The following is a 111,667-nucleotide window of genomic DNA, read 5'->3' as shown; positions in this document are numbered from 1 at the left end:
TTGCGTTCTCTCATAGGCTGAACATTTGCCGATGGGAAACAAAAAACGGGCGGCATGTCGCCATGCCACCCGTTTTCAATCAATGCGGGGTCCGATTACTCGGAAGCAGCGGCAGCGTCAGCGGCCTTCTGTGCCTTTTCGGCAGCGCGCTCCTGAGCCTTCTTGCCCGGCTTTGCCTTTTCCGGGTTGTTCTTGGCTTCGCGCTTTGCGATGCCGGCTTCGTTGAGGAAGCGCAGAACGCGGTCGGTCGGCTGTGCGCCGTGGTCGAGCCAGTGTTTGATGCGTTCGACCTTCAGTTCAACGCGCTTGGCGTCGTCCTTGGCAAGCATCGGGTTCCAGGAGCCGAGGGTCTCCAGGAAACGGCCGTCGCGCGGCGAGCGAGCGTCGGCTACGACAACGTGGTAGTACGGGCGCTTCTTGGAGCCACCGCGGGCGAGACGAATTTTCAGTGCCATGTTCATTCTCCTTAGGCTTTTCTTGACCGCTTCGTTGTGCGGTATGGTTACGTCGCGCTGCTTTTTTCTTGCTGCGTGATCCCCTGAAAACGTCCTGCGTTTTCGGGATCATGCGGCCAGGGGTTACCCTTTGAAATCCGCAGCGATCTGTTCATGATGCCGGATGACTTCCTTGATGACGAAGTTCAAGAACTTCTCGGCGAAATCCGGGTCCAGATTGGCGTCCTTTGCCAGGCGGCGCAGACGCTCGATCTGAAATTCTTCGCGCGCCGGGTCGGCCGGCGGCAGGTCGTACTTGGCCTTCAGCACGCCGACCTCTTTGGTGCAGCGGAAGCGCTCGGCCAGCATGTGCACCAGTGCAGCATCGATATTGTCGATCGACTGGCGGTATTTGCCCAGCTGGGCTTTGACGTCTGGATCAATCATGGGTCAGCGATCCCTCTCACTTCTTCTTCGGCAAACCGGGAAGGCCCGGGAAACCACCGCCAAGGCCAGGCAGCTTGGCGCCACCGAGGCCCGGCAAACCGCCCCCGCCGCCAAGGCCAGGCAAACCACCCGGCAGGCCGCCGGGACGGCCGAGGCCGGCTGCTTCGGCCTGCTTCTGCAGAGCTTCGAGCTGCTTGGGGTCCATGTTCGACAGGTCGGGCATCCCGCCCATACCGCCGCCGAGGCCCATTTTGCCGGCAAGGCCGCCCATCAGCTGCTTCATCATGCCGCCTTTGCCCTTGCCGCCCATCATCTTCATCATGTCCGCCATCTGGCGGTGCATCTTCAGAAGCTTGTTGATGTCGGAGGCATCGGTGCCGGAACCGGCGGCGATGCGCTTCTTGCGGGAATGCTTGAGAAGATCCGGATTGGCGCGCTCGGCCTTGGTCATCGAGGAGATGATGGCAAGCTGGCGCTTGAACAGGCGGTCGTCGAGGCCGGCGGCAGCCATCTTGTCCTTCATGCCGGACATGCCGGGCATCAGGCCCATGATGCCGCCCATGCCGCCCATCTTCTGCATCTGCTGGAGCTGATCGGCGAGATCGTTGAGGTCGAACTTGCCCTTGGCCATCTTGGCGGCCATGGCGGCCGCCTTCTCGGCGTCGATATTCTCCGCCGCCTTCTCGACGAGCGAGACGATGTCGCCCATGCCGAGGATGCGGTCGGCGATACGGCGGGGGTGGAATTCCTCCAGCTCACCCATCTTTTCGCCGACGCCGATCAGCTTGATCGGTTTGCCGGTCACGGCGCGCATCGAAAGAGCGGCACCACCGCGGCCGTCGCCGTCCATGCGGGTCAGCACGAGGCCGGTAATGCCGACGCGTTCGTCGAAATTGCGGGCGAGGTTGACGGCGTCCTGGCCGGTCAAGCTATCGGCGACCAGCAGGATTTCGTGCGGATTGGATTTCTTCTTGATATCCGCCATCTCGACCATGAGCGGCTCGTCGATATGCGTACGGCCGGCGGTGTCGAGGATGACGACGTCATGGCCGCCGAGCTTGGCGGCCTGCACGGCGCGTGCGGCAATATCGGTCGGCGACTGGCCCGCGATGATCGGCAGCGTGTCGATACCGGTCTGGACGCCGAGCTGGCGCAGCTGCTCCTGCGCGGCCGGACGGCGCGTATCGAGCGAGGCCATCAGGACCTTCTTGCGGTCGCGGCTGGTCAGGCGATTGGCGATCTTGGCCGTCGTGGTGGTCTTACCCGAGCCCTGCAGGCCGACCATCATGACGACGACCGGCGCCGGGGCATTCAGGTCGATGCCGACACCTTCGCCGCCGAGCATCTCGATCAGCTCGTCATGGACGATCTTGACGACCATCTGGCCGGGCTTGATCGACTTCAGGATCTCGGCGCCGACGGCTTTTTCACGGACGCGATCGGTAAAGGAGCGCACGACGTCAAGCGCCACGTCGGCTTCGAGCAGCGCGCGGCGAACCTCGCGCAGTGCTGCGGAAACATCGGCTTCCGAAAGCGCGCCGCGGCCTGTCAGTCCATTCAGAATGGAACCAAGACGGTCCTGGAGGTTTTCAAACATCGTTTCTTCCTTATCGATCGCTTGGGATTTGGACTTGGCGCAAGTTTGCGCGGTTCCTCGCCCGAAAACGTCGTGCTTTTCCATGACGAAAACAAGACGCAAAGCCAAAAAGCACCCGAGGGCGCATCGCGCTGTCGGGTGTTGACCTCCGGGATCTCTTTATACCTTAATGGGTCCCGGTCGGTGGCTCGGAGGCTTGTGCTCGTCGCAGATTGCGGGCGATAAACAGGAAAAGGCCGGCAAAGTCAACCCAATGCGGCCGAAATGCCTGAAATGCACGGATGACATCACCATATCGATGTCGATTTGACCGTATCACCGTTTTCAAATTGTTGTATCGACCGCAGCCGTCAAGTGATTCCCCGAGACCGTTCCGAATGAATGATGCAGCCCTGACCGACCTTCTTGCTTCCTGTCGCGCTTATGCCGGCGGCCGGGTCGACACCCGTTTTAATGCGGCGGCGCAAGCCTTCTACGCGAGTGCCAAGGCCCAGCCGAAGATCGCCGCGCGGGCGGCGCGCGAGCTTAGCCGCTTGCCGCCACCTGGAGCCGCCGTTCTTGCCAATATGCTCGGGACCATCGTCGAGAAGGGCGGTGCAGTAGAGCGTAGCGGTCCGGCCGTGTGGGAGCTCTACCTGGCGTGGCTGCCGCAGATTCATCGCGGCTTTGCCGGCCGCAAGGAGCTGAGCCCGCGGCAAAGGCAGCTGCTGGATGCATTTCAGCTGCTCAGCCAGTCGGCAGTTTCGCATCTCTCTCTCATGCCCGAACAGCGTAAGCTCGCGGCTGGCGACAAGGCGCTGATGGCGCAGCTTGCCGAGCTGCAGGACTATACGCCGGGTGCGGCATGGGTCCGCCAGGTGCTTCTGAGCCGCAGCGACGCTCTGCTGGCGTTGCACCCGCCGAGCCGCCAGGGCTTTCGTCTGCGCTACGAGAATATCGTCAATTGCTTTCATCTGTTCACGCTTATCCAGGCAGCCTTCGGCGAGAGATTGCCCGGCGGTCGTGCGCCCAACAGGTTCATTGTCGATATGGCGCGCTGCGTGACCGTAGCAGAAGAGGGCAATGACGAGCCCTGGTGGCGCTATCAGACGGTGCGGCCGGATGAGCAGGATCTTGTCGACATTTCCGGCGAGGCATCCGTCGAGACGATTTCCCGCGTCGATGGCTGGCAGGTCATCCTGCTTTCGCCTTCGGTCGAAGGCGCGGCATTTTGGGATACGAGTTTCTTCACGCCGCAGCTTTTCGCCATGCCGGCGAATGTCGTGCTGGAGGAGGTGCTGACGACGCAGGAGGCGGCGGAATGGCTTGCCAGGATCGGTTTTCCGGTCGGCGAAGCGACAGGCGCGCAAGGAGCGGATAGATCATGACAAGCCCACCCCGCTCGGCAAAGAGAAATCCCTATTATCAGGGTCCGGTTTCCGACCACTTCGATGGCCGACGCTTCTTCAATCCCGGCGGCGTCGAGCCCGGCGGCGCGTTCGATCTCTTGCGCTGGCAGCTCGGCGGCGGGCGGGTGCGCTGGCCCAATCTTGTCATCGGCGCCTTTCCGCCAGCCAAGCCGGACCGGCATATCTTCGGCGATCAGATGCGGGTGACTATGGTTGGGCACGCCTCGATGCTGGTGCAGATTGCAGGATTGAACGTTCTGACCGATCCCGTCTGGTCGCAGCGGGTGAGCCCCTTCCGCTCCATCGGGCCGAAGCGCGTGGTGCCGCCCGGCATCCGCTTCGACGACCTGCCGCATATCGACCTCGTGCTGGTGACGCATAATCACTACGATCACCTCGATGTCGCAACCCTTGCCCACCTGCAACAGGTGCAACGGCCAAAGATCGTCACGCCGCTCGGCAACGACACGATCATCCGCCGTGCCGTTCCCGATGCCGACATCACTGTTGTCGACTGGGGCGATCGTATCGCCCTCAAGGCCGGTGTGACCATCGATGTCGAGCCCTGCCATCACTGGTCGGCGCGCGGCATGGGCGACCGGCGCATGGCGCTCTGGGCCGCCTTCGTGCTGACCACGCCAGCAGGCAAGATCTACCATGTCGGCGATACCGGCTTTCACGACGGCATCAATTATGAGGCCGCCCGGCAAAAACACGGCGGCTTCCGCCTCGCAATCCTGCCCTTCGGCGCCTATGAGCCGCGCTGGTTCATGAAGGGCCAACACCAGAATCCGGAAGAGGCGGTGAAGGGCATGAAGCTGTGCAACGCCGCCTATGTCGCCGGTCATCACTTCGCGACCTTCCAGCTGACGGACGAGGGCATCGATGCGCCCGTTCAGGCGCTGGATACCGCGCTGAAAGCCGAGGGCGTGGAGCCGGATCGCTTTCGGCCGCTGCGGGCAGGCGAAGTTTTTGACGTGCCTATCGTCTGAGGGGTGCCAAATATCCCTTCTCCCCGAAGGGAGAAGGTGTTGCGTCGTGCGTCGGAAGCCTTACTGCGTAATCTCAGGCTCAACCAATTTCGCGAGATTGATCAGCGATTCCTGCCAGCCGAGATAGCAGGCTTCCGGCGGGATGACATCGGGGATGCCGGCCTGGGTGATGTTGACCTCGGTTCCGACAAGGACCTTCTTCAGAGTCACGGTCACTTCCATTTCGCCTGGCAGGTTCGGATCGTCGAACCTGTCGGTGTAGCGCACAAGTTCGCCCGGGATAAGTTCGAGGAAATCGCCGCCAAAGGAGTGCTTCTCGCTGGTCGTGAAGTTGCGGAACGACATCTTGAACGTGCCGCCGACTTTTCCTTCGAAGTGATGCACGCTGCAGGCAAAGCCGTTCGGCGGCAGCCACTTGGCAAGTGCGTCGGCTTCGATGAATGCGCGATAGACCTTTTCCGGACTGGTGGCCAGGACGCGGTGCAGGCGTATGGTATTCGGCATGGTCGTAATCCCTATGGTTTGACGGAGTGGACGAGCCTAGGACGTGGCAGCTTTTGATAATCCGACATCGATGGATGATTTTTTCTCAGAATATTGCAGGTCAAGGCTTTTCGATGGGATTTTCGCCGTAGCGAAAAAGGCGAGCCACCCGCCTCTTGGTTGGAGACGGCCCTGCAGGCCTCCTCACCATAAGGCTGATCTTCTGGGCCGCCTCGCATTTCTAACGTTTACTTTCGCATTAGATATTATGGGCGTGCCGTGAGGCAACTCCGCCTCATCCTGATGTGCGCAGCTCGAAGAGCGAAGCCTCGAAAGATCGGGGCGGCCCGGGAAAGCTCACCCAATCCTGAATAATACCGTCCTTCACGTCCCACTGGTAATTCCCCCGCATTTCCGCCATATACAGCTCGAAAACACGGACGGACATGGCATCATGAGCAATACGGTCGAATTCGCGAGGATGAATGGACTTGGCAACAAGATCCTGGTTATCGACATGCGCGGCCGCAAGGATGTGGTGACCCCTGCGGCGGCGATTGCGCTCAATGCCGATCCGGCCACCCAGTTCGACCAGATCATGGCGATCCACGATCCGAAGCTGCAGGGCACCGATGCCTGGATCGATATTCTGAACTGCGACGGCACCAAGGCGCAGGCCTGCGGCAACGGCACGCGCTGCGTCGTCCAGGCGCTGGCGGCCGAAACCGGCAAAAAGGTTTTCACCTTCCAGACCGTCGCCGGAATCCTCAATGCCAGAGAGCATGAGGACGGCACGATCTCGGTCGATATGGGCACGCCCGTTTTTGACTGGGACAAGATCCCGCTTGCCGAGGAATTTTCCGATACCAGCCGCATCGAGCTGCAGATAGGGCCGATCGACAATCCCGTCCTGCATTCTCCTTCGGCGATGTCGATGGGCAATCCGCATGCGATTTTCTGGGTCGACAAGGACCCGATGTCCTTCGATCTCGATCGTTTCGGCCCGCTGCTCGAAAACCATCCGATGTTTCCCGAGCGCGCCAATATCACACTCGCACAGGTGCTGTCGCCGTCTTCGTTGCGCACCCGCACCTGGGAGCGCGGCGCCGGCCTGACGCTTGCCTGCGGTTCGGCTGCCTGTGCTGCCGCCGTCAGCGCCGCGCGCACCGGCCGCACCGGCCGCAAGGTGACGATCGAGGTTGCTTCGGCGCCTGCGCCGGGCAAGCTCACCATCGAATGGCTGGATAGTAACGACCATGTCGTGATGACCGGGCCTGCCGAATGGGAATGGTCCGGCACCGTCGATCCGGTGACGGGCAGCTTCTCGCGCGATCCGGAGCAGGGGGCTCAGGCGCGGTGAGCGGGGTCGAGGTCATTACCTTCGGCTGCCGTCTCAATACCTATGAATCCGAAGTGATGAGGGCCGAGGCGGAGAAAGCCGGGCTCAACAATGCCATTCTGGTCAATACCTGCGCCGTGACGGGCGAGGCCGTGCGCCAGGCGCGCCAGGCAATCCGCCGCGCGCGGCGCGACAATCCGCATGCCCGCATCATCGTCACAGGCTGCGCGGCACAGACGGAGAAGCAGACTTTTGCCGAAATGGCGGAAGTAGATGCCGTGCTCGGCAACGAGGAGAAGCTGAAGAGCGCCTTCTACCGGGCGCTTCCGGATTTCGGCGTTTCGGCCGAAGAGAAGCTGCGCGTCAACGACATCATGAGTGTGCGCGCGACCGCGCCGCAGATGATCCGCCATATCGATGGCCATGTGAGAGCTTTCATCCAGGTGCAAAACGGCTGCGATCACCGCTGCACCTTCTGCATCATCCCCTATGGCCGGGGCAATTCCCGCTCGGTGCCGATGGGTGCTGTGGTCGATCAGGCCCGCAATCTGGTCGAAAGCGGCTATCGCGAGATCGTGCTGACCGGCGTCGATGCGACGAGCTATGGCGCCGACCTGCCGGGTACGCCGACGCTCGGCCTGCTTGCCAAAACGCTGCTGAAGCAGATCCCGGAGATCCGCCGGCTGCGTCTCTCCTCCATCGATAGCATCGAGGCTGATCGGCACCTGATGGATCTCATCGCCGACGAGCCGCGCTTCATGCCGCATCTGCATCTGTCGCTGCAGCATGGCGATGACATGATCCTCAAGCGGATGAAGCGGCGGCACTCGCGCGCTGACGCCATGCGTTTCATCGAGGAAGTGCGCCGCCAGCGCCCCGAGACGAGTTTCGGCGCCGACATGATCGCCGGCTTTCCGACGGAGACGGAAGAGATGTTCGCCAATGCCGTCGGCCTGGCGGAAGAGGCCGGTATCGCGCATCTGCACGTCTTCCCTTACAGCCCGCGCCCCGGCACGCCGGCCGCCCGCATGCCGCAGCTCGATCGTGGCCTGATCAAGGAGCGAGCTGCCCGTTTGCGCGAGGCCGGGCAGAGATTGCACCAGGCCCATCTCGACAGCATGGTCGGCACGCGGCAATGGCTGCTTGTGGAGAATGGCGGGTTGGCGCATACGGAAAACTTCACGCTTGTCGCCGCCCCCGGCCTTCGCCCGCGCGACCTTGTGCAGGTCGCAATCACCGGCCACAATGGCAAGCACCTCGATATGCAACTTCTGGCCGCCGACGCGGCCTAATGCTTCAACGGACACTTCATGGCGCTCGGTTTCATCAAAAAAGTCTTCACCTTCGGCCGTGAGAAGCCGGCCGAGGAGCAGGCGCCTGCGGAGGATTCTCAGAAGGTTGAGGTGCCTGTTGTAGAACAGGAAGCGCCTGCTGTAGATGCTTCGCCGGCTTCCGAGCTTGCCGAGCCTGCGTCACCCCCCTCTGTCCCTTCGGGACATCTCCCCTTCAAGGGGGGAGATCGGTTGGAGGATGCCGCGCCGGCTAAGCAGGAACAACAGGCTAAAGAGCCTGCAGATGCTTCCGACGCGAAAGAGATTGAGGCCGCAGCGGCTTCCCATTCCCCCGAATTCGGATCGCAGGAACAGCCCGAAGACCGTCAGACCATCGAACCGGAGCAACCTGCCGATTCTGAAGCCAATGTAGTTTCGGAAGAGCATCCCGTCGAACCGATCTCCCCCCTTGTGGGGGAGATGTCCGACAGGACAGAGGGGGGTGACGAAGTTTCGGCAAATTCGGAACAATCGTCGAAAGACTCCGAACCCTCTTCCGAAAACACCGAAACCCCAGCAGACCCCCCCATCCTCCCCAAGGGCTTCTCCACCGCCGCTTCCGTTTCGACACCCACCCCCGAAGCGCCAAAACAAAAACTCTCCTGGTTCCAGCGCCTGCGCGCCGGGCTGGCGCGCACCTCGTCGCAGCTGAGCGGTCAGATCGCGGCGCTCTTTACCAAGCGCAAGCTTGATGATCAGACGCTGCAGGATCTGGAGGATCTGCTGATCCAGGCCGACCTCGGCGTCGAAACGGCGATGCGTGTCACCGATACGCTGGCATCCGAACGCTACGGCAAGGATGTGACGGGCGAAGATGTCGGCCGCATCATGGCGCAGGAAATCGCCAAGGTGCTGAAGCCGGTTGCCAAGCCCTTGCAGCTCGATCTCAGCCATAAGCCGCATGTGATTCTCGTCGTCGGCGTCAACGGCACCGGCAAGACGACGACGATCGGCAAGTTGGCGGCGAAGCTCTCCGGTGCGGGGCTGAAGGTCACGTTGGCCGCCGGCGATACGTTCCGTGCGGCCGCCATCGAGCAGCTGAAGATCTGGGCGGAGCGGACGAAATCGGACTTCATCGGCACCAAGCTCGGCGCGGATGCCGCCGGCCTCGCCTTCGATGCCTTCCAGCAGGCCAAGGCCAACAAGAGCGATGTGCTGATCATCGATACCGCCGGCCGCCTGCAGAACAAGGCGGAGCTGATGGCCGAGCTCGAAAAGATCGTGCGCGTGCTCGGCAAGCTCGATCCGAATGCGCCGCATACGGTTCTGCAGACGCTGGATGCGACGACCGGCCAGAACGCCTTGAACCAGGTGGAAATTTTCCGCAATGTTGCCGGCGTCAACGGGCTCATCATGACCAAGCTCGACGGCACGGCGCGGGGCGGCATCCTTGTTGCCATCTCGGCCAAGCACAAGCTGCCGGTCTATTTCATCGGCGTCGGCGAAGGTGTAGAGGATCTCGAGCCGTTCGAAGCCGAGGATTTTGCTCATGCCATTGCCGGTACGGGGGCTGTAAACAGCCAATGAATGACAAGAACAAGTTTGATGATGATAGGGAAAGTGCCGCAATGACGACCAGCGACAGCGATCTCACCCCAAGTGCCGCCGACAGGCACCATCCGATGCTGAAGCTGGTGCTGGAACTCGGGCCTTTGCTGGTGTTCTTCTTCGGCAACCTGCGCGGCGAATGGCTGGCGCAGCATTTTCCGCAACTGGCGGCGCTCGGCGGCCCGCTCTTCATCGCTACCGGCCTCTTCATGGCGGCGACGGTGATCTCGCTCATCGTTTCGAAGGTCATGCTCGGCCATCTGCCGCTGATGCCCTTCGTCTCCGGCATTGTGGTTCTGGTCTTTGGCGCCCTCGGCATCTATCTTCAGAACGAAACCTTCATCAAGATGAAGCCGACCATCGTCAATGCGCTGTTCGGTGTCGTGCTGCTCGGCGGACTTGCTTTCGGTAAGTCGCTACTCGGCTATGTCTTCAATGCCGCCTTCCAGCTGGATGCGGAGGGCTGGCGCAAGCTGACGCTGCGCTGGGGCATCTTCTTCTTCGTTCTCGCCGTGCTCAACGAAGTCGTCTGGCGCGGCTCAAACTGGCTTTACCTGCCCGACACCAAGGCCGCGGATAATCTCTGGGTGAACTTCAAGGTCTGGGGAACGATGCCGATCACCATCCTCTTCACGCTGTCGCAGATGCCGCTGATCATGAAGCACACGGTCGAGCCGCCGGTGGAAAACGGTAAATGAGCGAAGTCATCGACGCCCAAAGCCGCTATCGGCAACAGAGCTTCTGGTTCATCGCCTGCGTTGTCGTTCTGCTCGTGCAGATCGTCACCGAATATATGATGGGCCGCGTGCCGATCTGCACCTGCGGCTATGTCAAGCTGTTCGAGCCGGTGGTGAAATCCAGCGGCAATTCGCAGCATATCGCCGACTGGTATACGCCGTCCCACATCATCCACGGTTTCCTCTTCTTCGGTCTCACGCATCTGATCATGCGCGGCAGGCCGCTGTCGATGCGGCTCTTCGTTGCCCTGCTGATCGAATCCGGCTGGGAGATCCTGGAAAACTCCCCGATTATCATCAACCGCTACCGCGCCGCGACGATCTCGCTCGACTATGTCGGCGACAGCATCCTCAATTCCTCGATGGATGCGGTGTTCATGGTCGTCGGATTCCTGTTTGCCTGGCGCGCGCCGGTGCTGATGACGGTCGCCATCGCCATCTTCTTCGAGCTGCTCACCGGCTATTTGATCCGCGATAATCTCACGCTCAACGTGCTGATGCTGGTCTGGCCGGTCGAGGCGATCAAGACGTGGCAGGGCGGGATTTAATCTTTTAACCCTCGCCCCTGCGGGGAGAGGGTGGCGCGATAGCGCCGGGTGAGGGGGCGCTACCGGGAGAGTGCTGACTTTCGCTCGCCGCTCAGGGCATTTTTGCTTCGTGCGCCAGCCCCTCATCCGCCCTTCCGGCACCAACCAGGGTCGAGCCGCTGATCTCGACCCATCCTTCGGCCCCCCCGAGGGGAGAAGGGAGTTAAGACGCCGGCTTCCCCTGCGCCTTCGCTATCGCCGGATAGAGCCCTTCTTTCAAACTCGTCGGCGTGAACGGGCCGACCTGCTTGTAGAGGATCGTGCCGTCTGAGGAGACGAGGTAGGATTCCGGAATGCCGTAGACGCCCCAGTCGATGGCGGCGGAGCCGTTCGGGTCGATACCGATGGCGTTATAAGGGTTGCCGAGTTCGCCGAGGAAGCGAAGGGCGTTCTCGCTCGTATCCTTGTAGTTGATCGCCACGACGTTGAGCTGACCGCTCTTGGCAAGCTCCTTCAGCACTGGGTGCTCGTCGCGGCAGGGAATGCACCAGGAGGCGAAGACGTTGACGAGCGTCAGCTTGCCCTTGATGGCGTCGTCGGTCAGCGCCGGCAGGTTGGAGCCTTCGAGAGGTGCGAGCGCGAGCTTCGGTGCCTTGGTGTCGATCAGGGCCGAAGGGATGGCCGAGATGTCGGTGCCGTGCACTTCCTGGTCGTACATGACCTTACCAACGGCGAATGCGATGCAGGCAAAGACGATCAGCGGAATGAGCGCCAGCAGATAGCGTGCGGTGCCGCTCGATTTCGGCTGATCCTTGTTATCGGTATCCGCAGTCATTTCGTCTCGCTTTCCGCCGCGCGCTGCGAGCGGCGGCGGATGCCGGAGGCTTCCAACGCGGCGAGATCGCGACGTCGAAGGCGTCCATCGATCCATATCCACGCAATGATGGCGAGGATCATGAAGGCGGCAAAGCCATAGGAGCCAAAGACGTAAAAGGGATGCGACATTCTAGTCCTCCCGGCTCGCCATGCGCGCGGCCATGCGGCGCTGGGTGGCGATGCGGCGCCGCCAGATCTCGTTGCGGATCGCCATCAGGTGCAGCGTGAAGAACAGCAGCGTGAAGGCGAGCGCCATGGTGAAGAGCGGCCAGAGGAACTCCGCGTCGATGGCCGGGCCATCCATGCGCATGATGCTTTCCGATTGATGTAGCGTGTTCCACCAGTCCACGGAAAACTTGATGATCGGGATATTGATGAAGCCGACCAGCGTCAGGATCGAGGCGACACGGGCAGCTTTTGATGGGTCGTCCATGGCGCGGTTCAGCGCGATCAGGCCGAGATACATGAGGAAAAGGATGAAAACCGAGGTCAGCCGCGCATCCCAGACCCAATAGGTGCCCCACATCGGCTTACCCCAGAGCGAACCGGTGACCAGCGCGATCAGCGTGAAGGCGGCGCCGAGCGGGGCCGCTGTCTTGCCGGCGACATCGGCGAGCGGATGGCGCCAGACCAGCGTGCCGATCGCCGACATGCTCATGATCGTGTAGCACATCATCGACAGCCAGGCGGCCGGAACGTGAATATACATGATGCGGACCGTATCGCCCTGCTGATAATCGCCCTCGGTCGTAAAGGACAGATAGAGGCCGATCGCGAAGAGCACGGCCGAGATGGCCGCAAGCCAGGGAATGAGACGCGCCGAGAAGGCCAAGAACCGCGTGGGATTGGCAAGGTCGGAAAATCGGCTGATCGCAGTGATATCGCTCATGCGGCTTGTTTAACCCGATATGGCATTTCCGGCAATCGACCGCATTGTCTCAGATCGACGAAACAGTATCTCCGTTAGAGCCTTTCCACTTTTCTTCGAAACGCGAAAACGCTCCATCCTTTTGTATTTACGCAATTCCGGGCGGAAAACCGCTTCGCACTTTTCCTGGAATTGCTCTGATCAATCAGTCGTGTTTCGCAATGCCAAGGCGGCCGCCACCGGACCGAGAACGGCGAAGAATAGCGTAAGCGCGATCAGGATGAGGAACGGAGGCAGGAAGGGCTGCGGCCCTTCGACGGCGGCATAGGTGGCGCTGACGCCGAAGATCAGCACGGGAATGGTGAGCGGCAGCACGAGAATGGAGACCAGCAGCCCGCCGCGCGGCAGCGCCACGGCGACGGCAGCACCGACCGCGCCGATGAAGGTGATCGCCGGCGAACCGACGAGCAGGGTGAGAGCCGTCGCCCCGATCGCCGTCTCGTTCATATTCATAAAGAGGCCGAGCAGCGGCGAGGCGATGACGAGGGGAAGGCCTGTCGCCACCCAATGAGCCGTGCATTTGATGAAGACCGTCAGTACCAGCGGCGTTTCCTGCATGACGAGCAGATCGAGCGAGCCGTCATCGCGTTCCGCTTGGAACAGCCGGTCGAGGCCGAGAAGGCTTGCGAGCAGCGCGCCTATCCAGACGATGGCCGGACCAATGCGCGAAAGAAGCTTGAGGTCGGGACCGACGCCGAAGGGAATGACGGCGACGACGGTGAGGAAGAAGAGGATGCCGATCAACGCCCCGCCGCCGGCGCGTACCGAAAGTCTGAGGTCGCGGAGGAAGAGGGCGGTCATGCGTGATGACTTTCAAATTGCGTGAGGAGGTTGCCTTTCGCTTGGCTAAAGGCGCGAGAAGCTTTTGCTTCTCGCCACCCCCCTCTGCCCCTTTGGGGCATCTCCCCCACAAGGGGGGAGATCGGTAGCCTGCCGCTCACTCGACGCCAAACAACCATGCTCGATACTCGCAGATGATATCGCGGTTGCTTTGGGCATGTAGCTGCCGCCCACGATCTCCCCCCTTGTGGGGGAGATGTCACGATAGTGACAGAGGGGGGTAGCTCATCGCGCAGCGATGAGTTTTTCCCAGAAGACAAAGGGGGGTGACGAAGGTTCGGCAAGTTCAGTCCCATCGGCTTCATCCCCACACCCCCTCGCTCACCCCGGCAAACCCCGTCATCCGTATCTCCTGCACATTCTCCAGCCCTAACGGCTGGTGCGTTGCCGCAAGAACGATGCCGCCGCTCTTCCGATGGGCTGTGATCAGATCGGCGAAGAGTTGGTCGGCGGAGCTGTCCAGTGCTGCCGTCGGTTCGTCGAGAATCCAGATCGGGCGGTGGGCGACCAACAGTTTGGCGAAAGCGATTCGCCGCTGCTGGCCGGCGGAGAGGTAGCCGAAGGGGAGATGGGTGATGCCGGCAAGCCCGACGGCGTCAGCAGCTTCTTCGACGTCCAGGCCGGAGCCGCCTGGCATATCGCCGAGGAAGGTTTTCCAGAAGGTCAGGTTTTCGGCCACGGTCAGCTCGGATTTCATCGCATTGCGGTGGCCGAGATAGTGGCTGGCTTCACCGGCCGGCCGGCCCGATTCGCCGTCATTTCCGGTAAATGTGATAGTGCCTTTTTCCGGCCGTAGAAGGCCTGCCACAACACGCAGAAGCGTTGACTTTCCCGACCCGTTGCGCCCGGTCAGAACGAGGGCGTCGCCACCCGCCAAGTTGAAGGAAACATTCAGGAAAATCAGGTCTTCGCCCCGCCTTGCGGCCAGATTTTCAGCGCTTAGATGCATTCGCCCAGGCTTTCCCCGTTTTCACTGCTGCAACGCGCAAAAAATTGTCCAAATTTGCGCTTTGTCACTCTGGCAAGTCTTTACGAAATTATCTATAAGACCTGCAACCACGCCAGCGGCCGGCGTGAATTCAATCCTTGCGCCGAACTTAAGGTTTTAAACCTTACGTGCGGACAGCGGAAATGGCCGTACCCGCATCCTGATGTGCATAAAGTGCATAGGCGTTCGCACGACTGTGTTGGCTATCAGAAACGGGGTATCTCGTGTCTAAATCTCTTGACAGTTTCAATTGTCGTTCCACGCTGACCGTGGGCGGGAAAGACTATGTGTATTTCAGCCTTCCCAAGGCTGAAGCCAATGGTCTGCCCGGTGTTTCCAAACTGCCTTACTCCATGAAGGTGCTTTTGGAAAACCTGCTGCGTTTTGAAGACGGGCAGTCGGTCACGAAGGACCATATCCTTGCCGTCGCCGAATGGCTGACCAACAAGGGCACCGTCGAAAACGAAATCGCCTATCGCCCGGCGCGCGTGCTGATGCAGGACTTCACAGGCGTTCCGGCCGTTGTCGACCTTGCCGCTATGCGCGACGCGATGGTTTCGCTTGGCGGCGATCCGGAAAAGATCAACCCGCTCGTTCCCGTCGATCTCGTCATCGACCATTCCGTCATCGTCGACGAATTCGGCACGCCGCAGGCTTTTGCCAAGAACGTCGAGCTGGAATACCAGCGCAACGGCGAGCGCTACCGCTTCCTGAAGTGGGGCCAGCAGGCATTCAAGAACTTCCGCGTCGTTCCTCCCGGCACCGGCATCTGTCATCAGGTCAACCTCGAGTACCTCGGCCAGACCGTCTGGACGAAGGAAGAAGACGGCGAAACGATCGCTTATCCCGACACCTGCGTCGGCACCGATTCGCACACGACCATGATCAACGGCCTCGGCGTTCTTGGCTGGGGTGTCGGCGGTATCGAGGCTGAAGCCGCCATGCTCGGTCAGCCGGTTTCCATGCTGCTGCCAGAAGTCATCGGCTTCAAGCTGACCGGCAAGCTCAAGGAAGGCGTCACCGCCACCGACCTCGTGCTGACCGTCGTGCAGATGCTGCGCAAGAAGGGCGTCGTTTCCAAGTTCGTCGAATTCTTCGGCCCCGGCCTCGACAACATGCCGCTCGCCGACCGCGCCACCATAGGCAACATGGGTCCGGAATATGGCGCGACCTGCGGCTTCTTCCCGGTCGACAAGGAAACGCTGAACTACCTCAACATGTCCGGCCGCACCAAGGACCGGATCGCTCTCGTCGAAGCCTACTCCAAGGCTCAGGGCATGTGGCGCGATAATGACGGTTCCGATCTCGTCTTCACCGACACGCTGGAGCTCGACCTCGGCGACGTCGTGCCGTCGATGGCCGGCCCGAAGCGTCCGGAAGGCCGCATCGCGCTGGAAAACATCGCTTCCGGCTTCGCAACCTCGCTGGAAACCGAATACAAGAAGCCCGGCCAGCTCTCCAACCGCTATGCGGTCGAAGGCACGGATTTCGATATCGGCCACGGCGACGTTGCCATCGCCGCCATCACCTCCTGCACCAATACCTCCAACCCGTCGGTTCTGATCGCTGCCGGCCTTCTGGCCCGCAACGCCGTTGCCAAGGGCTTGAAGAGCAAGCCGTGGGTCAAGACCTCGCTGGCTCCTGGATCCCAGGTCGTCGGCGAATATCTTGCCAAGTCCGGCCTGCAGGCGGATCTCGACAAGCTCGGCTTCAACCTGGTCGGCTTCGGCTGCACCACCTGCATCGGCAATTCCGGCCCGCTGCCGGCGCCGATCTCCAAGACGATCAACGACAAGGGCCTGATCGTTGCCGGCGTTCTCTCCGGTAACCGCAACTTCGAAGGCCGCATCTCGCCCGACGTCCAGGCGAACTATCTCGCTTCGCCGCCGCTCGTCGTCGCCTACGCGCTCGCCGGCTCGGTGCAGCTCGACCTGACGAAGGAGCCGATCGGCGAAGACCAGAACGGCAAGCCGGTCTACCTGAAAGACATCTGGCCGACCTCGCACGAGGTTCAGGAGTTCATCCAGAAGTACGTCACCCGCGAGCTTTATGAAACCAAGTATGCCGACGTCTTCAAGGGCGACGCCAACTGGCAGGCCGTGCAGGTTCCTCCGGGCCAGACCTATGCGTGGGACGACAACTCGACCTACGTGCAGAACCCGCCCTACTTCGTGGGTATGGGCAAGAAGGGCGCCGGCGTTTCCGACATCAAGGGCGCGCGCGTTCTTGGCCTCTTCGGCGACAAGATCACCACCGACCATATTTCGCCGGCCGGTTCGATCAAGGCTGCCTCGCCGGCCGGTTCCTACCTCCTCGGCCATGGCGTCGGCGTTGCCGACTTCAACCAGTACGGCACGCGCCGCGGCAACCACGAAGTCATGATGCGCGGCACCTTTGCCAACATCCGCATCCGCAACCACATGCTCGGCCCGAACGGCAAGGAAGGTGGCTACACCATCCATTATCCGTCCAAGGAAGAGACGTCGATCTACGATGCGGCCATGCAGTACAAGGCCGAGGGCGTTCCGCTCGTCATCTTCGCAGGCGTCGAATACGGCAACGGTTCGTCGCGCGACTGGGCTGCCAAGGGCACGAACCTGCTCGGCGTGCGCGCCGTCATCGCCCAGTCCTTCGAGCGCATCCACCGTTCGAACCTTGTGGGAATGGGCGTCATCCCCTTCGTCTTCGAGGAGGGCACCACCTGGGCGAGCCTCGGCCTGAAGGGCGACGAACTCGTGACGATCGAAGGCCTGGAAAACATCAAGCCGCGCGAACGCAAGATCGCCAAGATCACCTATGGCGACGGCTCGGTGAAGGATGTTCCGATCCTCTGCCGCATCGATACGCTGGATGAGGTCATCTACGTCAACAATGGCGGCATCCTGCAGACCGTTCTGCGCGATCTCGCCGCCTGATAGGCATTAAACGCTGTTATGGGAGGCCGCCGGAAAACTCTTCCGGCGGCCTCTTGCTTTTCACGGTGATGTGTACTGCGAGACTTCTGCTCACTCCGGCCTCACCCCATCGTGACTTTGCGTCATCGCGTTAAACTATTATCTCTTGTTTCAGATTTTTCGGGCTTGATGTGGCCTGGTCGCCCCAAGAAGCGCGAGTTTTGCAGAGCCCGTGTAGGCAGACGGCGCTCGAGATTGGATGCAGAGGTAAGATAGAATGCGCCTTCGATTTTTGGCTCCACTTCTGGCAGGCATTGGGCTCGCAAGTTCGCTGCATGCGCAGGAGACTCCCAAGATCAAGGGCGTCGTCGAACTCTTCACCTCGCAGGGTTGCGCTTCCTGTCCGCCCGCCGATGCTGCTTTCCGCAAGCTGATCCGCCAGGGCAATGTCGTGGCGCTGGCCTATCACGTCGATTATTGGAACTATCTCGGCTGGAACGACACGATGGCATCCAAGGACAATACGGCGCGCCAATATGCCTATGCCCGTACGATGGGGCGCAGCGGCGTCTATACTCCGCAGGCGATCGTCAATGGCAGGGATCACATGAACGGCGCCGATCTCGATGCCATTAACGTCAAGCTCGATGATTTTCAGCGTCTTGGCGAGGGGCTGACGGTTCCGGTGAATGCCGCGATGAAGGGCGACGAGCTCGAGATCAAGATCGGGGCCGGTCAGGGCAAGGCGAATGTCGTTGCCGTCTATTTCGACAAGGAGCAGATGGTGGCGCCGAAAGGCGGCGAAAACAACGGCCAGCAGATCGCCTATATGCACGCGGTATCCGATGTCGAAACAGTCGGCATGTGGGACGGCAAGGCCATGAGCCTCGTGCTGCCGTCCACCGTGCTGGATAAGGCTGGCCGGCGAGGCCTTGCGATTCTGCTGCAGTCGTCGACATCTTCAGGCGATCCGGCTGCCATTCTCGGTGCGACTGTTCTGACGGTCGGCTCGGACGGCTGAGCGATTTTCCAGCTTTGCCGGAGGTCTTCCATTTTGGTTCGGTTGAAGGCTTCCTATTTTGGCGGATCCAAAAAGATGCGTGTTTCGGCTGGCGCCGGAAAGGGTCCCTATTTTGTCTGACGCCAAAAAGGGGAGGTGCCCGGCGAGGACGCATTCGGGGCTGGGGTTTAATCGATGCGCCCCGGCCGGGCCGTTTGACGCGGCGGCGCCAAACGGCTGCCTATACTTCCTGTAAATTGGGCGTCGTTTTGGCTGAAATGCGGCGCTGACGAGGTGCTTTCACAGCTGGGAAAGAAATTGTGAGCCGCCAGCCGTCTTGCAATTTGATGCGGCTGAGGCAAACTGTCATTCTCCTGTCATGAGATAGCCCTTGGGGGATTGATGACTGATCAGCCGGATTTGAGACACGGTGAAAGCCGTTCCGTCGATACCAATTCATCCGTCGTCGTTGATCTCAGAGAATACAAACAGAGCAAGGACCCGCTGCCGGTGACCTTTCATCGCAGGGAGCTTGATGCGATTCTCTGGATCTATGGGCGCATGGTCGGGGAAGGCGAGTGGCGCGACTACGCGATCGACCATTTGAAGGACAAGGCGGTTTTTTCGGTTTTCAAGCGCTCCGGTGAAATGCCGCTCTTCCGCATCGAAAAGAATCCGAAGCTTTCGGCCAAGCAGGGCGCCTTTTCCGTCGTCAATACCCACGGCATGATCCTGAAACGCGGTCATGAGCTGAACCAAGTGTTGAAGGTTTTCGACAAGCAGCTGAAGCTGGTGGAGAAGTAGTTTCTCGTCATTGGCTACGCGCTTGTGGCGAGTGCGGGGTATCAGAGGTTCGGCATAAAGGTAGCTCGACACTACCCCCCAAACAATGTCCCAGGATAGACCGACGTATCCGGATCGGTTTCCGCACCCCCGCCCAGCGCCTTCTGCATCAGCATCGTATCCAGCCATCGGCCATGCTTATAGCCGGTGCCCTTGAGCAATCCCACTTCGGCAAAGCCCGCAGCGCGATGTACGGCGACGGAAGCCGGATGGGCGCCGCCGATGACGGCGATCATCTGGCGGAAGCCAAGCGTCTGGCAGTTTTCCACCAGGGCATGGAGCAGCAGTCTGCCGATGCCGCGCCCGCGTGCCTCGGGCGCCAGATAGATTGAATCCTCCACCATCCAGCGATAGGCCGGCCGCGTGCGGAAAGCGGAGGCATAGGCATAGCCGAGAAACGCGCCGGTCTCGTCTTCGGCGACGAGATAGGGATAGCCCTTGTCACGAATTGCCTCGAACCTGGCCGTCATTTCCTCCTGGTTCGGCGGCGTGATTTCATAGCTTGCCGTGCCGTTCAGAACGGAATCTCTGTAGATGGCGGTGATGTGGGGAAGGTCGTCTAAGGTTGCACTGCGGAGGCTGACGGACATTGCTTCTATTGCCTGATCTGCGAATTTGCGACGGTTGCCATCAAATCGCAGGGCTTCGGCCCAGGCAAACAAAAAAGGCGACCGAAGCCGCCTTTTCGTATCTCATTCCACGCTGTGATTAACGGCGGTTGCCGAGGAACTGCAGCAGGAACATGAACAGGTTGATGAAGTCGAGGTAGAGCGACAGGGCGCCCATGATCGCCTTGCGGCCGGCCACGGCCACATCGTCGGCTTCATAGTACATTTCCTTGATCCGCTGTGTGTCGTAGGCGGTGAGGCCTGCGAAAATCAGGACGCCGATCACGGAGATGGCGAACTGCAGGGCGGACGAAGCCAGGAAGATGTTGACGAGCGTCGCAATGATCAGGCCGAAAAGGCCCATCATCAGGAACGAACCCATCGCCGACAGATCACGCTTGGCCGTGTAGCCGTAGAGCGACAGCGCGCCGAAGGAGGCGGCGGTCACGAAGAAGGTCTGCACGACGCTCTGGCCGGTGTAGATGATGAAGATCGACGACAGCGACAGGCCTACCAGCGCGGCGTAGACCCAGAAGGTCGTCGTCGCGGCGGCCACGCTCATGCGGTTGATCCTGAAGCTCAGGAAGAAGACCATCGCCAGCGGGGCGAGAATGACCACCCACTTCAGCGGGCTCAGATAGATCGCCTGGCCGAAGGCCGTGATCTGTCCGTTTGCGAAGGCGAGCGAGAAGGAGAGATAGGCGGCAACACCCGTGATCGCCAGACCCAGCGCCATCAGGTTATAGACCTTGAGCATGTAGGCTCGAAGGCCCTCGTCTATCATCGCACCGGATTGCGCACCGCTCTGCGCCCGGTTTTGGTAATTGCGAAAGTCAGCCATGTTTTCCTCTTTCAAGCTCCGATTTGATTACGGTGTCGGGTCTTTCAAGGCCCAGGCGCCGCTGCGGAGCTCAGCATGCCTGCACAGAATATGAGGCTTTCGGGCCTTAGAGACAAGGGTCTAGCGGTCCGCGCTGCGTTAAATCGGCGTAATATCATGCCAATTCACCGTGTTCGGTTAATAGGTAGCGTAGTTCAGAGTTCGCGCAGAACGGGTGCCGCCTTCTGCCCGAGAATCCGCCAAGTACCGATCAGGCCGATACCGACCGTCAAAATCAGCGCGATAACCAGCGTGGAGAAAGCGACATCGGGCAGGAAGGCAGAAGGTAGCCGCATGATACGGCTGACGATGTACCAGGCGGATGCGGAGCCGGCGATCAATGCGAAGATGGCGGTTGCGGCCCCCAGGATCAGATATTCGTAGCTGAAGGCACGGATCAATGTTGCCCGCGTCGCGCCGAGCGTCTTGAGGATGACGGCATCATGCGTGCGGGCGCGGTTGCCGGCCGCGAGCGCACCGGCCAGCACCAGCACCGAGGCGATGAGTGCGACAGATGCGGCGGAACGAATGGCCGTCGCCAGCTGTCCCACGAGCGTGTTGACGACATCGAGCGCATCCTTGACGCGCACGCTTGTGATGGTCGGGTAGCTATTGGTGACTTTCCTCAGGATTGCCGCTTCCTGAGCGGAGGTGGCCGAAGCGTCGGTCAGGGTCGCGAGCCAGGCATGTGGCGCGCCCCTGAAGGTATTGGGCGAGAAGATCATCACGAAATTGATCGACAGCGACTGCCATTGAACCTTGCGGAAGCTGGCAATCGTGGCGGTGACGTTGCGGCCAAGCACGTTGACGGTAACCTTGTCGCCGAGCTTCAGGCCGAGCGCCTTGCCTTCCTCTTCGGAAAAGGAGACCAGCGGTTCGCCGCTATAATCCTTGTCCCACCATTTGCCTTCCGTGACCGAGGCGTTTTCCGGCACTGTATCGGCATAGGTGATGCCGCGGTCGCCGCGCAGCACCCATTGGCCTGCGGCCGGCACCTTCATTTTGGTGACATCCTCGCCGTTGAAGGCGACGATCCGGCCGCGGAGCATCGGCGCCTCGACAAGCTTGCCCTTGGGGTCGATGTCGAGGACGATCTTGCGGAAGCCTTCCAGTTCCGGCCCCTGAATATCGACGAAGAAGAAGTTCGGCGCCTGTTCGCTCATGCGCCCCATCAACTCGCGGCGCATATTCCCGTCGATCAGTGTCAAGGTCACCAGCAGCGCCAGGCCGAGGCCGAGCGACAGCACGACGGACGAGGTGAGCGCGCCCGGCCGATGAATGTTGCCGATCGCCAGGCGCAGCGCGGGCGAGCGCACGCGCGGGCTGCGGCGGGCAAGCCAGGAGAGCAGGGCCGCCACCAGACGCAGCACGACGAAAGCGCCTGCGATCGAGACGACGAAGACGATAGCGATGAAGCGGTCATAGGCGGTGACGATCGCCAGGGCCGCAAGTGCCGCCATCAGGACACCGGCAGCCAGCAGATAGGGCCAGCCGGGCAGGCGGCGCGCCTCGAAGCCCTGTTCGCGGAACAGCGCGGTTGCCGGCACCTCGCGGGCATGGCCGAGCGGCGGAACGGCGAAGGCCAGCGTCGTCAGCAGACCGAACAGGGCGGCGAGCGTCAGCGCGCCGGGGTAAAGCCTCGGCGCGGTCGAAATCGGTAGGAATTCCGCCATGAATTGCGAAGCGATCATCGGCGCGATAGCGCCGAGGACGAGGCCAATTGCTATGCCGGCGAGTGCAATCACGGCGATCTGGATGAGGTAGATCAGCACAACGACGAAGGCCGGAGCGCCAAGGCACTTGAAGGTGGCGATGGTCGTGCGCTTGGAATCGAGGAAGGCGCGCACGGCATTAGCGACGCCGACGCCGCCGACGATGAGCGCTGCCAGGCCGACGAGCGTCAGGAACTGCGAGAAGCGGGTGACGTTGTCGGCAAGCTGTGGCGCGGCGCGCTCGCTGCTGCGGATCGACCAGCCCGCCTGCGGGAAGGCGGCATTGGCGCGCTCGGTGAGATTGCGAATGCCGGCCGCGGGATTGTCCATGCGGATTCGGTATGCTTGTTCGACCAGGCTGCCTGTCGTGATCAGGCCGGAAGCAATCAGCGCATTGCGGCTCGTGAGTAGGCGCGGCGCGAAGCCGAAGCCTTCAGATACCGCATCTGGCTCGCTTTCAATGGTGCCTGTGATGCGAAGCCTGGCATTGCCCAGCAGCAGGGCATCGCCGATTTTGAGGTTCAGGCGTTCAAGCAGCAGGGGAGCGACAACAGCGCCATAGGTGCCATCTTTGGCTGCAAGCAGCGTTGCGAGCGGCTGGTCCGGCTCCGCCTCGAATCTGCCGTAGAGCGGATAGGCATCGTCGACCGCCTTGACTTCGACGAGTGCCTGGTCCGAGCCATCGGGCAGGCGCGACATGGAGCGCAAGCCGGTGGAACGGGAAACTTTCCCTAAGCTTTGGAGATAGGCGAATTCCTCCGGAGTTGCCTCGCGGTTGCGCAGTTCGAAACGGGCGTCGCCCGCCAGCAGTGACTGGCCCTGCGTCGAGATTGCGTCGATAATCGAGCGGGAAACGGAATTGACGGCGGCGATTGCGCCGGTGCCTAGCGCTATGCAGGCGAGGAAGATGTAGAAACCGCCAAGGCCGCCGCGCAATTCGCGCATGGCAAGGCGGAAGGCAAGCGGCAGGCGCAATCCCGCCGCGCTCATGCCATCGCCGCCTGATTGGCGCGCGTGCGCATGCTGTCGTTCTCGATTTCGCCGGAACGGACGCGGATCTGGCGCGAGCAACGGGCGGCAAGGGCGGGATCATGGGTGACGAGCAGCATGGTTGTGCCGCGCTCGGCCTGCTGGGCGAAGAGCAAGTCGGCGATCTGCCGGCCGGTATCGGTGTCAAGATTGCCCGTCGGTTCGTCGGCAATCAGGACGGCGGGCGAAGGCGCCAGCGCACGGGCGATGGCGACGCGCTGCTGCTCACCACCGGAAAGCTGGCCGGGATAGTGATTGAGCCTCTCGCCCAAGCCGACGGCTGCCAGTTCGCGACGGGCGATATCGAACGCATCGCGGACGTTGGCAAGTTCCAGCGGCACGGCGACGTTTTCCAGCGCTGTCATGTTGGCGATCAGATGGAAGGACTGGAAGACGATGCCGATATTGCGTCCGCGGAAATCGGCGATGCGATCTTCGCTGAGGCTATGCAGCGGTGTGTCGTGTATCAGAAGTTCGCCGCTGTCGAGCTTTTCGAGGCCGGCCAGCACCATCAGTAGCGTGGACTTGCCGGAGCCGGAGGGGCCGACGATGCCGACGGCCTCACCCTCCATGATGGTAAGGTCGATGCCCTTCAGCACATGGACGGAGGCGGCGGCATTGCCGAGCGTCAAATCCGCCTTCTTCAGCTCGATGATGGTTTTTGCCAATGCGAACGCCCTATATACCAGAGAACATCAGAGACAATGGCGGGCGCGATTTGGCCCGAGCAGCGAATTTAGGAAATGGATCATGGGTTTTAAAGTTGCTGCGCTTCACTTCGCTGTCATCACTTTCGGTCTTTTGTTTGGCGTAGTTCATGCCGCCGATGCACGCACCATTCAGCTGGTCGGCTTCGGCGACAGCCTGATGGCGGGCTATCAGCTGCCGCCGGGCAACGGCTTTCCCGCCAAGCTTGAGGCGGCGCTGAAGGCCAAGGGTTTGGATGTGGCGGTTGCCGATGCCGGTGTTTCGGGAGATACGACCTCCGGCGGCCTTTCGCGTATCGACTGGTCGGTGCCCGACGGCACGGATGGCGTGATCCTGGAACTCGGCGCCAACGATGCGCTGCGCGGCATTCCGCCGGAGCAGACGGAAAAGAACCTCGAGACGATGATCGAACGGTTGAAGGACAGAAAGATCCCGATCCTTCTCGTCGGCATGCTGGCGCCGCCGAACATGGGGGGCGACTACGCCGACAAATTCAATCCGATCTACAAGCGGCTGGCCGATAAATATCAGCTTCCGCTTTATCCATTCTTCCTAGATGGCGTTGCCACGCATGCGGATCTGCAGCTTTCGGACGGGATGCATCCGAACTCCAAGGGGGTCGATGTGATGGTCGAGCAAATGTTGCCTGATGTTATGAGTTTTGTAGGGACGATTGACGCAGGTGCGAAATAGATGCTTGCACCGGCTGCAAATGCGTGATTCCCTACCTATACCTGCAAGAGATTCGGGGAGTGCTCGTCATGCCGAGACTTTTTACCGCCCTCGAAATTCCGCGCAATGCGGCCATGAGCCTGTCATTGTTGCGCGGTGGTCTCCCGGGAGCCAGGTGGATCGACGTTGAAAATTACCATATCACCTTGCGCTTCATCGGCGATGTCGATGGCCGCACCGCGGATGAGATCGTCGACCGTCTGGACCGGATAGATCGGCCTGAATTCCAGCTTCGGCTGGAGGGCATCGGTTCCTTCGGCTCCAAGAAACCGCATTCGGTTTGGGCCGGGGTCTCGCAGACGCCGGATATGTTCGCGCTGCAAGGCGAGATCGAGCGCATCTGCCAGCGGATCGGCCTGCAGCCGGACCCCCGCAAGTTCACGCCGCATGTGACGCTCGCCAGGCTGAAATCCTCGCGGGTCGACGACGTGGTGCACTATCTCTCCGGCCGCGGCAATTTCTACACCGCGCCGTTCACGGTCGGGCGCTTCGTGCTTCTGTCGTCGCGCGAATCGGTCGGTGGCGGTCCCTATCTCACCGAAGAGATATTCCCGCTTCACGAGCCCCGCAGCACTTTCCCGGCTTTGGGCAACAGCGCGCTGCAGCCGGCCAAGAGCATGGTGTAAACCGTCTCGAAATCCTCGCGGCCACCGTAATAGGGATCGGGAATGTCCTTGTTGCTTCCGAGCGCCAGGGCATTGAAGAGATGCAGTTTGCCGAGCGCATCGGCAGGCGCCGACTTGCGCAAGTTCTTCAAATTGTCTTGATCCATTGCCAGGATCAGATCGAACTTGCCGAAATCGGCTGACGCTATGCGCCGGGCGCGCTGGTCCGAGATATCGATTCCGTGGCCAGCTGCAACCGTGATCGAGCGGCGATCGGGGCGCTCTCCCTGATGCCAGCCGCCGGTGCCGGCCGAATCGATGTCGAATTCACCGCCACGGCCGGCCTTGCTTGCCAGATGCCTGAATATGCCTTCGGCGAGGGGCGACCGGCAGATATTGCCGGCGCAGACGAAAAGTATCCTGTGACGATCCATGCTATCGTTTCACCGCCAGAGCTTTCCGCTTTTCTTCCAAATGCGAAAACGCTCTATCCTTTTGCTTTTACGCCATTCCGGACGGCAAAACCGCTACGCAGTTTTCCTGGAATTGCTCTAGAGAGGAGTGACTTGCCATGAAATACGACAGACTGGACCGCGCGGCAATCGACGAAAATCTTGCGGAGCTTGCGGGCTGGGTGCTCGCGGATGACGGTCTTTCGATTTCGAAGACCTTCAAGTTCCGCAGCTTCGTCGAGGCCTTCGGCTTCATGACGGAAGCTGCCCTTGCCGCGGAAAAATTCAACCACCATCCGGAATGGTTCAACGTCTATTCCCGCGTCGAGGTGAAGCTGACGACGCACGATGCCGGCGGCCTGACCGACCATGACGTGAAGCTGGCAAAGGCGATGGAGAAGGCGGCCGCGCGCCGGATCGATTGAATCACGGCAGGCGATCACCATATGTTTACACGGCCCGGCCGACGGGCCTTGATTGAGGTGAATGGAATGGATGACATCAAGTACGGGGAAATCCTGATGCCTGGTGACGAAGAGACCCAAAAAGAGCAGGAGAAATCGGTGCGCAGAAAATTCTGGCCGACCTTGCGGAAGGCGGCTCGCCATATCCCGTTCTCGCGTGACGTCGTGGCCGCCTTCTATTGTGCGTTCGACCCGCAGACGCCGACCCGCGTTCGCGGCATATTGCTGGCGGCGCTCGGCTATTTCGTCATGCCCGTCGATATCATCCCCGATTTCTTTGCCGTCATCGGCTTTTCCGATGATGTCGCGGTGCTGACGCTTGCCTTCAGCATGATCAGGGGCCATATCCGCCAGGAACATTACGACGCCGCCGATCGCGCGCTGGAGAACGAGCCCGATTCTATGAAGACCGCCTGATGCTTGTTTGCGGAGCCGATCTGAATCCTCTCGGGTTTCCAGAGATTTATGAGACCTCCCTGATTTTAGCGAGGTCAAATTCTTGCCCGAATCTTTCTGTCTTAAATCGAAGCTGCAGGGTGGTACTTCATCATCCGGGTTTTCCAATTCCTTCTGATGCGTTTCAAGCTTTGCGCGATAACTGGATTGAAATGGCACGGGGCCGGTGGCGGCAGCGCTCCGTTGACGGTTTGGTAACCTGAATAAAGTCAAAATAAGGCAGCTCACGAGCACAGGCGTGCGTCAAACGAATCGCCATGAGCTCTGGACCGCAAGAAATCGGCAGGAAACCATGTTTGTAAAAAGCTTCGCAATCGCCCTCTCGCTCGTTCTGGCCGGAACCGGCATAGCGTCCGCGCAGACCAAGAAGCAGACGCAGGCAGCGGCGCCAGCAGCGCCGGCGGCTCCCACGCGCATTCAGCAGTTCGACGCCTGGGGTGCCTATTCCTACCAGTCCGCCGGCGGTAAGGTATGTTACGTTCTTTCCGTGCCGACGGCCAAGGCGCCGCCGACGGGCATTGACCATGGCGACAATTTCTTCATCGTGTCGCAGCGTCCGGGCCAGAACATCTCTTATGAACCGCAGGCAATGATGGGCTATCCCCTCAAGGAAAACTCGAAGGTCAACGTCACCATCGACAACAAGACCTTCGTGATGTTCACCAAGGACAAGGCCGCGTGGGTGGAGAACGCCGCGCAGGAGCCGGCACTGGTCGCCGCGCTGAAATCCGGCCACTCGCTGAAGGTTTCAGCAACCTCAAAGAAGGGTACTGCCACTTCCTACACCTATTCATTGAAGGGTGTGACGGCTGCGCTGAAGCAGATCGAAAACTGCAAGTAAGATCGAGGGCCGAAGGATCACGCAAATGTGATCTTCCTGCTGCCGCGACCGCAATGAGCAAGGCCGGTCAAGTCGACCGGCTTTTCGTTTTTGAAGGCAACCCTTGCTTTTGAGGGAAAGGGATGACGCGGGCGGAAATTAATGCTAAAGGCCGCGCCAACGATAGGTGTGCGGCAGATAGCTTGCCCCGCCACCGCATGAATCTTCAGATTTCCGTGCCTTGTCCGCATCCGCAGCTTTCGTCAGCTTTTGCGGCATCGCCGATGTGAACCGTTGGAACGATCCTATGTCCGCCACCGATGTCATAACCCCCTCAAGGCTCAAGCCGATGCCGGTATCGCAGCCCGTCGAGCTTTCGCCGAAGCCGTCGCTGATCGGTATGACACGCGAAGAGATGGGCGCGGCGCTCAAGGAAAAGGGCGTTGCCGACAAGCAGATCAAGATGCGCGTCAGCCAGCTCTGGAACTGGATCTATGTACGCGGCGTCTCCGATTTCGATGCGATGGCCAATGTGTCGAAGGACATGCGCGAAATGCTGAAGACGCATTTCACCATTGCGCGTCCCGAGATCGTCGAGGAGCAGGTTTCCAATGACGGCACGCGGAAATGGCTGCTGCGCTTCCCGCCGCGCGGCGCAGGCCGGCCGGTCGAGGTGGAAACCGTCTATATCCCGGAAGAGGGTCGCGGCACGCTCTGCATTTCCAGCCAGGTCGGCTGTTCGCTCACTTGTTCCTTCTGTCATACCGGCACGCAGCGTCTCGTGCGCAACCTGACGGCGGAGGAAATCCTGTCGCAGCTGCTCCTGGCGCGCGACCGGCTCGGCGATTTCCCGGATCGTGAAGCGCCTCAGGGCACGATCATGCCCGCCGAGGGACGCAAGGTCAGCAATATCGTCATGATGGGCATGGGCGAGCCGCTTTATAATTTCGACAGCGTCAAGACGGCACTGCTGATCGCCTCCGACGGCGATGGCCTGTCGCTCTCCAAGCGCCGCATCACGCTCTCCACATCAGGCGTCGTGCCGGAAATCTATCGCACCGGCGAGGAGATCGGCGTCATGCTGGCGATCTCGCTGCATGCCGTACGCGACGACCTGCGCGACATGCTGGTGCCGATCAACAAGAAGTATCCGCTGAAGGAGCTGATGGACGCCTGCCGCGCCTATCCCGGCCTGTCGAACGCACGGCGCATCACCTTCGAATATGTGATGCTGAAGGGCGTCAACGACAGCCTCGAAGACGCGAAGGGTCTGATCCAGCTGCTGAAGGGCATTCCTGCCAAGATCAACCTGATTCCCTTCAACCCGTGGCCGGGCACGAACTACCAGTGTTCGGACTGGGAGCAGATTGAGAAGTTCGCCGATTTCATCAATTCGGCCGGTTACGCCTCACCGATCCGCACGCCGCGGGGCCGCGATATTCTCGCCGCTTGCGGTCAGCTGAAGTCGGAGTCGGAACGCATGCGCAAGACGGAGCGATTGGCCTTCGAAGCCATGATGATCGCCAATCACGGCGAGGACTGAGATCGATGCTCCTTGGACTGCGCAGGCCGATACGCCTCTTGTGGGGCTATCTCGCCGCTTGCGCTCTCATGGGCTTCGTGCTCGCCTGCGCCGCCGTCTGGACGGTGCCAGAGACCGCGGCGCCCGAGCTTTTCGTTCTGACCATTGCGCTCACCAAGGTCGCGATGGTCGTCAGCATCCTGCCGTCTCTGGTGGTTATCCCCATTCTCGAATGGCGCGGCATGCGTCAATGGTATGGCTATGCAATTTTCGGCGCGACCCTATCGGCAGTCGCGTCCGTCCTGATTTCGGGCGGCATGGAAAGGCCGCAGACCCTTAATCTGATCACCGTTGCGGTCTGTTTCGCATTCCTGGGCATGGCCAGCGCCACGGTTTACTGGTGGATTGCCGGTAGGTTTGCGGGGCAGTGGTCCGGTTTCAACGAGCCTGAGTGAAGAAGATTTTCACCGCGAAGATGGAGAAGACGCCGGCAAAGGCGTAGTCGAGGCCGCGCATCACGCCGCGATTCCGCTGCAGCCAGGACGACAGACCGTCGGCGGCAAGAACGACGAGCATGTTCACCGGCATGCCGATGACGATGAAGAAGAAGCCGAGAAAGAGCAGCTTGTGCGTGACGGCAGGATCGCCGGCGGTCACGAACTGCGGCAGAAAGGTCATGAAGAAGATGATGACCTTCGGGTTCAGCAGATTGACCCAAAAGCCGTTGGAGATGTTTGCAAGCGGCGTTCCGCCGACCGTATCGACCTTCTTGACCGACAGGCTGGAACCGAAACGGATCGCCTGGATCGCCAGCCACAGCAGATAGGCGGCACCCCCGGTCTTCAGGACGGTAAAGGCGACCGGCGAAGCCGTGATCAGCGCGGAGATGCCGAAGGCCACGAGGCAGGTATGGACGACAACACCGAGCGTGGTGCCGAGTACGACGAAGAGCGCAGCCTTTTTACCCTGCGCCAGCGCGCGGCTGATCGATAGCGTCATGTCAGGACCGGGCGTCATCGCCAGCAGCAGGCTTGCGGCGGAAAAGGCAAGAAGGGTCGGCAGGCTGGGTATGAAATCCATAAGGGCTGCTCCGAAAGCCGGATTGAAGCATGTCGCGCAAAAGTGGGTAGCGGTTTTGCGAGACCGACATGCGCAAAATCAAGAACCTGAAGCACAGGAAGCGAATCTGAAAAATCGCGACGTGCTTTAGGATCTGTCCGTTCCGTTCTTATCGGGCTTTCGGTTGATTGCAAATCAATCCTTCTTTTCGAGGAAGGCCTTGAATTGATCGGCATAGTCCGGATGCCAGCGCGACAGCGGCGGCCGGTTCTCGACGATATCGCCGGCGGCCCAGAGCATGCGGCGTTCGTCGACCGGCCGAGCCACGTCGTTATCGGGGCAAAGAATGTAGAAATCGCCGCGCTTCAGGCTTTCCATCATGAACTCGACCGTTTGTTCCGGCGTCCAGGCGCCTGCCGGTTTTTCCCTTCGATCACCTTTTGTCAGACCTGTGAAGACGAAACCGGGGATGAGGAGATGGGCTGAAATCTTGGCGCCTTCCGTATTGCGCAGCTCATGCTGCAGCGCTTCGGTAAAGACCTTCACGCCCGCCTTCGAGACATTGTAGGCGGGATTGCCGGGGGGCGTGGTGATGCCCTGTTTCGAGCCGGTGTTGATGATCAGGCCCGGTTCACCATGCGCCAGCATGCCGGGTCCGAAGACGCGCGTGCCGTTGATGACGCCGAGCAGGTTGACGCCGAGGATCGCATCCCAGCCGGCCTGGGCGCTGAAAACGGACGTTTCCGGACCAATGCCCGCATTGTTCATCAACACATGTACGCGGCCGAAACGCTGCAGGACTGCACGCTCCAACGCTTCCAGCGCGTCTTTGCTGGCGACATCGGTCTCGATGGCCATGACATGCTCTTCGCCTGCGATCGTCTTGAGTTCAGCGCTAGCCTCGGCCAGGCGGTCGCCGCCGAGATCGGCGATGACGACGCTCATGCCCAGCGAGGCGAAATGTTTTGCGGCGGCAAAACCGATGCCGGATGCGCCTCCGGTGATGACGGCAACATTGGATTTCTTGAAAATGGCTTGAATATCGGTCACGAGCGGCGCCCTCCTCAGGCATTGTTCGGTCGCCGCCGAATATGGTACTTTCGGCAATCAAGTCAAACCGCCGGAGGTCGCGTCCGTGACAAAACATGTGTCCGTAGAGATCGACGAGCAGATGGATGCGTTTATCGGTGAGCAGATCAGCCACGGCAATTACGATTCGCCAAGCGAGGTCATCGACGCCGCGCTGAAATTATTGCGCAGCCGTGCGGAAATAGAAGCGATCGCTGCGGCGATCGCCGAAGGCGAAGCCTCGGGCGAACCGGAGGAGTTTGACTTCAATGAATTTATCGAAGGAAAGAGAAAGTTGCGCAATCAGCGATGAAGAAATTGGTCTTCTCGCCGAAAGCCACGTCCGACATCGATCAAATCTACGACTATACCGAGGAAAAATGGGGTTACGGGCAAGCGGAGGATTATGTCTTCGCTCTGCGTGATCGTTGTCATGCTTTGGTGGAGGGCATCGCACGCGGCCGCAAGATCAGCGGTATCAAACCAGATTGTCTCGCTCTCGCCTCCGGCTCACATTTATTATCTATAAAGATGTCGCTCAAACGGTCACGATCATCCGCATCCTGCATCAGCGAATGAACATCGGCGCTCATCTCTGAGAAACGTCCCGTTCGCGCTTCCCCTTGCGCCGCACGATAATCTCGCTAAAAGTTCCGCGATACAGCTTTGCGGGCCTTTCTCCTGGCCCGCCTCGAAACGGAACTCATCATGGCATCACATAAAGACGTGAAGAAAGTCGTTCTCGCCTATTCCGGCGGTCTCGACACCTCGATTATCCTGAAGTGGCTGCAGACGGAGCTCGGCGCCGAAGTCGTCACCTTTACCGCCGATCTCGGCCAGGGCGAAGAGCTGGAGCCGGCGCGCAAGAAGGCCGAAATGCTCGGCATCAAGGAGATCTATATCGAGGATGTGCGCGAAGAATTCGTGCGCGATTTCGTCTTCCCGATGTTCCGCGCCAATGCCGTCTATGAAGGCGTCTACCTGCTCGGCACCTCGATTGCCCGTCCGCTGATCTCCAAGCATCTGATCGAGATCGCCAGAAAGACCGGCGCCGATGCCATCGCGCACGGCGCAACCGGCAAGGGCAACGACCAGGTTCGCTTCGAGCTTTCGGCCTATGCGCTGAACCCGGATATCAAGATCATTGCGCCGTGGCGCGATTGGTCGTTCAAGAGCCGTACCGACCTCCTCGAATTCGCCGAGAAGCACCAGATTCCGGTTGCCAAGGACAAGAAGGGCGAAGCGCCTTTCTCCGTCGATGCCAACCTGCTGCACTCCTCGTCCGAAGGCAAGGTTCTGGAAAACCCGGCGCAGGAAGCGCCTGAATATGTGCACATGCGCACGATTTCGCCGGAAGCCGCGCCCGACAAGGCCACCATCATCAAGATCGGCTTCGAAAAAGGCGATGCCGTTTCGATCAATGGCGAGCGCCTGAGCCCGGCGACCTTGCTTGCGAAGCTGAACGAGTATGGCCGCGACAACGGCATCGGCCGTCTCGATCTCGTCGAGAACCGTTTCGTCGGCATGAAGTCCCGTGGCGTCTACGAGACCCCCGGCGGCACGATCCTGCTCGCGGCCCATCGCGCCATCGAATCCATCACGCTCGATCGCGGTGCCGCGCACCTCAAGGACGAGCTGATGCCGCGCTATGCCGAGTTGATCTATTACGGCTTCTGGTTCTCGCCGGAGCGTGAGATGCTGCAGGCGCTCATCGACAAGAGCCAGGAACATGTCGAAGGCGAAGTGACGCTGAAGCTCTACAAGGGCAATGTCATGGTCATCGGCCGCGAAAGCCCGAAATCGCTTTATTCCGACAAGCTGGTCACCTTCGAAGACGACCAGGGCGCCTACGATCAAAAGGATGCGGCAGGCTTCATCAAGCTCAACGCGCTGCGCCTGCGCACGCTCGCCAAGCGCAACCTGTCGAAGTAAGGTATTGAAATGAGAAATGGCCCGCTTCCGATCGCCGGAGGCGGGCTTCCTTTTTCCAGGATGGCGGTCTGGAATTAATCCACCGGCCGCAATTCGCGCTCGACTTCCGCCGGTGCTTCCGCCTTCTGCAGATTGCTGCGGAAAGCACACAGCGCGTCATGCAACTGAACCTGAAGGTCCGGACCGAAGCCCTGCGTCGCATTGCGCTCGACTTCGCAGACTTCACGGTCGATCTGCCGAAGCTTCGCGTCCGCAGATTCCGAAAGAACGATCCGCTTGGCGCGGCGATCGAGCGGGTCCGGCTGTCGTTCGATCAAGCCGCGCGCCTGCAGCTTGTCCAGAAAGGCGCTGACCGTCATCGGCTCCAGCCCCATCCGGGAGGCGATGTCGAGTTGGCGGCTGCCATTGATGGCGGCGACCTGCATCAGCGTCCGTGCTTCACCCGCCGTCAGCCCGAGCCCAGCGACAAGAATGCGTCGCTCGAAGGCCGCCCTGATCAGTCGGGCGCAATCGCTCACAAGAAAGGCGAGCGAATCCGTATTAATCCTGCTGTTCATAAGCGCTTCCCTACCTACGCTCTTTGTTTTTGGGCCCCACTACGTTCTTATTGATTTCATCCCACGAACACAACGGCTTCCTGGAACTTAAAACGGCCAGCTGCTTGACCGGATTCCACAGATTGCTACTCTCGCGCGATCACCAGCGGGATCACTCATCATGACGCAATCGCTCGTTGTCGGCGCCTTCCTCGCGGCGCTTTTCTATGTGCTTATTCCCGGTCCTGCCTTTCTGGCACTCCTCGGCATAGGTGCCGGCCAGGGCCGCAAGGCGGGTGCATTCTTCGTCAGCGGTCATCTGCTGGGGGATCTCGTCTGGTCGACGCTGGCCTTGGTCGCCATCGTCGGCGCCAAGACCATCGGCACCTTCGTCTTCGATCTGCTCGGTTTGCTGTGCGGCTTCTATCTCGCCTGGATCGGCTGGAGTGCCGTGACGGCCAAGCCGAAGGGTGACGGCAAGGCGCTCGTCAATGTCGATCGTCCGTTCCGTCGCGGCCTGATCTTCGGGGTGACCAATCCCAAGGGATATCCCGTTGCGCTGGCGACATTCACGGCGCTTGTCGCGGGCTCCGCCGGCGCTTTGACCTTCAGCGCTGCCGCTGCTACTCATCGTTTCCTTCGCCGGCTTTATAACGGCCGACCTCATCCTCATCAGCATCATCGGCGCGGGTGCCGTGCGGCGCTTCTATCGTGCGCATGAGCGGCTGATCGTGCGCTGCTCCGGCGTGCTTTTCATGGGTTTTGCGGCCCAGGCGCTCTGGCATGCTACGCCCGGTCTGCTCGGCTGGCGCAAGGCCTGATCGCGCCCATCAATTTGTACTCGCCTCGCCATACCAATTCGGCCGGGCCAGCCTTATATCGTGCTTCGGTCAGATGTCTGTCGAAAGGATGCCCCGCATGTCTTCCCAAACCACCGTCAATCCCGCGCTCACCGAATGGACCGGACATCAGGGGCTGCCGCGTTTCGATGCGGTAAAGGATACGGATTTTGCTCCCGCCTTCGATGCGGCACTTATATCGCATGAGGCCGAGATCGACGCGATTGCCGGCAATAGAGAGGCGCCGACCTTCGCCAATACGGTGACGGCGCTGGAGACCGCCGGCGACGAGCTGTCGCGCATCTCGGCGCTCTTCTGGAACAAGGCGGGTGCGCATACGAACGAGACCATCCAGGCGCTAGAGCGCGAGATCGCGCCGAAGATGGCGCGGCATTATTCCAAGATAGGCACGAACGCGGCGCTCTTTGCCCGTCTCGATGCGCTTTGGGAAAGTCGCGAAACCCTCGGGCTGACGCTTGAGGAAACCCGCGTGCTGGAGCGGCACTGGAAGGGCTTCGTCAAGGCCGGTGCCAAGCTGCCAAAGCCTGAGCAGGAGCGGCTTTCCGCCATCAACGAGAAGCTTGCCGGCCTCGGCGCGCAATTCGGACAGAACGTCCTGGCGGATGAAAAGAGCTGGGCGCTGCTTTTGTCGGAAGAAGCCGATCTCGCCGGTCTTCCCGACTATCTGCGTGAAGCGATGGCAGCGGCCGCGCGCGAACGCGGCGAGGAGGGCAAATATGCCGTTACGCTGTCGCGCTCGATCATCGAGCCGTTCCTGACGTCTTCCGAGCGCCGTGAGCTGCGCGAGCAGGCCTTCAGTGCCTGGGTGGCGCGTGGCGCCAATGGCGGCAAGACCGACAATCGTGAGATCATTCGCGAGACTCTGGCACTGAGAGCAGAGAAAGCGACGCTGCTCGGCTATGCCAATTTCGCCGAACTCAAGCTTGATAATACCATGGCGAAGACGCCTGATGCGGTGAATGATCTTCTGATGACCGTTTGGGCGAAGGCGGCCGCGCGTGCAGCAGAGGAGGAAAGGGATATTGCGGCGCTGATCGCCGAGGAAGGCCGCAACCATGAGGTCATGCCCTGGGACTGGCGGCATTATGCCGAAAAGATCCGGACCCGGAAGTTCGATTTCTCCGAAACCGAGCTGAAGCCATATCTGCAGCTCGAAAAGATCATTGCCGCCTGTTTCGATGTCGCCGGACGCCTGTTCGGCATCAAGGCTGTCGAGCAGAAGGGCGTTCCCGCCTACCACCCCGATGTGCGCGTCTTCGAGATCCGCGACTACTCCGACAAGCTCGTCGCCCTGTTCCTTGGCGATTACTTCGCCCGCAGCTCGAAGCGTTCCGGCGCCTGGATGAGCTCCTTCCAATCGCAGCACAAGCTGCCGCTGAGGAACGGCCATGTCGGCGAGCTGCCGATCATCTATAATGTCTGCAACTTCGCCAAGCCGGCGGAAGGCCGGCCGGCGCTGCTGTCGCTCGACGATGCCCGCACGCTGTTCCACGAATTCGGCCATGCGCTGCACGGCATGCTTTCGAACGTCACCTATCCCTCGGTTTCGGGCACAGGCGTTTCCCGCGATTTCGTCGAACTGCCATCGCAGCTCTATGAACACTGGCTGACCGTGCCCGCCATCCTCAAGGAATATGCCGTGCATTATGAGACCGGCGCCCCGATCCCGCAGGCACTGCTCGACAAGGTTCTGGCGGCCCGCACCTTCAATGCCGGCTTCAATACGGTCGAATTTACCTCTTCGGCATTGGTCGACATGGCATTCCATACGCGCGGCGCCGTCGAGGATCCGATGGCGGTGCAAGCGCAGGTGCTTGCAGAGATCGGCATGCCGAAATCCATCGTCATGCGCCACGCGACGCCCCACTTCCAGCATGTGTTTTCCGGCGACGGCTATTCGGCCGGCTATTATTCCTACATGTGGTCGGAAGTGCTCGACGCCGATGCCTTCGCCGCCTTCGAGGAAACCGGCGATGCCTTCAATCCGGATATGGCCGCGAAACTCAAAGGCAACATCTATTCCGTCGGCGGTTCGATCGATCCGGAAGATGCCTATAAGGCTTTCCGCGGCAAGCTGCCGAGTGCAGATGCGATGCTTAAGAAGAAGGGGCTGGCGGCCTGATCTTGCGTTCGGTACGCACAAAAGTCAGTCGTCAAAGGTCCACTTTGGCGATTGAGCTGATCTTTGCCGGTTAATCAGGATTTGCGCGCAAGCAAAGCCAGCAGCTCAGCCAATTGGCCGGCTTGCGCATCGTCCAGCTTATCGCCCACATGGCGTTGAAGTGCCGAGCCATAGACTGCCCACATGCGGCTCCGCATGGCACTTCCCGCTTCGGTGATAACGACCCAGCGACCCCGGCCGTCCTCGGAAAATATTTCACGATGAACAAGGCCGGCCTTTTCCATCCGGTCGAGAAGGCGGGAGAGATTATGCTGGGCGAGGAGCGTGCGCTCCTCGATCTCGTAGGGGCGCAACTTTCCTTCGGTGGCCTGCGTCAGCTCCCATAGCACGTCGTACCAGCCGAGTGGCGGCAGGCCGGCTGCCTTCAAATCCTGCTCGATCGCCGCAAGGACGATCTGTTGGGTGCGCATGAGGCGCACCCATGCTCGCGTCACTGCGGCGGAGGGCTTTAAAGGGGTAGCATCTGAACAATCGGACATGGATGCAATTACATCTACGTTGACCGGGCTGGCAAGCCTGGATATAGATGCAATTACATCTATCTTGAACTCGACCCAGGAGATTTGATCGTGTCCGACGCAAAACTGGTCCTTATCAGCCATTACCTTTGCCCCTACGTCCAGCGAGCAGCCATCACACTTGCTGAAAAGGCCGTGCCATTTGAGATCCGCTATGTCGACCTGTCGGCAAAGCCCGACTGGTTTCTGGCTATTTCCCCGCTCGGCAAAGTTCCGCTGCTGATCGTGCGGCAGGAGGACGGAGTGGAAACGGTTTTGTTCGAAAGCGCGGCGATCTGCGAATATCTCGAGGAAACCCAATCCGGCGCTCGGCTCCACCCGGCCGATCCGCTTACGCGTGCCCGCCATCGCGGCTGGATGGAATTCGGTTCTTCCATTCTTTCGGATTTGTGGGGCTTCGAGACCGCGAAGGACGAAGGAAGCTATGAAGCCAAGCGCAAGGCGCTGATCGATAAATTTGCTCGTGTCGAGGCGGAATTGGGAAATGGTCCGTTTTTTGCCGGACAGGCATTCAGCCTGGTCGATGCAGTTTTTGCGCCGATCTTCCGTTACTTCGATGTGTTCGACACCATCGCATCGACCGGCGTTTTTGACGGCCTACCGCGTGTCAAGGCATGGCGCACAGAGCTGGCATCGCGGCAAAGCGTGCGAGACGCGGTGACGCACGACTATCCCGAGCGCCTGAAGGCTTTCCTGCTCAATCATGATGCGTTCTTACTGAAACATGCCGCCTGACGGGATTGCGCAAATCCCGATCGAGGCGATTGCGTGCATCCGATTGGTGACGCGATAAAAGAGAGCTCGGCCGTCCAGGCGTGTAAGACTGACGTGTGAGGCACGAAAAGCCGGCATTCAGCCCCTTTCTCGCCTCCCCCCTTTCGCATTCGCGAAAAAAAGGGTATGAGCGCGCCAAATGCAATTGGCGTGTTACTGAAACACTGCGCCCCAGCCTCAGAGATTAAGACATATGGCACTTCGCAACATCGCGATCATCGCGCACGTTGACCATGGGAAAACCACCCTCGTCGACGAGCTCCTGAAGCAATCCGGCTCGTTCCGCGAGAACCAGCGCGTTGCCGAACGCGTCATGGACTCGAACGATCTGGAAAAGGAGCGCGGCATTACCATTCTTGCCAAGGCGACCTCGGTCGTCTGGAAGGACACGCGCATCAACATCGTCGACACTCCCGGCCACGCCGATTTTGGCGGTGAAGTCGAGCGCATTCTCTCGATGGTGGACGGCGCGATCGTTCTCGTCGACGCTGCCGAAGGCCCGATGCCGCAGACCAAATTTGTCGTCGGCAAGGCGCTCAAGGTCGGCCTGCGTCCGATCGTTGCGATCAACAAGATCGACCGTCCGGATGCCCGGGCAGACGAAGTCATCAACGAAGTCTTCGACCTCTTCGCCAATCTCGACGCCACCGACGAACAGCTCGATTTCCCGATCCTCTACGGTTCCGGCCGTAACGGCTGGATGAACTATTCGCCTGATGGCCCGAAGGAAGAGGGCCTTGGCCCGCTTCTTGATCTCGTTGTCAAGCACGTTCCCGAGCCGACCGTCGGCGAAGGCCCGTTCCGCATGATCGGCACGATCCTGGAAGCCAACCCCTTCCTCGGCCGCATCATCACCGGCCGCATCCACTCCGGCTCGATCAAGCCGAACCAGGCTGTCAAGGTTCTGGGTGCGGATGGCAACCTCATCGAAACCGGCCGTATCTCCAAGATCCTCGCCTTCCGCGGCATCGAGCGTCAGCCGATCGAAGAAGCGCAGGCAGGCGACATCGTCGCCATCGCCGGTCTTTCCAAGGGCACGGTTGCCGACACCTTCTGCGACCCGCAGGTCAGCGAGCCGCTGGTCGCGCAGCCGATCGACCCGCCGACCGTCACCATGTCCTTCATCGTCAACGATAGCCCCTATGCGGGCACCGAAGGCGACAAGGTCACCTCGCGCGTCATCCGCGACCGCCTCTTCAAGGAAGCCGAAGGCAACGTCGCGCTGAAGATCGAGGAAGCCGAAGGCAAGGATTCCTTCTACGTTTCGGGCCGCGGCGAATTGCAGCTCGCAGTTCTGATCGAAACCATGCGCCGCGAAGGCTTCGAACTTGCCGTGTCGCGCCCGCGCGTCGTCATGCACAAGGATGAGAACGGCCAGCTTCTCGAGCCGATCGAAGAAGTCGTCATCGACGTCGATGAAGAGCATTCCGGCATCGTCGTACAGAAGATGTCCGAGCGCAAGGCTGAAATGTCCGAGCTGCGTCCTTCGGGCGGCAACCGCGTCCGTCTCGTCTTCCTGGCGCCGACCCGCGGCCTCATCGGTTACCAGTCGGAACTTCTGACCGACACGCGCGGCACGGCCGTCATGAACCGCCTGTTCCACGACTACCAGCCCTACAAGGGTGAGATCGGCGGCCGCGTGAACGGCGTGCTGCTCGCCAATGAAGCCGGCGAAGCCGTGGCTTACGCCCTGTTCAACCTGGAAGACCGTGGCCCGATGATCATCGACGCCGGCGAGAAGGTCTATGCTGGCATGATCATCGGCATCCACTCGCGCGACAACGACCTCGAAGTCAACGTGCTGAAGGGCAAGAAGCTCACCAACATCCGCGCCGCCGGCAAGGATGAAGCCGTGAAGCTGACCCCGCCGATCCGCATGACGCTCGACCGTGCGCTTTCCTGGATCCAGGACGACGAGCTGGTGGAAGTGACGCCGAAGTCGATCCGCCTCCGCAAGATGTATCTCGATCCGAACGAGCGCAAGCGTTACGAGAAGGCCCGTCTGGCCTGATCATCCTAACCGAGCAATGCATTCGACCCCGGCCTTCGTGCCGGGGTTTTTATTTGTATGTTCGGTTTTTGAGCCCTGTCCTAAAGGTTAAAAAACCGTTAATTTTTGTCGATGATCCACGGATAAAGCCTGTGGGCAAACCTGCCATCTTTATGAATGAGGATGGTTAATTCGCATCGGTAAGACCAGAGTAGACGTTATGAAGACGTTGTCGATTGATGTTCGGCGGGCAGAACCCCATGATGCCCGAGCCATTTCAGAGGTGCACCGCCAGTCCTGGCAGTACACCTATGCCGGCATCATTCCACATCGCGCCCTTGGCCAGATGATCGAGCGCCGCGGCGAAGCCTGGTGGCGCAAGGCGACCAGCGGTCCGGCAACGCTGCTGGTTCTGGACGTTGCCGGTGAGATCGCAGGCTATGCCACGCTCGGCCTCAATCGTGCCCGCGCGCTGCCCCAGGAAGGCGAGATCTACGAACTTTATCTGCGCCCGCAATATCAGGGCCTCGGCCTCGGGCGCATGCTGTTCGGCGAGGCGCGCCGGCTTTTGAAGTCGCTCGGCTGCAAGGGGCTGGTCGTCTGGTGCCTTGAGGAAAACGAGAATGCCTACCGCTTCTATCGCGGGCAGGGTGGTGCGGATTTCTGCGAGGGCATCGAAACCTTCGACCACAGGCAGCTGCGCAAGATCGGCTTCGTCTGGCCTTGAGCGGCGCTGTAGCGCTTTAAATCTGCTGCATAATTTTATTCGTAGATCCCGATTTAAGGAATCATGCAGTAAATCCGCCTCTTTCCCGATGCGTTGTTGCGTTGCGGCATGAATCCTATTATTTGGCTGGCGGCAACCATCCTTATCTAGGGGACAAGCATGCGTATCGACGCGATTTCCATTGGCAAGAACCCGCCCGAAGACGTCAACGTCATCGTTGAAGTGCCGGTCGGCGGTCATCCGATCAAGTATGAAATGGACAAGGAGGCCGGCACGCTGGTCGTCGACCGTTTCCTCTATACGCCGATGACCTATCCGGGCAATTACGGCTTCGTTCCGCATACGCTCTCCGACGACGGCGACCCGATCGACGTGCTGATCGCCAACACCCGTCCGCTGGTTCCGGGCTGCGTCATCAACGTTCGCCCGATCGGCGTGCTGATGATGGAAGACAATTCCGGCAAGGACGAGAAGATCATCGCCGTTCCCGCGCCGAAGCTGACCATGCGCTATGACAAGGTCAAGGAATATACCGACCTGCCCGAGATCACGCTGAAGCAGATCGAGCACTTCTTCGAACACTACAAGGATCTGGAGCCCGGCAAGTGGGTCAAGATCTTCGGCTGGAAGGGTTCGAAGGAAGCTGGCGAACTCATCGTCGAAGCCATCGAGCGTGCCAAGAACACCAAGGCTTGATCTGATCAACCGCTTTCGGTTACGGCGCAAAGCCTGTTTATCAAATCCTCCGGTTCGCCCTCGATCCGGAGGATTTTTTTGCGTGCGGTGTCGCCGCCGATAAGGGCAAGCGTGGATTTGGGAATGCCGAGGCTTTTTGAAAGCAGGGCGACCAGCGCCTTGTTGGCCTTGCCTTTTTCGGGTGCTGCCGAAACGCGCGCCTTCAAATAGCATTCGCCGTCGGCGCCCGTTTCCAACCCATCGATCGCATCACGCCCGCCATTGGGCGTGAGCCGCACGGAAAGTCTGACGTGATCCGGAAAGGTCTGCCAGGCTTTGCTCACCGCAGGAACATGGGGACGATCGAATTCCACATCAGCGAGCGGATGAAGAAGATGATGAGCAGCAGGATGACCGGCGAGATATCGATGCCGCCGAGATCAGGCAGAATGCGGCGGATCGGGCGCAGGGCCGGCTCTGTAACCGCATAAAGGAAGTTGCCGACGGAGCTGACGAATTGATTGCTCGAATTGATGACGTTGAACGCATAGAGCCAGGAAAAGATGGCGCTGGCTATCAAGATCCAGGTATAAAGATTCAAAGCCAGATCAATGGTTTGAAATAAGGCGAGCATATCCGTCTCCAATTCGCGGTTGACAGACATGTAGACATTGGCGACTAAACGGGCAAGTCCCATGCTCCGAAGCATGTTGAATCATGTTTAAAAGGCCGGCATTTGCGCTAGCGGCCACGTCGGAAAGTCTCGTTCCATGTCGTTCGCTGCCAGCGGAGACCGGTTTGCCGCCTTCAGGCACGTTGCCTATAGCTATTTCTTCTTCGCGCGGTTTTTGACGGCCTTTGCCACGCAGGTCGTCAGCGTCTCCGTCGGCTGGCAGATGTATGAGCACACCGGCCAACCGATCTATCTCGGTCTGATCGGTCTCGTGCAGTTCCTGCCGTCGCTGCTGCTGATCCTGGTGACGGGCACGGCTGCGGACCGCTACAACAGGCGGCGGATTTCCGCGATCTGCATTTTCGTCGGCACCCTTTGTGCGGCTGCCCTGCTGTTCCTGACCGTATCTGGCACCTTCGCGCCGCTGCCGGTATTTCTGATCCTCACGGTCTTCGGCATAGAACGCGCCTTCATGACGCCGGCCATGCAGTCGCTTGCGCCCAATCTAATCCCGCCCGAAGACCTGACGAACGCGATCACCTGGAATTCGATGTCGTGGGATGCGGCCGCCATCCTCGGTCCTGTTGCCGGCGGCCTGCTTTACGGCGCCGGTGCCAATGTCGCCTATACCGTTGCCGTGCTTTTCTTTGCGGCCGGCTCGGTGCTGACCTTTCTGATCCCGAAACCGCAGCAGCGGGTTGCGCATGAGCGGCGAAGCCTCAATGAAATGCTCGCCGGTTTCCGCTTCATCTGGTCGGAAAAAGTGGTGCTCGGTGCGGTCTCGCTGGATCTTTTCGCCGTACTGCTCGGCGGCGCGGTCGCGCTGATGCCCATCTATGCGCGCGATATCCTGACGCTCGGGCCTTGGGGTCTCGGCATGCTGCGCGCGGCGCCAAGCTTCGGCGCGATCGCCATGGGCCTTTTCCTGGCAACCTATCCTATCCGCAATCGCGCCGGTATCTGCATGTTTGCCGGCGTTGCCATGTTCGGCTTGGGAACCCTGATCTTCGGCATCTCGCATACGCCGTGGCTGTCGATAGCGGCTCTCGCCATCATGGGCGCATCCGACCTGATCTCCGTCTATGTCCGCGAAACGCTGATTACGCTCTGGACGCCGGATCACGTGCGCGGCCGCGTCAATGCCGTCAACATGGTCTTCGTCGGCGCGTCGAACGAGCTCGGCGAGTTCCGCGCCGGCACCATGGCGCATTACTTCGGCGCGATTCCCGCCGTCGTCATCGGAGGACTTGGCACGCTGACCGTCGCCATTCTTTGGGCCACAGGTTTCCCGCAGCTGCGCCGCATCGACAGCCTGAACGCGCCCGATCGTGACGGCGAGCCGCAACCGGCTTGAGGATTGTGCGATGACAAGGAAGCCGGATCGATACAATTCGTTTTCGGCGCTTCGCGAGCATGAAATCGAGGGCTTCGGCTATCGTATCCATCTCGAGGATCGATCATCGCATGTCGCCGTCATCGCTCCCCATGGCGGTTTCATTGAGCCCGCCACATCCGAGATCGCTCTGGCGATCGCCGATGAGAGGTACTCACTTTATCGTTTCGAAGGGCTCGATGCGGCGAGGCTTCATCATGAGCTGCACATCACCGCCGAAAAATTCGATGAACCGATAGCAAACGGCTTGGTGTCCAGTTCGTCGATCGTCGTCGCCGTTCATGGGCGAACGGATCGGGACGATCCGCTGACGAGCTGGATCGGCGGTCTCGACACATCGCTTCGCGACCGGATCGTCGAAGCGTTGCGGCTCAATGGTTTTGCGGCGGCGGCGAGAGTGAAAGGCGAGGCGCTTGCCGGAGCTTCCACCGGCAATATCTGCAATCGCGGCAAGCGGCAGGCCGGCGTCCAGCTCGAAATTCCGAGAGGCGTCAGGGATATTCTTATGAAAGACGCACAAAAGATGGAGCGATATGCGTCTGCGATCCGTAGCGCGATCGATGAATTCGATCGCGTGCTTTCGTCAGGCGAGGGCCTTTAGGCCGCCATCGCCTGCTTGCCCTCGAAGACGAGATCGAGGAATTCCGATAGCCAGGCCTTGAGAGCTGCGTCAAAGATCATGCGGCCTTCGAGATGCTCGCGGCCCTGCTGGGCGTTCGGCATGCAGAAGCGGTGCTCGCCATGCACGACCCAGCGCTGCATCATGGCGCGCGTGAGCTCGGCATGAAACTGCAGACCCCAGGCATTGGCGCCATAGCGAAAGGCCTGGTTGGGATAGGTCTCCGCTGTCGCGAGCAGGTCGGCGCCATGCGGCAGCTCGAAGCCCTCGCGATGAAAATGGTAGACCATCTGCGGCCAGCGCATCAGCAGCCGACCTTTTTCCGTCGGTTGCAGAGCATACCAGCCGATCTCGGTTTTGCCGTCGTCGCGCGCCTTCACCTTGGCGCCGAGATGGCGGGCGAGCAGCTGTGCCCCGAGGCAGATGCCGAGATAGGGGCGGTTTTCCTTAAGCGGTACTTTCAGCCAGTCGGTCTCGTCCCTGATGAAGTCATCCGGGTCGTTGGCGCTCATCGGGCCGCCGAAGATGACGGCGCCGGCATGCGCCTCGAGCGTCGAAGGCAGGGGATCGCCGAGGACCGGATGGCGGATATCGAGATCGTAGCCTTTTTCCAGCAGCATCTGGCCGACACGGCCGGGGCTGGAACGCTCCTGATGCAGGACGATCAATATAGGGCGGCCGGCGCTCTTCGGCGCTTCAATCATCATTGCCTGTCTCCACCCTCGGACCGGGTGCGCGTGCGGCTGCTTCCTGGCGCTTCATGATGCGCTCGCGATCGGAAATGCCCATGAGGTCGGCGATCCGCCAGATTGCATGATCTTCCATCTCGCTGCGCTCGCCATCGGCATAGACGATGTCCCAGAGGATGCCGAGCAGTTCGAGCCGCTGCGTGCTGTCGAGATGACGCTTCAGATCTGAGGTAAAGCGATAATAATCGACCGCCTCGCTTTCCGCTTCCTCGCCGGCAGCGATCAGCTGGTCGAGCTGGCGGCCATCAAGACCATACTGGTCCTTGAGGAGCTTGCGCAGCCGTTTCTTTTCGCTGTTCTCGATCTTGCCGTCCGCCTCCATGACCTGGATGCACAGGGCCGCCACCGCGACACGCGGGTCGTCGGGTGCGAAGCCGGATCTGGGGTGGTCCTGGGTCAGGTTATGAAGGAATTCCTGAAAGCGTTCGAACATGCGTTTCCATTCTCAAAACGGGCGGAGCAGGGTTCTTGGGCCACCATGCTCTATCTTTTTATCTTCCCGCAATTCCGGACGTAAAACCGCCGCGCAGTTTTGCCGGAATTGCTCTAAAACAGCTTGAGCCGCGTCTTGGGTTCCGGTTCAAGCTTATGATCCTTCACGCCCGGATCATCAGGCGCACCACCGAAGAAGGGCCGGGGTTCCTCACCTTGCTGCGCCGGCTTTGGCGCGGCCTCGGAGGGGCTTGAAGCGGGTTTCGCCACGGCAGGTTCCAATTCCATGACATAGGTATCGGCGGCCGGCGATGCAACTTTCGGTGAACTTGGCTTTGCCGCCGCGGTTGCGGTGGGGGCCTCGCGCACCGGCGGCAGCGATTTCAGCGCCGCATCGACCGACACCGTGGAGCCTTCTTCCACCGGCCCATCGATCTGGCCGAAGGGCGCCTTCCATTCGAAGGCATCGAGACGGCCCGTGATCGGCGACAGCGGCAGCCATTTTTCCGAGACGAAGCCATCGGCAACCCAGGCCGGATCGCGCGGCGCGCGCAGCGCCTGCGCCATCCAATGGCGGATACGGCCCTGATCGCCGGTTTCGGCCTCTTCGATGTCGGCGAGAAGCAGAAAAGCGCCTTCGCGCGCATCGATCCTTGCGGCTGCTTCTGCCTTGGCACGAGCCCTGGCAAAATCGCCGGCATCCATCGCCGCCTTTGCGGTCAACAGCAGAGCTTCGACATTGTTCGGGCGGATCGCCTCCAGCCGCTCGGCGCGCTTTAAACGGTCAAGAACGGAATCGCCACTGCGAGCTCGTACATAGGCCCTGCCGACTTCGGGATGCGGCTGCGCCTTCCAGACCTGCTCGAGGATGGAGGCAGCCTTGCGCACCTTGTCTTCGCGGAACAAGGCCTTGGCCGCGATCAGCGCGGCGGGCACGAAATCATCCACAAGCTTCAACGCCGCCAAAGCATCGTCGCGCGCGCCTGTCGGATCGCTCTCCAGCTTGTCGTTGGCGCGGGCCGTCAGCAGCACGGCGCGTTGACGGTTGGCCGTGGTCTTGTCGACGACATGAGCGACCTTCTGCTGGTCCAGCAGCTTGATGGCATCATCCCAGCGGCCGGCCTGGCTGCGATATTCAAATGTCGCCTGCGCCGCCCATGGCAGGTAGGGCGCCTGGTCGGCGGCTTTTTCGGCATATTGCCGCGCTGCTTCATGCGCGCCAAGGCGCTTGGCTTCGAGATAGAGGCCACGCAGGCCAAGCTCGCGCGTTTCCGGATCATTGGCCATCTGTTCGAACTTCTGACGGGCCTCGTCATGCTTGCCTTCGATCAGGGCAGCCTGGGCTTCAAGCAGGTTGATGAGCGGCTCCTGGTCGGAGCGGATGAGGCCGCGGGTGCGCGCCGCCATCTTGCGGGCGAGCAGCGAATTGCCGGCGCCGGCGGCGATCAGGCCCGTCGACAACGCTTGATAGCCGCGATCGCGCTTGCGGGCGCGGAAATAGCGAGTAACGGAATAAGGCGAAGTCCAGATCAGCCGCACGAACCACCAGACGATCATGACGGCGGCCACGATCGCAATCAGGATCGCGGCGGCCACGATCAGCTTCGTCTGGTAAAGCTGCCCTTCCCAAACCAGCGAGAGATCGCCCGGGCGATCCGCGAGCCACGAAAAGCCATAGCCGAGAGCCAGAACGAGAATAGCGAAGATAAGCAGTCTGATCATTGCTACACTCCGTCCTTAGTTCTGTTTTCCGGTATTGGCGATCGCCTTCGACAAGGCATCGCTTACCAGATCCTCGACGCGGATGCGGGCTTCCAGCGATTGTTTGAAGGCGGCCGATGCGGATTTTCCGGCATCGGGCAGGCTGTTCCATTCGGTCACCGCGCCCGGCAGATCGCCGTTCCTGACCTTGTCCTCGAAACGCGCGGCGATGGCATCGATGGTGTCGCCGGGCACATTGCCGACGGGGCGGACCTGCACCAGCGATTTCGCTCCCGACATCAGCCGGCTGCTCCAACTCTGGTTCGGATCGTCGGCCTGCGCGGTGGCGACGATTGCGGTCGCGACATCGGAAACCTGGCGGATCAGGTCGGCGCGGGAGGGCACGCCGGTCTGGGCGAAATTCTTGAGATCGGCGACGGCTGGATCGTCCGGCGCAACATTGGCAAAGGTGTCAAGCTCGGGCTGGAAGGGGCCGCCGCGGTCGATTGCCGCCTTCAACGCTGCAGCTGCGATGGCGCGGGCAACCGCGCTTTCCTGGCTCGGTCCGCTCAACTTCTTTTCGGCGTCGTCAAGACGCTTGCTGACTTCGGCATCGGATGTTGCCTGGTTCTGCGTTGCCTTGCTGAGATCCGATTTCAGCTGCTCCACCTCGCTGGTGAGCAAAGCGATCTTCTGGTCGGAGGCGGGATTTGGGATGCCAGCCGAGCCATTTGCCGAAGCGTCGTTGGCAGCGCTCGCCTCGAGTGCTGCGACGCGGGCCGTCAGTGCTTCGTCCGGCTTTGCTGTTGGTGCGGCGGCGAGATTGGCGATGCTCTGCTTGAGACCGTCGATCTCCGCATTCAGTGCGGCAATCTCGGTTGAGCTGTCCTTGCCTGTGCGGCCGCCAGGCAGGAAGCCCGCATATTGCAAGGCGCCGGCGCAGATGAGGGCGATCAGGCCGCCGGTGATGCCGGCCGCGATAAGGCCCGATGTCGAACCCTCGCGCGACGGCGGACGCTCGGTATGAGGCGGATGGTCGGCATGGGACGGCGGAGGATCGGCCTGCTGCGCAGCGGCCGTTTGCGGCTCTTGCGGTGCGGCGCCGAAGATCGACTCCTGAGCTTCTTCGCGAAATAGTTCCTTCTCCGCTTCCAGCGGCATTTCCACTTCATCAGCCGAGGAGCCGCCAAGCTCGCCACGGCTGCGCTCAGTCAAATCTTCGGGAGCTGCGTCCTGCGCAGTTTTTTCGGCTTCCAGATCGATCGTGACCGGTTCGTCGTTGGGCTTCGAATGGTTAGGCGTTTTTCGCGATACCATGAGGTCCTCTTTATCATGCGCTGCAACGAAGTTAGACAGACAAGGCGATTATGGAAAGGCCTTACATCAAAATTGCGACCTTAGGCGTGGATCAGAAGCGCCATAAGCCGGTCTTCATTCGGCATGTCGGCAATATCGACATGCGATCGCATCGGCTCCGGAACTGCGCTGGCGATGGTTTCGCTCAGGCAGAGAAATCGTGTTTCAGCAAGGATGCCGGGGTTGTGCCGAACGAATGGCAGGCTGAAAAAGCGTTTCGCCGTCTTATGGGAATAAAGTAGTACGGCGTCCGCGCGGGTGTCGGCGAAAAGCCGGCGAAGAACGTTGTCGTCCGGGACGATATTCTGCATCCGGTAGCATTCGATGGTCAGGAAAGGCAGGTGTCGCTCAGCCAGTCCGGCTTCGAAGCCGGCCGCTCGCGGAGAGCCCGCAAGATAGAGTAGGGGGCCGTCGTTCAGGCCTGAAGGATGGCCGGAGATCATGGCGGCAAGCTCTGTGCCGCCGCCTTCGGATGTGGCGATATTGCTGAATCCGAGATCAGCCGCTTCTTTGGCTGTCGCCTTTCCCACGGCAAAGAGGCGACGACCAAGATGAGGCGCAAGATCGGAATCCAACAGCGAAAGCGCCCGGATCGCCTCGGCGCTGGTGACGGCGACGGCGCCCTGCGTGGCAAGGAGCGCTCGTCGCGCCTCTTCGGCATCGTGGACAGGTTCGGCCAGCGGCAGCAGCAGGGGTTCGTGTCCCATCTGCACCAGCCGCCGCATGGTGCGCTCACCCGAATGCTGAGGGCGGGTGACGACGACGCGCATCCTTTGTCAGGTCCAGTCTTCGAAGAAGGTGCTGCCGGCTTCGGCGCGGATCGCCTGGCCGGCATTGACTCCGAGCGCCTCGGCATCGCGGCGGTGGCCCTCGATCGTGGTCGTGTGCACCTGCTTGCCATCCGGGGTGAGGATCATGCCGAAGAAGCGCAGATGATCGCCTTCGCAAATTGCGTAGCCGGCTATCGGTGTGCGACAGGAACCGTCGAGTGCGGCCAGGAAGGCGCGTTCGCAGGATACGGCATCGAAGGTCGGCGCGTCATTGACGGCGGCGAGCAGATCATTCATCCGTGCGTCGTCGATGCGGCTTTCGATTGTTATCGCGCCTTGCGCGGGCGCCGGCGGGAATTCGTCCGGGTCGAGAATATCGGTGATGACCTCGACCATGCCGAGCCGCTTCAGGCCGGCAAGCGCCAGCAGGGTCGCGTCGGCCTGCCCTTCTTCCAGCTTGCGCAGGCGCGTCTGGACGGAGCCGCGGAATGTGATGACATTGATATCAGGGCGCAGACGGCGGATCAGTGCCTGGCGGCGCAGCGACGCAGAGCCGACTGTTGCACCATGCGGCAGCTCGATCAATTTCGGCGCGGTGCGGCCGATGACGGAATCGCGGATATCTTCGCGCGGCAGATAGGCGGTGAGCGCCAAGCCTTGTGGCAGTTTCGTCGCCATATCCTTGGCGGAGTGGACGGCGAAATCGAGCTCGCCCGAGGTCAGCTTTTCTTCCAGCTCTTCCGTGAACAGGCCCTTGCCGCCGATTGCCGCGAGCGACCGGTCGGTGATGCGATCACCCTTGGTGGTGAGAACGACGATTTCGAACATTTCCTCCGGAAGGCCATGGGCCGCCATCAGGCGGTCGCGCGCTTCTCGCGCCTGGGCGAGCGCCAGCGGGCTGCCGCGCGTGCCGATCCGGAAAGGTTTTGTTTGCATCCGCTTTGATCCGTTGTTACCGACAGTTCCCGTAACCATATTTCCGCTTTATCGCAATCGACCTGTAGGCAACGAACTTTCTCCATGGCATCCGTTCTTCGTATTCTCGGCATCGAAACAAGCTGCGACGAAACCGCTGCGGCCATTGTGGAGCGCCGGGATGACGGCGCGCCCACGGTTTGTTCCGATGTCGTCCTCAGCCAATTGGACGAGCATAGCGCCTATGGCGGCGTCGTGCCGGAAATTGCCGCGCGTGCGCATGTCGAGGCGCTCGATACTCTGATCGACGAAGCATTGAAACGCGCCAATGTGTCGCTCTCGGACGTCGATGCCATTGCCGCCACCTCCGGGCCGGGCCTCATCGGCGGTCTGCTCGTCGGCCTGATGACCGGCAAGGCGATCTCGCGTGCGACAGGCAAACCATTATACGCCATCAACCATCTGGAAGGCCATGCCCTGACCGCGCGGCTGACGGACGGACTTGCCTTTCCCTATCTCATGCTGCTCGTTTCCGGCGGCCATACCCAGCTGATTCTGGTGCGTGGCGTTGGCCAATATGAGCGCTGGGGCACGACCATCGACGATGCGCTGGGCGAAGCCTTCGACAAGACGGCAAAGCTTTTGGGGTTGCCTTATCCCGGCGGCCCGGCCGTGGAAGCAGCCGCCAAGAACGGTAATCCGGACCGCTTCGATCTGCCACGTCCGCTGGTCGGCGAGACGCGCCTCGATTTTTCCTTTTCCGGCTTGAAGACGGCGGTACGGCAGGCGGCGACGGCGATCGCGCCCGTCACCGAGCAGGATATTGCCGATATCTGCGCCTCCTTCCAGAAGGCGATCTCGCGCACGCTGAAGGACCGGATCGGCCGCGGCCTGCAGCGCTTCAAGGCGGAGTTTCCGAAGACGGCGGAGCAGCCGTCGCTTGTCGTGGCCGGCGGTGTCGCCGCCAATCTCGAGCTGCGCCGCACGCTGCAGGAGCTTTGCGACGCCAACGGTTTCCGTTTCATCGCGCCGCCATTGAGACTGTGTACGGACAATGCCGTCATGATCGCCTGGGCTGGATTGGAGCGCATGGCGACGGGTACGGCGCCCGACGATCTCGATGTGCAGCCGCGCTCGCGCTGGCCGCTGGATCACAAGGCGGAAACTCTGCTCGGGCACGGCAAACGGGGAGCAAAGGCATGAGCGGCAACGAGCGGATCGCAGTCATCGGCGCCGGCGCTTTCGGCACGGCGCTCGCAGCCGTCATTGCATTGACCGGCCGCAGCGACGTCACCCTCGTCGGGCGAAAAGCCGGTCTGATGGCGGATCTTGCAACCGATCGCATGCATGATGCCGTTCTGCCGGGGATTGCGCTTCCGGATTCTTTGAAGTTCTCGGCCGAGGCGGATGCCGTTTCCGATGCCGGCATCGTCCTCTTTGCCATGCCTTCGCAGGCGCAGGCCGATGCCGCCCGTCATTATGGGCCTTATCTTGCCAAGGATGCCATCGTCGTCACCTGTGCCAAGGGGATCGACAAAGTCTCCGGCGACCTTCTGACGGACATGCTGGAGCGGGAGCTGCCGCAGCATGCCATCGCCGTGCTCTCCGGGCCTGGCTTTGCTGCCGATATCGCCAAGGGTTTGCCAACAGCTATGGCGATCGCCGCTGCCGATATGGCGGTGGCCGAAAGGCTTGCGCAGGCGATCTCCGGCCCGACCTTCCGCCTTTACGCCTCGGACGACCGTATCGGCGTGCAGCTCGGGGGGGCGCTGAAGAATGTCCTCGCGATCGCTTGCGGTATCGTCGAGGGCCGGGGTATCGGCGATTCCGCCCGTGCGGCGCTGATCAGCCGTGGCCTTGCCGAGATGTCGCGCTTCGTCGCGGCCAAGGGCGGCAAGGCTGAAACCGTGCGCGGCCTCTCCGGTCTTGGCGACCTCGTGCTGACGGCGACCAGCCATCAATCCCGGAATCTCAGATTCGGCATCGCGCTTGGCCGGGGAGAGACCGTCGATCCGGCGCACGGCACCCTGGTCGAAGGGGCCTACGCCGCCTCCATTGCCGCGCGGCTTGCACAGGAGCTCGGAGTCGACATGCCGATTACCGACGCGGTTTCCGCCATCATCGACGGCAAGCTCGACATAGCCACAGCCATCGGGCAATTGATGACGCGGCCGATCACCACGGAATAGCTTGAATAGTGGCTCTGCTCTGGATATATTACTGGATATAGCGGGAGACCACGATGAGCAGCTCGCAGAAACGCGCAATTAAGAACTATCGTTCCCGCCTTGGCGAGCGTGGTCTAGCTCGTTTCGAAGTGCTGGGGCTCGATGGCGACAAGGCTCTCATTAGAGAGGTGGCTCGGCGTTTGGCGGAGGATGGTCCCGAATCCGCCCGTATTCGCGATGTTGTCACCAAGACCATATCGGGAGAGCCGCCCAAAAAAGGTGGGGTTTACGCCTGGTTGCGGAATTCTCCTCTCGTCGGTGCGGACCTCGATCTTGAAAGGGTGAAGGGCGAAGTGCGCGAGATTGATCTGTGACTCGCTATTTGCTCGACACGAACATCATCAGCAATACAACCAAACCTGAGCCGTCGCCCCATCTTGCACGCTGGTTGGGCGATCAGGTAGATGGTGATCTCTTTATCGCAGCATCGACAATCGCTGAAATTCAGCGTGGCATCCTGATCATGCCGACGGGACGCAAGCGTGATGATCTCGAAGCATGGTTTCTCGGCGGTCAGGGACCGCTGACATATTTTGCGGGACGCATTCTTTCCTTTGACGAGAACGCTGCCCTGATATGGGCGCAACTCATGGCCGATGGCCGAACGATGGGACGACAGCGTGATCCGATGGACATGTTGATCGCTTCCGTCGCAGTTGCGAATGAATGCGTCATCGCCACACATAATGAAGACGATTTCTGGGGTCTTGATATCATCAATCCCCTTCGCACAGAAATATGATGACCTCTCGTGATTGAAGCTTTATCCGTCATCATCAATCGTTTTTGATTTTCTTGGGAGAATTAAACCATGCTTTTCGCCTTTGTCTGCAAGGACAAGCCCGGTCATCTGAATGTCCGCATGGAGACGCGTCCGGCGCATCTGGAGCATCTGAACAAGCTCAATGCGGAGGGGACGCTGAAGATGGCCGGTCCCTTCCTGGACGCGGAGGGCAAGCCGAACGGTAGTCTCGTTGTCGTCAAGGCCGAGAGCGCCGAGGCCGCCAAGGCGATTGCCGATGCCGACCCCTATACGAAGGCTGGCCTGTTCGAGAGCGTCGAAGTCAAACCGTTCAACTGGGTCTTCAACAATCCGGAGGCATGAGAGATGGCGCATTGGCTTTATAAATCCGAGCCGTCCTCCTGGTCCTGGCAGCAGCAGAAGGATGCCGGTGCAAAAGGGACCGAATGGACCGGCGTGCGCAACTATCTCGCCCGCAACAACATGCGGGCCATGCAGATCGGCGACAAGGGTTTCTTTTATCACTCCAATGACGGGCTGGAGGTCGTCGGCATCGTCGAGGTCTGCGCGCTGGCGCATCCGGATTCGACCGCAAAGGATGATCCGCGCTGGGAATGCGTCGACATCCGCGCCGTCCGCGACATGCCGAATCCCGTGACTCTAAAAGACATCAAGGCCAATCCGAAGCTTTCGCAGATGGCGCTCGTCACCTCCATGCGGCTTTCGGTGCAGCCCGTGACGGATGAGGAATGGCTCGAAGTCTGCCGCATGGGCGGTCTGGACAATCCGCCGGTCTGATCAGGCTGGAGGTTGAGTGAAAACCGATCCCGAGAGCTTCATCCGTGCCAATACCAGCCTCATGGCGCCGCCGCATGTGCCGGAAATCCGGCTGCATCTTGCAAGCGAGGCGCATGAGCTGTGGGTGAAGACAGAAGAGGAGCTGGAAGAGATCGGCCTGCCGCCGCCCTTCTGGGCTTTTGCCTGGGCGGGCGGTCAAGGTCTTGCGCGCTATATTCTCGATCATCCGGAGACCGTGACCGGCAAAACCGTGCTGGATTTTGCGAGCGGCTCCGGACTTGTCGCGATTGCTGCCAAGCGAGCGGGTGCGGCCCATGTGCTGGCCGTCGATATCGATCCGTGGGCGGGCACGGCGATCCGGCTCAATGCCGCTGAAAACGGCGTGGCCCTGGATTTTTCCGGCGACGATATGATCGGGCAGGCCGTGGATGAGGGCGTCATTCTCGCCGGCGATGTCTTCTATGATCGCGATTTTGCCGCGAGCCTCGTTCCCTGGCTACGACGTTTGGCGGGTGACGGGAAGACGGTTCTGGTCGGCGATCCCGGCAGGGCCTATCTTCCCAAGGATCGTCTGCAAGAGCAGGCGACCTATCAAGTGCCGGTGACGCGGGCGCTTGAGGACAGCGAAGTCAAGAAAACGACGGTCTGGCGATTTCTCGCCGATTGAGAATCATCAATGCCGGATGACGCAGACGCCCGCTTCGTATGAGCAGGGATTGCCGGCATAGCGGACATCGATGACCTTCGCCTTCGGTCGCAGCTGCGCCGCAGCGGACCGGGCATAAGGATTGTAGCCGCCATAGCCGATAACATAGGTACCGCCATCAGCCCGATAGACGTCGGCCGAACCGGCATAGCTGCCGGCGCTTGCCGCATCGCGTCGTTCCATGATCACGATCCGGGCGGGTTGCTGCCCTGAACCCTGCGGTTGGGATATTTGATTGAGGCGCACGATGCCGGAGCGGTTGTGATGGTGCCACTGGCGATAGTCGCTGGCCGAGGCCGGCGTGAAGGAAAGGATGGCGGCTGCCGCTAAAACGAGCGCTGCTGCCTTGAAAAGATGCGGGGCCATGATTCGATCCGCTTCGGTTCGTTAATGAAATCTTAACGGCAGATTGCCCGAAGACTGCAGCGAAGTCCATGTCAGGCTTGCCGAAATGGTAAATGGGCCGGAATGGGAGGCTCTTCTCTGCATGCTCGCTAAAGTGCAAAGCGATCCGAATCGATTAAATTCGATGCAGGCATCAATTGTGCTTGTCGATGGCCGTCTCTGTGATTATTGGTCGCAATGATGCAACGCACACTGCGCATCCCCGCGCGCGTTGCCCCGGATATCCGGGTTCTAAGCGTATCGTAACGCCGCGAGGTTCTGATGGCGAACGTCACACAAAACCGGCCTCTGTCGCCGCATCTGCAAATCTACAAACCCATCCCCACCATGGTCATGTCGATCGTCCACCGCATTACCGGCGGCGCGCTCTACTTCGGCACGCTGCTGGTCGCCTGGTGGCTGATCGCCGCAGCGACGGGTCAGGGCTATTTCGATCTGGTCAACTGGATCATGGGTACGATCATCGGCCGCATCATTCTGCTCGGCTACACCTGGGCGCTGCTGCACCATATGCTGGGTGGCTTTCGTCATTTCATCTGGGATCTCGGGCATGGTTTCGATCCCGCCGTCTCGACGAAGATGGCCAAGTTCACGCTCATCGGCTCGATCTGTCTGACCGCGCTGGTCTGGATCATCGGCATCGTCATCCGGCTGGGTTGATTGGCATGATCGCTCCCGGAAGCGCCTGGGCGCATTTCGGGATCATGCTTTAAAGGATATTTCTCATGGATATGCGCACTCCTCTGGGCAAAGTCCGCGGTCTCGGTTCCGCCAAGGAAGGTACCGATCATTTCTGGCGCCAGCGCCTGACCGCCGTTGCCAATGTTCCACTTTTCCTCTTCTTCGTCATCTTCCTGATGATCTATGCCGGCGCGCCCTACGCTGAAGTCGTGCATGCGATCTCGAACCCGATCGTCGCCGTCATCTTCGGCCTGATGGTGATCTCCGCCCTCATTCATATGAAGATCGGCATGCAGGTCATCATCGAGGACTATGTTCATGGCGAATTCGCCAAGATCGTCCTTCTCATGCTCAACACGTTCTTCGCGATCGTCGTGGCGGGCCTCTGTCTTTTCGCCATTCTGAAGATCGCGTTCGTAGGATAATTGCATCATGGCACCGAACTCATCCGCTCAGAATGGGCCCGCTCAGAACGGCAAAGCCTACAAGTATATCGACCACTCCTATGACGTGATCGTCGTCGGCGCCGGCGGCGCCGGCCTGCGCGCCACGCTCGGCATGGCCGAACAGGGCTTCCGCACCGCCTGCATCACCAAGGTCTTCCCGACCCGCTCCCACACCGTCGCAGCCCAGGGCGGCATTGCCGCCTCGCTGCAGAACATGACGCCGGACAGCTGGCAGTGGCATCTATACGACACCGTCAAGGGCTCCGACTGGCTCGGCGACGTCGATGCGATGCAGTACATGGTCATGGAAGCGCCGAAGGCCGTCTACGAACTCGAGCATTACGGCGTGCCCTTCTCGCGAAACGAAGAAGGCAAGATCTATCAGCGCCCGTTCGGCGGCCACATGCAGAATTTCGGCGAGGGACCGCCAGTGCAGCGCACCTGTGCCGCTGCCGACCGTACGGGCCACGCCATCCTGCATACGCTCTACGGACAGTCGCTGCGCAACAATGCGGAATTCTTCATCGAGTATTTCGCGCTCGACCTCATCATGTCCGACGATGGCAGCCGTTGCACCGGCGTCGTTGCCTGGTGCCTCGATGACGGCACGATCCATCGCTTCGCCGCCAAGATGGTGGTTCTGGCGACCGGCGGCTATGGCCGCGCCTATTTCTCGGCGACCTCCGCCCATACCTGCACGGGCGATGGTGGCGGCATGGTGGCCCGCGCCGGACTGCCGCTGCAGGACATGGAATTCGTGCAGTTCCATCCGACCGGCATCTACGGATCGGGCTGCCTGATCACCGAAGGCGCGCGCGGCGAAGGCGGTTATCTCGTCAATTCCGAAGGCGAGCGCTTCATGGAACGCTATGCGCCCTCGGCGAAGGACCTTGCCTCGCGTGACGTCGTTTCGCGCTGCATGACACTGGAAATCCGCGAGGGTCGCGGCGTCGGCAAGAACAAGGACCATATCTTCTTGCATCTCGACCATCTCGATCCGGCCGTACTGCACGAGCGCCTACCCGGCATCTCTGAGAGCGCCCGCATCTTCGCCGGCGTCGATGTGACCCGCGATCCGATCCCCGTGCTTCCGACCGTTCACTACAATATGGGCGGCATTCCCACGAACTATTGGGGCGAAGTGTTGAATGCCGATAGCAACAATCCCGAGCGCGTGCTGCCGGGCCTGATGGCCGTCGGCGAAGCTGGCTGCGCTTCGGTGCACGGCGCCAATCGTCTCGGCTCCAACTCGCTGATCGACCTCGTGGTCTTTGGCCGTGCCGCCGCCATCCGCGCCGGCCAGGTCATCGACCGCAACAGCCCGGTTCCGCCTGTCAACGTTGCCGCCTGCGACAAGATCATGGAGCGCTTCGATCGCCTGCGCCATGCCAGCGGCTCAACGCCGACGGCGGCACTGCGCGAGAAGATGCAGCGCGCCATGCAGGAAGATGCCGCCGTGTTCCGCACCCAGGAATCGCTGGAATCCGGCTGCCGGCGCCTGTCGGCGATCTGGAAGGAACTGCCCGACATCAAGGTTACCGACCGCTCGCTGATCTGGAATTCCGATCTCGTCGAAACGCTGGAACTGCACAATCTGATGGCCAACGCCATCACGACGATCTACGGCGCCGAGGCCCGCAAGGAGAGCCGCGGCTCGCATGCCCGCGAGGATTATACCGAGGGCAAGTTTGGCGGCCGCGACGACGAGAACTGGCGCAAGCATACGCTCGCCTGGGTCAACGAGGCAGGCGACGTGAAGCTCGACTATCGTCCGGTTCACACCGACCTGATCGCCGAAGGCATCGATCCGCACAAGATCGAGCCGAAGGCACGCGTATATTGATCTGAGAGGAACTGACCATGGTTGAACTCGCTCTCCCCAAGAACTCTCAGATGCGCGAAGGCAAGGTCTGGCCGAAGCCGGTCGGTGCCAAGAACACGCGCGAATTCCGCGTCTATCGCTGGAGCCCGGATGACGGTCAGAACCCGAGCATCGATACCTATTACATCGATGTCGACGATTGCGGCCCGATGGTGCTTGACGGTCTGCTTTACATCAAGAACAAGATCGACCCGACGCTGACGCTGCGCCGCTCCTGTCGCGAAGGCATTTGCGGCTCCTGCGCGATGAACATCGACGGCACCAACACGCTCGCCTGCACCAAGGGTCTGGATGAGATCAAGGGCACCGTGAAGGTCTATCCGCTACCGCATATGCCCGTCGTCAAGGATCTCGTGCCTGACTTGACGAACTTCTATGCCCAGCATCGCTCGATCGAGCCCTGGCTGAAGACGGTATCGCCGCCGCCGGCCAAGGAATGGAAGCAGAGCCATGAGGACCGCCTGAAGCTTGACGGCCTCTACGAATGCATTCTGTGCGCCTGCTGCTCTACCTCCTGTCCGAGCTACTGGTGGAACGGCGACCGTTACCTCGGCCCTGCCGTTCTGCTGCAGGCCTATCGCTGGCTGATCGACTCCAGAGACGAAGCCAAGGGCGAGCGCCTCGACAACCTCGAGGATCCCTTCCGTCTCTATCGCTGCCATACGATCATGAACTGCGCCCAGACCTGCCCGAAGGGTCTGAACCCGGCCAAGGCGATCGCCGAAATCAAGAAGATGATGGTCGAGCGGCGGGTCTGACCCGGCGCTTCATTCCCATCAGAATGCCTGCGGTTTTGATCGAAAATGGGAATATCGCTTCGACAGGTTTGCCGAAGCGGCGGAGTGATCGTCCAGGTGACATCAGATATCACCCGGCTCCGGATGGGTATTCGATAGCGCTGTGAATCACAGAGGATGACGAAATTTGCCGTTCGGGCCGTCTTTGGGTGGGTTCAGCAGGTTAGCCTTGAAACCACCCGATTCTTGTCCAGCTATGGCCTTCGGCAATTTGTGGCGGTATCGACTTGATTAACCAAAGTGAAATACGATAATTCGGACATCATTAAATATCACTTTGTCGATGTCAGCGGTGGACAATCATTTAGGAGTGTGATGATGCAGTTCAGATATGCAGTGACGGCTGCGGCGATTGGCCTGTCGCTTGCCGGTTGCCAGCGCACGGCATACAATAACGACAGTTATTCGTCTCCGGCACCACTGCAGGCTCAGCCTGTTCCTTCCGTCCAATCCAGTCAGCTTCCGCCTCCCGGCGCCGGTAACGGCTCGCAATTCCCGGCGGCGCCGGCGAGCGCGCCGAATGCAGCCAATCCGGCGCAGCAGCAGGCGATGGCGGCTTCGGCCATGGATGTCACGAAGGAATCGATGGTCGGCAGCTGGAAGGTGAGCAATGGCGGATCGAGCTGCGATATGTTCCTGACATTGACCAACCTCGGCAGCGGCTCACGCGGCGGTACGCGCGGCTGCGCGGGCGAACTGACCTCGATGGGCTCGTGGGAAGTCTCCGGCAAGCAGGTTCTCCTGAAGAATCGTGACGGCTCGACGATCGGTACGGTCTACAAGACGGCCGATTCGCGTTTCGACGGTTCGACCGCCTCCGGCCAGCCGCTCAGCCTCAGCCGATAAGCTTATTCTGAAAGGGGCAGCATCCTTCGGATGCGCCCTTATTTTGCACAGGCGGATATTTCCCCATGCAGCCCATGCCAGATTATTCGATCAGCGTCTGCGAACAGCTGAAGGCGCTGACGGCGTCCGGATCCCTTCAGGTGGATTCGGCACAGATGGATGTGGCGAAAATGCTGGACCGGGTGCTTGCCGATCTCAAGCGCAAGCGGCCCGCCGCAAAATCCAGCGCGCTCGGCTGGATGTTTGCTGCCCGCAAGAAGTCGATCGAGACGATCAAGGGCCTCTATATTCACGGCAGCGTCGGGCGCGGCAAGACTATGTTGATGGACATGTTCTTCTCGATGGCGCCCTGCCAGAAGAAACGCCGGGCGCATTTCTTCGAGTTCATGACCGATGTGCACAATCGCATCGCGGCGCAGCGGCTGAAATTCAAGAATGGCGAGACCAAGCAGGCCGATCCCATACCACCTGTCGCCGCCGATCTCTATGCCGAAGCCGAACTGCTTTGCTTCGACGAATTCACGGTGACCGACATTGCCGACGCGATGATCCTGTCGCGGCTGTTTTCCGAACTGTTCTCGCTCGGCTGCGTGCTGATCGCCACCTCGAATGTCGAGCCGGACAATCTCTATCGCGACGGGCTCAATCGCGGCCTCTTTCTGCCCTTCATCGATCTCCTCAAGAAGCATGTCGATGTGGTGACGCTGGACTCGCCGACCGACTATCGCATGGAGAAGCTGAACAGTCAGCCCGTCTATCTGACGCCGCTGGACCAGCGCACCGACATGGCGATGGATGCCTCCTGGATGCAGGCGTTGCATGGGCGCAAGGCGCAGCCGATGGAGATCCCGATGAAGGGGCGCTCCATCCATGTGCCTCTGGCCGTCGACCGCATGGCACGCTTTTCCTTCGCCGATCTCTGCGACGTGCCGCTCGGGCCTGCCGATTTCCTCGCCATCGCCGAACGGTTCGATACGATCTTCCTCGATCGCGTGCCGAAGCTCGGGCCGGACAAGCGCAACCAGACGAAGCGTTTTATCATTCTGATCGACACGCTCTACGATCATAATATCCGTCTCTACATCTCCGCGGCTACCATGCCGGAAGATCTGCTCGAGGAGCGGCGGGGGACGGAAGGCTTCGAATTCGACCGCACGGCATCGCGGCTTTTCGAGATGCGGAGCGCCGAATATCTGGCTCAGACTCCGGCCAAGCGTGCCGCCGAGTGACAATTCGGTGACAGGTTGTCTTACGTTTACGTAAGAATTTTTCGATCTAACCGATTGAAATTCCTGATCTCAAAATAATCAATTGCCAATTTCGGCCTTTGGGTCTATGCGATTGGCGGCTATTGTGGATGCCTGTCACGGTGTCCCGCCACGGATTTTGATCGCAAAGGATACACCGAAATGGCGCGCAACAAGATCGCACTTATTGGTTCTGGCATGATTGGTGGCACGCTGGCGCATCTCGCCGGCCTGAAGGAACTGGGCGACATCGTCCTGTTCGACATCGCGGACGGCATTCCTCAGGGCAAGGGCCTCGATATCGCCCAGTCCTCTCCCGTCGAGGGCTTCGACGCCAACCTCACCGGCGCCAGCGACTATTCCGCGATCGAAGGCGCTGACGTCTGCATCGTCACCGCCGGCGTTCCCCGCAAGCCGGGCATGAGCCGCGACGATCTTCTCGGCATCAACCTCAAGGTCATGGAACAGGTCGGCGCCGGCATCAAGAAGTATGCCCCGAATGCTTTCGTGATCTGCATCACCAATCCGCTCGACGCCATGGTCTGGGCGCTGCAGAAATTCTCGGGCCTGCCGACCAACAAGGTCGTGGGCATGGCTGGCGTGCTCGATAGCTCGCGCTTCCGCCTCTTCCTCGCCAAGGAATTCAACGTATCGGTCGAAGACGTCACGGCTTTCGTTCTCGGCGGCCACGGCGACTCGATGGTTCCGCTCGCCCGCTACTCCACCGTTGCCGGCATCCCGCTGACGGATCTCGTCAACATGGGCTGGCTGACCGCCGAGCGCCTCGAAGAAATCATCCAGCGCACCCGTGACGGCGGCGCCGAGATCGTCGGCCTGCTCAAGACCGGTTCTGCCTATTACGCTCCGGCCGCGTCCGCCATTGCCATGGCCGAGTCCTACCTCAAGGACAAGAAGCGCGTCCTGCCCTGCGCCGCGCACCTTGATGGCCAGTACGGCGTCAAGGACATGTATGTCGGCGTTCCCACCGTCATCGGTGCTGGCGGCATCGAGCGTGTCATCGAAATCGACCTGAACAAGGCTGAAAAGGAAGCCTTCGACAAGTCGGTCGCAGCCGTTGCGGGTCTTTGCGAAGCCTGCGCCACGATCGCGCCGTCGCTGAAGTAATTTCCGCGTTCCAACAGGGATAGACCCATGAACATTCATGAATACCAGGCCAAGGCGCTGTTGAAGAGCTATGGCGCACCCGTCGCGGACGGCGTTGCCATCTTCTCGGCGGATGAAGCCGCCGCCGCTGCCAAGCAGCTTCCGGGCCCGCTTTACGTGGTCAAGAGCCAGATCCACGCCGGCGGCCGCGGCAAGGGCAAGTTCAAGGAACTGGGCCCGGATGCCAAGGGCGGCGTTCGCCTCGCCAAGTCGGTCGACGACGTCGTCGCCAACGCCAAGGAAATGCTCGGTCACACGCTGGTTACCAAGCAGACCGGCCCGGCCGGCAAGCAGGTCAACCGCCTCTACATCGAGGACGGCGCCGACATCGACCGCGAACTCTATCTCTCGATCCTGGTCGACCGTTCCGTCGGTCAGGTTGCCTTCGTCGTTTCGACCGAAGGCGGCATGGACATCGAGACCGTTGCGCATGACACGCCGGAAAAGATCATCACCGTCGCCATTGACCCGTCGACAGGTGTGACGGCTGCCAACACGGCTGCTCTTTCCGACGCGCTGAAGCTTGAGGGCGCTGCCCGCGAAGATGCCGCCAAGCTCTTCCCGATCCTCTACAAGGCCTTCGTCGAGAAGGACATGGCGCTCCTCGAAGTGAACCCGCTGATCGTCATGACCAACGGCCGCCTTCGCGTTCTCGACGCCAAGGTTTCCTTCGACGGCAACGCACTCTTCCGTCATGAAGACATCCGCGCGCTGCGCGATACGACCGAAGAAGACGAGAAGGAAATCCAGGCCCACGAATACGATCTCGCCTATGTCGCCCTCGACGGCAACATCGGCTGCATGGTCAACGGCGCCGGTCTCGCCATGGCAACCATGGACATCATCAAGCTCTACGGCGCCGAGCCGGCGAACTTCCTCGATGTCGGCGGCGGCGCTTCCAAGGAAAAGGTCACGGCCGCCTTCAAGATCATCACCGCCGATCCGGCTGTCCAGGGCATTCTGGTCAACATCTTCGGCGGCATCATGAAGTGCGACGTCATTGCCGAAGGCGTGCTCGCAGCCGTGAAGGAAGTCGGTCTGAAGGTTCCGCTCGTCGTGCGCCTCGAAGGCACCAACGTCGAGCTCGGCAAGAAGATCATCAACGAATCCGGTCTCAACGTCATCTCCGCGGATGACCTGGACGATGCCGCCCAGAAGATCGTGAAGGCAGTCAAGGGCTGATCGGGATGGCTGCTTCCTTCGCTCCAACGGCTGCTCATCTTCGCCTCGGTGCCTTTGCCGGCACCTGGGAAGGGGAAGAGCATGTCGCGGCTTCGGCCTGGACGAAGGAAGGTACGGCAACCGCGCGACTTGCGGCCGAGTGTCTGTTCGGCGGGTTTTTCGTCGAGCAGCGCTACGTGCAGACGCGGGACGGCAGCACATCGTTCGAAGCCCGGAACATTCTTGGCTTCGACGCTGCGGATCAGGCCTACAAGTTCTATCAGTTCGATACGGTGGGTTTTGTGCCCGCCGCGCCGGCCTCCGGCGAGTGGATCGACGACAAGCTTGTCCTGACCAGGGTCTCGCCGCGCGGTCAGCAACGCACTCTCTTCCAGTTCGAAAATGAAGACTGCTACCGCATGGGCGTCACGTTCTCGCCCGCCGGCAGCGATACATGGCAGGAGGTCGTCAGCGGTGTCTATCGCCGCGTTGCCTCCGCGTCTTCCAACCTCTCGTAACAAAGGCCTCGCATGTCTATTCTCATCAACAAAGACACCAAGGTTCTGGTTCAGGGCCTGACCGGCAAGACCGGCACTTTCCACACTGAACAGGCGCTCGCCTATCACGGCACGAAGATGGTCGGCGGTATCCACCCTTCCAAGGGCGGTGAAACCTGGACCGGCTCCAAGGGCGAAAAGCTGCCGATCTTCAAGTCCGTCGCCGAAGGCAAGGATGCGACCGGCGCCAACGCCTCGGTCATCTACGTTCCGCCGGCAGGCGCCGCAGCCGCGATCCTCGAGGCGATCGAAGCCGAAATCCCGCTCATTGTCTGCATCACGGAAGGCATTCCGGTCGCCGACATGGTCAAGGTCAAGGACCGTCTGATCAAGTCGAAGTCGCGCCTGATCGGACCGAACTGCCCAGGCGTTCTCACCCCGAACGAATGCAAGATCGGCATCATGCCGGGCTCCATCTTCAAGAAGGGCTCCGTCGGCGTTCTCTCGCGTTCCGGCACGCTGACCTACGAAGCCGTGTTCCAGACCACCAATGAAGGCCTCGGCCAGACGACGGCTGTCGGCATCGGCGGCGACCCGGTCAAGGGCACCGAATTCATCGACGTCCTGGAAATGTTCCTCGCCGACGACGAAACCAAGTCGATCATCATGATCGGCGAAATCGGCGGTTCGGCTGAAGAAGACGCGGCACAGTTCCTCAAGGACGAAGCCAAGAAGGGCCGCAAGAAGCCGATGGTCGGCTTCATCGCCGGCCGCACGGCTCCTCCCGGCCGCACGATGGGCCATGCCGGCGCCGTTATTTCCGGCGGCAAGGGCGGCGCGGAAGACAAGATTGCAGCGATGGAATCGGCAGGCATCCGCGTGTCGCCGTCGCCGGCGCGTCTCGGCAAGACGCTGGTGGAAGTCCTGAAGGGCTGAGCCTACCTAAAGCAAGGCCGGATGGGGCGGCAGTTGCCTTGTCCCGTCCGGTTTAGATATTCGCAAGTGCATACCGACGGCCTTGATGGCCTCAGATGAAATACGGTCGCCGGGGACCCGAAAACCGGCAATGCTAACAAGTTGGGAGACGGGCGAGAGCGCCCGCAGATTCACCATGGCAAGGCAAGAAGCCAACGAGCAATTTCAGATCACCTCGTTCCTGGATGGCGCCAATGCTGCCTATATCGAGCAGCTCTACGCGCGCTACGAGGACGATCCTTCATCGGTCTCCGACGAGTGGCGGTCGTTCTTCAAGGCGCTCGAGGATAGTCCCGACGATGTGAAGAAGGCGGCCAAGGGCGCCTCCTGGCAGCGCAAGAACTGGCCGATCCCGGCAAAGGGCGATCTCGTCTCCGCGCTCGATGGCGACTGGGGCGTTGTCGAAAAGGTCATCGAAACCAAGCTGAAGGCCAAGGCCGAAACCGCCGGAGCGCCGGCGAGCGCGACCGACGTCCTGCAGGCGACGCGCGATTCCGTCCGCGCCATCATGATGATCCGCGCCTATCGCATGCGCGGTCATCTGCATGCCAAGCTCGATCCGCTCGGCATTGCGGCCCCGGTCGAAGACTACAAGGAACTGTCGCCGGAAGCTTACGGCTTCACCGAGGCCGACCTCGACCGTAAGATCTTCATCGACAACGTGCTCGGACTCGAATTCGCGACCATTCGCGAGATGATCGAGATCCTTGAGCGCACCTACTGCTCCACCCTCGGCGTCGAATTCATGCACATCTCCAATCCGGAGGAAAAGGCCTGGATTCAAGAGCGCATCGAAGGTCCGGACAAGGGCATCGCCTTCAATCCCGAGCGCAAGAAGGCCATCCTTCAGAAGATCATCGAAGCCGAGGGCTATGAGCAGTTCCTCGACGTCAAGTTCAAGGGCACCAAGCGCTTCGGCCTCGACGGCGGTGAATCGCTGATCCCGGCGCTCGAACAGATCCTCAAGAGCGGCAGTCAGCTCGGTCTTCGTGAAGCCGTGTTCGGCATGGCCCATCGCGGCCGTTTGAACGTGCTCTCCCAGGTCATGGGCAAGCCGCATCGCGCCATCTTCCACGAGTTCAAGGGCGGCTCCTACGCGCCGGACGAAGTCGAAGGCTCGGGCGACGTGAAGTACCACCTCGGAGCCTCCTCGGACCGTGATTTCGACGGCGCCAAGGTGCACGTGTCGCTGACGGCAAACCCGTCGCACCTCGAAATCGTCAACCCGGTGGTCATGGGCAAGGCCCGCGCCAAGCAGGATATGGGCGCCACCCAGTGGGACGGCGATATCATACCGCTGTCCGAGCGCGCCAAGGTCGTGCCGCTGCTCATCCATGGTGACGCGGCTTTCGCCGGCCAGGGCGTCGTTGCCGAAATCCTCGGCCTCTCCGGTCTGCGCGGCCACCGCGTTGCCGGCACGATGCACGTCATCATCAACAACCAGATCGGTTTCACCACCAATCCGGCCTTCTCGCGCTCGTCGCCCTATCCGTCCGACGTCGCCAAGATGATCGAGGCACCGATCTTCCACGTCAACGGCGACGATCCGGAAGCGGTCGTCTATGCCGCGAAGATCGCGACCGAATTCCGCATGAAGTTCCACAAGCCGGTCGTGGTGGATCTCTTCTGCTACCGCCGTTACGGCCACAATGAAGGCGATGAGCCGTCCTTCACGCAGCCGAACATGTACAAGGTTATCCGCGCCCATAAGACGGTACTGCAGATCTATTCGCAGCGGCTGATCAGCGAAGGCGTGCTGACCGAAGGCGAAGTCGAAAAGATGAAGGCCGACTGGCGCGCCCATCTCGAGCAGGAGTTCGAGGCCGGCCAGTCCTACAAGCCGAACAAGGCCGACTGGCTTGACGGTGAGTGGTCCGGCCTGCATACGGCCGACAATGCCGACGAGCAGCGCCGCGGCAAGACCGCCGTGCCGATGAAGTCGCTGAAGGAAATCGGCCGCAAGCTGTCGGAAATCCCGGCTGGCTTCCATGCGCACCGCACCATCCAGCGCTTCATGGAAAACCGCGCCAACATGGTGCAGACCGGCGAGGGCATCGATTGGGCAATGGCGGAGGCTCTGGCCTTCGGTTCTCTCGTCGTCGAAGGCCACAAGATTCGCCTGTCCGGTCAGGACTGCGAACGCGGCACCTTCTCGCAGCGCCACTCGGTTCTCTACGATCAGGAGACCGAGGAGCGTTACATTCCGCTCGCCAATCTCTCGCCGACCCAGGCCCGCTACGAAGTCATCAACTCGATGCTCTCGGAAGAGGCGGTTCTCGGCTTCGAATACGGCTACTCGCTTGCCCGTCCGAACGCGCTGACCCTTTGGGAAGCCCAGTTCGGCGACTTCGCCAATGGTGCACAGGTCGTGTTCGACCAGTTCATCTCGTCGGGTGAACGCAAGTGGCTGCGCATGTCGGGTCTGGTCTGCCTGCTGCCGCATGGCTATGAAGGCCAGGGTCCGGAACACTCCTCGGCTCGCCTGGAACGCTACCTGCAGCTCTGCGCCGAAGACAACATGCAGGTCGCCAACGTTACGACGCCGGCGAACTACTTCCACATCCTGCGTCGTCAGCTGAAGCGCGACTTCCGCAAGCCGCTGATCCTGATGACGCCGAAGTCGCTGCTGCGCCACAAGCGCGCCGTATCGACCCTTGCGGAGATGGCCGGCGAAAGCTCCTTCCATCGCCTGCTCTGGGATGATGCGGAGCTGATCAAGGACAGCCCGATCAAGCTGCAGAAGGATAACAAGATCCGTCGCGTTGTCATCTGCTCGGGCAAGGTCTATTACGATCTGCTGGAAGAGCGTGAGAAACGCGGCATCGACGATATCTACCTGCTGCGCATCGAACAGCTCTATCCGTTCCCGGCCAAGGCGCTCATCAACGAGCTTAGCCGCTTCCGCAATGCGGAAATGGTCTGGTGCCAGGAAGAGCCGAAGAACATGGGCGCATGGTCCTTCATCGATCCGTATCTGGAATGGGTGCTTGCCCATATCGATGCGAAGTACCAGCGCGTTCGCTACACCGGTCGTCCGGCCGCCGCCTCTCCGGCGACGGGGTTGATGTCCAAGCATCTGTCGCAGCTTGCGGCGTTCCTCGAGGACGCGCTCGGCGGTTGAGGGGTTGCGCGATGGCCTATTTTCATCTGAAACTTGTGCCGCCGCGCCCCAGCTTCCCGCATGACGCCACGGAGGAGGAGATGGCCGCCATGCAGCAACACGCCGCCTATTGGCGAGAACATGCGAATGCCGGGACGGCAATTGTCGTCGGCCCGGTCTTCGCGGCCGATGGTGCTTTCGGCATGGCCATTGTCGACGTGGAGCATGTTGATGCCGCCAAGTCGATTGGTGATGCCGATCCCGTCCTACTCGCCGGGCTCGGTTTCCGTATCGAAATCTCGCCGATGCCCTCACTCATTCTCCGGTCTTCTGTCGCCGGAATTCCATCCAACTCATAAAGACGAAAAATCAGGATTTGAACAATGGCCACTGAAATCCGCGTTCCTACCCTCGGCGAATCCGTCAGCGAAGCGACCGTCGGTACCTGGTTCAAGAAGGTCGGCGATGCCATCAAGGCCGATGAGCCGCTTCTCGAACTTGAAACCGACAAGGTGACGATCGAAGTTCCGGCGCCTGCTGCCGGCACGCTTTCCGAAATCGTTGCCCAGGCCGGCGAAACCGTGGGTCTCGGTGCGCTGCTCGGCCAGATCTCCGCCGGCAACGGCGCTGCCGCCGCTCCGGCACAGGCTGCCGCACCCGCCGCCGCTGCTGCTGCTCCGGCGCCCGCCGCCGCTGCACCGGTTGCTGCCCCCGCCGTTTCCGCTCCGGCTTCTTCCATGCCGCCGGCACCGGCTGCCGGCAAGCTGCTTGCCGAAAACAATCTCTCCGCCGATCAGGTCGAAGGCAGCGGCAAGCGCGGCCAGGTCCTGAAAGGTGATGTGATCGCTGCGGTTGCCAAGGCTGCTTCGGCTCCCGCCGCCGCGCCGGCGGCACCGGTTGCCGCCCGCGCCCCGACCGCCGTCGAGGACGTCAACCGCGAAGAGCGCGTCAAGATGACCCGTCTGCGGCAGACGATCGCCAAGCGCCTCAAGGATGCGCAGAATACTGCTGCCATGCTCACCACCTACAACGAGGTGGACATGAAGGCCGTCATGGACCTGCGCAACAAGTACAAGGACATCTTCGAGAAGAAGCATGGCGTGAAGCTCGGCTTCATGGGCTTCTTCACCAAGGCCGTCACCCATGCGCTGAAGGAACTGCCTGCTGTCAACGCCGAGATCGACGGCACTGACATCATCTACAAGAACTACTGCCACGTCGGCATGGCCGTCGGCACCGACAAGGGTCTTGTCGTTCCCGTTATCCGCGATGCGGATCAGATGTCGATCGCGGAAGTCGAGAAGGAGCTTGGCCGTCTGGCGAAGGCGGCTCGCGACGGTACGCTGGCGATGGCCGACATGCAGGGCGGCACCTTCACCATTACCAATGGCGGCGTCTACGGTTCGTTGATGTCCTCGCCGATCCTGAATGCGCCGCAGTCGGGCATTCTCGGCATGCACAAGATCCAGGAACGTCCGGTCGCCATCGGCGGCCAGGTCGTCATCCGTCCGATGATGTATCTGGCGCTCTCCTACGATCACCGCATCGTCGACGGCAAGGAAGCGGTTACCTTCCTCGTGCGCGTCAAGGAAAGCCTGGAAGATCCGGAACGTCTCGTTCTCGATCTCTAAGGGGAGCGTTGGATCATGTCGACATGGCCCATGCGGACGCTGCGCGGATTGCTATGCGCCGTCGCCGCATGGGTGCCATCCTCCGCCGGCGCGGCGGAGTTCGACATTTCCAAACTCAGCAGCAATCTCGATCTGGCGTCGCTTGGCGACGCCGATCTTGCCGCCCGCTCGATCAATGTCCTGCACATCGGCAAGGTGGAACTGACCTCCGGGCGCATCGTCGCCAGCGACCCGCTCGTCGGGCCTGACCGCGCCGCATTTACTCGCACCGTTTCTCCCGGCGATTATCCCGTTACCTTGTATCAAGCCTTAGGCCGCATCGCTGCGGCCAGCATGCGTTTTGCCGAGGGCAAGCCGGTGCGCTGGGAACTGGCCGTGGTCCCCGGCCAGGATATCAACTCGCTGAAGAATGATGAGTTCTTCGGCTATCCGGTCGATGCCGGTCTTGGCTGCTACATGGATGCCGACACCTTCGCGCTGATCCAGGAGCGCGAAAAGCAGGTCCAGGCAGAGAAGTCGTCGTCGGATATCAACTACTATGATGACGTTCTGGCCTCCGAGCTGCAGCCGAATAACGACGACTACGTCTTACATCGGCCGATATCGGGCAAACGAGGCAATCTCGCCATCTTCTCGAGCGGCTGGGGTGATGGCTTCTATCCGGTGTTCTGGGGGCTGGATGCCGCTGGCAGGCCGCTGGTTCTGTTCACTGATTTCGGCGTCATGGAAAATGCCGACGGCCGGCGCGAGCCGGGAGGGCAATGACGATGCCGATCGCAAGCACGATGAACCGACTGGCCTCGATGCCTTGGATAATGCTGGCCTGCGCGGTCAATCCCGTGCCTGCCTATGCGGAAGAATGCGTGCAGGAAAAGGCTGTCTATGTCGATATGGACAATGCCTATGAGCTGCGCTTCGAGCCCATGGGTTCGGAATCATCCATCAGCAACAGATTCAAGCTTGCAGTGCGCAACACCAATATCGTGGCCGATGGGATCGTGATGCGCACAGACGACCATCTGCGCGCCGATGGCCGGATCATGTTCGAATGTCCTGAAGGGGATGTAACGGGAGCCGACCTCAGGGCCTGCACCGTGTGGCAGGGCATGGTCTATGCCTCGGATCTGAAAGGCCATATCCGCGCATTGCCGGGAGAAGGCGAGAGCGCGGCGGATCGGCTGTTCCTGCCGGCGCTCGGTCCCTCGATCCAGAAGTCGTCCCTCTGGGGCAAGGGCAAGGCAACTGTCGCGCCGTGGGATGTCCTTAGTCTGAAAGGATGCAATCAATGACCGACGACACACCTGTTCTTCTCGTGACCGGCGGCAGCCGTGGCATCGGTGCCGCGGTTTGTCTGGCAGCCGCTCAGCACGGCTGGGCCGTTGCGGTCAATTATGCGTCCAACAAGGATGCGGCCGAGGCGGTGGTGGGGACGATCGTTGACGCCGGCGGCCAGGCGATCGCAGTTGCCGGCGATGTCGGCAAGCCCAAGGATATCAAAGCCATCTTCGCCAAGGTCGATGCGCATTTCGGCCGCATCGACGGGCTCGTCAACAATGCCGGCATCGTCGATGTCATCCAGCGCCTGGATGAAATGACGCCGGAGCGGATCGACCGCATGTTTCGCATCAACGTCACCGGCTCGATGCTGGCGGCGGCCGAAGCCGTGCGCCGCATGTCGACCCGGCATGGCGGCAAGGGCGGAGTGATCGTCAACGTCTCCTCCATGGCGGCGACGCTTGGCGGTGGCGGGCAATATGTCGATTATGCCGCCTCCAAGGGCGCGATCGATACGTTCACTGTCGGGCTTGCACGCGAGGTGGCGGCGGAAGGCATTCGGGTGAATGCGGTGAGGCCCGGCATCATCGATACGGATATTCATGCGGCCGCCGGACTGCCGGATCGGGCGCGCGATATCGCACCACAATTGCCGATGAAGCGCTCGGGAACGGCTGATGAGGTCGCGGATGCCATCCTCTACCTGCTGAGCCCGCACGCATCCTATATAACCGGTGCCGTGCTCGACGTGAGCGGCGGTCGCTGATCGGAAAGGGTCGATAGATGCCATATATTCTCGAATTCCTCGGCCTGATGGCGGTGTTCTCGATCTTCATCGTCATTCCGGGCGCCGATTTTGCCGTGATCCTGCGCCAGAGCATCGTGCATGGCCGCCGCGCCGCCATGATGACGGGCCTCGGCATGGGCTTCTCGCTGCTCTTTCACATCAGCTACACAATTCTTGGCCTGGGCCTGATCGTGTCGCAGTCGTTAATGCTGTTCAGCCTGATCAAATGGGCAGGCGTGGCCTATCTCGTCTATCTCGGCTTCAAGTCCTTCCGCCAGCCGGGTTTCCAGGTGAAGGATGTCGAGATCACCGAGGAAGACCGCAAGCCGGTTTCCGTCTGGCGCTGCCTGGCGACGGGCTTCATCACCAATGCGCTGAACCCGAAGCCGGTGCTGTTCTTCCTGTCGCTGTTTTCGACGCTCGTCCATCACGATACGCCGGCGCTCATCCAGTTCAGCTACGGCATCGGCATGGCGGCGGCGCTTGTCGCCTGGTTTGCCGGCGTTTCCACCTTCTTCACCGTCAAGCCGGTGCGCGACCGTTTCATCGCATCAGGCAAATGGTTCAACCGCATCACCGGAGCGGCGCTTGTCGGCTTCGGCATCCGCCTTGCCTTGGCACGGGCGACTGACTAACAAAGATACAAAACAAGGAAATTAAAACATGTCCTACGATGTGATCATTATCGGAACCGGCCCCGGCGGCTATGTCTGCGCAGTCAAGGCAGCGCAACTCGGCCTGAAGGTCGCGGTCGTCGAAAAGCGCGCGACCTATGGCGGCACCTGCCTCAATGTCGGTTGCATCCCCTCCAAGGCGCTGCTGCACGCTTCCGAAGTGTTCCATCATGCCGGCCATGGCATGGATGCCCTCGGCGTCGAAGTTGCCGCTCCGAAGCTCAATCTTGAAAAGATGCTGGCGCACAAGGATGCAACGGTTAAGTCGAACGTCGACGGCGTCGCCTTCCTCTTCAAGAAGAACAAGATCGATGCCTTCCAGGGCATCGGCAAGATCGTTTCGGCCGGCAAGGTTTCCGTCACGGCCGAAGACGGCAAGGTGACCGGGATCGAAGGCAAGAACATTGTCATCGCCACCGGCTCCGACGTTGCCGGCATTCCGGGCGTTCCGCTGGAGATCGACGAGAAGGTCATCATCTCCTCGACCGGCGGCATCGCGCTCGACAAGGTGCCGGGCAAGATGATCGTGGTCGGCGGCGGCGTCATCGGCCTCGAGCTCGGCTCGGTCTGGTCGCGTCTCGGCGCCAAGGTCACCGTCGTCGAATATCTCGACACCATCCTCGGCGGCATGGACGGCGAAGTCTCCAAGCAGTTCCAGCGCATGCTTGCCAAGCAGGGTCTTGAGTTCCATCTCGGCGCCAAGGTCGTCGGCGTTGAAAAAACCGGCAACGGCGCCAAGGTTACCTTCGAGCCGGTCAAGGGCGGCGACAAGGTCGTGCTCGATGCCGATGTCGTTCTCGTTGCCACCGGCCGCAAGCCCTACACGGCCGGCCTCGGCCTCGAAGAAGCCGGCGTGGCGCTCGACAATCGCGGCCGCGTCGAGATCGACGGTCACTTCAAGACCAACGTCCCCGGCATCTATGCTATCGGCGACGTGGTGAAGGGCCCGATGCTCGCCCACAAGGCGGAAGACGAGGGCGTGGCGCTTGCGGAAATCCTCGCTGGCCAGGCCGGCCATGTGAACTACGACGTCATTCCGAGCGTGGTCTATACGCAGCCGGAAGTCGCCTCCGTCGGCAAGACCGAGGAAGAGCTGAAGGCTGCTGGCATCGCCTACAAGGTCGGCAAGTTCCCGTTCTCGGCCAACGGCCGCGCCCGCGCCATGTTGGCGACGGACGGTTTCGTCAAGATCCTGGCGGATAAGGAAACGGACCGCGTTCTCGGCGGCCATATCGTCGGCTTCGGCGCCGGCGAGATGATCCACGAGATCGCCGTGCTGATGGAATTCGGCGGTTCGTCGGAAGATCTCGGCCGCACCTGCCACGCGCATCCGACAATGTCGGAAGCCGTCAAGGAAGCCGCGCTCGCGACCTTCTTCAAGCCGATCCATATGTAAGATCGGACAGTCCCGGCGTGACAAGCGCCGGGATTGCAATGCTTGCCTGATGATGCGATGTACGGGCTCCCGTGCATCGCATCATCCAATCGTTCTCACCAACAAAGCAAGCATGTCACGTCAAAACCCAGCCGGCCGCCTATTCCGGAAACTTTTCGTTGCGACATCGCTCGCACTCCTCGTTACCGTTGCAGCTCCCGCCTATGCGGAAACGCCTGTCGCCAGCTGGCCTCAGGCGGCAAGCGATCTGCCGGTGGAGCAGGGAATTCGCTTTGGGACTTTGCCGAACGGCATGCGCTATGCCGTCATGCACAATGCAACACCGGCCGGTCAGGTGGCGATCCGCTTCCGCATCGGCGCTGGCTCGTTGCAGGAGCGCGATGACCAGCAGGGTCTGGCGCATTTCCTCGAGCATATGGCCTTCAAGGGCTCGACCCATGTGCCGGAAGGCGAGATGGTGCGCACCCTCCAGCGGCTCGGTCTTGCCTTCGGCGCGGATACCAATGCGTCCACGAGCTATGGCGAAACTGTTTATGCGCTGGATCTGCCGGAAGCCAATCCGGAGACGGTTTCGACTGGATTGATGCTGATGCGCGAGACGGCGAGCGAACTGACGCTCGATGCCGGCGCCTTCGACCGCGAGCGCGGCGTCATCCTTTCGGAAGAGAAGCTGCGCGACACGCCGCAATATCGCGGCGGGGCCGGTTTGCTTGCGCAGCTGCTGCCAGGGCAGCGTGTGCCGCAGCGTCCGCCCAACGGCAAGACCGATATTATCAGCAACGCTCCGGTCGATCTGCTGCGGGACTTCTACCGCAGCTATTATCGCCCCGATCGCGCCACCCTGATTGTCGTCGGCGATATCGATGCGGCCGCCATTGAAACCGATATCCGCAACCGCTTCGGCAATTGGGTCCCCGCCGCACCTGCACCCGCAGACCCTGATCTCGGCACTCTCCAAAGCCGTGGAGAGCGCGTCGGCACGGTCATCGTGCCGGGTGGCGCGACCCGCGTGCAGCTTGCCTGGACGCGTGCCTACGACGCTTCGCCGGATAGGACTGCCAAGCGCCGCTCGCAGCTGGTGGAGGATATCGGCCTCGCCGTTCTCAACCGGCGTCTGTCAGTTCTGGCACAGCAGCCCAATCCGCCCTTCGTCAGCGCGCAGGCCGGTGCGCAGGATCTGCTGAAATCGGCCCATGTGGCGATGGTTTCCGCCGATAGCGATCCCGCGAAGTGGCAGGCTGCCCTGGCCGCTATCGATCAGGAGCAGCGCCGCCTAGCGCAGTTCGGCGCCGACCAGAGCGAGATCGACAGGGAAATCGCCGAATATCGCTCCACCCTCCAGGCAGCCGCGAGCGGTGCCGCGACGCGCGCGAGCCCGGATATTGCCGGCTCGCTAAGCTGGAGCGTCGGCGAAAACATGGTCTTCACCTCGCCTGCGGAAGATCTGGCGCTGTTTGATGCCGCGATGAAGGACCTGCGGGCGGAAGAGGTCAACCAGGCTCTTCAGCGCATCTTTACCGGCAATGGTCCGCAACTCGTCCTGCAAATCCCGCAAATGCCTGAGGGCGGCGATGCTGCTGTCGAGAAAGCCTATGCCGAATCGCGCGCCGTGGCGGTAAAGGCACCGGAACAGACGGCTTCGGTCGCATGGCCCTATACCGATTTCGGCAAGCCCGGCGATATCGTCGAACGCCGTACGGTCGATGATCTCGGCGTTACGATGGTGCGTTTCGCCAATGGCGTCCGCCTGACCGTCAAGCCGACGAAATATCGCGCCGATGAGATTTTGGTGCGCGCAGAAGTCGGCCGTGGGCGGCTGGACCTGCCGAACGATCGCCCGCTGCCGATCTGGGCGGCGCCGGCTCTGCCGCTATCCGGCCTGAAAGCCATCAGCTACGACGACATGCAGAAGGCTTTTGCCGCGAAGGTCGTGAGCATTGATTTCGCCATTCAGGATGCCGCTTTCAAATTCGAAGGTACGACGCAGCCGCGCGATCTGCAGACGCAATTGCAGCTGCTGACGGCTTACGTCTCCGATCAGGCCTATCGTCCGGATGTCTTCAAACGGGTCCAGCAAGCCTATCTGAACATGCTTCCCCAGCTTCAGGCGACGCCAGGCAGCGTGGTCGGCCGCGATCTTTCCGGTCTCCTGCATTCCGGCGATCCGCGCTGGGAATTCCCGGACCGGACTCAGTTGATGGATGCGAAGCCGGAAGATTTCGAGGGCCTCCTGCAGCCCGCTCTTTCGAAGGGGCCGATCGAGGTCATCATCGCCGGCGATGTCGAGGTCGATGACGTCATTCGCTTGACGGCGCAGACCTTCGGCGCGTTGCCGGTTCGCGGTGGCGAAGGGAAACAGAGTGGCGGTTCCGGCGTGCATTTTCCTGCACCGACGACCGATCCGGTCGTGCGCCTTCACGATGGGCGCAGCGACAGCGCCGGTGCAGCCGTCGCCATGCCGATCGGCGATTTCCTTTCGGATCTGCCGCGTGCTGCCGCTGCCAATGTCGCCGGCGCGATCCTGCAGAACCGCCTGGTCGACCAGTTCCGTATCGCCGAGGGCGCCACCTACAGCCCTCAGGGCGAGGTCGATCTGTCGAGGTCGATCCCCGGCTATGGTTTTGCCTATCTCTATGTCGAAACCACACCCGCCAAGGTGGATCATTTCTTCGAGCTGGTGGATAAGATCGCCGCCGATCTCGGTCAGGGAGATGTTTCGCCCGATGAGCTGACGCGGGCCAAGGTTCCGATCATGGAAGCGGTGAAGCGCTCGCAGCAGACCAACGGCTATTGGGTCCAGAATCTTCACGATGCTCAGAGCGACTCTCGGCGTCTCGACCGTATTCGCAAGAGCATCAGCGGCTACGAAGCCGTGACCGCCGAGGATGTCCGCGCCATCGCAACGACTTATCTGAAGCCCGATGCATCCTGGCGGCTGAAGATCTTGCCGGCGGATGGATCGGCCGTGCGTTAGGCCGTTATCTGGCGGCCAAATTGCCGCAGCCGGCTTTTGTTGGTCGGGCAGCATTGCAATGTGTGGTAGTCTGCAGCCGTCGAATAAAGGCGGATGAAATCATGTCTGCAAGGCCTTTGATGGTGAAGCCCCTAATGCCGCATCCGGCGCTGCCGGATGCCGATTGGGCCGACTGCTACGAGCTGAGTATCCCGAACTCGGATCTGACGGCCATCGCCGCCGCCCGAACGATGCTGAGCCGCTTTCCGCTTTGGGCGCGGCTGCTGATACGAGTGCGCGATGCGGTAACCAGCTTGTTCGGCTTGAAATCCAGCAGCGACCTTCGGGCACAGGAGCTGGAAAAGATCGGCTTCTTTCCCGTCGTCAGCAAGTCCGACACTCAGGTCGTGCTCGGCTTCGACGATCGGCATCTCGATTTTCGGGTCGTTATCGACGTGCGTGATGACGATCAGGGGCGCCGGCTGGTTGATGCCACGACGCTCGTCCGGCGGAACATATTGCTGGGTCGGATCTATCTCGCAATCATCACGCCATTCCACCGGCTGATCGTCGCGACGATGCTTGCCGATCTCGGCAAGCGGTTGCGAGCGGTCAGTTTGCCGCCGTGACAGTAAAACCCTGTTTGCGCAGCAGCGCCACAAGACCCTGATCGCCGACGAGGTGAAGCGCGCCAACGGCGATGAAGGCGTTGCCCTTGTCGAGAACCGGCGCGGCACGCGCGGCCATGACCTTGTTTCGATCGAGGATGATGCGCTGTTCGAAGGCGGCGGTATCGGCATCGGTGATCTTCTGGTCCGGTTCGATCACCTTCAGCATCGGGATCATCGCGCCGATATTGCCGGCGAGATAGAGGCCTGTCATCGTTTCGTTGACGTCGTTGATTTTGTCGCCCAGTTCGAGCGTCTGCATCAGCGATTTCAGATGAAGCGCGATCGGCAGATCGCTCATGGCCTTGGCCTGCTCTGCCAGCGTTTCGAGACCAACGACTTTCTTGCCCTCGGCCGCGGCGTCGCCCGCCAGCTTCTGGTCGAGGAATTTCGCACCGGCCGTCTTGCGGCGAACCTCGCAGCCCGTCATCTCGAAGGAGCTCGAGATCAGCCAGGGTTGCATGCGGGAAACGGCGGCGAGCACAATGCCGCGCGCTTTCAGACCCGCTTCCAACCGGGCATTGTCTTCGGGCGACAGATGCTGGCTGATGGTCGAGCCGTCGGTGAGCATGGTGAGTGAGGGATTGGCGAAAAGGGCAGCGGCAGCCTTCTTGTCGTCGAGAATTTCGTCCGATTCGACTACGATCGTATCGGCTGATGCAACGGCGTCCGCGGCGCCCTTCGGCAGGGTGAGCACGCGCGAATCCGAAACATGCATGGTGCCGAGCAGCCAGGACGGCTTCAAGCCGGGCTTCTCGATCTTCCAGAAGATGCTCTTGCCATTCTCTACCTTGTCGCCGGCGGCGATGATGGAGGCGTATTTTGCCGGATCGTTCTTTTGAAGTTCGGCCATCAGATCCTTGCCGCCGCAGCTGTCGGACGCAGCGCCTTCTGCATGAGCCGGCTGCAGTGTCAGCATAGTCGCGACCAACAGCACCGCCAGCATCAGTGGAAAGGCACTTACAAGCCAGAGCAGCATATCGCCTAGCGTCGGCTTCATCGACCGCATCGTCTTGGACCCGAGGGCAGAAATCATCAGAATCTTCCATTCGCAGAGAGCATGACCGCTAATGCCGGAAAGCGGCTTTCGGAGGGCATGCCGGGAGATGGTTCTGCTTTACGCGCGTGAGACGGAAATTCCCTTAACGCGAGAGGTTAATCTTTTCTTATGCGTGCGCGTGAACGGCCTTACGCGCGGGGATGGGCGCGGTCGTAGACCTCGAGCAGGCGCGAGGAGTCGACACCGGTATAGACCTGCGTCGTCGAAAGGCTCGCATGGCCGAGCAGTTCCTGGATGGTTCTGAGGTCGCCGCCGCCGGCCAGGAGATGGGTGGCAAAGGAATGGCGAAGCGCGTGCGGTGTTGCTGTATCCGGGAGCCCGAAGGCGCCGCGCAACTTCTGCATGCCGTGCTGGATGATGCCCGGTTGCAGCTTGCCGCCGCGCGCACCACGAAACAGGGCGCCATCGGCTTCGAGATGATAAGGGCAGAGCTTGCGATATTGATCGATCGCTTCGATGACGATCGGAAGCAACGGCACCAGCCGGGTTTTGTTGCCCTTGCCGGTGATGCGCAGCGATGTCGCTCCTGATGGAAAATCCTGCGGTTTCAGATCCAGCGCTTCGGAAATGCGCAGACCGCAGCCATAGAGCAGGGTCAGCACGGCGGCATCGCGCGCGGCGATCCATGGTTCGTCGTGCAGCTGCGCCTCGTCACTGACGACGGTAATCGCCTGCTTGTCGGAAAGGGGCTTCGGCAGCGATTTCGGCTGTTTCGGCGAGCGCACCGCGGCTGCACCCGCGGCATTCACAAGGCCCTTCTTCTCAAGATAGCGCAACAGCGAACGAAGGCCGGCGAGATTGCGCCCGAGCGAACGCGCACCGGCACCATCCTTGCGGCGCGCGGCCAGAAAAGCGCGAAAGTCGGCCGGACGGAGCGCATGAATATCCTCGATCGTCGCCGGACCGCCGAGATGACCGGTGAGGAAGGTCAAGAATTGCCGCGTATCGCGTTCATAGGCATTCAGCGTGTGGGCGGCGAGCCGCCGCTCCTGACCAAGCGCATCGAGCCAGCGGTTGCGTTCCGCCATCAACCTGGAGTCGGCGATGATCAATAATTCGTTCAGTGGAAAACCTCTTGAAATTCAGATCGCATCTGCCACTTTGAAGTAAGGAAGGTTATGGAATCGCTAATTTTCCCGCTGCTTCCGGCGCGTTTTCCCTTCGTGCTGCGGGGAGTAGCTGGGCTTCAATGAAACTGCATATGGGTCGATTCCGGATCTCGTATGGTCCGCCTTCCATATGCGAGGCGCTTGTCATGCTTCGATCATATTCGATTGCGATAGAATATCTCCCAACCATTCAGGACACTTCATGGCGCGCCGCGGCTCGATAACTGCACTGGGACAACTTGCAGAAGTGATCGCTTTGGTGTCTCAGGGCCAGCCCGGACATATTGTCGATACTCTCATCGCCGAGCGCGGACAAAAGATCGTCCGAAATCCGCTCTGGCCGCTCATGCGCCCGTTTCTCTACACGCTGTTGCGCTACAACAAGGCAATCGAATTCGCCGACGATGTCGCCAAGCTCTCCGGCTTTCAATGCTTCGAATATATGAGCGATCTGCTGCGGCTCGATATCGGCGTCACCCATCCCGATCGTATCCCGGCTAAGGGCGGCTTCATTCTCGTCAGCAATCATCCTACAGGCATTGCAGATGGCGTCGCCGTCTTCGATCTCCTGAAGCCGCGCCGGCCCGATATGATGATCTTTGCCAATCGCGATGCGGTACGCGTCAACCCGCGCTTTGCCGAGATGATCATCCCTGTGGAATGGCGCGAGGAGTATAAGAGCAAGCCGAAGACGCGCGAGACGCTTCAGTTGACCAACCGCGCCGTGGCGGAGGGCAAGGTTACGGTACTGTTTCCATCAGGCCGCATCGCCTACTGGGCGAACGGCAAGCTGAACGAACGGCCGTGGAAGACCTCTGCCGTGGGTTTGGCGCGCAAATACAATCTGCCGATCCTGCCCGTGCATCTGACGGCGCGCAATTCCGGCCTGTTCTACTGGTTCGCCAAATGGTCGACCGAGCTGCGCGACATGACGGTCTTTCACGAGCTGCTCAACAAGCGCGGCGACCGGTTCGATTTCCTCGTGGGCAATCTCATTCCGGTCGAGCATCTGGACGGCGATGTCAACGAGGTGACGAAGGCGCTGGAGAGGCATACGGTCGTCGATCTTGCGGCGGATGGAAATGCAACCTTCTCGGCGCTTGTTCCTCCGAACCAGGACGAGCCTCTGGTTTCGCATTCTCTTTAATATCGGAATCGGCTAAACCCTCCGGCATGCAGCTACGCTCCATGTTTGCCCGCAATTATCGTTCCCTGCGCTCGATCCGCGTGGATCTTTCGGATGTCAATCTGTTCATCGGCGAGAACGGTGTCGGCAAGTCCAATCTCTATCGCTCCCTGCAGCTCGTTCAGGCGGCGGTTCGCGGCCGGCTGGCGCATGAGATTTCCAGCGAGGGCGGCATGTTCTCGGCCATGTGGTCGGGCAAGCGCCGTTCGCATGAGTCCCCCCGTATCCGCTTCGATGTCGAGCTGCTCGACATGGAGCGGGCGGCGACCTTTCGCTACTGGATCGAGGCGGGCATGCGGCCGCCCTGTGCCTCCGCGGGATTTCCACTGGAGCCGCAGGTCAAGGCCGAGGAGCTTTCCGTCGAGACGGGGCGCAGGCCGGTGACGATGATGAAGCGCGAGGGGCCAGGCATTTCCGTGCGCGGCGAGAGCGGCCGCATGCAGGCGCATCCCGAGAACGCCCTGACTTCCGAAACGGCGGTCGCGCTACTGGGCGATGCCGGTCATTTTCCGGAGATCGGCACGTTCCGGCGCGCCGTCGACGCCTGGCGATTCTACCATGGCTTCCGCACAGATCGCGGCTCGCCGCTGCGTGCGCCTTGTCTTGCCGTGACGTCTCCCATGCTGGATGAGGATGGCGCCAATATCGCCGCGGTTTTCGCAACTCTCGTCCATACGCGCGAAGATACCGTGGAGCTGGACCGGGTTCTAGACGCAGCGCTCGGCGGCGCCAGGCTCGTCGTGCCGGAGCCACGGGAAACGGCGGATTTCGGCCTGATGCTGCCCGAATTTCCCAACCGCATCTTCCAGCCGCGCGAGCTTTCCGATGGCCAGATCCGCTTCCTCGGTCTTGCCGCCGCCTTGATGTCCTATCGCCTACCGCCGCTGATTGCGCTCAACGAGCCGGAGGCGAGCCTGCATCCGGACATGCTGGTGCCGCTTGCCGACATGATCGCTGAGGCCGCAAAGACCAGCCAGATCTGGATCGTCACCCATTCAGAACGTCTGGCCGAGGCCGTGCGCGAGCGTTGCGGCGCCAAGCCGCGCCGGGTGATCCGTGAGGACGGTTCTACCTGGATCGACGGCATGAGGTTGACTGGCGAGATCGATGATGACGATGAGTAGCGATCTAATTCCGCCGTCGTCCGGCCCATGCGCCGCGACTGGCTGCGGCATTGGGAAGCGTTGAAACGCTGAATGCCAAATAGGCGGTTCGCGCTGAAAGCTACCCTCCGTGGCTTCCTCGAATTGGGCTTATTCAGAAATGCCGGCAATCCAATTGATCGTGCAATCATTATCATGTATCAAAATTGACGTACGTACATCAAAATGACGGAAAAATAATTGGTGAGGATCTGAGGTGTTCCCTGGTGGCTAAGATGCAAACGGGAACAATCTGGGAGGTGGTTTATGGCAGCGTTACAACTCAATCCCGATTTCGCAATTGACGATGAACAATCGCTTCGCGAATTATTCGAGCCGACCCACTCTCTGGCTCTTTTGAAGTGTCAGGAATCCCTGGGGGAACATGCGCGAGAGTTCATCAGGCGCTCGCCTTTTCTCTGTATTGGCTCCCAGCATCCGGACGGAAAGGCTGACGTCAGTCCTCGTGGCGATCCTCCGGGTTTCGTGAAGGTTCTCGATGAGCGTACCATTGCGATCCCGGATCGCCCTGGGAACAACCGTCTTGATACGCTGGCCAACATCGTTGCCAACCCGAATGTCGGATTGCTCTTTGTCATTCCCGGCTTCGAGGACACATTGCGCATAAACGGGCAGGCCGCACTCACTCGTGACCCGGAAATTCTGAAAGATATGGCGGTCGCTGGTCGTGTACCAAAGCTGGCCATCATCGTAAGCGTCAGCGAGGCCTTCCTGCACTGCGCCAAAGCCTTCCGGCGGTCCCGCCTGTGGAGCGCGGATCATTTTCAGGATCGCAGCGAGATGCCCTCGCTCATAAAGATGATCCTGGAGGAGACGACAGGGGCTCCTACTGACCAGAATGAAATGCGAACGATGGACGAAGGGCTGGAGGAAGATTATCAAAGGACACTGTACTAGCGGCGAGCGCGAGGTCATTGGCTCAGTCAACTCAGCAAACTGTTTGACGTGAGTTCCTATCTGAAGCATCGACAGTCAGACTCCCATGTTCACCTCGGGCCAACACTGACCATCGGCGGCACCGCTGCTATGGCTGGATATTCACCGCACCCACGGGACGTCCACATTCTGCGAGCGATCATGCGCCACTGCCGGGTTTTCTTTTTTGTCCGTCCGGGGCATGGTCTGGCGCAATGAGCAAAGATTCTTCCGATCTGTTCGGTGCGCTTTTCGAGGCGGCGCCCTCAAAGCCTGTGATGAGCCGTACGGTGCCCGTTCTCGTGCCGATGCCGGCGCCGCGGGCCTATTCCTATGCCGTGCCCGAAGGCGTGGCGGTGGAGCCCGGTTCGGTGGTGCAGGTGCCTCTCGGGCCACGTCAGGTGATCGGCGTGGTCTGGGATGGCGAGGATGATGGCGGTGTCGATCCGAAGAAGCTTCGGCCAATCAGCCATGTGTTCGATTGCCCGCCGCTCGGCAAGCATATGCGCGATTTCATCGATTGGGTTGCCGCCTATACGCTGTCGCCGCCGGGGTTGGTGGCGCGCATGGCGCTGCGGGCACCGGCCGCCTTCGATCCCGAACCGATGGTCGAGGGCTTGCGCTTCATCGGCGGGCAGCCGGAGCGGATGACGCCCGCGCGCGCCAAGGTAATGGAGATTGCCGCCGACGGGCTTTCGTGGACGCGGCTCGGCTTGGCGCATGCGGCAGGTGTATCCACCAGCGTCATCGACGGGCTGATCTCGCAGGGCATTTTCGAGACCATCTTCCTGCCGCCGCCACCCGTCGTCGCCAGGCCCGATCCGGAATTCACCGCGTCGCGGTTGCAAGGGCCGCAGAAGGATGCGGCCGATAAGATCCTGGCCGATGTGCGCAAGGGCGAGTTCGCGGTTTCCCTGATCGACGGCGTCACCGGTTCTGGCAAGACGGAGGTCTATTTCGAGGCCATCGCCGAAACGCTAAGGCGCGGCAAGCAGGTGCTGATCCTGCTGCCCGAAATTGCACTGACGGCAAGCTTCCTTGAGCGTTTTCAGGATCGTTTTGGAGCCAAGCCGGCCGAATGGCATTCCGATCTTGCGCCGCGTATGCGCGAGAAGGTCTGGCGCCAAGCCGTTACTGGCGAAGTCAGGGTCGTGGCCGGGGCGCGTTCAGCGCTGTTCCTGCCTTTTGAGGATCTCGGGCTGATCGTCGTCGATGAAGAGCATGACCCTGCCTACAAGCAGGAGGATCGCGTCTATTATAATGCACGGGATATGGCCGTGGTGCGCGGCCGCATCGGCAATTTCCCGGTCGTACTGGTGTCGGCGACACCTTCGGTCGAAAGCCAGGTCAATGGCCAGAGCGGGCGCTATACGACGATCCACCTGCCGACGCGCTATGGTGATGCGGCGCTTCCAGATCTGCACCTGATCGACATGCGCCGGCATGCGCCGGAACGCGGCGGCTTCCTTTCGCCCGTCATGATCCGCGCGATCGGCAAGACGGTTGCCAGGGGCGAGCAGGCGCTCTTGTTCCTTAACAGGCGCGGTTATGCGCCGCTGACGCTCTGCCGGGTCTGCGGCCACCGCTTCCAGTGCCCGCAATGTTCGAGCTGGCTGGTGGAGCACCGGTTCCGCAATCAGATCCAGTGCCATCAATGCGGCTATGCCGAGCGCACCCCGGAGGCTTGCCCGGAATGTGGTACGCTCGACCATCTCGTTGCCTGCGGGCCGGGCGTCGAGCGCATCGCGGAGGAGGTGGAACGGCATTTCCCCGCGGCGCGGACGATCGTGCTCTCTTCCGACATCATGGGCGGCGTCAAGCGGCTGCGGCTGGAGCTCGACGCCATCGCCAAGGGCGAGGCCGATATCGTCATCGGCACGCAGCTCGTCGCCAAGGGGCACAATTTTCCGCTGATGACGCTGGTCGGCATCGTCGATGCCGATCTCGGCCTGGCGAATGGCGATCCGCGCGCTGCCGAGCGGACGTTCCAGCTCCTGTCGCAGGTGACGGGACGCGCCGGGCGAACCGGCTTGAAGAGCCATGGTTTGCTGCAGACCTATCAGCCGCAGCATCCCGTCATGCAGGCGATCGTCTCGGGCGATGCCAGCGCCTTTTACGAGCGCGAGATTTCGGAACGGGAGAGGGCTATCTTGCCGCCCTTCGGCCGGCTTGCCTCAATTATCGTTTCCGCCGACACGAGGCAGGATGCGGAGACGCATGCGCGCGGCATGCGCAATGCGGCGCCGCAGGTTTCGGGCATTTCGGTATTGGGTCCGGCCGAAGCGCCGATCGCCCTGGTGCGCGGCCGCCACCGCTTCCGTCTGCTCGTGCATGGCGGGCGCAATTCCGACATGCAGGGGTTTCTGCGGGCGATGCTGGCGCAGTCACCGAAGGAGCGCGGCTCGGTGCAGGTGCAGCTCGATATCGATCCGCAAAGCTTCTTATGAAGTTACCAATTCGGTTCGATTTTATCGTCTGGCGACTTCGACGCTGTGTGTTCCAACTCATGGGACAGCTTTCGCAGGCCCTTCGGAATAGCGCCGAGTACGGGGTCGTCAAATCGAAGATGCGGCAGATAACGGCCTATCATGTTTGCGACCGCATGAGCCTGCGCTTCATCGCGGAGTTTCTTCAAGGGGTCGCGATCTTCCCGGCGTGAAAGCCAAAGCTTGTGCAAGGCAAAACTTCTAGGATCGGGGCAGGTATATTGTACGGGGTAGCCGCGTTCATCAAGGACAATAGCTGCCACCTTAGGGCTATTAACTAACCATTGCAGGCCCTCTATCTCGACGGCGGCCAGATCATCCTCATTCTGACCAATACTGGCGGGCCTTGAATTGCTGATGGGATGCGATGGCATGGGGCCGATCAAATCGACAAGATATCCATCCTTATTTGCCGCGCGGAAACTCCGCTTGCCAAGTGAATGAAACGATTTGTCGGCGGTGCGTAGGATACCCATCAAGCCTTCCGCGCCGATATTCCTTCGCAAAAGATTGAGGTTTGTTCGCGCGTCGAAAAGCAGATCGATGTCGCCGGTTGCGAGAAGGCCACTGTCGATCCTGATGCCGCCAAGTCTCTCATAGAGAAAAAGCGCATTCGTGCCGACAATATCCAGAGCGCTACCGATAAGATTGGCCCTATTGAGCGCCCGCAGAATACGCGCGGTTGTTAATGGCATTCTGCCAAGTCGCATAGCCCGATTGATGGCCGCCATTTCGTCGAGCTTGGTCGATAATGCGGCCAGGCGCTGTCGACGTTCGTCTCTGCCCTCATGAAATTGGTGGTAAGTTTGCTCAGTGTCGAAAGAGCGCGGGCCAAGTGATTTCCAGGCAGTCTTTGCCTTGCGATAAAGGTAGTCGCGTCCGGAAACCGTTTTCCATGCCATGGCCCCTGCAAATCGATGAGACAACTCGGCATTTACGGCGAGCCACGCCTCGAACAGCTGCTCCGTATCGATCGTCTGCCTTATTTGGTCGCTCTTTAATTCGCTGAAATAAAACAATTTATCCCTTTTGGAAAACTATCTCGCTAAAAAGGGATAAATTCTCCTACCTAAAGAGGCGACTTCAGCGGCAAATTATCCCTTTCGCTCGAACATAACACCAAAAAAGGGATAATGTACATATTTTCAAAATATTAACGCGGTTATATATATCCCGCGACAAAGCGTCTTCATTCCGTATTCCTTCTTCTTGCGCTTCATGCCATATGTCGGTCTCCTCCTGTGATTGATTTGATTTGGGCTGATTTGAGGGCGACCGATGGAGCTTTATTTTCCGACAGAATTCGGCGAGCGGCTTGCCTATTGTTCGGCTGCCGTCACGGCACTGATCGGCCTTTTTCTGATGTTTGCGCCGGGTTACACCTACCGCTTCCTCAAGCTGCAGGTGAAGGAAGGGCGATCCGAGGCCTATGCCGAAGCGCGCTCGGCGGGTGGCTTCATGGCCGGCTTCGGGCTGGTGGCAATCCTGCTGGCGCAGCCGATGATCTATCTCGCGCTCGGCGCCTCCTTCGGTGTCGCGGCGTTCGGTCGCATCCTGTCGCTCATGTCCGATCGGGGCAGTATATTTTTGAGCTTTCTCCTTCTGGTTGCGCAGGCGATCCTTGCGGCGCTACCTTTTCTCTATGGTCTTGGCTATATCTGAGCCGAAAACGGCTCCGGCGCGGCCATTTTTGCCTGCGCTATCCCCATGCTTTTTCAATTTTGGCATCTTAAATTCGCCCGAATGGCGTATTCGTCGAATACGCGTGTTGCGAGTCTCAATATCCTATGTTAGACGAACCCCGAATTTCGGATGAGGCAGGAGCGCACTCCTGCTGATTTCTGGGGGAAATCAAAACGAATTCAAGAACATATCGCTTCCGCCACCCGGAAGTTTGGTTCTTGGGTTGAAATCAGGGAATTTTGTGCCCGTGGCAGACACATCCCAGCATGTTTCTGGCGTTGCAGAACGATATGCCTCGTCGCTGTTCGAATTGGCTCTTGAAGAGGGTGCCGTGCCGGCGGTGGCCGCCGATCTCGATCGGTTCCAAGCCATGCTCGACGAAAGCGATGATCTGAAGCGCTTCGTCCTCAGCCCGGTTTTTTCGGCTGAAGAGCAGGTCGGTGCGATCGAAGCGCTGGCAAAGAAGGCCGGCTTTGGCGCCTATGTCACCAATTTTCTGAAGCTTGTGGCCAGCAACCGGCGCCTGTTTGCGCTGCCGGGCATGATCAAGGCTTTCCGCATCATCGCCGCCCAGCATCGCGGCGAGATTTCCGCCGAGGTCACCTCGGCCCATGCGCTGACCCCCGCGCAGGAAGATGAATTGAAGGCGGCGCTGAAGGGCGTCACCGGCAAGGACGTGACGATTGCCGTCACCGTCGATCCGTCGATCCTTGGCGGCCTGATCGTCAAGGTCGGTTCGCGTCAGATCGATACGTCCCTTCGCACCAAACTCTCCACCCTTAAGCTTGCATTGAAAGAGGTCGGCTGATGGATATCCGCGCCGCGGAAATTTCCGCAATTCTGAAAGATCAGATCAAAAACTTCGGCAAGGAAGCTGAAGTCTCCGAAGTCGGCCAGGTTCTCTCCGTCGGTGACGGTATCGCCCGCGTCTACGGTCTGGACAATGTTCAGGCCGGCGAAATGGTGGAGTTCCCCGGCGGTATCCGCGGCATGGCGCTGAACCTCGAAGCCGACAATGTCGGTGTCGTTATCTTCGGCTCCGACCGTGACATCAAGGAAGGCGACACCGTCAAGCGCACCGGCGCGATCGTTGACGTTCCGGTCGGTCCGGAACTTCTCGGCCGCGTTGTCGACGCGCTCGGTAACCCGATCGACGGCAAGGGCCCGATCAACGCGACCCGCCGTTCGCGCGTCGACGTCAAGGCTCCGGGCATCATTCCGCGCAAGTCGGTTCATGAGCCGATGTCGACCGGCCTCAAGGCCATCGACGCCCTGATCCCCGTTGGCCGCGGCCAGCGCGAGCTTGTCATCGGCGACCGCCAGACCGGCAAGACCGCGATCATCCTCGATACGATCCTGAACCAGAAGTCCATTCAGGATAACGGTCCGGACAGCGAAAAGCTCTTCTGCGTCTACGTCGCTGTCGGCCAGAAGCGCTCCACCGTCGCCCAGTTCGTCAAGGTGCTCGAAGAGCGCGGCGCCCTGAAGTACTCAATCATCGTTGCGGCGACCGCTTCCGATCCGGCTCCGATGCAGTTCCTGGCTCCGTTTGCCGGCTGCGCCATGGGTGAATACTTCCGTGACAACGCCCAGCATGCCCTGATCGGCTATGACGACCTTTCCAAGCAGGCCGTTGCTTACCGTCAGATGTCGCTGCTGCTGCGCCGCCCGCCGGGCCGCGAAGCTTATCCGGGCGACGTTTTCTACCTGCACTCGCGCCTCCTCGAGCGCGCTGCAAAGATGAACGACGAGAAGGGCGCTGGTTCGCTTACCGCTCTGCCGGTCATCGAAACGCAGGGCAACGACGTTTCGGCCTTCATTCCGACCAACGTGATCTCGATCACCGACGGCCAGATCTTCCTCGAAACCGACCTGTTCTACCAGGGTATCCGTCCGGCCGTTAACGTCGGTCTCTCGGTTTCGCGCGTCGGCTCGTCGGCTCAGATCAAGGCGATGAAGCAGGTTGCAGGCTCGATCAAGGGTGAGCTCGCCCAGTATCGCGAAATGGCCGCCTTCGCCCAGTTCGGTTCCGACCTCGATGCCGCAACGCAGCGCCTGCTGAACCGCGGTGCTCGCCTGACCGAACTCCTGAAGCAGCCGCAGTTCTCGCCGCTGAAGACGGAAGAGCAGGTTGCGGTGATCTTCGCCGGCGTCAACGGCTACCTCGACAAGCTGCCTGTTGCTCAGGTCGGCAAGTTCGAACAGGGCCTGCTGTCGTACCTCCGCTCGGAAGGCAAGGACATCCTCGACACCATCCGTACCGAAAAGGCCATCAGCGACGCGACGAAGGGCAAGCTCACCGCTGCTCTCGACAGCTTCGCCAAGTCTTTCGCGTAATCGGGCCAAGCTCTAGGACGGACCAAGGATGCCTTCACTCAAGGATCTGAAAAACCGGATCGCCTCCGTCAAGGCGACGCAGAAGATCACCAAGGCGATGAAAATGGTCGCCGCGGCGAAGCTTCGGCGTGCGCAGGAGGCGGCCGAGGCCGCCCGGCCTTATTCGCAGCGCATGGCCTCTGTTCTGGCCAACATTTCGGCTGCCGTCAGCGATGCTGACGGCGCGCCGCTGCTGATGACCGGAACCGGCAAGAGCGATGTGCATCTGCTCGTCGTCTGCACGGCCGAACGCGGCCTTTGCGGCGGTTTCAATTCGCAGATTTCGCGTTTTGCCCGCGATCATGCCCGCAAGCTTCTGGCGGAAGGCAAGACGGTGAAGATCTTCACCGTCGGCAAGAAGGGCTATGACATTCTTCGCCGCGAATACGCGTCGCTGATCGTCGAGCGCAAGGAATTGCGCGACGTCAAGCGCATCGGTTTCGACAATGCCGACGCCATCGGCAAGCGCATCATCGAGATGTTCGAAGCCGGCGAATTCGATGTCTGCACGCTGTTCTATTCCGAATTCAAGTCGGTGATCAGCCAGATCCCGACGGCACAGCAGCTCATTCCGGCTTCGGCTCCCGCCGTCGTCGAAGAAGATGCGGCCCACAAGGGCGCCGTCTACGAATACGAGCCGGATGCGGCTTCGATCCTCGCGGACCTGATCCCGCGCAACATCTCCGTCCAGATCTTCCGCGCGTTGCTCGAAAACGTCGCCGGCGAGATGGGCGCCAAGATGAGCGCGATGGACAATGCGACGCGCAACGCTGGTGAGATGATCAACAAGCTGACGCTGAACTACAACCGTCAGCGCCAGGCACAGATCACCAAGGAATTGATTGAAATCATTTCGGGCGCGGAAGCGCTCTGAGGTTAGGGAAAAGAGGGTAAGAATATGGCTGACGCAGCTACCCCCGCAGGTTCTGTCGGTAAGGTTACGCAGGTTATCGGCGCCGTTGTGGACGTTGCTTTCGACGGCGAGCTCCCGGCGATCCTGAACGCGCTTGAAACCGACAATAACGGCAATCGTCTGGTTCTCGAAGTCGCACAGCACCTCGGCGAAAATTCCGTCCGCACCATCGCCATGGACTCGACCGAAGGTCTGGTTCGCGGTCAGCCGGTCAAGGACACGGGTGCACCGATTTCGGTTCCGGTCGGACACGAGACGCTGGGCCGTATCATGAACGTCATCGGCGAGCCGGTCGACGAAGCAGGCCCGCTGAACACCTCCAAGAAGCGCGCCATCCACCAGGAAGCTCCGTCCTACGTCGAGCAGTCCACGGAAGCACAGATCCTCGTCACCGGCATCAAGGTCGTCGACCTGCTTGCTCCTTACGCAAAGGGTGGCAAGATCGGCCTGTTCGGCGGCGCCGGCGTCGGCAAGACCGTTCTCATCATGGAACTGATCAACAACGTCGCCAAGGCGCACGGTGGTTACTCGGTGTTCGCAGGCGTGGGTGAGCGTACCCGCGAAGGCAATGACCTTTACCACGAAATGATCGAATCGGGCGTCAACAAGCATGGCGGCGGCGAAGGCTCCAAGGCCGCTCTCGTTTACGGTCAGATGAACGAACCGCCGGGCGCCCGCGCTCGCGTCGCTCTGACCGGTCTGACCGTTGCTGAAAACTTCCGCGATGAAGGTCAGGACGTTCTGTTCTTCGTCGACAACATCTTCCGCTTCACGCAGGCTGGTTCGGAAGTGTCGGCTCTGCTCGGCCGTATTCCTTCGGCCGTGGGCTATCAGCCGACGCTCGCGACCGACATGGGCCAGATGCAGGAACGCATTACCACGACGACGACGGGCTCGATCACCTCGGTTCAGGCCATTTACGTTCCGGCCGACGACTTGACCGACCCGGCACCGGCAACCTCGTTCGCCCACCTGGACGCAACGACCGTTCTGTCGCGCTCGATCGCTGAAAAGGGCATCTATCCGGCCGTCGACCCGCTCGACTCCACCTCGCGCATGCTCGACCCGATGGTCGTCGGCGAAGAGCACTATGAAGTTGCCCGTAAGGTTCAGTCGACGCTGCAGCGCTACAAGGCCCTGCAGGACATCATCGCCATCCTGGGCATGGACGAGCTGTCCGAAGACGACAAGCTGGCTGTTGCCCGCGCCCGCAAGATCGAGCGCTTCCTGTCGCAGCCGTTCTTCGTCGCCGAAGTCTTCACCGGTTCGCCGGGCAAGCTCGTCGCTCTCGAAGACACGATCAAGGGCTTCAAGGGCCTCGTCAACGGCGAATACGACCACCTGCCGGAAGCTGCCTTCTACATGGTCGGCTCGATCGACGAAGCGATCGAAAAGGCCAAGAAGCTGGCCGCCTAATCAGGCCAATCCATCGGCGCGCGGCATTGTCCGCGCGCCCTTGCCTTGCGAATAAGACAATCGAGAAGTGACGGGCCATGGCTGACAATTTCAATTTCGAACTGGTTTCTCCGGAGCGCTTGCTGCTGTCGGAACAGGTCATCGATGTCGTCATCCCCGCGACTGAAGGCGAGATGACTGTCATGGCGAACCATGCGCCCACCATGACCACGATTAAGCCTGGTGTCGTCAAGGTGCATTCGGCTTCGGGCAAGAAGCAGGACTACGTCGTTTTCGGCGGTTTCGCCGACATCCTGCCGACCGGCTGCACGCTGCTTGCCGAATCCGCCGTTCCGGTCGAAGATATGAGCCGCGACGAGCTGGACCGCCGCATCAATGCCGCCAAGGCCGAGCTTGAAGATGCCGAGCATCATGAGCACAAGTCGCGCCTGGAGCACTTCATCATGGAACTCTCGCATCTGCGCGGCTCGATCCCACAGGATTGATGAGATCCGAACATCGATGAGTGAGATGAAAGCGGTCCTATGGGCCGCTTTTTTGTTGGAAGGTAGGGCCATCTCGTGGTTCGAGGCATCACCGCTTTCGCTCCGCGTAAGAGCGCTGCACCTTACCATGAGGTTGGTTAGCCCTCTGGCGCGGTACGCAAGAGCTCCACGGAGGCGCACGCAGGATCAGTCCTCGTGGTGCGGTGCGAAAGCCCGACGAGCTTGTCGAATGGGGCTGCAGCCTCGAACCAGTAGGACGGACGGTGAGCGACCGCATCTGTCATTTCTCGAAGCGAGTGCGTCGAGGCGATCCCTAAATCGCATCAGACCTGTTGACCTTGCAGTAAAAACCGGTGCAACTGAGCCGCCTCGGGAGAGAGCGAGCGAAAGCGCGGTGCACCCAGATAATAACCAAAGCCGCTCTCGACACGGTCGTTGCCGACGGTGACGAGGGTGCCTGCTTGTAGATATTCCTCGATGAGGCTGAGGCTGCCGAGCGCGATACCTTCGCCCCTGAGTGCTGCTTCCACCGCCATGATGTAGGTCGAGAAGGACAGGCGCGGTCGCGGCAGCTTGCCCTTCAAGGGGTCGCCGACGCGGCCGAACCATTGGCGGAAGCTGATCCAATGGGCATTGGCGCGTTCGTAGTCGATGAGATCGAGCCCGGCAATGTCGACCGCCGTCAGTGCCTGCGGGTCGAGACCGCGGGCCGCCAGGTAATCCGGCGAGGCGACCGGCACCAGTACTTCCTTCAAGAGCGGCGTCAGGCTCCAGCGCGGGTGTTCGCCGGTGGAATAGATGATGATGAGATCGTTGTTCTCCGAGGCGAGTTCGGAGTGCACATCCGTCGTCAGCAGGCGGACTGAGATGCCGGGGCTCTCCTTGCCGAAATCCCGCAGCCGCTGCCCGAGCCAGAGATGGGAGATCGAGCCGCTGGCCGCGATCGAGATGATTTCGCCTGTTCCTGTGCGAAAGGGCTCCAGGCTTTCTTCCAGATATTCCAGCGTGGCGCGGACGCGCTGGAATAGCCGCTCGCCGTCCGGTGTCAGCGCCAGATTTCGGCCGCGCCGGGTAAAGAGCGTCGCGCCGAGATGATCTTCCAGCCCCTTGATGCGGCGGCTGACGGCGGCCTGGGTGATGTTCAGCTCCCGGCCGGCGCGGGAAAAGTTCATGGCGCGCGCGGCGGCATCGAACACGCGGAAGGCCTCCAGCGGGATTTTTTCTAGCATCGACTCTCCATAACTTCAGATCATCAATATTCCCGATAATTGCCCGGATTTGAAGATCTGAACTTGTGATGCAGGATTATGATATCAAATCAGCCGCTTCTCCAAGGTGATCCCGCGTGTCCTTTTCCATTTCCGCCATCCCAGACATTCATTTCGGCGAGGGTGCGCTCTCCGGCCTTCCCGCTACGGTCAAATCCTTCGATGGCGTGAGCATCGTTCTCCTGGTGATCGATGCCTTCCTGGCGCAGTCGGGCCTTGCTGCCAAGGTCAGCGCCGAGCTTGCCGAAGCGGGGGTGAAGACGCAGGTCTTCTCCGATTTTGCTGGTGAACCGAAGCTTGCGCATCTGCATGCGGCGATCGCGGCAGGGCAGGGCGCCGACATGGTGATCGGCATCGGCGGCGGCTCGGCGCTCGATATCGGCAAGATCGTTGCCTGCTGCATCGCCTCCGGCGAGGATCCCATGCACTACGCGCTGGCCGCCAATCCGTTGCCGAAAAATCCGCTGAAGAAGATCATGATCCCGACCACTGCGGGGACAGGTTCGGAAACCTCGGCGACGAATATCTTTGCCGGGCCTGAGGGCAAGAAACTCTGGATCTGGGGGCCGGAGACGAAGGCGAACCTGGTCATTCTCGATCCCGCGCTGACGAAGACCCTGCCCGCCAGCCTGACGGCATGGTGCGGCCTCGATGCCTTCATCCATGCCTTCGAAGCAGCCACGAACCGCAACACGCATCGTGGCGCGCAGTTCTACGCGCATCAGGCGCTGCGGCTGCTGGCCGATGCGCTGGAGACGGCCGTCAAGCAACCCGATGATATGGCTGCGCGGGGCGACGTGCTGCTCGGCTCCTGCTTCGGCGGCATCGCGATCGACAATTGCGGCACGGCGATCGCGCACAATATCAGCCATGCGCTGGCGGGCCTCGGCCCTGTCCATCACGGGCTTGCGACGGCGCTCGGTTTCGAGGTGACGCTGCCATGGCTCGTCGAAGCCAATACCGCGGATCTGAACGCCGCGGCCAAGGCCTGCGGCCTCGATAAAGCCGCCGAACTTCCCGCTTTCGTCTCGGACTGGATGGACCGCTGCGGCATCGTGCGCGCGCTGCCGGCTGCCTTCAAACCCTTCGATGCCTCCGATCTCGCCCGCGAGATGCGCGCGACCGAAAACCAGCCCATGCGGCGCTCGACGATCCGAGACGTGACGGATGCCGATATCGACCGCTTTGCCGCCGCCGTCATGGCGCTGCCGAAAGGAATTTGAAATGACCAAGAATTACACGCGCGACTATTGGGAAAGCGTTCTCTCCGGCCTCAAGCCAGAAGGTCGTCACTTCATCGACGGCGCCCATCGCGCCGCCGCTTCGGGCGAGACATTCATCCGCATCCGGCCGATGGATGGCAAGCCCGGTGCCGAGCTGGCGCGGGGCAATGCCGCCGACGTCGATGCCGCCGTTGCCTCCGCCCGCGCGGCATTCGAAAGCGGTGTCTGGCGCAAGAAGGAGCCGTTGGAAAAGAAGAAGATCATGCTGAAGTGGGCGGATCTGATCCGCACCCATGGCGACGAGCTGGCCATGCTTGAGACGATCGATGTCGGCAAACCGATCATGGCGTCGCTTGGTGTCGATGTGCGCCTTTGCGCCGACGGCATCCAGTTCTACGGCGAAATGATCGACAAGATGTATGACGAGATCGCGCCGACCGGCCCGAATGCACGGGCTTTGGTGCGCAAGGTGCCGCTCGGCGTCATCGGGGCGATCACGCCCTGGAACTATCCGATGATCATCGATGCCTGGAAGCTTGGGCCGGCGATCGCGGCTGGCAATTCCGTCGTGCTGAAGCCGGCCGAACAGTCCTCGCTTTCGGCGATCCGGCTTGCCGAACTCGCCATTGAAGCCGGTCTGCCGGCAGGCGTCTTCAACGTCGTCACGGGTTATGGCGAAGAGACCGGCAAGCCACTGGCGCTGCACATGGACGTCGACATGATCGCCTTTACCGGCTCCACCGAAGTCGGCAAGCTGATTATGGGTTATGCAGCTCAATCGAACGTCAAACGCGTGGCGCTGGAGCTTGGCGGCAAGTCGCCACTGGTCGTCTTCGAAGATGCCGATCTCGATGCGGCTGCCGTCGCCGCTGCGTGGGGCTGCTTCTATAATTCCGGCGAGACCTGCCATGCCTCGACCCGTCTGATCGTGCAGCGCTCGGTGCAGGACAAGTTGATCGCGAAGATCGAGGCTGTCACCCGCTCCGATATCGCGCTCAAGCATCCGCTCGACCCTTCGGCACAGATTGGCGCCCTGATCGAGGAAGAGCATATGAACAAGGTGCTGGCAATGATCGCGGTCGGCGAGAAGGAAGGAGCGCGCCGTGCCTTCGGTGCCGAGCGTGTCATGAGCGAGACAGGCGGCTATTATGTTTCGCCGGGCGTCTTCGTCGACATGACCAACGATATGAGTCTGGCACGGCAGGAAATCTTCGGCCCCGTGCTCGCCGCCATTCCCTTCGATACAGAGGAGGAGGCACTGAAGATCGCCAACGATACGATCTATGGGCTGGCCGGGGCGGTCTTCACCCGGGACATGGACCGCGCCCACCGCTTTTCCGAAGAGATCCATGCGGGTACGGTGTGGATCAACACCTATGATATGTCGAACTTCGCGACGCCGTTCGGCGGCTTCAAGCAGTCCGGTTTCGGCCGTGACCGCTCGGTGCACGCGATCGACAAATATTGCGATTACAAGACGATCTGGCAGCAGTTCGGCTGAGGTTTGTAGGGAGGCACGACCATGAGCAAGATCGTTTCCATCGAGATCACGCACCACCGCCTGCCGCTCGATCCGGCGTTCAAGGCGAGCTGGGATGGGCGTCCACGCCGGCATTTCGATGCGACCATCGTGCGCGTCAGGGATGATGAGGGTCGCGAAGGCATCGGCTCCGGCGATCTGATGAAGGGTTTCGAGGGGCACGAGGATCTGTTCATCGGGCAGGATCCCCGGCATGTCGAACGGCATTATGAAGTCCTGTCGCACATCAACTTCCACTATGGCCGCTGCTGGCCGATGGATCTGGCGCTATGGGACCTCTCCGGCAAGATCACCGGCGAGCCGGTTTGGCGGATGCTCGGCGGCCGCGCCAGCCGCGTGCGACTCTATGCCTCCTCCGGCGTGTTGCGCGAGCCGTCTGCCATGGCCGATCAAGCCGAGCGCTATATCGACGAAGGCTTTCCGGCCATGAAGGTGCGCTTCTCCTCATCCTCGGGCGGCCGCGGCGGTTGGCGCGAGGATGTCAAGGCGCTGGAGGCGATCCGCGCCCGCGTCGGCGATCGGCTGGAGCTGATGGTCGACTGCAATCAGGGTTGGCGCATGCCCTGGGATACGACGCTGCCATGGACCTTCAAGGATGCCCTGACCGTCGCCAGGGAGCTGGAGCGGCTTGGCGTCTACTGGATGGAAGAGCCGCTTCATCGCTCCGACCGCAAGGGCATGAAGGAATTGAAGCAGGCGACCTCGGTCAGGATCGTCGGCGGCGAAATGACGCGCGAGCTCTACGAGTTTCGCGATATCATCGAAGAGCGTGCCTTCGATGTCATCCAGCCCGATGTTGCGCTTGTCGGCGGTATCACCGGTTGCCGACGTTTGGCTTATCAGGCGCGCGAGGCGGGCGTGCAGTTCACGCCGCATTCCTGGACGAATGGCATCGGGGTTCTCGCCAATGCGCATCTGACCGCGGGCGTTGCCGATGCAGCCTGGCTCGAATATCCCTATGATAATCCGGAATGGAGCGAAGCCCGCCGCGATTATCCGATGGCTTCGCCGCTCAAGCACGAGGCCGGCTGGCTGGATCTCGGCGTCGCACCAGGCCTCGGCATCGTTCTCGATGAGGAGCGGCTGAAGGCGACGCGCATCTGAAGGTGGCTGCTAAATTAGATAGCAAGGCCTGGCATGTGAGGTGCGTGATCACCGCAATTCCTTCTCCCCGAGGGGGGAAGGGAGCGCGGAACGACATGTCTCATAGGCCCATCAAGCAGCGACAGGCCGTATCAGCGTGTTCTCCCGGGAGCGCGCCCACTGAATGACGGGGCGTTCGAGCAGGACATAGCTCAGCGTGCCGATGGCGAAGATGACGGCGGTTGCGATCAGGCTTGAGACTATCCAGCCGCACAGCACATCGTCCGAGCCTGCGCCGAAGGATGAAGGAAAGAGCTGCGGCATTAAGGTCAACACGATGTCCTGCCAGATGTAGACGCCGAAGGAGACGGTGGCGACATAACGGCTCACGGGATTGTCGAGCAGCTTTGCCAGCAGCAGCGATTGGGGAAGCGCGCAAAGCGCAATCGCGACCGCCAGGGGAAGCAGCGGGAATCGATAGGGAATGCCGAGCCAGGCGTAGCCTTCCGCTGCGCCGCCGATGGACTGCGGCAGCTGCCATGCGCCCATGACGATCGCGACCGCGCCGATGATGTCATAGATCGCCGAGCGTCGGGCTGGGAGGAGTGTCTGGATGCCGGCGGCGAGCACGCCGATCGCAAATATGGCGAAGAAGCCGATCGGGTTGTAGCGCGGCATCCATTCCTTGGCGCCACCCTGGAAGCCATATTGCCATCCTTGCCCGACATTGTCGGTTTGAAGATAGGTGACTACGAGCCAATGGCCGATCAGAGATATTGCGATAATGCCGATCCAGAGCACACGGCTGACAAGAATGGAACGCGTTCTCAGTTTCGGATGAAACAACAGCAGGAAGCCAATCGGCATGAGAACATAGCACGTCGTCTCGAAGGGGATCGACCATAGCGGCCCATCGCCCTGCACCGGGAAAAAGGTGCGCCAGTGCCATTGGCTCATCAGGAAGAAACCTGAGATGTAGCGGCCGACCAGTTCTGCATCGAGCGGAAAGCCATAGATGGTAAAACTAATCAGGAAGCCGACCGTCAGGGCAAACCAGAAACCCGGCAGGATGCGTGCGGCGCGGCGCATGGCATAGATCTTCAGCGAAGGCAGGGGTTGAGCTCTATCCAGTGCCAGCCAGAAGGGGCGTGCAAGAAGGAAGCCGCTGAGGACAAAGAAGACCGAGACACCGTGATTGCCGAAGCGCGCGATTATGAAGGTCATGTCGAGATTCGGTGGGATCTTGTAGAAATTCATTCGGAGCACGAGATGGTGAACAAGCACCATCAGACATGCGACAGCGCGCACGAAATCCGCTCCTCCCAGCCGCTTGGCGTTCTCCATTCGCGTATCCGCCCGAGATCTCCTGCTATTGGGTTAGGTCATTGCGGCGGTTTCGGCAAGCGTGATCCTTGAAGGCAGGACGCCCGGACCCGTGGTGCCGGGTCCGGGCGTCGGACCGATCTCCCGCACCTGCCAGAAACGAGAGATCGGATTCCTGTGTTCAGGATAAGGATCAGGCGGCGGCGGAGCGATAGGGGCGCGTGGCGCGCGCCGGTTTCAGGGCGTTGCTCCACCAGGTCAGCCGCGCAATCATAAGAACGAGCGATTTTCTCGCATCGAGCGGGTCTTCCAGCGTGCCGTCCTCGGCAAATCTGCCCCACGGATTGGCGAAGCTCACCGTATCGCGCACGGTGACCGTGTGCAGCTCGGCAAAGACGAGCCGCAACTGTTCGACCGCGCGCAGACCGCCGGAAACTCCGCCATAGGAAACGAAGGCGACAGGTTTGCCGTGCCAGGGCTCATAGACGAGATCGAGGACGAATTTCAGGGAGGCCGTGAAGCTGTGATTGTATTCCGGCGTGACCGCGATGAAGGCATCGGCATCCGAAAGCCGCTCCGATAGGGCCGCGACGCCGGGATGTTCTCGGTTGTGCGCGAAAGGCAGATCGAATTCGAGGGGATCGATCAGGTCGATGTCGATGAGCGGATAGTGCGCCAGTTCGCGGGCAACCCAGTTGACCACCCGGTCGCACAGCCGGCCCGGACGCGTGCTGCCGTAGATGATCGCCAGCCGAGTTCTTTCTGTCATGTCTTGCTCCTGCTTTACGCGGTTCGGAGCCAGGGTTATAAAACCTCAAGTAAAGTTGAGGTCAATAGCGAAAATGGGAAAAATCGATCCGGCTCAATTTCCGAAGCTGCTGACGGTCGGCGAGGTGGCGGCGCGCAGCGGCGTGGCCGTATCGGCGCTGCATTTCTATGAGGCGAAAGGCTTGATCGAGAGCCATCGCAGCCGCGGCAACCAGCGCCGCTACCCCCGCGAAGTGCTGCGGCGAGTCTCCATCATCAAGGTGGCCCAACGCGTCGGTATTCCGCTTGGTGAGGTTCAGGCGGCTCTTCAATCGCTGCCGCAGGGGCGCACGCCGACCGCGTCCGACTGGAAGGCGCTTTCGGAGCGTTGGAAGGACGATCTCGACGCTCGCATCAAGCGCCTGCAGGGACTTCGCGATCAGCTGGACAGCTGCATCGGTTGCGGCTGCCTTTCGCTCGATAGCTGCCCCTTGCGCAATCCGTGGGATGTGCTTTCCGAAGAAGGCGCAGGCCCGCGGTTGCTCGATCCCGGAGAGTGAATTGGCCACTCAGGCGTGGACGTGGTTCTCTGCCATATAGCTGTCGAGAGCTGCGGTTTCTTCCTTCGAAAGATAAAGACCCTTCTTGGAGCGCCGCCAGAGGATATCTGCGGCGTTATAGGCCCATTCCTGTTCCATCAGGTAACGCACTTCCGCCTCGTAGAGATCGCTTCCGAAACAGCGGCCGAGGTCGGCGATCGTCCTTGCGTTGCCAAGGATCAGGGCGGCGCGCGTGCCATAGCGGCGGACGAGGCGGCGGGCATGCGGATCGGGGAGGAAGGGATGGCGTGACTTGAGCTTGGAGACTTCGGCCTCATAGCCGCGAACCGGAAAATCGCCGCCCGGCAGCGAACTTCCGGCAGTCCAGGGCGTACCCTTCAGGCCGATGGCTTCGCCGATCTTCTCCAGCGCATGTTCGCCGAGACGGCGATAGGTGGTGAGCTTGCCGCCAAAGACATTGAGCAGCGGTGCCTGGCCTTCTTCGCCTTCGACCTTGAGCACGTAATCGCGCGTGGCTTCCTGCGCCTTCGATGCGCCATCGTCGTAGAGCGGGCGGACGGCGGAATAGGTCCAGACGATATCCTCTGGCTTTACCGGCTCCTTGAAATATTCGCTGGCGGCGTTGCAGAGATAGGTGGTTTCGCCCTCGGTGATCTTCACATCCTTCGGATCGTCCTTAAAGTCGCGATCCGTGGTGCCGATCAGCGTGAAGTCCTGCTCGTAGGGGATGGCGAAGATGATGCGGTTGTCCGGGTTCTGGAAGAAATAGGCGCGGGGATCATCGAACTTCTTGCGCACGACGATATGGCTGCCCTGGACGAGACGGACATTGTGCACCTGGTTCTTGCCGAAGGCACCGGCAAGCACCTGATCGACCCAGGGACCCGCCGCATTGACCAGCATGCGGGAACGAAACTGGCGCTTCTCGCCGCTGATCGTATTCTCCGTTTCGATCGCCCAGACCGCGCCTTCGCGGCGGGCGGAGACCACTTTCGTCCGTGGCATGATCGTTGCGCCGCGATCGGCCGCATCGCGGGCATTCAATACCACCATGCGGGCATCATCCACCCAGCCGTCGGAATATTCGAAAGCCTTGGTGAAGAGCGCCTTCAGCGGCTTGCCCGCCGGATCCTTCTTCATGTCCAACGTCGCGGTCGGTGGCAGCAGCTTTCGTCCGCCGAGGTGATCGTAGAGGAAAAGGCCGAGGCGGATCAGCCAGGCCGGGCGAATGCCGCCCTTGTGGTAAGGCAGGACGAAGCGCATCGGCCAGATGATATGCGGTGCCATCGCCCAGAGCACTTCGCGCTCCATCAGCGATTCGCGCACGAGACGGAATTCGTAATGTTCGAGATAGCGCAACCCGCCATGGATGAGCTTTGTGGCGCCCGACGACGTGCCGGAGGCGAAGTCGTTCATCTCGGCGAGCGCGACCTTATAGCCGCGCCCGACGGCATCGCGGGCAATGCCGCAGCCATTGATGCCGCCGCCGATAACGAAAATATCGTAGACCTGCTCGCTCACCCGCCCCTCCGCAAAGGTCAGCCATCCCCTGAAGATGGAAAATCGAAACTAATCCATCTAAAGCGAAACAGATACGAATGTCAAACGAACGTTTCTTGACGGAAAGCGCGCCGATCAGGCTGATCTGCGAGAGGTTTCAACAAGATGCACGTCGTGTTCCGCAGCAATGGAGCGCACGGATTCGATGCTGCATTCGTCTGTGACGAAGGTATGAACCTGCGAGAGATGGCCGATGCGAACCGGGGCGGTCCGTTCGAACTTGGTGCTGTCGGCGACGAGAATGACGTGTCGGGCATTGGCGATGATGGCCTGCGCGACTTTCACTTCGCGAAAATCGAAATCCAGAAGCGCGCCGTCGGGATCGATCGCCGAGGCACCGATGACGGCGTAATCCACCTTGAACTGCTTGATGAAATCGACGGCCGCCTCGCCGACGATGCCGCCATCCGAGCCGCGCACGACGCCGCCGGAAATGACGACTTCGATGGAGGGGAAAATACGCAACTTATTGGCAACGTTGATATTATTGGTAATGACCATCAGTTCGTGATGGCCAAGAAGCGCCTCGCCGACGGCTTCCGTCGTCGTGCCGATATTGATGAAAAGCGAGCTATTGTTCGGGATCAGGCTCGCTGCGGCGCGGCCGATCGCCTGTTTTTCGGGCGCGGCGATGGAGCGTCTCGCCTCATATTTCACGTTCTCGGTTCCGCCGGGAAAGATCGCGCCGCCATGCACGCGCGATAGCACCCGGCCGTCGCACAGGTCATTCAGGTCCTTGCGAATGGTCTGCGGCGTGACCGAGAAGCGCATCGCCAGCTCTTCCACCAGCACGCGGCCCTCCGCCTTGGCGATTTCGAGGATTTCTGTCTGACGCCCGGACAGGAACATGGTTTTCGCTCCCTTTCTTTCGTTTTTTCGTCATCATATGATAAAGTGAAAATTCCGCAATTACCGGCGCGCGAATAGTGCGGTTTAGGAGGTCATCGTGTTTCATCCGAAGCTATTCGAAAATCGCAACGTCGTGGTCACCGGCGCCGGCCGTGGCATCGGGCTCGAGGTCGCGCGCCAGTTTCTCGATTGCGGCGCTCATGTCCTTGTCCATATCGGCCGCGATGCCGGGCGCGATTTGCCTGATTTCCTGATGGAAGCGGAGGCCGATCGCCGCGCCTTTCTCATTGCCGGCGATTTCGCAGCCGGCAATGGCACACGCGATTTCGTCAGCGCCGCGGAGGAGCGCTTCGACCGTATCGACGTGCTGATCAACAATGCCGGCACCATGGTCGGGCGATTTCCAGCCGGCGAGCTGACGGACGAACAATACGAGCAGATCGTTCATCTCAATCAGACTTCCGTGATGGAGGTGACGAGAGGGTTGTTGCCGCTGCTGCGGGCCGCCGGACAGGCGGCGATCGTCAACACGGTTTCGATTTCGGCGCTGACCGGCGGCAGCCCTGGATCGGCGATCTATTCCGCCTCGAAAGCCTTTGTCGCAACCTACTCGAAAGCATTGGCGCGCGAACTGGCGCCTGACGGCATCCGGGTCAACTGCGTCTCGCCCGGCACGATAGCAACCGATTTTCATGAGCGCTATTCATCGAGAGAGAAGCTTGAGCAGACGCGCAAATCGATCCCGCTTCAGCGGCTGGGAACGCCCGAAGATTGCGCGCCCGCTTATCTCTTCCTCGCATCCCCCCTGCTTTCCGGCTACATCACCGGGCAGGTGCTCGAGATCAATGGCGGGCAGCTTATCTGCTGATAAAACGGACCTTTTTTGGTTTTCCGCGTCTTTTTTGAATCAGCTTCTGATTTGATAATATTATAAACATTCCCTGGGGGATTCTTATTAGAGGCTGTGTTATGTCGTCGTCTCTACCGCAGGGCGGTGCAGCGGAACGTGATGTTGAGGAAATGACTGACAGGGCGCGAAAATCGAGCGCCCTGCTGAAAGCACTATCGCATGAGACGCGTCTGGCAATTCTCTTCATGCTGGCCAAGAACGAGAAAACGGTGATGGAGCTCGAGGCTCTTCTCGACCTGCCGCAGGCCGTCGTGTCGCAGCATTTGGCACGCCTTCGCCTGGACAAGCTGGTCGATACGCGCCGCGAAGGGCGACTCATCCATTATGCCGTCGCGCGGTCGGAAATCTGTGCCGTCGTTGATTCGCTGCAGAAAGCCTTCTGTCAGACCGATCGCTGATCCCTGAGGCCGCTTTGCATGTTGCGCTCGCCATGCTGCCGGTCTAACTCTTTCGTCGCGGGAGAGTGGGATGATCGACAAGCTGGAATTCTTCATAGCGTTGGCGAATCAGAAGCATTTTGGCCGCGCCGCGGAAGAATGTGGCGTGACGCAGCCCACCCTGTCTGCGGCCATCCGCCAGCTGGAGGACCAGCTTGGCGTGATGCTTGTCAGCCGTGGTTCGCGCTTTCAGGGATTGACGCCCGAGGGGCAGCGTGTCCTGGAATGGGCGCGCCGCATCGTCGGCGACAGCCGCACCATGCGCGAGGAGATGCGTGCGGCGCGCAAGGGTCTTGCCGGCCATATCCGGATCGCCGCCATTCCGACAGCGCTTGCCATGGTGCAGAAAATCACCACGCCTTTCCAGGAAAGACATCCAGACGTCACCTTCTCCATTTTATCGCGCAACTCGCTGCAGGTTCTGAGCCTGCTTGAAAATCTCGAGATCGATGCCGGCATTACCTATCTGGAAAACGAGCCGCTCGGCCGGGTTACCAGCGTGCCCCTATATGCCGAGCGCTATCACCTGATTACCGCGGCGGGCAGCCCGTTTTCCGAGCGCAAGACCGTCACCTGGAAGGAAGTCGGCGATCTTCGGCTTTGCCTATTGACTGCCGACATGCAGAATCGCCGCATTATCAATCGGCATCTTGCCGAGGCGGGCGCAACGGCCAGGCCGACGCTGGAATCCAATTCGATGATCGTGCTGTTTTCGCATGTGCAGACCGGTCGCTGGGCGAGCATCATGCCGAAGAATATTGCCGATTCCTTCGGTTTTCCGGCGGATATTCACAAGATCCCCATCACGGAGCCTGACGCCGAGCATCTTGTCGGCCTGGTCGCCACCCATCGCGAACCCTTTACGCCGCTCGTCTCCGCCCTGTTGCATGAGGCGAGATTACTAGCGGAAGAGAACGGAAGTCGATAGAAATTTTCTATCGAACAACGGGACTGCCTTATTGATCCCTAGCCGTCTCCCTGCGAGCTTATCCTTGTGGCGTGTCGATCGCGCGCCGGAGGAAATGCCGCATAGGTCTCCCGAAGATTCGCCTTCGATTTTCGGAAGCCATGCGCGGGAGGCTGCTAATGAGCTTGAATCAGGCCGCGGGCGATGTCGCAACCCGGGCGGGCACCATTATCGATAGCATGAAATCGATGGAGGGGCCGCTTTTGCCGATCCTGCATGGGATCCAGGAAGAATTCGGTTATGTGCCGCAGGATGCGTTGCCGCTGATCGCCAAGGCACTGAACCTTTCCCGCGCCGAAGTGCACGGCGTCATGACCTTCTATCACGACTATCGCGATCATCCGGCAGGTCGCCATGTCCTGAAGCTCTGTCGCGCCGAAGCCTGTCAGTCGATGGGCGGCGATGCGCTGGCCGAGCGGATCAAGCGGCTGCTCGGCATCGATTTCCATCAAACGACCCTCGATGGCAGTGTCACGCTGGAACCGGTCTACTGTCTCGGGCTTTGCGCCTGTGCTCCGGCTGCGATGCTCGACGGCGAGCTCTATGGCCGGCTCGACGACGAAAGCGCCGACGACCTTGTCAAGGAGGCGCGCCAATGACGATCACCATCTATATTCCCCGCGATGCCGCCGCCCTTTCGCTCGGGGCGGAGAAAGTGGCGCAAGCCGTTACGCAGGAAATTGCCAAACGCGGGCTCGATGCGCGCGTCGTACGCAACGGCTCGCGCGGCATGTTCTGGCTCGAACCCTTGGTCGAGGTCGAGATCGGTGGCAAGCGCATCGGCTATGGGCCGGTGAAAGCCAAGGATGTCGCGGCTCTCTTCGATGCCGGGCTCGCCGAAGGCGGCGAGCATCCGCTCTGTCTTGGGGAGGTCGAAAGCCTCCCATTCCTTAAGGAACAGACCCGCCTGACTTTTGCCCGCTGCGGCATCACCGACCCGCTTTCGCTGCAGGATTACGAAGCGCACGGCGGCCTGAAAGGTCTGCGCCGCGCCATCGGCATGGCGGCTGGCGATATCGTCAAGGACGTCACCGATTCCGGCCTGCGTGGCCGTGGTGGCGCTGGCTTCCCGACCGGCATCAAGTGGAAGACGGTGCTCGATGCGCCCGGAGCACGCAAGTACATCGTCTGCAACGCCGACGAAGGCGATAGCGGCACCTTCGCCGACCGGATGATCATGGAAGGCGATCCCTTCGTTCTGATCGAAGGCATGGCGATTGCAGGCCTCGCGACCGGCGCGACCAAGGGCTTCGTCTATACGCGTTCGGAATATCCGCATGCGATCGCCACGATGACCGAAGCGGTCGAAATCGCGCGCAAAGCCGGTATTCTCGGTGCGTCCGTGCTCGGTTCCGGCAAGGCATTCGACATGGAAATCCGCACCGGCGCCGGCGCCTATGTCTGCGGCGAGGAAACGGCGCTCTTGAACAGCCTCGAGGGCAAGCGCGGCATCGTGCGCGCCAAGCCGCCGCTGCCGGCGCACAAGGGCCTGTTCAACTGTCCCACCGTCATCAACAATGTGATTTCGCTCGCGTCGGTCCCCGTCATCCTGGACAAGGGTGCTGCCTTCTATCGCGATTTCGGCATGGGCCGGTCGCGCGGCACGATCCCGTTGCAGATCGCCGGCAACGTCAAGCATGGCGGCCTTTACGAGACGGCCTTCGGTCTTTCGCTCGGTGACATCGTCGACCGGATCGGCGGCGGCACAGCGACGGGGCGGCCGGTCAAGGCCGTGCAGGTGGGTGGGCCGCTGGGCGCCTATTTCCCGCGCGCGCTGTTCGACACGCCGTTCGACTATGAAGCCTTCGCGGCCAAGGATGGCCTGATCGGCCATGCCGGCATCGTCGTCTTCGACGATACCGCCGACATGCTGAAGCAGGCGCGGTTCGCCATGGAATTCTGCGCGGCCGAAAGCTGCGGCAAGTGCACGCCCTGCCGCATCGGCTCGACGCGCGGCGTCGAGACGGCCGACAAGATCGCGCGAGGAATCGAGCCGGAGAAGAACCGGGTGCTGCTTGCCGATCTCTGCAACACGATGAAGTTCGGCTCGCTCTGCGCACTCGGCGGTTTCACCCCCTATCCCGTCATGAGCGCGATGACCCATTTTCCGGAGGATTTTTCTCCGGCTCCCTTGATTGAAGCGGCGGAGTAAGACCCATGTCCCTCGTTCCAGAAATCGATTACGGCACGCCGGCCTCGACCTCCGAAACCATGGTGACGCTGACCATTGATGGGCGCCAGATCACGGTGCCCGAGGGCACGTCGATCATGCGCGCCTCGATGGAAGCAGGCATTCAGGTGCCGAAGCTCTGCGCCACCGACATGGTGGATGCCTTCGGCTCCTGCCGCCTCTGTCTCGTCGAGATCGAGGGCCGCAACGGTACCCCTGCCTCGTGCACGACGCCGGTCGCACCCGGCCTCGTCGTTCACACGCAGACCGGCCGGCTGAAGGATATCCGCCGCGGCGTGATGGAACTCTATATCTCCGACCACCCTCTCGACTGTCTGACCTGCGCCGCCAATGGCGATTGCGAGCTACAGGACATGGCCGGCGCCGTCGGCCTGCGCGATGTGCGCTACGGTTATGAGGGCGACAACCACGTCAAGGCGCGCAACAACGGCGACATCAATCTGAAATGGATGCCGAAGGACGAGTCGAACCCCTATTTCACCTATGATCCTTCGAAGTGCATCGTCTGTTCGCGCTGCGTGCGCGCCTGCGAGGAAGTGCAGGGCACCTTCGCACTCACCATCGAGGGCCGCGGCTTTGGCTCGCGCGTCTCGCCCGGCATGCACGAGAGTTTCATCGCCAGCGAGTGCGTCTCCTGCGGCGCCTGCGTGCAGGCCTGCCCGACCGCCACGCTGACTGAAAAATCTGTGATATCGATCGGCCAGCCGGAGCATTCGGTCGTCACCACCTGCGCCTATTGCGGCGTCGGCTGCTCCTTCAAGGCGGAGATGCGCGGCGAAGAGCTGGTGCGCATGGTGCCTTGGAAGGACGGTCAGGCCAATCGCGGCCATTCCTGCGTCAAGGGCCGCTTCGCCTATGGTTATTCGACCCACAAGGACCGCATCCTAAATCCGATGATACGCGAGAAGGTGACCGATCCCTGGCGTGAAGTGACCTGGGACGAGGCCTTTGCCCATATCGCCACCGAGTTCAAGCGGCTGCAATATCAGTATGGCCGCGATTCCATCGGTGGCATTACCTCCTCGCGCTGCACCAATGAGGAAACCTATCTGGTGCAGAAGCTGGTGCGCGCCGGCTTCGGCAACAACAATGTCGATACCTGCGCCCGCGTCTGCCATTCTCCCACAGGCTACGGCCTCGGCCAGGCGTTCGGCACCTCCGCCGGCACGCAGAATTTCGACAGCGTCGAGCATTCCGATGTCGTCATCGTCATCGGCGCCAACCCGACGGATGGTCATCCAGTTTTCGGCTCGCGTCTGAAGAAGCGGCTGCGCCAGGGCGCGAAGCTCATCGTCATCGATCCGCGCCGCATCGATCTGGTGCGCACGCCGCATGTCGAGGCGAGCTATCACCTGCCGCTGAAGCCCGGCACCAACGTCGCCATGATGACGGCGCTGGCGCATGTGATCGTGACGGAAGGCCTGTTCGACGAGAAATTCATCCGTGAGCGCTGCGACTGGTCCGAATTCGAGGATTGGGCTGCCTTCGTTTCCGAACCGCAGCACAGCCCGGAGGAAACGGAAAAATATACCGGCGTTTCTCCCGAACTCGTACGCGCCGCCGCTCGTCTGTTTGCCAAGGGTGGCAACGGCGCGATCTATTACGGTCTCGGCGTGACCGAGCACAGCCAGGGCTCGACCACCGTCATGGCGATCGCCAACCTTGCCATGGTGACGGGCAATATCGGCCGTCCGGGCGTGGGCGTGAACCCGCTGCGTGGTCAGAACAATGTGCAGGGCTCCTGCGATATGGGCTCCTTCCCGCACGAGCTGCCGGGTTATCGCCACATCTCCGACGATGCGACGCGCGATATCTTCGAAAAGCTGTGGGGCGTGAAGCTCAACAACGAACCGGGCCTGCGCATTCCCAACATGCTCGATGCCGCGGTCGAAGGCACGTTCAAGGGCATCTACATTCAGGGCGAGGACATTCTCCAGTCCGATCCGGACACCAAGCACGTCGCGGCCGGCCTTGCCGCGATGGAATGCGTCGTCGTCCACGACCTCTTCCTGAACGAGACGGCCAACTATGCGCATGTCTTCCTGCCCGGCTCGACCTTCCTGGAAAAGGATGGCACCTTCACCAATGCCGAGCGCCGCATCAACCGCGTGCGCAAGGTCATGACCCCGCGCAACGGCTATGCCGACTGGGAAGTGACACAGAAGATGGCGCAGGCCATGGGTCTCGGCTGGAACTACACGCATCCGTCCGAAATCATGGACGAGATCGCCGCGACGACGCCGAGCTTCGCGCTCGTCTCCTACGACTATCTGGAAAAGATGGGCTCGGTGCAGTGGCCCTGCAACGAGAAGTCGCCGCTCGGCTCGCCGATCATGCATGTCGATGGCTTCGTGCGCGGCAAGGGCAAGTTCATCCGCACGGAATATGTCCCGACCGACGAGCGCACCGGCCCGCGCTTCCCGCTGCTGCTGACGACCGGGCGTATCCTCAGCCAGTACAATGTCGGCGCGCAGACGCGCCGCACGGAGAACGTTGTCTGGCACGCGGAGGATCGTCTGGAAATCCATCCGCACGATGCCGAGCAGCGTGGCATCCGCGAAGGAGACTGGATCCGGCTCAGCAGCCGATCCGGCGACACGACGCTCCGGGCGTTGATTACCGACCGTGTCGCGCCCGGTGTGGTTTATACGACGTTCCATCATCCGGACACGCAGGCGAACGTCATCACGACGGACTATTCCGACTGGGCGACGAACTGCCCGGAATATAAGGTGACGGCCGTGCAGGTCTCGCCGTCGAACGGCCCGTCGCAGTGGCAGGTCGAGTATGACGAACAGGCCCGGCAGTCCCGGCGCATCGTTGGGAAGATGGAGGCTGCGGAGTGAGTTTGAGGATGCTTTCTCCTTCTCCCCTTGGGGAGAAGGTGCCCGCAGGGCGGATGAGGGGGTCTTTTCGAGCGGGAAGAATGGGCCTTCGCTCGCGCTCAAAACGCTCGGAGCCGTCGCTCCTCGCGCCCCTCATCCGACGCTTCGCGCCACCTTCTCCCCGAGGGGGAGAAGGGGAGACCGGATAATGACCAAATTCACGCCCACCACCACCGTCCCCGAAACCGCGCGCCGCAACGGGTTGGTGCGGTCCGGCTCCCGAATCGTCCCCGAGGAAGTACCGATCGCTTTTTCCTATGGCGGCACCTCGCACGCGGTCATGATGGGGACGCCCGCCGATATCGAGGATTTCGCTGTCGGCTTCAGCCTCACCGAGGGCATCATCACCGATATCGATCAGATCGTGGCCATCGAACCGATCGAGGACGAGCAGGGGATCGACGTGCAGATCACGCTCGTCGATGATGCCGCGGATGCCCTGCGGCTGCGCCGCCGCCATATGGCAGGCCCCGTCGGCTGCGGTCTCTGCGGCATCGAATCGATCGAGCAGGCGGTGCGCAAGGTACCGGACGTTTCCAAGGTCGCTTTGAAGCTGACGCAGACGGATATCGTTCACGCCATCGCTCTCCTCAATGATGCCCAGCCGCTGCATCGCGAGACTCATGCCGTGCATGGCGCGGGTTTCTATATTCCCTCCGAGGGTCTGCTTGCCGTGCGCGAGGATGTCGGCAGGCATAATGCGCTCGACAAGCTATGCGGCGCGGTCATTCGGTCCGGTCATAAGGGCGCGGAAGGTGTGGTCTCCGTCACCAGTCGCCTTTCCGTCGAGATGGTGCAGAAGGCAGCGATATTAGGCAGTTCCGTCCTTGTAGCGATTTCCGCGCCGACGGCGCTTGCGATCCGTACGGCCGAGGAGGCCGGCATGACGCTGGTGGCGCTGGTGCGCGGCGACGATTTCGAGATTTTCACCCATCCGCACCGCATCATCCCGGGGAGCATCGCCGATGTCGCCTGACGAAACGCCGCATGGCAAGACCGAAACCAAGCTCGTCTATATGGCGAACCAGATCGCTACCTTCTTCAAGACACAGCCGGCGGGCGAGGCGGTGCAGGGCGTGGCTACGCACATCAACAAATTCTGGGAGCCGCGCATGCGGAGACAGCTGTTCGCGATCATCGATCATGGCGGCAGCGGGTTGAATCCTTTGGTCCTGGAAGCGGCTTCGCTGATCCACAGGCCGGCGCCGGACGAGGAAATTAAGTCGGCTTGATACTAGCACAGATGACGCATCGGGATGGAGAATGGAGGCTCTATCGTCGAATGCGATTCCTTTGAGGAAGAGTGCCGGTCTTTAAAGCAAGGAGGAGTTGTTCATGACGGCTGCGGATACGAATATTTCCCGAGGGACGGCGACGGCGGGTCTGCTCGATCGTGAGCGGATTATCGCCAAGCCGGGCTTCAATCGGTGGCTCGTGCCGCCGGCGGCGCTGGCGATCCATCTCTGCATCGGCATGGCCTATGGCTTCAGCGTTTTCTGGCTGCCGCTCTCCAAGGCGCTTGGTACGCCGACTCCAGCTCCTGCAGAATGCGCCAGCCTCAATCTTCTGACCGCCCTGTTCACGACAAGCTGTGACTGGCGCGTCAGCGATCTCGGCTGGATCTACACGCTCTTCTTCGTGTTGCTCGGCTCCTCCGCCGCCATCTGGGGCGGGTGGCTCGAGAAGGTCGGGCCGCGCAAGGCGGGCGTGGTTGCTGCCTGCTGCTGGTGCGGCGGTATCCTGATCGCAGCCATCGGCGTCATCTTCCATCAGCTCTGGATCATGTGGATCGGCGCCGGCGTCATCGGCGGTATCGGGCTTGGGCTCGGCTATATTTCGCCCGTATCGACGCTGATCAAATGGTTTCCAGACCGGCGCGGCATGGCAACCGGCATGGCCATCATGGGCTTCGGTGGCGGCGCGATGATCGGGGCGCCGCTTGCGAGCCTGCTGATGAACCACTTTCGCACGGATGGCTCGGTCGGCGTCTGGCAGACTTTCATCGTCATGGCGGCCATCTATTTCGTCTTCATGATGGGCGGCGCCTTCGGCTATCGCCTGCCGCCGGCCGGCTGGCGTCCCGAAGGCTGGATGGCACCCGCGGCCAAGAGCTCGATGATTACCACAAAGCATGTGCATCTTCGCGATGCACACAAAACCCCGC

At 60.8% G+C, this 111,667-nt stretch carries 112 protein-coding genes and 1 pseudogene (1 of these 113 running past the window's edge); 78 read left to right on the top strand and 35 right to left on the bottom strand.

Features of this window, described 5'->3' with window-relative positions; all coding sequences use genetic code 11:
* Positions 1-95: 95 nt before the first annotated feature.
* The 3 genes from rpsP to ffh all read right to left on the bottom strand — a co-directional run bounded on the left by rpsP (position 96) and on the right by ffh (position 2,478).
* Positions 96-455: a 30S ribosomal protein S16 gene (rpsP, locus tag I8E17_RS15225; RefSeq protein WP_069614776.1), complete on the bottom strand. Its 360-nt coding sequence runs from the start codon at positions 453-455 to the stop codon at positions 96-98.
* Positions 456-578: 123 nt separating this feature from the next.
* Positions 579-881 carry a chorismate mutase gene (locus I8E17_RS15220; RefSeq protein WP_069614775.1) on the bottom strand — a complete coding sequence of 101 codons (303 nt, stop codon included), beginning with the start codon at positions 879-881 and terminating at the stop codon, positions 579-581.
* 16 nt (positions 882-897) lie between these two features.
* Positions 898-2,478, bottom strand: coding sequence for a signal recognition particle protein (gene ffh / locus I8E17_RS15215; protein WP_069614774.1), 1,581 nt, complete (start codon positions 2,476-2,478; stop codon positions 898-900).
* Positions 2,479-2,855: 377 nt separating this feature from the next.
* Here ffh and I8E17_RS15210 point away from each other — a divergent pair, with 377 nt between their 5' ends.
* Positions 2,856-3,845: a hypothetical protein gene (locus tag I8E17_RS15210; protein WP_069614773.1), complete on the top strand. Its 990-nt coding sequence runs from the start codon at positions 2,856-2,858 to the stop codon at positions 3,843-3,845.
* The gene (locus tag I8E17_RS15205) at positions 3,842-4,858 is read left to right on the top strand and encodes an MBL fold metallo-hydrolase (RefSeq protein WP_069614772.1); all 1,017 of its coding nucleotides are present in this window, start codon (positions 3,842-3,844) and stop codon (positions 4,856-4,858) included. The genes I8E17_RS15210 and I8E17_RS15205 overlap by 4 nt, the downstream gene beginning before the upstream one ends.
* Before the next feature lie 60 nt (positions 4,859-4,918).
* On the opposite strand, the gene I8E17_RS15200 is transcribed toward I8E17_RS15205, so the two are convergent.
* Entirely contained in the window at positions 4,919-5,362 is a 444-nt protein-coding gene (locus tag I8E17_RS15200) for an SRPBCC family protein (RefSeq protein WP_069614771.1), read from the bottom strand.
* Positions 5,363-5,795: 433 nt separating this feature from the next.
* Between I8E17_RS15200 and dapF the strand changes: the two genes are divergently transcribed.
* Genes dapF through I8E17_RS15175 form a run of 5 tightly spaced genes read left to right on the top strand, consistent with a single transcriptional unit; the run spans position 5,796 to position 10,844 of the window.
* Positions 5,796-6,701, top strand: coding sequence for a diaminopimelate epimerase (gene dapF / locus I8E17_RS15195; RefSeq protein ID WP_069614770.1), 906 nt, complete (start codon positions 5,796-5,798; stop codon positions 6,699-6,701).
* Positions 6,698-7,972 carry a tRNA (N(6)-L-threonylcarbamoyladenosine(37)-C(2))-methylthiotransferase MtaB gene (gene mtaB / locus I8E17_RS15190; RefSeq protein WP_069614769.1) on the top strand — a complete coding sequence of 425 codons (1,275 nt, stop codon included), beginning with the start codon at positions 6,698-6,700 and terminating at the stop codon, positions 7,970-7,972. The genes dapF and mtaB overlap by 4 nt, the downstream gene beginning before the upstream one ends.
* Before the next feature lie 18 nt (positions 7,973-7,990).
* Positions 7,991-9,538, top strand: coding sequence for a signal recognition particle-docking protein FtsY (gene ftsY, locus I8E17_RS15185; RefSeq protein WP_069614768.1), 1,548 nt, complete (start codon positions 7,991-7,993; stop codon positions 9,536-9,538).
* Positions 9,535-10,257 (top strand): septation protein A, encoded by a 723-nt coding sequence (locus tag I8E17_RS15180; RefSeq protein WP_069614767.1) that lies wholly within the window; start codon positions 9,535-9,537, stop codon positions 10,255-10,257. Before ftsY ends, I8E17_RS15180 begins: the two co-directional genes overlap by 4 nt.
* A complete protein-coding gene (locus tag I8E17_RS15175; RefSeq protein ID WP_069614766.1) occupies positions 10,254-10,844 on the top strand; it encodes a DUF2585 domain-containing protein in 591 nt (196 codons plus the stop codon). Before I8E17_RS15180 ends, I8E17_RS15175 begins: the two co-directional genes overlap by 4 nt.
* 202 nt (positions 10,845-11,046) lie before the next feature.
* Here the strand turns inward: I8E17_RS15175 and I8E17_RS15170 are convergent, their stop codons facing one another.
* The 5 genes from I8E17_RS15170 to ccmA form a co-directional block, all read right to left on the bottom strand.
* On the bottom strand, positions 11,047-11,658 hold the full coding sequence (locus I8E17_RS15170; RefSeq protein WP_069614765.1) for a DsbE family thiol:disulfide interchange protein: 612 nt from the start codon (positions 11,656-11,658) through the stop codon (positions 11,047-11,049).
* Positions 11,655-11,828, bottom strand: coding sequence for a heme exporter protein CcmD (gene ccmD / locus I8E17_RS15165; protein ID WP_069614764.1), 174 nt, complete (start codon positions 11,826-11,828; stop codon positions 11,655-11,657). Before ccmD ends, I8E17_RS15170 begins: the two co-directional genes overlap by 4 nt.
* A gap of 1 nt (position 11,829) precedes the next feature.
* Positions 11,830-12,588 carry a heme ABC transporter permease gene (locus I8E17_RS15160; protein WP_069614763.1) on the bottom strand — a complete coding sequence of 253 codons (759 nt, stop codon included), beginning with the start codon at positions 12,586-12,588 and terminating at the stop codon, positions 11,830-11,832.
* A 180-nt stretch (positions 12,589-12,768) separates the two neighbouring features.
* Positions 12,769-13,428: a heme exporter protein CcmB gene (gene ccmB, locus I8E17_RS15155; RefSeq protein WP_069614762.1), complete on the bottom strand. Its 660-nt coding sequence runs from the start codon at positions 13,426-13,428 to the stop codon at positions 12,769-12,771.
* Between the two features lie 340 nt (positions 13,429-13,768).
* Entirely contained in the window at positions 13,769-14,416 is a 648-nt protein-coding gene (gene ccmA, locus I8E17_RS15150) for a heme ABC exporter ATP-binding protein CcmA (protein ID WP_113366662.1), read from the bottom strand.
* 263 nt (positions 14,417-14,679) lie between these two features.
* Here ccmA and acnA point away from each other — a divergent pair, with 263 nt between their 5' ends.
* The 3 genes from acnA (at position 14,680) to I8E17_RS15135 (ending at position 19,153) form a co-directional block, all read left to right on the top strand.
* Positions 14,680-17,370 (top strand): aconitate hydratase AcnA, encoded by a 2,691-nt coding sequence (gene acnA / locus I8E17_RS15145; protein WP_069613340.1) that lies wholly within the window; start codon positions 14,680-14,682, stop codon positions 17,368-17,370.
* Between the two features lie 256 nt (positions 17,371-17,626).
* Positions 17,627-18,370, top strand: coding sequence for a thioredoxin family protein (locus I8E17_RS15140; RefSeq protein WP_069613341.1), 744 nt, complete (start codon positions 17,627-17,629; stop codon positions 18,368-18,370).
* Positions 18,371-18,751: 381 nt separating this feature from the next.
* Positions 18,752-19,153, top strand: a complete 402-nt coding sequence (locus I8E17_RS15135) for a DUF2794 domain-containing protein (RefSeq protein WP_069613342.1) — start codon at positions 18,752-18,754, stop codon at positions 19,151-19,153.
* Between the two features lie 71 nt (positions 19,154-19,224).
* On the opposite strand, the gene I8E17_RS15130 is transcribed toward I8E17_RS15135, so the two are convergent.
* The 4 genes from I8E17_RS15130 to I8E17_RS15115 all read right to left on the bottom strand — a co-directional run bounded on the left by I8E17_RS15130 (position 19,225) and on the right by I8E17_RS15115 (position 24,089).
* Entirely contained in the window at positions 19,225-19,782 is a 558-nt protein-coding gene (locus I8E17_RS15130; RefSeq protein WP_069613428.1) for a GNAT family N-acetyltransferase, read from the bottom strand.
* Positions 19,783-19,900: 118 nt separating this feature from the next.
* Entirely contained in the window at positions 19,901-20,641 is a 741-nt protein-coding gene (locus tag I8E17_RS15125) for a Bax inhibitor-1/YccA family protein (protein WP_069613343.1), read from the bottom strand.
* Between the two features lie 194 nt (positions 20,642-20,835).
* Positions 20,836-23,382, bottom strand: coding sequence for an ABC transporter permease (locus tag I8E17_RS15120; RefSeq protein WP_069613344.1), 2,547 nt, complete (start codon positions 23,380-23,382; stop codon positions 20,836-20,838).
* Positions 23,379-24,089, bottom strand: a complete 711-nt coding sequence (locus I8E17_RS15115; protein WP_069613345.1) for an ABC transporter ATP-binding protein — start codon at positions 24,087-24,089, stop codon at positions 23,379-23,381. Before I8E17_RS15115 ends, I8E17_RS15120 begins: the two co-directional genes overlap by 4 nt.
* An 82-nt stretch (positions 24,090-24,171) precedes the next feature.
* Here I8E17_RS15115 and I8E17_RS15110 point away from each other — a divergent pair, with 82 nt between their 5' ends.
* Both I8E17_RS15110 and thpR read left to right on the top strand, forming a co-directional pair.
* Positions 24,172-24,822, top strand: coding sequence for an arylesterase (locus I8E17_RS15110; RefSeq protein WP_113366663.1), 651 nt, complete (start codon positions 24,172-24,174; stop codon positions 24,820-24,822).
* A 68-nt stretch (positions 24,823-24,890) separates the two neighbouring features.
* Positions 24,891-25,487, top strand: a complete 597-nt coding sequence (gene thpR / locus I8E17_RS15105) for an RNA 2',3'-cyclic phosphodiesterase (protein WP_069613347.1) — start codon at positions 24,891-24,893, stop codon at positions 25,485-25,487.
* Here thpR and I8E17_RS15100 read toward each other — a convergent pair.
* Positions 25,418-25,900 carry a low molecular weight protein-tyrosine-phosphatase gene (locus I8E17_RS15100; RefSeq protein WP_069613348.1) on the bottom strand — a complete coding sequence of 161 codons (483 nt, stop codon included), beginning with the start codon at positions 25,898-25,900 and terminating at the stop codon, positions 25,418-25,420. The two genes, thpR and I8E17_RS15100, sit on opposite strands and share 70 nt — an antisense overlap.
* Before the next feature lie 137 nt (positions 25,901-26,037).
* Here I8E17_RS15100 and I8E17_RS15095 point away from each other — a divergent pair, with 137 nt between their 5' ends.
* The 5 genes from I8E17_RS15095 (at position 26,038) to I8E17_RS15075 (ending at position 29,635) form a co-directional block, all read left to right on the top strand.
* Positions 26,038-26,343, top strand: a complete 306-nt coding sequence (locus I8E17_RS15095; protein ID WP_069613349.1) for a 4a-hydroxytetrahydrobiopterin dehydratase — start codon at positions 26,038-26,040, stop codon at positions 26,341-26,343.
* 66 nt (positions 26,344-26,409) lie between these two features.
* Positions 26,410-26,799 carry a YkvA family protein gene (locus tag I8E17_RS15090; RefSeq protein ID WP_069613350.1) on the top strand — a complete coding sequence of 130 codons (390 nt, stop codon included), beginning with the start codon at positions 26,410-26,412 and terminating at the stop codon, positions 26,797-26,799.
* Between the two features lie 331 nt (positions 26,800-27,130).
* On the top strand, positions 27,131-27,679 hold the full coding sequence (locus I8E17_RS15085) for an invasion associated locus B family protein (protein WP_069613351.1): 549 nt from the start codon (positions 27,131-27,133) through the stop codon (positions 27,677-27,679).
* Between the two features lie 286 nt (positions 27,680-27,965).
* Entirely contained in the window at positions 27,966-29,201 is a 1,236-nt protein-coding gene (gene rlmN / locus I8E17_RS15080; RefSeq protein ID WP_069613353.1) for a 23S rRNA (adenine(2503)-C(2))-methyltransferase RlmN, read from the top strand.
* 5 nt (positions 29,202-29,206) lie between these two features.
* Positions 29,207-29,635 carry a hypothetical protein gene (locus I8E17_RS15075; RefSeq protein WP_069613354.1) on the top strand — a complete coding sequence of 143 codons (429 nt, stop codon included), beginning with the start codon at positions 29,207-29,209 and terminating at the stop codon, positions 29,633-29,635.
* Here the strand turns inward: I8E17_RS15075 and I8E17_RS15070 are convergent.
* Together I8E17_RS15070 and I8E17_RS15065 are read right to left on the bottom strand one after the other, a co-directional pair.
* The gene (locus I8E17_RS15070; protein WP_069613355.1) at positions 29,619-30,260 is read right to left on the bottom strand and encodes a LysE family translocator; all 642 of its coding nucleotides are present in this window, start codon (positions 30,258-30,260) and stop codon (positions 29,619-29,621) included. The two genes, I8E17_RS15075 and I8E17_RS15070, sit on opposite strands and share 17 nt — an antisense overlap.
* Positions 30,261-30,434: 174 nt before the next feature.
* Complete coding sequence (locus I8E17_RS15065) at positions 30,435-31,289, bottom strand: SDR family NAD(P)-dependent oxidoreductase (RefSeq protein WP_069613356.1); 855 nt, start codon at positions 31,287-31,289, stop codon at positions 30,435-30,437.
* 85 nt (positions 31,290-31,374) lie between these two features.
* Here I8E17_RS15065 and I8E17_RS15060 point away from each other — a divergent pair, with 85 nt between their 5' ends.
* The 3 genes from I8E17_RS15060 (at position 31,375) to I8E17_RS15050 (ending at position 33,239) form a co-directional block, all read left to right on the top strand.
* Entirely contained in the window at positions 31,375-31,620 is a 246-nt protein-coding gene (locus I8E17_RS15060) for a type II toxin-antitoxin system ParD family antitoxin (RefSeq protein ID WP_083258193.1), read from the top strand.
* Positions 31,617-31,886, top strand: a complete 270-nt coding sequence (locus I8E17_RS15055; protein WP_229002031.1) for a type II toxin-antitoxin system RelE/ParE family toxin — start codon at positions 31,617-31,619, stop codon at positions 31,884-31,886. The genes I8E17_RS15060 and I8E17_RS15055 overlap by 4 nt, the downstream gene beginning before the upstream one ends.
* 129 nt (positions 31,887-32,015) lie before the next feature.
* Positions 32,016-33,239, top strand: a complete 1,224-nt coding sequence (locus I8E17_RS15050) for an argininosuccinate synthase (RefSeq protein WP_069613430.1) — start codon at positions 32,016-32,018, stop codon at positions 33,237-33,239.
* 74 nt (positions 33,240-33,313) lie between these two features.
* Here the strand turns inward: I8E17_RS15050 and I8E17_RS15045 are convergent, their stop codons facing one another.
* On the bottom strand, positions 33,314-33,796 hold the full coding sequence (locus tag I8E17_RS15045) for a MarR family winged helix-turn-helix transcriptional regulator (RefSeq protein WP_069613357.1): 483 nt from the start codon (positions 33,794-33,796) through the stop codon (positions 33,314-33,316).
* A gap of 160 nt (positions 33,797-33,956) precedes the next feature.
* Here I8E17_RS15045 and I8E17_RS15040 point away from each other — a divergent pair.
* Together I8E17_RS15040 and I8E17_RS15035 are read left to right on the top strand one after the other, a co-directional pair.
* A pseudogene (locus I8E17_RS15040) lies at positions 33,957-34,596 on the top strand (LysE family translocator).
* A gap of 97 nt (positions 34,597-34,693) precedes the next feature.
* A complete protein-coding gene (locus I8E17_RS15035; RefSeq protein WP_069613359.1) occupies positions 34,694-36,757 on the top strand; it encodes a M3 family metallopeptidase in 2,064 nt (687 codons plus the stop codon).
* 74 nt (positions 36,758-36,831) lie between these two features.
* Here the strand turns inward: I8E17_RS15035 and I8E17_RS15030 are convergent, their stop codons facing one another.
* Complete coding sequence (locus tag I8E17_RS15030; RefSeq protein ID WP_069613360.1) at positions 36,832-37,296, bottom strand: MarR family winged helix-turn-helix transcriptional regulator; 465 nt, start codon at positions 37,294-37,296, stop codon at positions 36,832-36,834.
* A 90-nt stretch (positions 37,297-37,386) separates the two neighbouring features.
* Here I8E17_RS15030 and I8E17_RS15025 point away from each other — a divergent pair, with 90 nt between their 5' ends.
* The 4 genes from I8E17_RS15025 to ppa all read left to right on the top strand — a co-directional run bounded on the left by I8E17_RS15025 (position 37,387) and on the right by ppa (position 41,522).
* Complete coding sequence (locus I8E17_RS15025) at positions 37,387-38,070, top strand: glutathione S-transferase family protein (RefSeq protein ID WP_069613431.1); 684 nt, start codon at positions 37,387-37,389, stop codon at positions 38,068-38,070.
* 232 nt (positions 38,071-38,302) lie between these two features.
* Positions 38,303-40,120 carry a translational GTPase TypA gene (gene typA, locus I8E17_RS15020; protein ID WP_069613361.1) on the top strand — a complete coding sequence of 606 codons (1,818 nt, stop codon included), beginning with the start codon at positions 38,303-38,305 and terminating at the stop codon, positions 40,118-40,120.
* Between the two features lie 199 nt (positions 40,121-40,319).
* Positions 40,320-40,826, top strand: coding sequence for an N-acetyltransferase (locus I8E17_RS15015; RefSeq protein WP_069613362.1), 507 nt, complete (start codon positions 40,320-40,322; stop codon positions 40,824-40,826).
* 159 nt (positions 40,827-40,985) lie between these two features.
* Positions 40,986-41,522: an inorganic diphosphatase gene (ppa, locus tag I8E17_RS15010; RefSeq protein ID WP_069613363.1), complete on the top strand. Its 537-nt coding sequence runs from the start codon at positions 40,986-40,988 to the stop codon at positions 41,520-41,522.
* Positions 41,523-41,527: 5 nt separating this feature from the next.
* Here ppa and I8E17_RS15005 read toward each other — a convergent pair whose 3' ends face one another.
* Together I8E17_RS15005 and I8E17_RS15000 are read right to left on the bottom strand one after the other, a co-directional pair.
* Complete coding sequence (locus I8E17_RS15005) at positions 41,528-41,845, bottom strand: DUF167 domain-containing protein (protein ID WP_069613364.1); 318 nt, start codon at positions 41,843-41,845, stop codon at positions 41,528-41,530.
* On the bottom strand, positions 41,842-42,165 hold the full coding sequence (locus I8E17_RS15000) for a YggT family protein (RefSeq protein ID WP_085999183.1): 324 nt from the start codon (positions 42,163-42,165) through the stop codon (positions 41,842-41,844). Before I8E17_RS15000 ends, I8E17_RS15005 begins: the two co-directional genes overlap by 4 nt.
* 106 nt (positions 42,166-42,271) lie before the next feature.
* Here I8E17_RS15000 and I8E17_RS14995 point away from each other — a divergent pair, with 106 nt between their 5' ends.
* Both I8E17_RS14995 and I8E17_RS14990 read left to right on the top strand, forming a co-directional pair.
* Positions 42,272-43,528, top strand: coding sequence for an MFS transporter (locus I8E17_RS14995; RefSeq protein ID WP_069613365.1), 1,257 nt, complete (start codon positions 42,272-42,274; stop codon positions 43,526-43,528).
* A gap of 10 nt (positions 43,529-43,538) precedes the next feature.
* On the top strand, positions 43,539-44,168 hold the full coding sequence (locus I8E17_RS14990) for a poly-gamma-glutamate hydrolase family protein (protein WP_069613366.1): 630 nt from the start codon (positions 43,539-43,541) through the stop codon (positions 44,166-44,168).
* Here the strand turns inward: I8E17_RS14990 and I8E17_RS14985 are convergent.
* The 6 genes from I8E17_RS14985 to hemC all read right to left on the bottom strand — a co-directional run bounded on the left by I8E17_RS14985 (position 44,165) and on the right by hemC (position 50,130).
* Positions 44,165-44,890: a glutamine amidotransferase gene (locus I8E17_RS14985; protein WP_069613432.1), complete on the bottom strand. Its 726-nt coding sequence runs from the start codon at positions 44,888-44,890 to the stop codon at positions 44,165-44,167. The two genes, I8E17_RS14990 and I8E17_RS14985, sit on opposite strands and share 4 nt — an antisense overlap.
* On the bottom strand, positions 44,883-45,368 hold the full coding sequence (locus I8E17_RS14980) for a TerB family tellurite resistance protein (RefSeq protein WP_069613367.1): 486 nt from the start codon (positions 45,366-45,368) through the stop codon (positions 44,883-44,885). The genes I8E17_RS14985 and I8E17_RS14980 overlap by 8 nt, the downstream gene beginning before the upstream one ends.
* A 113-nt stretch (positions 45,369-45,481) precedes the next feature.
* Positions 45,482-47,089: a heme biosynthesis protein HemY gene (locus tag I8E17_RS14975; protein ID WP_113366664.1), complete on the bottom strand. Its 1,608-nt coding sequence runs from the start codon at positions 47,087-47,089 to the stop codon at positions 45,482-45,484.
* A gap of 15 nt (positions 47,090-47,104) precedes the next feature.
* Positions 47,105-48,385 carry a COG4223 family protein gene (locus tag I8E17_RS14970; RefSeq protein ID WP_069613369.1) on the bottom strand — a complete coding sequence of 427 codons (1,281 nt, stop codon included), beginning with the start codon at positions 48,383-48,385 and terminating at the stop codon, positions 47,105-47,107.
* Positions 48,386-48,465: 80 nt separating this feature from the next.
* Positions 48,466-49,194, bottom strand: a complete 729-nt coding sequence (locus I8E17_RS14965; protein WP_069613370.1) for a uroporphyrinogen-III synthase — start codon at positions 49,192-49,194, stop codon at positions 48,466-48,468.
* Between the two features lie 6 nt (positions 49,195-49,200).
* Positions 49,201-50,130 (bottom strand): hydroxymethylbilane synthase, encoded by a 930-nt coding sequence (hemC, locus tag I8E17_RS14960; RefSeq protein ID WP_069613371.1) that lies wholly within the window; start codon positions 50,128-50,130, stop codon positions 49,201-49,203.
* Positions 50,131-50,214: 84 nt separating this feature from the next.
* On the opposite strand from hemC, the gene tsaD reads away from it, so the two are divergent.
* The 7 genes from tsaD (at position 50,215) to I8E17_RS14925 (ending at position 54,544) form a co-directional block, all read left to right on the top strand.
* Positions 50,215-51,312 (top strand): tRNA (adenosine(37)-N6)-threonylcarbamoyltransferase complex transferase subunit TsaD, encoded by a 1,098-nt coding sequence (gene tsaD / locus I8E17_RS14955; RefSeq protein ID WP_069613372.1) that lies wholly within the window; start codon positions 50,215-50,217, stop codon positions 51,310-51,312.
* On the top strand, positions 51,309-52,298 hold the full coding sequence (locus I8E17_RS14950; RefSeq protein ID WP_069613373.1) for an NAD(P)H-dependent glycerol-3-phosphate dehydrogenase: 990 nt from the start codon (positions 51,309-51,311) through the stop codon (positions 52,296-52,298). The genes tsaD and I8E17_RS14950 overlap by 4 nt, the downstream gene beginning before the upstream one ends.
* Before the next feature lie 53 nt (positions 52,299-52,351).
* On the top strand, positions 52,352-52,651 hold the full coding sequence (locus I8E17_RS14945; protein ID WP_069613374.1) for a hypothetical protein: 300 nt from the start codon (positions 52,352-52,354) through the stop codon (positions 52,649-52,651).
* A complete protein-coding gene (locus I8E17_RS14940) occupies positions 52,648-53,079 on the top strand; it encodes a PIN domain-containing protein (protein ID WP_069613375.1) in 432 nt (143 codons plus the stop codon). The genes I8E17_RS14945 and I8E17_RS14940 overlap by 4 nt, the downstream gene beginning before the upstream one ends.
* A gap of 69 nt (positions 53,080-53,148) precedes the next feature.
* Positions 53,149-53,442 (top strand): YciI-like protein, encoded by a 294-nt coding sequence (locus tag I8E17_RS14935; RefSeq protein WP_069613376.1) that lies wholly within the window; start codon positions 53,149-53,151, stop codon positions 53,440-53,442.
* Between the two features lie 3 nt (positions 53,443-53,445).
* Entirely contained in the window at positions 53,446-53,877 is a 432-nt protein-coding gene (locus I8E17_RS14930) for an EVE domain-containing protein (RefSeq protein WP_069613377.1), read from the top strand.
* A gap of 16 nt (positions 53,878-53,893) precedes the next feature.
* Positions 53,894-54,544, top strand: coding sequence for a methyltransferase (locus I8E17_RS14925; RefSeq protein ID WP_069613378.1), 651 nt, complete (start codon positions 53,894-53,896; stop codon positions 54,542-54,544).
* A gap of 6 nt (positions 54,545-54,550) precedes the next feature.
* Here the strand turns inward: I8E17_RS14925 and I8E17_RS14920 are convergent, their stop codons facing one another.
* Positions 54,551-54,949 carry a hypothetical protein gene (locus tag I8E17_RS14920; RefSeq protein ID WP_069613379.1) on the bottom strand — a complete coding sequence of 133 codons (399 nt, stop codon included), beginning with the start codon at positions 54,947-54,949 and terminating at the stop codon, positions 54,551-54,553.
* 300 nt (positions 54,950-55,249) lie between these two features.
* Here I8E17_RS14920 and sdhC point away from each other — a divergent pair, with 300 nt between their 5' ends.
* The 20 genes from sdhC to I8E17_RS14820 all read left to right on the top strand — a co-directional run bounded on the left by sdhC (position 55,250) and on the right by I8E17_RS14820 (position 77,129).
* Positions 55,250-55,648 carry a succinate dehydrogenase, cytochrome b556 subunit gene (sdhC, locus tag I8E17_RS14915; protein WP_069613380.1) on the top strand — a complete coding sequence of 133 codons (399 nt, stop codon included), beginning with the start codon at positions 55,250-55,252 and terminating at the stop codon, positions 55,646-55,648.
* Between the two features lie 65 nt (positions 55,649-55,713).
* Entirely contained in the window at positions 55,714-56,094 is a 381-nt protein-coding gene (gene sdhD, locus I8E17_RS14910) for a succinate dehydrogenase, hydrophobic membrane anchor protein (protein WP_069613381.1), read from the top strand.
* 7 nt (positions 56,095-56,101) lie between these two features.
* The gene (gene sdhA, locus I8E17_RS14905) at positions 56,102-57,958 is read left to right on the top strand and encodes a succinate dehydrogenase flavoprotein subunit (RefSeq protein WP_069613382.1); all 1,857 of its coding nucleotides are present in this window, start codon (positions 56,102-56,104) and stop codon (positions 57,956-57,958) included.
* Positions 57,959-57,975: 17 nt separating this feature from the next.
* Positions 57,976-58,755: a succinate dehydrogenase iron-sulfur subunit gene (locus I8E17_RS14900; protein WP_004107862.1), complete on the top strand. Its 780-nt coding sequence runs from the start codon at positions 57,976-57,978 to the stop codon at positions 58,753-58,755.
* 357 nt (positions 58,756-59,112) lie between these two features.
* The gene (locus I8E17_RS14895) at positions 59,113-59,640 is read left to right on the top strand and encodes a protease inhibitor Inh/omp19 family protein (protein ID WP_069613433.1); all 528 of its coding nucleotides are present in this window, start codon (positions 59,113-59,115) and stop codon (positions 59,638-59,640) included.
* 65 nt (positions 59,641-59,705) lie between these two features.
* Positions 59,706-60,869 carry a cell division protein ZapE gene (zapE, locus tag I8E17_RS14890; protein ID WP_069613383.1) on the top strand — a complete coding sequence of 388 codons (1,164 nt, stop codon included), beginning with the start codon at positions 59,706-59,708 and terminating at the stop codon, positions 60,867-60,869.
* A 180-nt stretch (positions 60,870-61,049) separates the two neighbouring features.
* On the top strand, positions 61,050-62,012 hold the full coding sequence (gene mdh / locus I8E17_RS14885; RefSeq protein WP_069613384.1) for a malate dehydrogenase: 963 nt from the start codon (positions 61,050-61,052) through the stop codon (positions 62,010-62,012).
* Between the two features lie 27 nt (positions 62,013-62,039).
* Positions 62,040-63,233: an ADP-forming succinate--CoA ligase subunit beta gene (gene sucC / locus I8E17_RS14880; RefSeq protein ID WP_069613385.1), complete on the top strand. Its 1,194-nt coding sequence runs from the start codon at positions 62,040-62,042 to the stop codon at positions 63,231-63,233.
* A 5-nt stretch (positions 63,234-63,238) separates the two neighbouring features.
* Positions 63,239-63,730: a DUF1579 family protein gene (locus I8E17_RS14875; RefSeq protein ID WP_069613386.1), complete on the top strand. Its 492-nt coding sequence runs from the start codon at positions 63,239-63,241 to the stop codon at positions 63,728-63,730.
* 12 nt (positions 63,731-63,742) lie between these two features.
* On the top strand, positions 63,743-64,645 hold the full coding sequence (sucD, locus tag I8E17_RS14870) for a succinate--CoA ligase subunit alpha (RefSeq protein ID WP_069613387.1): 903 nt from the start codon (positions 63,743-63,745) through the stop codon (positions 64,643-64,645).
* A gap of 175 nt (positions 64,646-64,820) precedes the next feature.
* Positions 64,821-67,805 (top strand): 2-oxoglutarate dehydrogenase E1 component, encoded by a 2,985-nt coding sequence (locus tag I8E17_RS14865; RefSeq protein ID WP_069613388.1) that lies wholly within the window; start codon positions 64,821-64,823, stop codon positions 67,803-67,805.
* Positions 67,806-67,816: 11 nt separating this feature from the next.
* Complete coding sequence (locus I8E17_RS14860) at positions 67,817-68,143, top strand: YciI family protein (protein ID WP_069613389.1); 327 nt, start codon at positions 67,817-67,819, stop codon at positions 68,141-68,143.
* A gap of 24 nt (positions 68,144-68,167) precedes the next feature.
* On the top strand, positions 68,168-69,415 hold the full coding sequence (gene odhB, locus I8E17_RS14855) for a 2-oxoglutarate dehydrogenase complex dihydrolipoyllysine-residue succinyltransferase (RefSeq protein ID WP_069613390.1): 1,248 nt from the start codon (positions 68,168-68,170) through the stop codon (positions 69,413-69,415).
* Positions 69,416-69,430: 15 nt separating this feature from the next.
* Positions 69,431-70,180, top strand: coding sequence for a DUF4241 domain-containing protein (locus I8E17_RS14850; protein WP_069613391.1), 750 nt, complete (start codon positions 69,431-69,433; stop codon positions 70,178-70,180).
* Entirely contained in the window at positions 70,177-70,704 is a 528-nt protein-coding gene (locus I8E17_RS14845; RefSeq protein ID WP_229002030.1) for a hypothetical protein, read from the top strand. The genes I8E17_RS14850 and I8E17_RS14845 overlap by 4 nt, the downstream gene beginning before the upstream one ends.
* Positions 70,701-71,456, top strand: a complete 756-nt coding sequence (locus I8E17_RS14840; RefSeq protein WP_069613392.1) for an SDR family oxidoreductase — start codon at positions 70,701-70,703, stop codon at positions 71,454-71,456. The genes I8E17_RS14845 and I8E17_RS14840 overlap by 4 nt, the downstream gene beginning before the upstream one ends.
* Positions 71,457-71,473: 17 nt before the next feature.
* On the top strand, positions 71,474-72,112 hold the full coding sequence (locus I8E17_RS14835) for a LysE family transporter (RefSeq protein ID WP_069613393.1): 639 nt from the start codon (positions 71,474-71,476) through the stop codon (positions 72,110-72,112).
* 28 nt (positions 72,113-72,140) lie between these two features.
* A complete protein-coding gene (gene lpdA, locus I8E17_RS14830; protein ID WP_069613394.1) occupies positions 72,141-73,547 on the top strand; it encodes a dihydrolipoyl dehydrogenase in 1,407 nt (468 codons plus the stop codon).
* 112 nt (positions 73,548-73,659) lie between these two features.
* Positions 73,660-76,521, top strand: a complete 2,862-nt coding sequence (locus tag I8E17_RS14825; RefSeq protein ID WP_113366672.1) for an insulinase family protein — start codon at positions 73,660-73,662, stop codon at positions 76,519-76,521.
* Between the two features lie 101 nt (positions 76,522-76,622).
* On the top strand, positions 76,623-77,129 hold the full coding sequence (locus tag I8E17_RS14820) for a DUF2867 domain-containing protein (RefSeq protein WP_069613395.1): 507 nt from the start codon (positions 76,623-76,625) through the stop codon (positions 77,127-77,129).
* On the opposite strand, the gene I8E17_RS14815 is transcribed toward I8E17_RS14820, so the two are convergent.
* Together I8E17_RS14815 and I8E17_RS14810 are read right to left on the bottom strand one after the other, a co-directional pair.
* Positions 77,113-78,204: a TraB/GumN family protein gene (locus tag I8E17_RS14815; protein ID WP_069613396.1), complete on the bottom strand. Its 1,092-nt coding sequence runs from the start codon at positions 78,202-78,204 to the stop codon at positions 77,113-77,115. The genes I8E17_RS14820 and I8E17_RS14815 overlap by 17 nt on opposite strands.
* A 152-nt stretch (positions 78,205-78,356) precedes the next feature.
* Complete coding sequence (locus I8E17_RS14810; protein WP_069613397.1) at positions 78,357-79,292, bottom strand: tyrosine recombinase XerC; 936 nt, start codon at positions 79,290-79,292, stop codon at positions 78,357-78,359.
* A gap of 247 nt (positions 79,293-79,539) precedes the next feature.
* Here I8E17_RS14810 and I8E17_RS14805 point away from each other — a divergent pair, with 247 nt between their 5' ends.
* From I8E17_RS14805 to I8E17_RS14790, 4 genes are all read left to right on the top strand, one after another.
* Positions 79,540-80,484: a 1-acyl-sn-glycerol-3-phosphate acyltransferase gene (locus I8E17_RS14805; protein WP_069613398.1), complete on the top strand. Its 945-nt coding sequence runs from the start codon at positions 79,540-79,542 to the stop codon at positions 80,482-80,484.
* 26 nt (positions 80,485-80,510) lie between these two features.
* Positions 80,511-81,647 (top strand): AAA family ATPase, encoded by a 1,137-nt coding sequence (locus I8E17_RS14800; protein ID WP_069613399.1) that lies wholly within the window; start codon positions 80,511-80,513, stop codon positions 81,645-81,647.
* A gap of 285 nt (positions 81,648-81,932) precedes the next feature.
* On the top strand, positions 81,933-82,583 hold the full coding sequence (locus I8E17_RS14795) for a pyridoxamine 5'-phosphate oxidase family protein (protein ID WP_069613400.1): 651 nt from the start codon (positions 81,933-81,935) through the stop codon (positions 82,581-82,583).
* A 233-nt stretch (positions 82,584-82,816) separates the two neighbouring features.
* Positions 82,817-85,048 carry a primosomal protein N' gene (locus I8E17_RS14790; RefSeq protein ID WP_069613401.1) on the top strand — a complete coding sequence of 744 codons (2,232 nt, stop codon included), beginning with the start codon at positions 82,817-82,819 and terminating at the stop codon, positions 85,046-85,048.
* A gap of 2 nt (positions 85,049-85,050) precedes the next feature.
* Here the strand turns inward: I8E17_RS14790 and I8E17_RS14785 are convergent, their stop codons facing one another.
* Entirely contained in the window at positions 85,051-86,106 is a 1,056-nt protein-coding gene (locus I8E17_RS14785; protein ID WP_069613402.1) for a nucleotidyltransferase domain-containing protein, read from the bottom strand.
* A 259-nt stretch (positions 86,107-86,365) separates the two neighbouring features.
* Here I8E17_RS14785 and I8E17_RS14780 point away from each other — a divergent pair, with 259 nt between their 5' ends.
* The 6 genes from I8E17_RS14780 to I8E17_RS14755 all read left to right on the top strand — a co-directional run bounded on the left by I8E17_RS14780 (position 86,366) and on the right by I8E17_RS14755 (position 91,960).
* The gene (locus I8E17_RS14780) at positions 86,366-86,749 is read left to right on the top strand and encodes a DUF4345 domain-containing protein (protein ID WP_069613403.1); all 384 of its coding nucleotides are present in this window, start codon (positions 86,366-86,368) and stop codon (positions 86,747-86,749) included.
* 262 nt (positions 86,750-87,011) lie between these two features.
* Positions 87,012-87,578 carry a F0F1 ATP synthase subunit delta gene (locus I8E17_RS14775; RefSeq protein ID WP_069613404.1) on the top strand — a complete coding sequence of 189 codons (567 nt, stop codon included), beginning with the start codon at positions 87,012-87,014 and terminating at the stop codon, positions 87,576-87,578.
* Positions 87,578-89,107, top strand: coding sequence for a F0F1 ATP synthase subunit alpha (atpA, locus tag I8E17_RS14770; protein ID WP_069613405.1), 1,530 nt, complete (start codon positions 87,578-87,580; stop codon positions 89,105-89,107). The genes I8E17_RS14775 and atpA overlap by 1 nt, the downstream gene beginning before the upstream one ends.
* Positions 89,108-89,135: 28 nt before the next feature.
* Positions 89,136-90,020 (top strand): F0F1 ATP synthase subunit gamma, encoded by an 885-nt coding sequence (locus I8E17_RS14765; RefSeq protein WP_069613406.1) that lies wholly within the window; start codon positions 89,136-89,138, stop codon positions 90,018-90,020.
* A 24-nt stretch (positions 90,021-90,044) separates the two neighbouring features.
* The gene (atpD, locus tag I8E17_RS14760) at positions 90,045-91,475 is read left to right on the top strand and encodes a F0F1 ATP synthase subunit beta (protein WP_069613407.1); all 1,431 of its coding nucleotides are present in this window, start codon (positions 90,045-90,047) and stop codon (positions 91,473-91,475) included.
* Between the two features lie 77 nt (positions 91,476-91,552).
* Complete coding sequence (locus I8E17_RS14755) at positions 91,553-91,960, top strand: F0F1 ATP synthase subunit epsilon (RefSeq protein WP_069613408.1); 408 nt, start codon at positions 91,553-91,555, stop codon at positions 91,958-91,960.
* Between the two features lie 323 nt (positions 91,961-92,283).
* Here the strand turns inward: I8E17_RS14755 and I8E17_RS14750 are convergent, their stop codons facing one another.
* A complete protein-coding gene (locus I8E17_RS14750) occupies positions 92,284-93,189 on the bottom strand; it encodes a LysR substrate-binding domain-containing protein (RefSeq protein WP_069613409.1) in 906 nt (301 codons plus the stop codon).
* Positions 93,190-93,305: 116 nt separating this feature from the next.
* Here I8E17_RS14750 and I8E17_RS14745 point away from each other — a divergent pair, with 116 nt between their 5' ends.
* From I8E17_RS14745 to I8E17_RS14735, 3 genes are read left to right on the top strand one after another with little or no spacing between them, the layout of a single operon-like run.
* A complete protein-coding gene (locus I8E17_RS14745) occupies positions 93,306-94,451 on the top strand; it encodes an iron-containing alcohol dehydrogenase (RefSeq protein WP_069613410.1) in 1,146 nt (381 codons plus the stop codon).
* A 1-nt stretch (position 94,452) separates the two neighbouring features.
* Complete coding sequence (locus tag I8E17_RS14740) at positions 94,453-95,952, top strand: aldehyde dehydrogenase family protein (RefSeq protein ID WP_069613411.1); 1,500 nt, start codon at positions 94,453-94,455, stop codon at positions 95,950-95,952.
* Positions 95,953-95,973: 21 nt separating this feature from the next.
* Complete coding sequence (locus I8E17_RS14735) at positions 95,974-97,095, top strand: mandelate racemase/muconate lactonizing enzyme family protein (RefSeq protein WP_069613412.1); 1,122 nt, start codon at positions 95,974-95,976, stop codon at positions 97,093-97,095.
* A gap of 111 nt (positions 97,096-97,206) precedes the next feature.
* On the opposite strand, the gene I8E17_RS14730 is transcribed toward I8E17_RS14735, so the two are convergent.
* Positions 97,207-98,418 carry an acyltransferase gene (locus tag I8E17_RS14730; protein WP_069613413.1) on the bottom strand — a complete coding sequence of 404 codons (1,212 nt, stop codon included), beginning with the start codon at positions 98,416-98,418 and terminating at the stop codon, positions 97,207-97,209.
* Between the two features lie 172 nt (positions 98,419-98,590).
* On the bottom strand, positions 98,591-99,166 hold the full coding sequence (locus I8E17_RS14725) for an NAD(P)H-dependent oxidoreductase (RefSeq protein ID WP_069613414.1): 576 nt from the start codon (positions 99,164-99,166) through the stop codon (positions 98,591-98,593).
* 73 nt (positions 99,167-99,239) lie between these two features.
* Between I8E17_RS14725 and soxR the strand changes: the two genes are divergently transcribed.
* Positions 99,240-99,704: a redox-sensitive transcriptional activator SoxR gene (gene soxR, locus I8E17_RS14720; RefSeq protein WP_069613415.1), complete on the top strand. Its 465-nt coding sequence runs from the start codon at positions 99,240-99,242 to the stop codon at positions 99,702-99,704.
* Positions 99,705-99,713: 9 nt separating this feature from the next.
* Here the strand turns inward: soxR and glpD are convergent, their stop codons facing one another.
* Positions 99,714-101,225 carry a glycerol-3-phosphate dehydrogenase gene (gene glpD, locus I8E17_RS14715; RefSeq protein WP_069613416.1) on the bottom strand — a complete coding sequence of 504 codons (1,512 nt, stop codon included), beginning with the start codon at positions 101,223-101,225 and terminating at the stop codon, positions 99,714-99,716.
* Positions 101,226-101,339: 114 nt separating this feature from the next.
* The gene (locus I8E17_RS14710) at positions 101,340-102,113 is read right to left on the bottom strand and encodes a DeoR/GlpR family DNA-binding transcription regulator (RefSeq protein WP_069613417.1); all 774 of its coding nucleotides are present in this window, start codon (positions 102,111-102,113) and stop codon (positions 101,340-101,342) included.
* Between the two features lie 97 nt (positions 102,114-102,210).
* Here I8E17_RS14710 and I8E17_RS14705 point away from each other — a divergent pair, with 97 nt between their 5' ends.
* The 9 genes from I8E17_RS14705 to I8E17_RS14665 all read left to right on the top strand — a co-directional run.
* Entirely contained in the window at positions 102,211-102,981 is a 771-nt protein-coding gene (locus I8E17_RS14705) for an SDR family oxidoreductase (RefSeq protein ID WP_069613418.1), read from the top strand.
* Positions 102,982-103,082: 101 nt separating this feature from the next.
* Positions 103,083-103,421, top strand: coding sequence for a metalloregulator ArsR/SmtB family transcription factor (locus tag I8E17_RS14700; protein WP_069613419.1), 339 nt, complete (start codon positions 103,083-103,085; stop codon positions 103,419-103,421).
* Between the two features lie 70 nt (positions 103,422-103,491).
* Entirely contained in the window at positions 103,492-104,388 is an 897-nt protein-coding gene (locus I8E17_RS14695; protein WP_069613420.1) for a LysR family transcriptional regulator, read from the top strand.
* Between the two features lie 158 nt (positions 104,389-104,546).
* Entirely contained in the window at positions 104,547-105,026 is a 480-nt protein-coding gene (locus I8E17_RS14690) for a formate dehydrogenase subunit gamma (RefSeq protein ID WP_069613421.1), read from the top strand.
* Positions 105,023-106,579 (top strand): NADH-quinone oxidoreductase subunit NuoF, encoded by a 1,557-nt coding sequence (locus I8E17_RS14685; protein ID WP_069613422.1) that lies wholly within the window; start codon positions 105,023-105,025, stop codon positions 106,577-106,579. The genes I8E17_RS14690 and I8E17_RS14685 overlap by 4 nt, the downstream gene beginning before the upstream one ends.
* 5 nt (positions 106,580-106,584) lie before the next feature.
* Positions 106,585-109,464 carry a formate dehydrogenase subunit alpha gene (fdhF, locus tag I8E17_RS14680; RefSeq protein ID WP_069613423.1) on the top strand — a complete coding sequence of 960 codons (2,880 nt, stop codon included), beginning with the start codon at positions 106,585-106,587 and terminating at the stop codon, positions 109,462-109,464.
* Between the two features lie 187 nt (positions 109,465-109,651).
* Positions 109,652-110,479, top strand: coding sequence for a formate dehydrogenase accessory sulfurtransferase FdhD (gene fdhD / locus I8E17_RS14675; RefSeq protein WP_069613424.1), 828 nt, complete (start codon positions 109,652-109,654; stop codon positions 110,477-110,479).
* On the top strand, positions 110,469-110,735 hold the full coding sequence (locus tag I8E17_RS14670; protein ID WP_113366665.1) for a formate dehydrogenase subunit delta: 267 nt from the start codon (positions 110,469-110,471) through the stop codon (positions 110,733-110,735). Before fdhD ends, I8E17_RS14670 begins: the two co-directional genes overlap by 11 nt.
* Positions 110,736-110,838: 103 nt before the next feature.
* Positions 110,839-111,667 carry the 5' portion of an OFA family MFS transporter gene (locus tag I8E17_RS14665; protein WP_069613426.1) on the top strand. Its footprint extends 833 nt past the window's final position, so the window shows 829 of its 1,662 coding nt (coding positions 1-829); it begins with the start codon at positions 110,839-110,841; its stop codon lies off the right edge, out of view.

Origin of the sequence: Rhizobium sp. AB2/73, from assembly GCF_020871915.1 — a bacterium.
Taxonomy (GTDB): Bacteria; Pseudomonadota; Alphaproteobacteria; order Rhizobiales; family Rhizobiaceae; genus Rhizobium; species Rhizobium dioscoreae.
The sequence above is the reverse complement of the archived record's forward strand: the minus strand, read 5'-3'. Positions and strand labels throughout refer to the sequence as shown.

Excerpts from the sequence above, each read along its gene's own strand:
- rpsP (WP_069614776.1), bottom strand. The coding sequence starts at position 455 with ATGGCACTGAAAATTCGTCTCGCCCGCGGTGGCTCCAAGAAGCGCCCG.
- I8E17_RS15220 (WP_069614775.1), bottom strand. The coding sequence starts at position 881 with ATGATTGATCCAGACGTCAAAGCCCAGCTGGGCAAATACCGCCAGTCG.
- ffh (WP_069614774.1), bottom strand. The coding sequence starts at position 2,478 with ATGTTTGAAAACCTCCAGGACCGTCTTGGTTCCATTCTGAATGGACTG.
- I8E17_RS15210 (WP_069614773.1), top strand. The coding sequence starts at position 2,856 with ATGAATGATGCAGCCCTGACCGACCTTCTTGCTTCCTGTCGCGCTTAT.
- I8E17_RS15205 (WP_069614772.1), top strand. The coding sequence starts at position 3,842 with ATGACAAGCCCACCCCGCTCGGCAAAGAGAAATCCCTATTATCAGGGT.
- I8E17_RS15200 (WP_069614771.1), bottom strand. The coding sequence starts at position 5,362 with ATGCCGAATACCATACGCCTGCACCGCGTCCTGGCCACCAGTCCGGAA.
- dapF (WP_069614770.1), top strand. The coding sequence starts at position 5,796 with ATGAGCAATACGGTCGAATTCGCGAGGATGAATGGACTTGGCAACAAG.
- ftsY (WP_069614768.1), top strand. The coding sequence starts at position 7,991 with ATGGCGCTCGGTTTCATCAAAAAAGTCTTCACCTTCGGCCGTGAGAAG.
- I8E17_RS15180 (WP_069614767.1), top strand. The coding sequence starts at position 9,535 with ATGAATGACAAGAACAAGTTTGATGATGATAGGGAAAGTGCCGCAATG.
- I8E17_RS15175 (WP_069614766.1), top strand. The coding sequence starts at position 10,254 with ATGAGCGAAGTCATCGACGCCCAAAGCCGCTATCGGCAACAGAGCTTC.
- I8E17_RS15170 (WP_069614765.1), bottom strand. The coding sequence starts at position 11,658 with ATGACTGCGGATACCGATAACAAGGATCAGCCGAAATCGAGCGGCACC.
- ccmD (WP_069614764.1), bottom strand. The coding sequence starts at position 11,828 with ATGTCGCATCCCTTTTACGTCTTTGGCTCCTATGGCTTTGCCGCCTTC.
- I8E17_RS15160 (WP_069614763.1), bottom strand. The coding sequence starts at position 12,588 with ATGAGCGATATCACTGCGATCAGCCGATTTTCCGACCTTGCCAATCCC.
- ccmB (WP_069614762.1), bottom strand. The coding sequence starts at position 13,428 with ATGACCGCCCTCTTCCTCCGCGACCTCAGACTTTCGGTACGCGCCGGC.
- ccmA (WP_113366662.1), bottom strand. The coding sequence starts at position 14,416 with ATGCATCTAAGCGCTGAAAATCTGGCCGCAAGGCGGGGCGAAGACCTG.
- I8E17_RS15140 (WP_069613341.1), top strand. The coding sequence starts at position 17,627 with ATGCGCCTTCGATTTTTGGCTCCACTTCTGGCAGGCATTGGGCTCGCA.
- I8E17_RS15135 (WP_069613342.1), top strand. The coding sequence starts at position 18,752 with ATGACTGATCAGCCGGATTTGAGACACGGTGAAAGCCGTTCCGTCGAT.
- I8E17_RS15130 (WP_069613428.1), bottom strand. The coding sequence starts at position 19,782 with ATGTCCGTCAGCCTCCGCAGTGCAACCTTAGACGACCTTCCCCACATC.
- I8E17_RS15125 (WP_069613343.1), bottom strand. The coding sequence starts at position 20,641 with ATGGCTGACTTTCGCAATTACCAAAACCGGGCGCAGAGCGGTGCGCAA.
- I8E17_RS15120 (WP_069613344.1), bottom strand. The coding sequence starts at position 23,382 with ATGAGCGCGGCGGGATTGCGCCTGCCGCTTGCCTTCCGCCTTGCCATG.
- I8E17_RS15110 (WP_113366663.1), top strand. The coding sequence starts at position 24,172 with ATGGGTTTTAAAGTTGCTGCGCTTCACTTCGCTGTCATCACTTTCGGT.
- thpR (WP_069613347.1), top strand. The coding sequence starts at position 24,891 with ATGCCGAGACTTTTTACCGCCCTCGAAATTCCGCGCAATGCGGCCATG.
- I8E17_RS15100 (WP_069613348.1), bottom strand. The coding sequence starts at position 25,900 with ATGGATCGTCACAGGATACTTTTCGTCTGCGCCGGCAATATCTGCCGG.
- I8E17_RS15095 (WP_069613349.1), top strand. The coding sequence starts at position 26,038 with ATGAAATACGACAGACTGGACCGCGCGGCAATCGACGAAAATCTTGCG.
- I8E17_RS15090 (WP_069613350.1), top strand. The coding sequence starts at position 26,410 with ATGGATGACATCAAGTACGGGGAAATCCTGATGCCTGGTGACGAAGAG.
- I8E17_RS15085 (WP_069613351.1), top strand. The coding sequence starts at position 27,131 with ATGTTTGTAAAAAGCTTCGCAATCGCCCTCTCGCTCGTTCTGGCCGGA.
- rlmN (WP_069613353.1), top strand. The coding sequence starts at position 27,966 with ATGTCCGCCACCGATGTCATAACCCCCTCAAGGCTCAAGCCGATGCCG.
- I8E17_RS15075 (WP_069613354.1), top strand. The coding sequence starts at position 29,207 with ATGCTCCTTGGACTGCGCAGGCCGATACGCCTCTTGTGGGGCTATCTC.
- I8E17_RS15070 (WP_069613355.1), bottom strand. The coding sequence starts at position 30,260 with ATGGATTTCATACCCAGCCTGCCGACCCTTCTTGCCTTTTCCGCCGCA.
- I8E17_RS15055 (WP_229002031.1), top strand. The coding sequence starts at position 31,617 with ATGAAGAAATTGGTCTTCTCGCCGAAAGCCACGTCCGACATCGATCAA.
- I8E17_RS15050 (WP_069613430.1), top strand. The coding sequence starts at position 32,016 with ATGGCATCACATAAAGACGTGAAGAAAGTCGTTCTCGCCTATTCCGGC.
- I8E17_RS15045 (WP_069613357.1), bottom strand. The coding sequence starts at position 33,796 with ATGAACAGCAGGATTAATACGGATTCGCTCGCCTTTCTTGTGAGCGAT.
- I8E17_RS15035 (WP_069613359.1), top strand. The coding sequence starts at position 34,694 with ATGTCTTCCCAAACCACCGTCAATCCCGCGCTCACCGAATGGACCGGA.
- I8E17_RS15030 (WP_069613360.1), bottom strand. The coding sequence starts at position 37,296 with ATGTCCGATTGTTCAGATGCTACCCCTTTAAAGCCCTCCGCCGCAGTG.
- typA (WP_069613361.1), top strand. The coding sequence starts at position 38,303 with ATGGCACTTCGCAACATCGCGATCATCGCGCACGTTGACCATGGGAAA.
- I8E17_RS15015 (WP_069613362.1), top strand. The coding sequence starts at position 40,320 with ATGAAGACGTTGTCGATTGATGTTCGGCGGGCAGAACCCCATGATGCC.
- ppa (WP_069613363.1), top strand. The coding sequence starts at position 40,986 with ATGCGTATCGACGCGATTTCCATTGGCAAGAACCCGCCCGAAGACGTC.
- I8E17_RS15000 (WP_085999183.1), bottom strand. The coding sequence starts at position 42,165 with ATGTCTGTCAACCGCGAATTGGAGACGGATATGCTCGCCTTATTTCAA.
- I8E17_RS14995 (WP_069613365.1), top strand. The coding sequence starts at position 42,272 with ATGTCGTTCGCTGCCAGCGGAGACCGGTTTGCCGCCTTCAGGCACGTT.
- I8E17_RS14990 (WP_069613366.1), top strand. The coding sequence starts at position 43,539 with ATGACAAGGAAGCCGGATCGATACAATTCGTTTTCGGCGCTTCGCGAG.
- I8E17_RS14985 (WP_069613432.1), bottom strand. The coding sequence starts at position 44,890 with ATGATTGAAGCGCCGAAGAGCGCCGGCCGCCCTATATTGATCGTCCTG.
- I8E17_RS14980 (WP_069613367.1), bottom strand. The coding sequence starts at position 45,368 with ATGTTCGAACGCTTTCAGGAATTCCTTCATAACCTGACCCAGGACCAC.
- I8E17_RS14975 (WP_113366664.1), bottom strand. The coding sequence starts at position 47,089 with ATGATCAGACTGCTTATCTTCGCTATTCTCGTTCTGGCTCTCGGCTAT.
- I8E17_RS14970 (WP_069613369.1), bottom strand. The coding sequence starts at position 48,385 with ATGGTATCGCGAAAAACGCCTAACCATTCGAAGCCCAACGACGAACCG.
- I8E17_RS14965 (WP_069613370.1), bottom strand. The coding sequence starts at position 49,194 with ATGCGCGTCGTCGTCACCCGCCCTCAGCATTCGGGTGAGCGCACCATG.
- hemC (WP_069613371.1), bottom strand. The coding sequence starts at position 50,130 with ATGCAAACAAAACCTTTCCGGATCGGCACGCGCGGCAGCCCGCTGGCG.
- tsaD (WP_069613372.1), top strand. The coding sequence starts at position 50,215 with ATGGCATCCGTTCTTCGTATTCTCGGCATCGAAACAAGCTGCGACGAA.
- I8E17_RS14950 (WP_069613373.1), top strand. The coding sequence starts at position 51,309 with ATGAGCGGCAACGAGCGGATCGCAGTCATCGGCGCCGGCGCTTTCGGC.
- I8E17_RS14945 (WP_069613374.1), top strand. The coding sequence starts at position 52,352 with ATGAGCAGCTCGCAGAAACGCGCAATTAAGAACTATCGTTCCCGCCTT.
- I8E17_RS14935 (WP_069613376.1), top strand. The coding sequence starts at position 53,149 with ATGCTTTTCGCCTTTGTCTGCAAGGACAAGCCCGGTCATCTGAATGTC.
- I8E17_RS14930 (WP_069613377.1), top strand. The coding sequence starts at position 53,446 with ATGGCGCATTGGCTTTATAAATCCGAGCCGTCCTCCTGGTCCTGGCAG.
- I8E17_RS14920 (WP_069613379.1), bottom strand. The coding sequence starts at position 54,949 with ATGGCCCCGCATCTTTTCAAGGCAGCAGCGCTCGTTTTAGCGGCAGCC.
- sdhC (WP_069613380.1), top strand. The coding sequence starts at position 55,250 with ATGGCGAACGTCACACAAAACCGGCCTCTGTCGCCGCATCTGCAAATC.
- sdhD (WP_069613381.1), top strand. The coding sequence starts at position 55,714 with ATGGATATGCGCACTCCTCTGGGCAAAGTCCGCGGTCTCGGTTCCGCC.
- sdhA (WP_069613382.1), top strand. The coding sequence starts at position 56,102 with ATGGCACCGAACTCATCCGCTCAGAATGGGCCCGCTCAGAACGGCAAA.
- I8E17_RS14900 (WP_004107862.1), top strand. The coding sequence starts at position 57,976 with ATGGTTGAACTCGCTCTCCCCAAGAACTCTCAGATGCGCGAAGGCAAG.
- I8E17_RS14895 (WP_069613433.1), top strand. The coding sequence starts at position 59,113 with ATGCAGTTCAGATATGCAGTGACGGCTGCGGCGATTGGCCTGTCGCTT.
- zapE (WP_069613383.1), top strand. The coding sequence starts at position 59,706 with ATGCAGCCCATGCCAGATTATTCGATCAGCGTCTGCGAACAGCTGAAG.
- mdh (WP_069613384.1), top strand. The coding sequence starts at position 61,050 with ATGGCGCGCAACAAGATCGCACTTATTGGTTCTGGCATGATTGGTGGC.
- sucC (WP_069613385.1), top strand. The coding sequence starts at position 62,040 with ATGAACATTCATGAATACCAGGCCAAGGCGCTGTTGAAGAGCTATGGC.
- I8E17_RS14875 (WP_069613386.1), top strand. The coding sequence starts at position 63,239 with ATGGCTGCTTCCTTCGCTCCAACGGCTGCTCATCTTCGCCTCGGTGCC.
- sucD (WP_069613387.1), top strand. The coding sequence starts at position 63,743 with ATGTCTATTCTCATCAACAAAGACACCAAGGTTCTGGTTCAGGGCCTG.
- I8E17_RS14865 (WP_069613388.1), top strand. The coding sequence starts at position 64,821 with ATGGCAAGGCAAGAAGCCAACGAGCAATTTCAGATCACCTCGTTCCTG.
- I8E17_RS14860 (WP_069613389.1), top strand. The coding sequence starts at position 67,817 with ATGGCCTATTTTCATCTGAAACTTGTGCCGCCGCGCCCCAGCTTCCCG.
- odhB (WP_069613390.1), top strand. The coding sequence starts at position 68,168 with ATGGCCACTGAAATCCGCGTTCCTACCCTCGGCGAATCCGTCAGCGAA.
- I8E17_RS14850 (WP_069613391.1), top strand. The coding sequence starts at position 69,431 with ATGTCGACATGGCCCATGCGGACGCTGCGCGGATTGCTATGCGCCGTC.
- I8E17_RS14845 (WP_229002030.1), top strand. The coding sequence starts at position 70,177 with ATGACGATGCCGATCGCAAGCACGATGAACCGACTGGCCTCGATGCCT.
- I8E17_RS14840 (WP_069613392.1), top strand. The coding sequence starts at position 70,701 with ATGACCGACGACACACCTGTTCTTCTCGTGACCGGCGGCAGCCGTGGC.
- I8E17_RS14835 (WP_069613393.1), top strand. The coding sequence starts at position 71,474 with ATGCCATATATTCTCGAATTCCTCGGCCTGATGGCGGTGTTCTCGATC.
- lpdA (WP_069613394.1), top strand. The coding sequence starts at position 72,141 with ATGTCCTACGATGTGATCATTATCGGAACCGGCCCCGGCGGCTATGTC.
- I8E17_RS14825 (WP_113366672.1), top strand. The coding sequence starts at position 73,660 with ATGTCACGTCAAAACCCAGCCGGCCGCCTATTCCGGAAACTTTTCGTT.
- I8E17_RS14820 (WP_069613395.1), top strand. The coding sequence starts at position 76,623 with ATGTCTGCAAGGCCTTTGATGGTGAAGCCCCTAATGCCGCATCCGGCG.
- I8E17_RS14815 (WP_069613396.1), bottom strand. The coding sequence starts at position 78,204 with ATGATTTCTGCCCTCGGGTCCAAGACGATGCGGTCGATGAAGCCGACG.
- I8E17_RS14805 (WP_069613398.1), top strand. The coding sequence starts at position 79,540 with ATGGCGCGCCGCGGCTCGATAACTGCACTGGGACAACTTGCAGAAGTG.
- I8E17_RS14800 (WP_069613399.1), top strand. The coding sequence starts at position 80,511 with ATGCAGCTACGCTCCATGTTTGCCCGCAATTATCGTTCCCTGCGCTCG.
- I8E17_RS14795 (WP_069613400.1), top strand. The coding sequence starts at position 81,933 with ATGGCAGCGTTACAACTCAATCCCGATTTCGCAATTGACGATGAACAA.
- I8E17_RS14790 (WP_069613401.1), top strand. The coding sequence starts at position 82,817 with ATGAGCAAAGATTCTTCCGATCTGTTCGGTGCGCTTTTCGAGGCGGCG.
- I8E17_RS14780 (WP_069613403.1), top strand. The coding sequence starts at position 86,366 with ATGGAGCTTTATTTTCCGACAGAATTCGGCGAGCGGCTTGCCTATTGT.
- atpA (WP_069613405.1), top strand. The coding sequence starts at position 87,578 with ATGGATATCCGCGCCGCGGAAATTTCCGCAATTCTGAAAGATCAGATC.
- I8E17_RS14765 (WP_069613406.1), top strand. The coding sequence starts at position 89,136 with ATGCCTTCACTCAAGGATCTGAAAAACCGGATCGCCTCCGTCAAGGCG.
- atpD (WP_069613407.1), top strand. The coding sequence starts at position 90,045 with ATGGCTGACGCAGCTACCCCCGCAGGTTCTGTCGGTAAGGTTACGCAG.
- I8E17_RS14755 (WP_069613408.1), top strand. The coding sequence starts at position 91,553 with ATGGCTGACAATTTCAATTTCGAACTGGTTTCTCCGGAGCGCTTGCTG.
- I8E17_RS14750 (WP_069613409.1), bottom strand. The coding sequence starts at position 93,189 with ATGCTAGAAAAAATCCCGCTGGAGGCCTTCCGCGTGTTCGATGCCGCC.
- I8E17_RS14740 (WP_069613411.1), top strand. The coding sequence starts at position 94,453 with ATGACCAAGAATTACACGCGCGACTATTGGGAAAGCGTTCTCTCCGGC.
- I8E17_RS14735 (WP_069613412.1), top strand. The coding sequence starts at position 95,974 with ATGAGCAAGATCGTTTCCATCGAGATCACGCACCACCGCCTGCCGCTC.
- I8E17_RS14730 (WP_069613413.1), bottom strand. The coding sequence starts at position 98,418 with ATGGAGAACGCCAAGCGGCTGGGAGGAGCGGATTTCGTGCGCGCTGTC.
- I8E17_RS14725 (WP_069613414.1), bottom strand. The coding sequence starts at position 99,166 with ATGACAGAAAGAACTCGGCTGGCGATCATCTACGGCAGCACGCGTCCG.
- soxR (WP_069613415.1), top strand. The coding sequence starts at position 99,240 with ATGGGAAAAATCGATCCGGCTCAATTTCCGAAGCTGCTGACGGTCGGC.
- I8E17_RS14710 (WP_069613417.1), bottom strand. The coding sequence starts at position 102,113 with ATGTTCCTGTCCGGGCGTCAGACAGAAATCCTCGAAATCGCCAAGGCG.
- I8E17_RS14700 (WP_069613419.1), top strand. The coding sequence starts at position 103,083 with ATGTCGTCGTCTCTACCGCAGGGCGGTGCAGCGGAACGTGATGTTGAG.
- I8E17_RS14695 (WP_069613420.1), top strand. The coding sequence starts at position 103,492 with ATGATCGACAAGCTGGAATTCTTCATAGCGTTGGCGAATCAGAAGCAT.
- I8E17_RS14690 (WP_069613421.1), top strand. The coding sequence starts at position 104,547 with ATGAGCTTGAATCAGGCCGCGGGCGATGTCGCAACCCGGGCGGGCACC.
- I8E17_RS14685 (WP_069613422.1), top strand. The coding sequence starts at position 105,023 with ATGACGATCACCATCTATATTCCCCGCGATGCCGCCGCCCTTTCGCTC.
- fdhF (WP_069613423.1), top strand. The coding sequence starts at position 106,585 with ATGTCCCTCGTTCCAGAAATCGATTACGGCACGCCGGCCTCGACCTCC.
- fdhD (WP_069613424.1), top strand. The coding sequence starts at position 109,652 with ATGACCAAATTCACGCCCACCACCACCGTCCCCGAAACCGCGCGCCGC.
- I8E17_RS14670 (WP_113366665.1), top strand. The coding sequence starts at position 110,469 with ATGTCGCCTGACGAAACGCCGCATGGCAAGACCGAAACCAAGCTCGTC.